The organism is Paraburkholderia sp. D1E, from assembly GCF_052682275.1.
Window position 1 is genome coordinate 6,531,641 of the sequence record NZ_JBQYMB010000001.1, and the last position, 111,872, is coordinate 6,643,512.

A 111,872-nucleotide genomic window follows, 5' to 3' on the forward strand; every position below is an offset into this window, starting at 1 on the left:
CCGCGATAGATGAAGCCGGTATAGAGCTGCACCAGCGAAGCGCCCGCCGCAAGCTTCGCGCGCGCATCCTCGCCGGAGAAAATCCCGCCCACGCCGATGATCGGCACCGTTTCGCCGACTTCGGCGCGCAGCTTGCGGATCACTTCGTTCGACGCGTCAAACACCGGCTTGCCCGACAGGCCGCCGGCCTCGTCACCGTATTGCATGCCGGTGACGGCCGTGCGCGAGAGCGTGGTGTTGGTGGCGATCACGCCTTCGAACTGGTGGCGCAACAGCGTATCGGCGATCGATTTGATCTGCTCGTCGTCGAGGTCCGGCGCGATCTTCAGTGCCAGCGGCACCAGCTTGCCGTGCATGTCGGCCAGACGCAGCTGCTTGTCCTTCAGCGCGGCAAGCAGTGCGTCGAGTTCGCCCGCGCCTTGCAACTGACGCAGATTCTTCGTATTCGGCGACGAGATGTTGACCGTCACGTAGCTCGCGAACGGGTACACGCGTTCGAGGCAGTAGAGATAGTCTTCGGCGGCGCGCTCGATCGGCGTGTCGGCATTTTTGCCGATGTTCAGTCCGAGAATGCCGCGATAGCGCGCGGCCTGCACGTTCTTGACGAACTGGTCGACGCCCGCGTTGTTGAAGCCCATCCGGTTGATCACGGCATTCGCCTGCGGCAGGCGGAACATGCGCGGGCGCGGGTTGCCCGGCTGCGCGCGCGGCGTGACCGTGCCCACTTCGATGAAGCCGAAGCCGAGCGCCGCCAGACCGTCGATACACGCTCCGTCCTTGTCGAGACCCGCAGCGAGCCCGACCGGGTTCTTGAACGTCAGCCCCATCACGGTGCGTGGCGCATCCGGCACGCGTGGCGCGAGCGCGCCCGCAAGGCCGGTGCGGCCGGCGGCGCCGAGAATGCGCAAAGTCAGGTGGTGAGCGTCTTCCGCGTCCATGCGAAAGAGTTGGGCGCGTACGAGCGGGTAGAGGGAGCTGAACACAGGACGAAGCCGGGCGGCCGGAAAATGGGAACCCGCCATTTTACCGGCTTTAAGACATTAATGAGACTTACTGAAAAGGGAGCGTAGGCGCCGGTGCTGGAGTGCTGCGTAAGGCTGCGTGAGGTGGACTCGTGCGTCGCCGCGGCAATGGCAGCGCAACCCATAGAGGTGTCCGGGGGCATCGCACTTCGACCGAAGCGGCTGCGGAGTTGCAAACACTGTCAGCGCCTGAGCGCCTGAGCGCCTGAGCCATGCCGTCCTACCGTCCTGGTGGCCGGTAAAGGCCGCGGACATCACGGCCGCAGCGGCCCGCGCTTGCCCTGAATCGCCAGATCGACCGGTGGGAGATCGATGCTGGCGGGATCGAGCACCTTCCATGAACCGTCGATCAAACCTTCGAGCGGCCGGAAATTCGCCTTGTACGCCATCTTCGGACTCTCGCGGATCCAGTAGCCGAGATACACGTAGGGCAGCTTGAGGCTGCGCGCCTGTTCGATCTGCCAGTAGATGTTGTAGGTGCCAAAGCTGGTGTGCGGCATACCCGGCTCAAAGAACGTATAGACCGACGAGAGCCCGTCACCGAGGATGTCGATCATGCTGATCATGCGCAGAATGCCCGGCGCGTTCGGATGATCCGGCAGCGGCTCGCGGAATTCGACCAGCCGCGAGTTGATCCGGCTCTGCAGCAGGAACTGTTCGTACTGGTCGCGGCTGTCGCGATCCATGCCGCCACCGGCATGCCGTGCCGATTGATAGCGCATATAGAGCGCGTAGTGCTCTTCGTCGTAATGCAGGGGGGCGACTGTGGCGATCAGCTCGCCGTGCTTTTTCCAGACCCGGCGTTGTGTGCGGTTCGCCTCGAAACGATCGACCGGCACGCGCACCGGCACGCAGGCCCGGCAGCCATCGCAATACGGGCGGTAGGTGAACACACCCGAACGGCGGAAACCGGCTTTGACGAGATCGGTATAGACGTCGGAGTTGATCAGATGACTGGGTGTGGCGACCTGCGAACGTGCGATGCGTCCGTCCAGATAGCTGCAGGGATAGGGCGCCGTTGCATAAAATTGCAGCGCGGAAAGCGGGGAAAGAGGCAGCTCGTTGGGATGAGTCACGTTGGCAGCTCTCGAAGCGTCTCTGGTATTGCAAACCCGGCGTGCCTTGCGGCTCGTGACCCGCGGCTCGGTGGGCGACGGATCCGGATTCGGCCTGATTCTTTCTACGCCGCCGGCGCGACGACATCGCGCAAGACGGTCTTGTCGAAACGCCAGGGAATCGGCGGTGCCTCGACAGCGGTGCGAACATGCGCGATGAACGCTTTGCGCGCGATCTCGCGGCCGCCCAGCGACGCCAGATGCGACGTGTTCTGCTGGCAGTCTATCATTTCTATTTCGTGACGGCGCAAGTGTCCGACAAGCGCGGCCAGCGCCATTTTCGACGCGTCGGTGACCTCGGCGAACATCGATTCGCCGAAGAACATCCGGCCGAAAGACACCCCGTATAAACCCCCTACGCGCTTGCCCTCGAACCAGGTTTCGATGCTGTGCGCATCGCCGACCCGGTGCAGCGACGAATACGCTTCGACCACATCGGCGGTGATCCACGTGCCGCGCTGGCCACGCCGCGGTGCTTGCGCACAGGCGCGCATCACGGCGGCGAAATCATGGTCGACGCGGATTTCCCACGCGTCCTCGCGCAGCACGCGCCTGAGCGTCTTGCGCAGCGACGGCGACAGTTTGAACTCGGCGGGGCGCAGGATCATGCGCGGATCGGGACTCCACCACAACACCGGCTGGCCGTCCGAATACCACGGGAAGATGCCGCGCCGATAGGCGTCGATCAGCCGCGACGGCAGCAGATCGCCGCTGGCGGCGAGCAGGCCGGGTGCGCCGCTTGCCGCGCCGAGCGCGCGCTCGACGGAGGGAAACGGATCGTCAGGTCCGAGCCAGGGAACCATGCGCGCCGCTCAACCTTCGCGCAGCGAGCGGAAAATATCGCCCGTGTGCAGCCCGAAGCTGCCGGCGGCGCGGTCGGCGAAAAAGAAACGCAGGGTCTGTCCGACGGTCGGGAAGGCGATCTCGTCCCACGGAATGTCGCGCTCCTCGAAGAGCTTCACTTCGAGGCTTTCCTCCCCGGCTGCGATATCGAGGTCGAGCAGGCGCGCCATGTAGAACAGGTGCACCTGATGCACGTGCGGCACGTTCAGCAGCGAGAACAGGCTCTGCACCTCGACGCGCGCGCCGGCTTCTTCCAGCGTTTCGCGCGAAGCGGCTTCGGCGGTGGTTTCACCCATTTCCATGAAACCTGCCGGCAGCGTCCAGTAGCCGTAGCGCGGTTCGATCGCGCGACGGCACAGCAGCACTTTGTCGTCCCAGACCGGGACGGTGCCGACCACGTTGCGCGGATTCTGATAATGCACCGTGCCGCAACTGCCGCATACGAAGCGCTCGCGGTTGTCACCCGGCGGAATGCTCAGGCTGACGCCGTGGCCGCAGACAGAACAGAATTTCATAGGAAGGGGGCGAGAAAGAGTGATGGGAGTTTATCACTGGGCAGGAGTTTTCCGAGGTCCGGCAAAGGCGGCGTGCCGGCGTTGGCGTGAAGGCAGTCGTGCGCGTCGCGCGCCGGACCCGGTTCGGGCGATCGTGACTTAGGCCGATTGGCTAACGTCGGCGTTTTTCCACGCTATTCATTGGCAGGGAGTTAGGATTGCTATTGATACGATCAAGTCCCGGAGCGAAAGCTTTCGCGTCAAGCGCGGCTCCGACGTTTTCAGGACCTCGTGTGCATCTGATGACTACGGGGAAAGAGCAGAGCGCGGAACACGCACTACAACGACGAGAGCGAGGCAGAAAACAAAAAAGGCCTGCCGGTTGGGCAAGCCTTTGATGTTGTTTCGACGTTTCGAACCGCGTGAGTTACTTGGTTGCGGGGGTAGGATTTGAACCTACGACCTTCGGGTTATGAGCCCGACGAGCTGCCAGACTGCTCCACCCCGCGTCCGTCGAAGAAAAGATTATAGGACAAAGCGACAGCCAATGCAATAGCTGTTTAAGAACCGGCTTCAATGCGCGCAAATCTGAAGTGAGCGGCGCTGGGACGCAAAGCGTGGCGGCATCCAAAGTCGCGGCGCGCATCGGCGGCGTCGCATACCGGCAGGCTCCCGTAAAGCGCTGCGCTAGAATTCAGGTTCTCTTCGCGGCGCCGCGATGCATGTGCAACGGCCTGCGCTTCACTTCTACTCTGCTCTGAACTCCATGGATATCGCTCACGACCTACAGGTAATTGCGGCTCAGGAACAGGCGCTGGTGTTCCCGCAATTCGACGCCGACCGCGCATGGCAGGTCGGTGCCTATCTGCACGAGATCGCCAAGGCACGCGGTATCGCCGCCGCCATCGACGTGCGCACGTTCGGTCAGCCGCTATTTTTCAGCTTGCTCGACGGAGCGACGCCGGACAACGTCGACTGGGCGCGCCGCAAGGGCAACACGGTCGCGCATTTTCGGCGCAGTTCGTACGCGATTGGTTTGAAGATGCAACAGGCGGGCAGCACGCTCGCTGATAAGCACGGCTTGCCGGTCACGGAGTATGCGTCGCATGGCGGCGCTTTCCCATTGACCATAGCGGGCGCCGGTGTGATCGGCTCGATCACGGTGTCCGGTTTGCCGCAGCGTGCGGATCACGAGCTGGTGGTGGAAGCGCTGTGCGCGCACCTTGGTCACGACTACAGCAAGCTCGCGCTTGCAAAGGTCTGAGGCGATGCGGATGCCCCCTTATGCATTGCTCGCCATTGCGATCGTCGCCGAAGTCATTGCGACCTCTGCAATGCGGGCGTCGGAAGGTTTTTCACGGCTCGTGCCCTCAACAGTCGTTGTGATCGGCTACGGCATCGCGTTCTATTGCCTGTCGCTCACGCTGAAGAGTATTCCGGTCGGCATTGTCTACGCGGTGTGGTCCGGCGCCGGCATCGTGCTGATTACGCTGGTCGCGGTCGTGATGTACCGGCAAGTGCCTGATCTGCCGGCCATTATCGGGCTCGGGCTGATCATGGCCGGCGTCGCGGTATTGAACATCTTCTCGAAGATGCAGGCGCACTGAGCGTTACTTGCAGCGCACGATCATCGAACGGTTTTTCACGTTGGCCGAAACGACGTTCGTGACGCTGCCGCCTGCGGCACCGCCTTCGTCGTTGTCTTTCGACACGATGTCGTAGCCGGTCGCGCCACATGCATTGCCGGCCTGCACGTAGCAGGAGGCCCAACTGGACGCGGCGTCGGCGCCGCTGCAGTTCACCGCAAAGCCCGTTTGTCCGTTCGGCAGATTGATCAGCGACGTGGTGTTCGACGACGCGCAACCGGCGAGACCCGTGCCCAGCAGTACGGCGACGGGCAGGGCGGCAGACAGTGACGCCCTGCGGACTAGAGCAAGCGCGGCGCTGCTGGGTCGAAAGCGGCCGGAGCGGCGCAGTTGCGTCATGAAATGCATCGTGATGTTTCCTTTCAAATAGGTATCGAGACTCGCCACGCAAACCGGCAGTGTGCCAGGAAGACTAAGGCGTTTCGATTGTGATGCCCGCTGCGCTAACCAGTTGACGGCTTTCTGCGCCGCTTTCGGTAGCCGCGTCTTCCCAGATGTTGATGGCTTTCGGAATGTCGATGCCGTGGCTTTCGGCGTAAGCAAACCATTTGGTTGCCGCATCGGGCTCAGGCAGTTCATGGTTCTGCAGAAAATATTTTCCCATATTGTGCTCGCTGACCTCGAAACCGCGTTATTGCGTCAGCACAGATCGTGCCGGTGAACCGGTTCGACCGAAGCCCGCGGCACAAGTGCCATTCAGCATGCAGAACTTATCGGCTCGAAGCGCGCCTTACTTACTGGTCTGCCGCGAGCACATACGTGTGAACCGTCCACGTGGCGCCGCCCATAAATTGCAAACGAGGAGAAAGAACATGGCTGAGCGGGTCAGCGGCCCTTATCGCGGCTATTACATCAGCGCCGCCGCGCGCCTCGTGCCGGCAGTTGGCGCATCGGCGCCGGCTGCCAGCACCGCAAGCGGTACGTACGTCGGCTCGGTGAGTCTTGCCGAACGGGGTCCGGACGATCCGCACCGGATGGAAACCTTGCTTGAACTCGGCGACGAGCAGCGTTTCGGCAGTGAAGAGGACGCGCTGGCCTTCGTCGAACAGGCTGCGCGCGACTATATCGACCGCCTGCTCGGAGGCGCCTGATGGCGGCGCGCGATATCGGGCAGGAGAGCGAAGGAGGCTGGACCGAGGTCCGGCCGCGCGAGTACCATATCGGGCATGTCCGGGGGCGGCCGGTTCTCACCGGTGTCCCTGTCCTGCCGGATCCTTCTGATGAGGCGACCATGGAAATTCGGTTTCCCGCGGATGAGCCTGCTTACCGCGACTCCAATCTGACGGTTGTGTTTCCCGCGCTTGTGGACGGCGAACCGGTGCCCTGCGCGATCTCGGTCGAGGCGCTCGAGGATCACTTCGGCGCGTACTCCGAGGATCTCGAAGGCTGGATGCGCGCGTTCGACGCGGGGCGTCCGCGCATCGAAGCGGTTGCGCGCGAACATTTGCAGATCAGCAATGGCACGCCCGTGCTGCTCAAGAGCGGCCATTTCCCGCCAGGCAACGTCGCGGCCTGATCCGGCCTGTTCGCCGATACGCGGATAACGTGGTTCAAACATCCTCGCTTGCGAAAGCAGCTCTCAGTCAGGTTGTTTTCGCTGCATCCCGATGCGTGTCAGTACTCGCCGATGCCGCCATGCGCGCGGCGTCGAATGCATGCCGGATGCCGTTTTCGTACGACGTTTTGGCGATGGGCCCGATCAGCTTCGTCAATGCGGAGTCATCGAGTACAACCGGCTCGGTCATCAGGTAATTCATTTCAACCAGTTCTCGCATCAACGGATTGAACAGACCAAGCATGCGCAGCATGGTCTTGCCCGCCACCATCAGCTTCGGCTCGCGGCCCGCCAGCGCATAGGCCTGTCTCACCACTTCGCGCGACGTGATCGTGCCCGTGCCGGCGAGGTGCCACCACCGGCCGTAAGCTTCGGGTGTACGCGTGAGTTTCTCGACCACCGGTCCGATATCCGGCAGGTAGATGAATTCGTGCGGCACATCCACCGGCCCGAGCACCTGCGCACGCTTGCCGTGCGCCGCGCCCTCGAACACGCCGTTCAGCAGGCTGCGTTCGATGCCGGGACCGTAGAAATCCGGCAGGCGCAGCACCAGCGTCGACAAGCTGGTTGACCCGCTTGCGCGCCCGTGTGCTGCCAGCACCAGATTTTCCTGCGCGAGCCGCATCTCGCCTTTGAAGGTATGGGGTTCACGCGGATGATTTTCGCTAATCGGATTGCCGCGTGTGCGGCCATACGGATACACGGTGCCGATCAGAATGAAGCGCTCGACGCCCGCCGCCGTTACGCCGGTGAGGGTTCTTTCCATGAGCGGCGGATGCTCCGCGAACTGATCGTAAGGCACGCCCACCAGATAGATCACGGTCTGCAAATCCGCTGCCGCCGCGCTGATCGACGCGGGGTCGTCAGGATTCCACGTGACGATTTCCGCATGCGGGTCGTGACCGAAGGCCGCCTCGAGTGGCGCGCGCGAGCGGCCGACCACCCGGTAATCCCGGCCTGCCGCGCTCAGCGCGGCCGCAATGATTTGACCTGCCGCACCCGCGGCACCGAATAAACCCACTTTTCCTGTGGCTTGCATGACGACTCCTGAAGGCGGCGCCATATCGCGCCTGACGATGGCCGGCTGATTAATGAGAAGTTAGTGAACACCGTTCAGTAAACAGCGTTCAGTTTAATTTGACTTTTCAGTTTGTCAACCCGAAAATGTTCGTCATGGGAATCGTCGAACGAAAAAACCGTCAGAAACAGGCGCTGCGCGAGCGCATCCTCGATGCAGCGCGGCGTATCGTGATGCGCGAAGGCTTTGCCGCACTGTCAATGCGCAAAATTGCCGACGCCATCGAGTATTCACCCGCCACGCTGTACCTTCATTTCGCGAGCCGTGATGAGATCGTGCAGGCGTTATGCGCTGAAGGTTATGCGCAATTGCTGGAGACGTTCGTGCCGCTGGCGCAGATCGCCGACCCGGCTGAGCGTCTGAAGGCCCTTGGGCGTGCTTACGTGGCATTCGGTGTCGCGCATCCGGAAACCTACCGGCTGATCTTCATGGAAGACCCGAGCTACACGGGCGCTGCGCTGGCCGGTGTGGCTGCCGCTTCGGGCGCGGGCGCGTCGGTGGTTGCGGTCGCTGATGCGGATGCGCCCGGCGAAGTGGTTGAGGTCACGGCGGCTGGGACAGCGGTTGCGGGATCCGCCACGTCCGGAAAAGCGAGCCTCGCCCCCCCGAAACCGGACGACGACCCCGGCGACGCCGCGTTGCACATCATGATCTCCGCGCTGGAAGAGTTGAAAGCGGCGGGGCGTCTAAGCGCATCGACGGACTTGATCGTGTGGGCGGAGGCGTTCTGGGCGACGCTGCACGGCATTGTCGCGCTCAACCTCACATGCCCCGTGTTCCCGAGTGCGCCGCTGGATACGGTGCTAGGTGTCGCACTTGATACCTGGCTGGGTACGCAGGGCGCCGGGCAGCAGGCGGGTGTCAAGAGCGCTTCCCGCTCGCGCAAAAAGAAGTCCGCTGAAGCCTTGGTTGAAGCGCACGTCGAGTCGGGTGACTCGCCCGTAGCGCTTGGTGGAAAACCGGCCACTCAGGCGTCTCAGCCACCCGTTTCGTCGGGGAAAAAGTCCGCGAAACCACCGGGACCATCGGCCATTAAACCCACCGATGCGGACACTCACCCCGTCGTCAAACCCGTCACCAGTCCCAAAGCCACGAGTGCGTGATAACGTTCAGTTCCGATTCATTTCGCGCCATCGCGCTTAGCTCTCCATGTCCATTTTCGCCTCACCCGCCGTCAGCGACGAAGTCGCGACCTACGTAGCCAATCGCATCGGTTTCATCGAACTGGAAAGGCCGAAGGCGCTCAACGCGCTGTCGACCGGCATGATTCGCGCGATGCACGCGGCACTGGATCAGTGGCGCGAAGATCCCGACGTGCTTGCCGTGGTGGTGCGCAGTCAGCATCCACGCGCGTTTTGCGCGGGCGGCGATATCCGCTTTCTGTACGAGTCGGCGCTGCGCGGCGAGCACGACGCGCGCGATACGTTTTTCACTGAGGAATACCGTCTCAATCACGCGATCTTCAGCTACCCGAAGCCGTATATCGCCCTGATGAATGGCGTCGTGATGGGCGGAGGGATGGGGATTTCGCAGGGCGCGCATCGTACCGGCGGCCTGCGGGTGGTGACGAACTCGACAAAAATGGCGATGCCCGAGACCCGCATCGGACTCTTTCCCGATGTTGGTGCGAGCTGGTTTCTGGCGCGCACGCCGGGCGCGCTCGGCCGTTATCTGGCGGTCACCGGCGAGACGATCGGCGCAGCGGATGCGCGCTACGCAGGCCTCGCCGACGCCTATATCGACGACGCGGCCTTGCCCGCGCTAGTCGACACGCTGCGCACTGAACTGTTCGAACGTGGGGCTGACGTGGTGGCGTGTATCGAGCGCGAGACAGCCGCCCATCAGGTGGTGCCGGAACCCGATGCTTCGCCGCTCGCGGGCATACGTGCATTGATCGACCGGCATTTCGCGTTGCCCGACGTGGCGCAGATCCTGGCTTCGCTGGAGCAGGAACGGGAGCATGGCGGCGAGGCCGCCGATTGGGCCGAGCAGACGATTGCGGTGTTGCGCGAACGTTCGCCGTTGTCGATGGCCATATCGCTGGAAGTGGTGACGCGCGCCGAGGGTTCGATGGAGGACGTGCTGCGCGGCGATCTCGATCTGACGCGCACGTGCTTCGCGCAGGGCGACACGATTGAAGGGATTCGTGCGCGCATCATCGACAAGGACAATGCGCCGCGCTGGCGTTTTGCGCGCATTGAAGACGTGAGCGCCGCCGATGTGGCGAAGATGTTCGAAAGCCCGTGGCCTGCAAACGAACATCCGCTGCGCGATCTGCGCGGTTAAGCAAGTTCGCGCAACAGCGATAACAGCAGCAGAAGCTATACCGGTTGCCGGATCGCCGGATCGCCGGATCGCCGGGCAGCCCGATCGGTATAGCCTTGCGAGCAGTCGTAAAGAAGCTCAGTCCTCGTCTTCACTCGCCATGAATGCGCGCATGAACACCAGCGCGCCCCAGCCCCACATCGCATTGGCCGCGAAACCCACCGCGAGGCGCGGCAGCATGTTGCCGCTCGGCCAGATGCCGCGCAGCGGATCGACCACGAACACGCTTGCCGCCGTCAACGCAATGCCGCCGAACACGAAGGCCGGCACCCACGGCGCGCGCCGCTCAGGCGCAACGCGCAACAGCCACGCCATCAGCACCGCCCAGAACGCGCTCCAGATTGCGTTCGCAATGAACTCCGGCAGGCCGAGCGGCAAAAACTGCGCGGTCGAAAAACCAGTCAGGTCGATCAGACCGGCTGCGTGCAGCAGCGCCAGAGTCGATTCATGAAAAAACAGGGATGCCAGAAAACCGGCGACGAACGGCAGGATGAGTTTTTGCATGCATTGCACCGCGAGAGCTCAGGCGGCGCGGTTCGCGCGGCCTGCACCGGATTATTGGAAACGTGGCGCCATTATATAGAGCGGTATCCCGGTTCCAGCGTAGGTAAGGCGCAACATCCGTATGCTTTAGCGTCGGGCTAATCACGAAAGTGGAAAACCTAAGCTAAAAAAAATCGTTCAAAAGCCGGGCCCCGATCCATAGACTGTTTCTCCATGCAGACGGCGTTTGTCGCCGTCGCCCATTTAATCGAGCGCGTCACGCGCACGTTTGGTCGAGGGAAGCTGTCGCGATGTCCTGCCTGATGCCGATCTTCAACTGCTCCATGGCGCACGCGCGTTTGCGGACGCGTTGTCGGAACTAGTCCGCGCCTCATCGCAGTATTTCCGTCCTTTTTTGCGTTTGCATCTCCGGCCGCGTGCCGGATGGATGTGCGCGACCAGCGGCGCGCGGCCAGCGGTGCGCGACCAGCCGGCACACAGCCGGCGTGTGCGTGTTCACTCGACGCGTCGTCGTTACACACGTCTCCATTCAATCCAGTTTCGAACAAGCAGGAGCAGCAAATGAATGTGTTCTGGTTCATTCCGACTCACGGCGACAGCCGCTATCTCGGTACGTCCCAAGGCGCACGCGCAGCCGATTACGACTACTTCCAGCAGATCGCCGTCGCCGCCGATACGCTCGGCTACGAGGGCGTGCTGCTGCCGACCGGCCGTTCGTGCGAAGACGCATGGGTCGTTGCATCGAGCCTGATTGCCGCGACCAAACGTCTGAAGTTTCTGGTGGCGATCCGTCCGGGCATTTCGTCACCGGGTCTGGCGGCGCGTATGGCGGCGACCTTCGACCGGCTGTCGAACGGGCGTCTGCTGATCAATGTGGTGACCGGCGGCGATTCGGCTGAACTGGAAGGCGACGGCGTGTTTGTCGATCACGACACGCGCTATGAAATCACTGACGAATTCCTGCATATCTGGCGCAATCTGCTGACCGCGGCGCATACCAACGACGCGATCGACTTCAATGGCAAGCACCTGACCTCGAAGGGCGGCAAGGCGCTGTATCCGCCGGTGCAGAACCCGCATCCGCCGCTGTGGTTCGGCGGTTCGTCGGCGGCGGCGCACGACATCGCGGCCGATCACATCGACACGTATCTGACGTGGGGTGAGCCGCCCGCGGCCGTCGCGAAGAAGATCGCCGACATTCGCGCCCGTGCTGAAGCGCGGGGCCGCAAGATCAAGTTCGGCATTCGCCTGCACGTCATCGTGCGCGAGACTGAAGAAGAGGCGTGGGCCGCCGCGGACACGCTGATCAGCAAGCTCGACGACGAAACCATTTCCCGTGCGCAGGCTTCGTTTTCGAAGATGGATTCCGAAGGGCAGCGCCGCATGGCCGCGTTGCACGGCGGCAAGCGTGGCAGCCGCGCGGACCTCGAGGTGTATCCGCATCTCTGGGCGGGTGTGGGTCTCGTGCGCGGTGGCGCGGGGACGGCGCTGGTCGGTAATCCCGAACAGGTGGCGGCACTGATGAACGAGTACGCGGCGCTTGGCATCGACACCTTCATCCTGTCCGGCTATCCGCATCTCGAAGAGTCGTATCGCTTCGCCGAGCTGGTGTTCCCGCTGCTGCCGGGCCGACAAAGCAAGACCGCGGGCGGTCCGCTGTCGGGGCCGTTCGGCGAGATCGTCGGCAACAACTATCTGCCGAAGGCGGCGAGTTCGAGCTGAGCGCTTTCGCTCGGTTCAGCAACGACGCCCATCGATAAGCAATGAGGAAATCATCATGGCTCAATCCACTGTGAGTGCGGAACGAGGCACACACGCAGGCTCGGGCGCGCGTTCAGGCGCGGGTCTCGGTGTATTACGCCGCATCGGTGCGCATCTTGCGCCGTGGCTCGCGCCGCTGGCGATTCTGCTGGCGTGGGAATTCGCCGCGCGTAGCGGCATTCTCTCGACGCGGGTGCTGCCTGAACCGCTCGCGGTCGTAAAAGCCGCGTGGTCGCTGATCCAGTCCGGCGAAATGTGGGCGGACGTGAAGGTCAGCACGTGGCGCGCGGTGTCGGGCTTTGCGATCGGCGGCGGGATCGGACTGATACTCGGTCTCGCGACAGGTCTCTTCAAACCTGCCGAAATCGCGCTCGATTCGACCGTACAGATGGTCCGCAACATTCCCGCGCTGGCAATGATCCCGCTCGTGATCCTGTGGTTCGGTATCGAGGAAGAAGCGAAGGTGTTTCTCGTCGCGCTGGGCGTGTTTTTCCCGATCTATGTGAACACGTTCCACGGCATCCGCTCAGTCGATGCCAATCTGATCGAGATGGCACGGAGTTACGGTGTGAAGGGTTTCGCACTTTACCGGCATGTGGTCTTGCCGGGGGCATTGCCGTCGATTCTGGTCGGCGTGCGTTTCGCGTTCGGGCTGATGTGGGTCACGCTGATTGTTGCTGAAACCATTTCCGCGCAGTCAGGCATCGGCTACATGACGATGAACGCACGCGAATTCCTGCAAACCGATGTGGTGGTGGTCGGCATCCTGCTGTACGCGGCGCTCGGCAAACTCGCCGACGTGCTGGCCAAGAGCCTCGAGCGTGTGACGCTGCGTTGGCATCCGGCCTATCAACGAGGAGCGAAAGCATGAGTGCAACGACATTGTCGGCGTCGTTTGGCGGCATCGCGGGCAGCGATCTCGAAGCCGAGCTGGCGCAACCGCGCACCGTCGATCACGACGCAGAGGAGTCTGCCGGTTTCGACCGTGCAGATCCGGCGCACGATCGCCGTCAAGTGGGTGTAGTGCCCTCGGCGGCGGGTGCATCGGCGCGCAATGACGCGCGCCGGTCCGCCGAATATTCGGTCGAGTTGCGCGGCGTCAGCAAGCAGTACGGCGAACGCAAGGTGTTGTCCGATTTTGATCTGTCGATCGAGCGCGGCAGTTTCGTTGCGATTGTCGGTCGCAGCGGCTGCGGGAAATCGACCTTGTTGCGACTGGTCGCGGGTCTGGAAAAGACCACGTCGGGCGTGCTCGAAAAACGCACCGAAGACGGCCAGCCGCTCGACACCCGGATCATGTTCCAGGACGCACGACTCTTGCCCTGGAAGAGCGTGCTGCAGAACGTGATGCTCGGCCTCGGCCGCAGCGCCCGTGACGACGCGCGCGCCGTGCTCGCTGAAGTCGGTTTGCTGGAGCGCGCCAACGACTGGCCGGCACAGCTTTCCGGCGGTCAGCGTCAGCGTGTGGCGCTAGCGCGGGCGCTGGTGCATCGGCCGCAATTGCTGCTGCTGGACGAACCGCTCGGTGCGCTCGACGCGCTGACCCGTATCGAAATGCACGCACTGATCGAACGCCTGTGGCGTGAACATCAATTCACCGCACTGCTGGTGACGCACGACGTGCATGAAGCCGTCGCACTAGGCGACCGGATTCTGCTGATCGAAGAAGGGCGCATTGCGCTCGATCAGCCGGTGCCGCTTGCGCGCCCGCGGGCGCGTGCGTCGGCCGGTTTTGCCGCGCTGGAAGAACATGTGTTGCAACGCGTACTGAAGACGGCGCCGAACGACGACGCACTGTCCCAACGCGCTTACGACGCACGTGATGAGGGCCGCCTCAGGCGGCCGACAGAGGTCCGCTGGGCCGTCTGATATCCCTTTGACTGACTGTTTTCAATCGCTTTTCTGGAGTCACTCGACATGAGCATTTCCGCAATCAACGTACGCAATCAGTTCAAAGGCAAGATCAAGGAAATCATCCGCGGGCCGGTGGTATCCGAGGTCGATGTGGATACGCCGTTCGGCATCGTCACCTCGGTGATCACCACGCGCTCGGTTGACGAACTCGAGCTGAAGGTCGGCTCGGAGGTGGTCGCGCTGGTGAAGTCGACGGAGGTGTCGATCGCGCGTCTGTAACGCCGATCAGGCGCGATTAATCCCGCCCGATTGGGCCCGATTGCGCCGTTCGCATCGTCACGCGCGTGCCGACGCTATTTCGCGTTGGCGCCGCTGGCGGGCGGCTCGTGCGTCATCCTGTCGTTGGTCGGTTTGCCCGGACGCTTGATCGGCATATTGTCGGGATTGCTCGAACCGCCTGTGCCGGAGGCCGCCTCGGGCGGTTTTACCATCGATGCGCCGCCATTCTGTGGCGTCGCCTGCGTTGCTTGTGTCCCTTGTGTCTTTAGTGCCGGATTCGACGTTTGTGCGAACGCCACCGTGCCGTCTGTGCCGAATACCGCGAGCGCGACGCCCGCTGTCAGCGCTGCCATTCTGCTTCGCTCCATCTCGTCCTCCTTTGCGATGCCGCTCGCCGGCTGCCGCCGCTGCGCATCCGTACAGCACGCAATACGTATGCCTTGACGTGCCGCTGCGTGCGCCCGCGAAACTTGCTAGGATGAATTGAGCATCACGACGGAGACGGCCATGTCGAAGTCATTAAGTCCGGAGGCGGTTGAAGCATTGCGCCGCCTGAACGATGTCGGCGTCGGACAGCCCATGCCGAAATTTGCGCAATCCGTCACGGCGGAGTTGCTGGCGAACGGGCTTGCCGCCGAAGCGAGCGGCGGTGAAGTCGAGATCACCTGTAGCGGCCGGCAGTACCTGTCTGGCGATTGCGATTAATCGTCAGGTGAAAAGGAGGCTGGTCCTACGCCGAGCCGCTGGGGCGGCCCGGTGGAAAAGCATGGCCGCTATCTTCGCGATGAGGCAGACGGCCGCACCAGGGATGCGATCATGGAGCCGAAAGGCCCTGACATGGGCGACTATCAGGAGCGCTATCAGGACTACGACGTCGAGGTCGCGGTGGGCGCGACGATGCGCCCGTTTTCCTTCAGATCCGGGCGTGCCTTTTCGCGTAGGGCGGTCAATCGGCAAGCGCGTTCGATTAAGCTGGCGGAATCTTTCAAGTTACTGGAGACCGCCATGCACCTGGCAGCAGCCATCCCGATCATCCGTATCTTCTCTGAAGAGAAAGCCAAGGAGTTTTACGTGGATTTTCTCGGTTTCACTATCGACTGGGAACATCGCTTCGAGGCCAATTTTCCGCTCTATGCACAGGTGAGCCGGTCCGACCTGATTTTGCACTTGAGCGAGCATCATGGCGACGCGACGCCAGGTTCGACGATTTTCGTGCCGGTGCAGGATATCGACGCATTGCATGCCGAACTTCAGCGCAAAGACTACAAGTACGGGAAACCGGGAATTGAAGTGGAGCCGTGGGGGAAAATGCTGGAGACGATCGATCCGTTCGGTAACCGGATTCGTTTTTCCGAATCGCCGAAAGAGGAGGGGAGCGAGGCGTGAGGAAGGCGGGGATGGGACTTGATGCTGTGGGCGTGGCCGCCATGTAAACGGAACTGGGCGCCGGCTGCATTGCTGCATGCGCGGCGCCCAGTTCGGCTACCGTCTTGTGAACGGCAACCTTCAGCGGCGACAGATTAGTGGCCGAAGAAAACCGATTGCGGGCCCGAAACCGGCTCACGTGCACCCGATTGCGACGACACGTTTTGCACGCCGCCGTATGCGTTGGATTCAGCGTTAGCACGTTCAGCCGCGATGGTTTGCGAGTTCTGGCCTTGTTGCGAAGCCGGTGCGCCGACCGACGGACGATAGAACGGTGCCGGGCCGTAGCCGCTAGCGAATGCGGGAGCAGCGATCGAGGCAGAAGCAGCAACCAACAGGGCGGCGATAAGCTTGGTCTTCATGGTGTGACTCCGATAACGTTTCGATTTCATTTCAGGAAGGCGTCGCAGGGGCCGGTGAGGTGTGTCTGCAACGTCGATGGAGGCAGTGTATACCCCTACTATCGAAAATTTGTATCGATAATCTGAAATTACTATTCTCGCCACTGAAATAATCGCTCAGACGTATAGGCGACAGGCGTCTGCGGTGGTCCGACCCCATCGGCCAAGCGGTTTTGGCGTTCAAAGACCCGGTTGCCGGGGCGGTTATCGGTGGTGTTTGCGGGAATTCATGGCTCGTCGTGGGCGTTTCAGGGGCGTTTGGCCACTTGCGGTAAAATTGTGGTTTGATTCAAGCCGTCTGGCCGCCCCATGTCTTCAGCTCACACTCCCAGTCCGCGTCGCGTTTCCGTCGCGCCCATGATGGACTGGACCGATCGCCACTGCCGCTCGCTGCATCGCGTGATATCGCGCCATACGTGGCTCTACACCGAAATGGTCACCACAGGCGCGCTGCTGCACGGCGATGTGCCGCGCCATCTGGCGTTTGCGCCTGAGGAGGCGCCGGTCGCTTTGCAACTCGGTGGCAGTGAGCCTGACGACCTCGCGCGTTCGGCCAGGCTTGGTGAGCAATGGGGTTATGACGAGATCAACCTGAATTGCGGCTGTCCGTCCGAGCGCGTGCAGCGCGGGGCGTTTGGCGCTTGCTTGATGAACGAACCGCAACTCGTCGCCGACTGCGTGAAGGCAATGCGCGATGCCGTATCGGTACCGGTGACGGTCAAGCACCGGATCGGCGTCGACGCGGTCGAGGAATATGGCTTTGTGCGCGACTTCGTCGGCACGATCGCGGACGCCGGCTGCAACGTGTTCGTCGTGCATGCGCGCAACGCGATTCTCAAAGGCTTGAGCCCGAAAGAGAACCGCGAGATTCCGCCGCTCAAATACGACTTTGCGTATCAGTTGAAGCGCGATTTTCCGCATCTGGAGATCATCATCAATGGCGGCATCAAGACGCTTGATGAAGCGGAGATGCATCTTCAGCATATCGATGGCGTGATGCTTGGGCGCGAGGCTTATCACAACCCTTATGTGTTGGCCGATGTCGATGCACGCTTCTATGGCTCGACGGATACGCCGCTCACGCGCGAGCAGGTCGAGTCGAAACTGATCGAATATTGCGCGGCTGAAATGGCGCGCGGCACGTACCTTGGTTCGATCACACGGCATGCGCTGGGTCTGTACCGCGGTGAGGCAGGCGCACGTGGATGGCGTCGCGTATTGTCCGATAGCAAACGTCTGGCGGCGCGCGACCTGACCATCTTCAACGAGGCAAGACAGCATCTGCGTGTGCCCGTCGGAATTTTTGAATAAAGGACTAGGCAAACGAGATTCTTGTTCGTATAATCTCGTTTCTTCATTGACGAGCCAAGTTTCTCGGCAACGAGTTGCTCAGCAAGTCAAGCGGATGTCAGTGGTGGCTGTAGCTCAGTTGGTAGAGTCCAGGATTGTGATTCCTGTTGTCGTGGGTTCGAGCCCCATCAGCCACCCCAAAGAATTCGAGCAGTAAAAAATTGCGAAACGGCGTTGTGAGAAATCACAACGCCGTTTTTTGTTTTGGTCTTTGCAAAAGTTGCGGCCTTTGCAAAAACTCTCCCGGTGCAGGACCAGGACCGTCTCGGCATTCGATGCCGGCTTCCATTGACGTCAATGCCCATGTCCCCCATGGCCGCCGCCACTGCTCCACGAACTGCCACCGTTGCCGTGGCCGCCATGTCCACCGCCTCCGTGCCACCCACCGCCGTGCCAGCGCCCGCCGCCCCCGTGGTAGTAACAGCAACCGCCGCCGCCCCAACCGCCCCAGACATCGACCGTCCCGTAAGCCGGCCCATAGGCGTAACCGTAGCCAGGGTAATAGGGTTGCGCGTAGGCATAGTCGTATCCCGGCGCGACCACGCACCCGGTGAGACTTACCGCCACCGCCAACATCGCGACTGATGCAATGAGCCTGCTCACGGTTTTCTCCTTCGTATATGAATGAGAAAAACGGCGGGCCCGGGAGTTCAGCCGCATTTGTGTCCGCAAATTACGGCCCGGATGCGCCGCCGTGCTTTCATGACGCCCGCGCGGCGATCCGGCGCCATAGCGGCCGCGCGTTGCGGCAACCTTCCGGATCGTGCCGGATTCATCATGCTGTAATAGTTCGTTAAATTTTTGAAACGTAACTGTAGGGCGCGCCTGATATTTTCCCTTCAGACAATTTCTCTTTGAATCCAGAACCAAGCTTGCTGACGCTGGACGAAGAAGAACGCACTCCACATTGCCCGGGCCGCTCGATGCGAAGCCTGCAAAAACCTGGCCGTTAATGAAGCACGATCCACAGCCGGCAACCGCATCAGAATGGTGCGCCGAAGGCGACGCCTGTGCCGCCCGCGGCGACCTTCAGGCGGCGCTCCAATGTTTCGACGCAGCCCGCTCGCGCGATCCCGCCGACGCCATTCTTCATGAACGCCTCGCCGCGACGCTCGCCGCGCTGAACCGCTTTCCCGAAGCCATTGCCCGCTATCACGAAGCAATCACGGTCGATCCGCGCAACTCCGATTTGCATCATGGCCTCGGCTGGTCGCTCGAACAGATGCATCGGCTCGAACCGGCGATAGACGCCTATCGCGAAGCAGTCCGGGTGAATCCGAAAGCCGATGGCTCGTACAACAACATGGGTAATTGCCTGCAGGCGCTTGGCCGTTTCGACGAATCGCACGAAGCCTATCGCCGGGCGATCGAGGCCGCCCCGCAGGTGCCGCTGTATTACCGTAACTTTGTGCAGTCCAAGCGTCTTGCCGCTGACGATCCGGTGTTCGTCGCGCTTGAGCATCTTGCCGGCGATATCGCTTCGCTCACCCCCGCCAATCAGGCGGAAATTCACTTCGCGTATGGTCAGGCGCTGTCCGATGTGGGCCGTAACGATGCGTCGTTCGATCACTTCCTGAAGGGCAACGCACTGCACCGCGCCGGCGTGCGTTATGACGAAGCGGCGTCGCTCGGCCTGTTCGCGCATTTGCCGGAACTTCTGACTTCAGATGTGCTGGCGGGCAAACGCGGTCTGGGCGCGCCGTCGGCCGCGCCGATTTTTATCGTCGGCATGCCGCGCTCCGGTTCGACCCTGATCGAGCAGATTCTCGCGAGTCATCCGCAGGTTTTCGGCGCCGGTGAGCGCACGGAGTTCGGCGAGGCGCTGGTGAATTGCATCGGCCGCGATTCGGACGATCCGTTGCGCATCGATATCGAAGCATTGCAGGGCGTCGGTCCCGCGCAATTGCGCACGCTCGGCGCCGACTATTTGCGCCGCATGTACACGGCGCTGCCGGAAATGCAAACCGCAGTACCGGGTTACACGCGTTTCACCGACAAATATCCGTTCAATTTCATCAATATCGGGCTGATTCATCTGGCGTTGCCAAATGCTCGCTTCATTCATAGCAGCCGCTCGCCGTTGCAAAGCTGCCTGTCGATTTTTTCACGAATTTTTCACGACGTCCCATTCAGCTACGATCTCGGTGAACTGGGCCGCTACTATCGCGCGTACGACGCGTTGATGGCGCATTGGCAACGCGTATTGCCCGAGGGCACGATGATCGAAATCAAATACGAAGAACTGGTTGAGGATTTCGAAAGCAATGTCCGGCGCCTGCTCGCGCATTGCGGACTCGACTGGGACGAGCGCTGTCTGGCGTTTCATCAGACCACGCGGCAGGTGAACACGGCAAGCGCGGCGCAGGTGCGCCGTCCGCTCTACAAAACGTCGCTGCAGCGCTGGCAGCCGCAGCAGGCATTGCTGCAACCCTTGTTCGACGGCCTGGGACCGGAATTGGCGTCCGCTGACCGCTTCAGCGCGCACGAGCGTGTGTCTTTGCAAGATGCCGGAGCGGCGGCTAATGAGATGGAGTGGAAGTCATGAGCGCAACCCGTGGGGCCGTCATCTGGATGGCGGGTTTGTCCGGCGCCGGTAAATCGACCCTGGCCGACGCGTTGCACCAGCGTCTGAAAGAAGCCGGGCATGCCTCGATCGTGCTCGACGGCGACGTGCTGCGGCGTGGCCTGACCGCCAACCTAGGCTTCACGCCTGAAGACCGTACCGAGAATCTGCGGCGCATCGCGCACGTCGCGACGCTGTTCATGCAACAGGGTTTCATCGCGATTGCCGCGGTGATCTCGCCGGAGCATCGGCATCGGTGCATGGCGCGCGAGATCGTCGGCGAAGGTTTTATTGAAGTGTTCGTGAACGCGTCGCTGAAGGTGTGTGAAGCGCGTGATGTCAAAGGCCTCTACGCACGTGCACGGCGCGGTGAGATTCCCAATTTCACCGGGATTTCCGGGCCGTTCGACGTACCCATCGGGCCCGAAGTCATGATCGAAACCGATCGGGTATCGATCGAGGAGGCGGTAGGCCACCTGCTCGCCCATCTGACGGCTCTGGGCTATCTGCCCAGGGAGCGCGTGCACGGCAGGCCTCGCCTCGCGAAATAGTCAGTACGAGGTTGCTGCCGTGTTTCGTCCGCGCTTTCGCGATCGAGGGCACGCATCAGTGCGATGTGCGGCGTGTTTCATCTTGCGCGTGCTCGCCGTCACCTATGGTTGGCATTTGCCGAAGGCGTCGCTCTCAGCGCTTGCGTAAAGGCTCGATTAGCGACGACAAACCGTTGTGATCGATCTCGTGCATCAAGGCCAGCAGACGGCCGATTTCGCCCGGCGGAAAGCCCTGGCTCGCAAACCAGTTCAGATAGTGACCCGGCAGATCCGCGATCAGCCGGCCTTTGTATTTTCCGTAAGGCATCACGCGCGTGACCAGTAATTCGAGGTGTTCGGGATTCATCGCAGATGGGTCGGCGGAAAGTTTATCGAGCGTGGTGGCAGTGAGCGACTGCTGAAGCAGCATTTTAGCCGCGCTGCAGGCATTGCGACGACATGGTAACGTCAGCGCTTTCCGTTTTCACAATCAACAGGACAGGTTCGATGGAATACCGCAGACTCGGCGACTCGGATGTGAAGGTTAGCCTGATCGGTCTCGGCACCATGACATGGGGCGAGCAGAACACCGAGCAGGAAGCACACGCACAGATCGATTACGCACTCGATCATGGCGTCAATCTGATCGACGCCGCGGAAATGTACCCGGTGCCGCCGCGTCCCGAGACGCAAGGCTCGACCGAGCGTTATATCGGCACATGGATCGCGCAGCACCGTAGCGCGCGCGAGAAGATCGTGCTGGCCACCAAGATCGCCGGCCCGGCGCGTCAACCGCACAATCCGCGTCATATTCGCGGCGAGGGCAATCAGTTCGACCGCAAGAATCTGACCGAAGCACTGAACGATAGTCTGAAGCGCCTGCAAACAGACTACGTCGATCTGTATCAGTTGCACTGGCCGGATCGCAGCACGATGACGTTCGGCCGCCCTGCGTATCCGTGGGTCGACGACGCGTACACGGTGCCGATCGAAGAAACGCTGTCGGTGCTCGCCGAGTTCGTCAAGGCAGGCAAGATTCGCCATATCGGGGTGTCGAATGAGACGCCGTGGGGCGTCGCGCAATTTCTGCGCGCGGCGGAAAAGCTCGGCTTGCCGCGCATCGTCAGTATTCAGAATCCGTACAGCCTGTTGAACCGCACATACGAAGCGGGGCTATCGGAGTACGCGCATCGCGATAACGTCGGCTTACTTGCGTATTCGCCGCTGGCCTTCGGCTGGCTGTCGGGCAAGTACGAAGGCGGCGCACGTCCGGCAGGCGCCCGCATCTCGCTGTTCGAGCGCTTTCAACGCTACAGCAAGCCGCAAGCGGTTCAGGCCACCACGCGCTATGTGGAACTGGCGAAGCGTCATGATTTGTCGCCCGCGCAATTCGCGCTGGCCTTCGTCAACAGCCGGCCGTTTTTGACGAGTAATCTGATCGGCGCGACGTCGCTTGATCAACTGAAGGAAAACATCGCCAGCGCCGAGGTGAAACTCTCGCCGGAAGTGCTCGCGGAGATCGACAAGCTGCATGAACTGCAGCCGAATCCGGCGCCTTGATGTAGTTGCGTTGTGTGTCGACTTGAGGTTGGCCTGAGCGTACCCCGCGGTCGGCCTGAAGCTGGCCTGAGGTGGACCTCAACGTAATCCGATGCTGGCCCGAATGACCTGAGGTTGGTTTCTGGTTGACTGGCGATTGACCTTAAGTCGCCATTACTTTGACTGGGTATCGCCCCGGCTATGTTGCCGGGGCGGCAAGGCGAGTTGATCCGCCTTGCGCGCCTCAACTTCGTTCAACCTCGCTCAGCGAATCTTCAGCTTCGAGCGCACGGCATAGAGCGCCAGCAAACTCGCCACTGCGCAGAACATCAGATAGAAGCCGGGCGCGAGCTTATTGCCGCTCGCGTCGATCAGCCAGGTGATCACGAACGGCGCAAAGCCGCCGAACACCGTCACGCCGATGTTGTAGCTGACCGCGAGACCGGTCGCGCGTGTCTGGGTCGGGAAAATCTCCGACATCAGCGCGGGCAGCGCGCCAAAGTAGGTCGCTTTCAATACGCCAATCCAGATCAACGCCACCAGCATTGTGGCGAACGACGGGTGCGCATTCATATACACGAAGGTCGGATAGACCGTCAGCAGCATCAACGTTGCGGCGACCGCCATGATGCGGATGCGTCCCAGGCTATCGGACAAGTGGCCGGCGAACGGCGTCAGCACCGTCAACACGACTCCCGTTGCGAGCGTAGCCGCGAAACCGGTGGAAGCGGGCAGGTGCAACTGCTTGATCGCATAGGTCGGCATGTACAGAATCATGTAGTTGGCCGCGGTCGAAATGACCAGCGAACCGACCGCGAGCAGCATTTGGACCTTTTGCGTGCCGAACAGATCGCGCAGCGGCGTGCGGGTTTTCGGCTCCGTGTCGAACTCGGCGCCTTCGTCCACGAAGCGGCGAATATAGAAACCGACCGGGCCGATCGCGAGCCCGAACAGAAACGGAATTCGCCAGCCCCACGATTCGAGTTGCGCTGTTGTGAGCTGGCTCGTCAGCACGGCGCCGAAACCGGAGGCGAGCAGCGTCGCGAGGCCCTGGCTGGCGAACTGCCAACTGCCCATGAAACCGCGCCGCTCGGGTGCATGCTCGACGAGAAACGCGGTCGAGGCGCCGAACTCGCCGCCCGCCGAGAAGCCTTGAACGAGCCGCGAGAGCATGATGCCGGCCGGCGCCCACAAACCGATCGCCGCGTAAGGCGGCATCACGGCAATCGTCAACGTGCCGATCATCATCAAGCCGATCGACAGCAGCAGCGACAGCTTGCGCCCCGCACGATCGGCGAGTGAGCCGAGTACGAGTCCGCCGAGCGGCCGGATCAGGTACGAGATACCGAAGGTACCCAGCGTGAGCATCAGCGAAATCGCTTCGGTACGCGCCGGGAAGAACAGCTTCGCGATCGTGACCGCAAAAAATCCGTAGACGACGAGGTCGAACCACTCAAGCGCATTGCCGATCGAGGCCGCGAGAATGATGCGATGGACCTTCGCGGCTGACGGCCGCGCGGCGCTGGCTTGCAAGGTGGACGTGCTCATCGTGGGCGTGCCTCGTGACGGATGCAGGTAATGGTGAACCGCGGGCGCGATGCAGGCGTGCGGGGTTGATTGCTCAGGCCGCGGCTTCTGTCGATGTTGCGTGTGCGTGCGGAGCGTTTTCGCCAAGATCCCAGAAGAGTCCCGCCATGATTTGCAGCCCCTCGCGCACCACCGGTCCGAGCAGATGCTCGTTCGGCGCATGCTGCGAACAGGCCGGGTACGAATGCGGCACCCAGATGGTCGGCAGGCCGAGCGTGTCGGCAAACACTTCGTTCGGCAGCGTGCCACCAAGATTCGGCAGCACCGCCGTCTTCTTGCCGGTGGTCTGTTCGAGCGAAGCGATGGCCCACGTGACCCACGGGTCGTCGGGATTCAGACGTGTGGCCGGCGCACCGCGCTCGACGCTGATCTCGACCAGTGAAAAGCCATGCGCATCCAGATGCGCACGCAAATGCTGCTCCAGGTTTTCCCAATCGGTGCCGACCACGAAGCGCAACTGGCAATGTGCGAACGCCGACGACGGAATGGCATTGACCGGGTTCTCGGGATTGCCCGCCTTGAAGGCCAGCACTTCGAAACTGTTCCAGCCGAACACGCGTTCTGGCGGTGTGAGACCGGGCTCGCCCCAGTTATCGTCGACGGCCGGGTCGCCCGGACCGCCGCCTACCGTGATATCGGCCAGCGCACGACGCACCGCCTCGGGAATCGGCGGCGGACGCAAGCCGTCGACAGCGATCACGCCGCGCGCATCGACCAGACTCGCGAGTGCGTTCGCCAGCACGGTGGCCGGGTTGCGCAACAGACCGCCCCAATTGCCCGAGTGGTGTGCGCCGTCGCGCAGGTTCAGCGAGAGCTTGAAGTTCACCGAGCCGCGCGAGCCGAGAAACACCGTAGGGCGGCGCGCGGCGAGGCGCGGACCATCGGAGGCGATCAGTACGTCTGCGGCCAGTTCCTGTTTGTGTGTGTGGCAGATCGCGTCGAGCCCCGGCGAGCCGGTTTCCTCGCCCATCTCGATCAGCAGTTTCGCGTTGAAGCCGAGCTTGCCGCCGCGCGTGGCCAGCACGCTTGCGAGCGCGGCGAGATTGATCGTGTGCTGGCCTTTGTTGTCGGCGGTGCCACGGCCATACCAGCGTTCGTCCTCGACGGTCACGGCCCACGGCGTCAGCGGCGCGCGCCACTGGCTGTCGTAGCCGCGTACTACGTCGCCGTGGCCGTAGATCAGCACGGTGGGCAGACTGTCGTCTTCGTGGCGATGGGCGATCAGAAACGGCCCGAACCCTTCCGCGGGATTATCGATAATGCGCGTGCCGAAGCCGAGCCCTTCGACTTCGGGCGCGATTTCGTCGGTCAGATACGACAGCAGCGTGGCGGCGCGATCGCTTTCCTGACTTTCGGTGCGAAATCCAACACGGCGGTTGAGGTTCTCAAGAAAGGCGCCCGATTCGAAATGATGCGTGGCGTGCTCGATCGCCTGGTTGCGGCTCATGTTTGTCTCCGATACGGGATGCAGGGGGATGGCGGCGACGCTGCGCCCTAGGTGGCACGTCTGATTCGCGGCCATCAGCTTCGAAATGATTCTAGGAGGCCGTTATTTTTGTCACAATGATCGTCTTTCGAAGCTTGCGTTGCCAAAAAGGCAAAGCTCGACACCCCGCACGCGGCTGCGGCCGCTCGCAAAAGGCATCGCTCATGGCACTTTCACTACACGGCATTGCATTGCGCTATTTTGTTGAAGTGGCGCGCACCGGCTCGATCAGCGACGCGTCCGCGCGGCTGCATGTGGCCGTTTCAGCGATCAGCCGGCAGATCGCGCGGCTCGAAAGCGATCTCGGCGTTGCGCTGTTCGAGCGGCGCCCGCGCGGCATGTCGCTCTCCGAAGCGGGCGAGCGTCTGCTCGCCTACGCACAGCGCAGCCTGCTCGAGGCGGAGCATGTGATGAAGGAGATCGGCGGCCTCGAGGCGCTGCATGGCAGCATGATCAAGGTCGCCAGTTCGGAGGGGTTCGCCGTGGACTTCCTGCCCAGCGCGATGGCGGCGTTTCGCAGCCACTATCCGGGGATCGACTTCGCGCTACACGTGATGTCGCCTGGCGAGGCGACTCGCCGGGTGCGCGATGGCGACGCCGATCTCGCGCTGACGTTCAGTCTCGCGCCGGAAAAGGGCGTTAAGGTCGAACATGCCGAGCGCGCGCCGGTACTGGCGCTGCTGCGCGTCGATCATCCGTTGGCCGGGCGCGCGAAGGTGTCGCTCGCCGATTTGCAGCGCTATCCGTTGGTGCTGCCGGAGCCTGGCACGACGATTCGCCAGTTGATCGACATCACCTGTGCGCTCGAAGGCGTGCTGCTCGAGCCCGATCTCACCTGCAACAATAGTGGTGCGACGTACCGCTACGCGCAGAAGTCCGGAGCGATCATGTTCACGGGGTTGCTGTCGGTGCGGGACCGTTATGTCGGCGATGGCTTCGTCGCGCTACCGCTGACGCATCCGCAAATGCGCCAGCGCAGCATCCAGGTGCAGACGATGGCCGGACGGGAGTTGCCACCGTCGGTGAAGGCGTTCCGTGATCATCTGATCGCGGAGATCGGTGGCGCGAAACGCTCGGATGCTGCAGCGCCGAAGCGAACTCGAAAACGCGGCGGGACGCACTGAAAGGCAAATCTCCCTGCCGGACGGCGAATCGCGACCTAAACTGTGGGAGCGGGGCGGGCTGGCTGGCCTCTGCTGCGCGGCTCGCGATGCCGTGGCCCACACCAATGGTAGGATTCAGCCCGAAAAATGGAGAGCGGTACGCGATGAATGGGCGTGCCGTCCACAACAGAGCGATAGGACTCAGGACATCGAATGGCGCAACAAAAAACAAACCCAAAACTTGAGCAGGCGCTGACGCGTGGGGATCTTGCAATTCGCCAGGCCAACTCGGCACGGGCGACTGCATTGCTGCGGGCGTTGGGCAAGATGATCGTAGAGGCGTCGGCGACGATCGGTGTGGAGGCTTTCACGCTGATTGCGGACGGCGACAAGACTTACGATCCTGCCGACGGGCTGTGGCCGCAGGAATTGCAGGTTTCGCTCGACGGCCCCGTTGAGGAATCGGATCCGGACGAGGTTCGATCTGTCCGGCTGATTGCTGATGATCCCAGCACGGTGTTCAGGGTTGAATGGCAGCGGGCCGACGGGAAGATCGGGCGTCAGGATGGGGGGCCGTTTGCAACGGTGGCTTTTATTTCTGATGTGGATATTCCGTGGACAGATGATGAGGATTAAGGAGGAGGGGCTTCGCCGCGCCTGGTTTGTGGGTTTGTGGGTTTGTCTGGGGCGTTGGGCTTTTTTTGATTTTGGTTGCCTGCTCGGCGCTTATTGTCTGGTCGCCTATGGCGTTGGCCTTTCCTTGAATTCTTATCGGTTTATTAGCGTCGCCCCTGTGCGGGGCAGGCACCTACTTTTCTTTGCCTGCTGCAAAGAAAAGTAGGCAAAAGAAAGCAGCTCACACCTCTAGCTCATAAGTGGGTCCCCTGACTTGGAGGGGGTAGTGGCGCATCTGGAATCCGTGTTCTCGCACACTCCGCGTGAGTGGCAAGGCAGTCATTCTTCCGGCGGCGCTGCGCGCGCCGATGTGTTCCTCTTAGAACCATTTGATCGTCTTCGCGCGCGGGTTTCACTTGATGCTGCAGCTTACCGTTGCATCTCCTGGCATTTCTTCAATGCGCCAGCGCTTCATTCGCAGTGCGAGTTTGTCGCGCCTGCATGTGGTGTGACTTGTCGGCCGCTCAGAGCGGCAAGTGGCAGTTCCCGAAGCAGATATATTTCTCAGCACCTCGCAGAGGCAAAGCCGATTGCCGCCCCGGACCTCAACCGAAGTCCTGGGTTTTCTTTGCATACCCATCCGCGCCGAGGCGAAGACGATGGCTCCCACCGCCCTAAACGAAGCCGCAGGTTTCCCTGGCAAACCCGTCCGCGACGTACGCAGTGCGGAGTGGGAGCTGATGAGCGCTTTGTCACTAGCGCGGAATGGGCGAGAACACAGATTCCAGATGCACCACTACCGCGACTGTGCGGGGGACCCGCTTATGCGCTAGCGGTGTGAGCTGCTTTCTTTTGCCTACTTTTCTTTGCGGCAGGCAAAGAAAAGCAACCGTATTGGAAGTCAAGCGACAGGCTGTTTCCGGGTGCTGGATTCTCAGTGCGGTTCGCCAGTCCGTACAGGCGAGCGCAGACCACGCGAGTGATCGCGTTCAGGCACAGCATCCGGGCAAAGCTATACCGCCGGTCAATTCATCGATGCGTTCCAGTGTGTGGCGTTGTGGACCATGGCGTTGAGCGTCACGATGAGCTTGCGAATGCACGCGGTCATGGCCACCTTGAATGGTTTGCCGGCCTTGCGCAGACGGTCATAGAAGGCTCTGATCACCGGATTGAAGCGCAGCGCAGGTATGCAGGCCATGTAAAGCGCGCGACGCACGATGGCGCGACCGCCCTGAATGCGACGCTTGCCGATGTGCTTGCCGCTGTCGCAATTGAACGGCGCGACACCGGTGAGTGCGGCAATTTCGCGACGGTTCAGCGAGCCGAGCTGGGGCATGAATGCAATCAGCGTGGCCGCGGCACCGGGGCCGATCCCGGGCACGGAGCGCAGCAGATCCTCCTTCTGACGCCAGGCGGGCGAAGAGCGCATGAACGAATCGATGTCCTTGTCCGCGACGGTGAGCTGCCGTTTGAGCCATTTGATGTGGTCGTTCAGGCTTTCCTTAGCTGCGGCGTGGGCGCGCTCCAGGCGGGCTTTTTCCGCCACCAGCATGTCGATAAGCTGGGCGCGGCGCAACAGCAGCGCCTGCAACTGCTCGGTCTGCACATCGTTCAACGGACGCACGACGGGTTTGATGACGGCGCCGAAATGGGCGATGGCGAACGCGTCGATGCGATCGGTCTTGGCGCGTCGGCCTGTGGCACGCGCGAAATCCCGAACCTGTCGGGGATTGACTGCGACAGCGGGCAGACCGGCCTCGCAGAGTGCCCTGAGCACAGCGAGTTCGAGCTTGCCGGTGGCCTCCATGACGATCAGTGTGGGGCTCAGCGCCATCAGACGCTGGACCAGCTGGTCGATGGCGGCGGTTTCATTGTCGACACTGAAATGTTCGGTAGTGTCGTGGATGGCAACGTCGAGGGTGCTACCACTGACGTCGATGCCGATATAAACGGAAGAGGAAGTCTGGTTCATCACGGTACCCATACTTGCAGGAAAATACGAGCTCGAGGCTCAGTCAACTGTTCGGGTTACGAGGATAAAAAGGACAGTCGCTCAGGCTTTTCTGCGGGCTCGAGGCACTGTAGGCAGACGAGCTGACTGTCCGTGTGGCGACAACTGATCGGGTCGACGCCACAGGAGGGAATATACAAGTAGGTGTGTAGTGGTTCAATGAACCTGGACACCTCTAAAGGGGATAATTCTCCAACTGAGGTGAGAAATGAGCAGACGGAACATTCCTGAAGAATTCAAGGCAGAAGCAGTCCAGCTGGTGGTCAGCAAGGGCTATTCGTACTCGCAGGCCTGCGAAGCGCTGGGCGTTGGCGATACGGCGTTGCGTCGCTGGGTCGCGCGGTGGCGAGAGGAGCAGGCCAAACCGCCGCGCACAGCGATAGAGATCGAGACCGACGCGCGTCGCATTCGCGAGCTCGAGGCGAAGGTCGCTGATCTCGAGAGGGAACGCGACATTCTAAAAAAGTCTACGGCCTTCTTCGTCAAGGAAATGGATCGCTTCTCGAAGTGATCCATTCACTGAAGAAGGCCTGGCCTGTGAGGGTGATGTGTGAGGTGATGAAAGTGGCGCGCAGCAGCTATTACGCGTTCGCGGGGCGCCCGTCGGCTAGCCCAACGCCCTGCCCGCAGATGGCCGCTGCACGTGAAATTCATCGCGAAACCCGCTGCAGCTATGGCAGCCGCAGGATGTCGGATGAGCTTCAAAGGCGCGGTCACAAGGTGGGGCGTTATCGTGCCCGCACGTTGATGCAGCGCGCGCAACTGGTGGTCACCAGAAAGCGCACGCATCGCTATCAGAAGAGCAATGGCGAGGCGCTGGTGGCGCCGAATCTGCTGGCGCGTAACTTCGAGCCGCCGTCCATCAACCAGGTGTGGGCAGGAGATATAACTTATGTGAGAACGCTTCAGGGCTGGTCGTATCTGGCCATCGTGATGGACCTGTATTCGCGCCGCATCGTCGGCTGGGCGTTTGCACTGCTGCCTGATACAGCACTGGTCATCAGGGCTTTGCAGCAGGCGCGCGACCAGCGACGTCCGCCGCCGGGGCTGATGTTCCACTCGGACCAGGGATGCCAGTACACCAGCGCGCACTTCGTGAACGAACTGAAGGCAAACGGCATCGTTCAGAGCATGAGTAGAAAGGGGAATTGCTGGGATACTCAGTCTAAGATCGCTTCTGAATGTCGGACCGATCTGACCCGTGCTGGGATTGGCCAAGCTGCCTTTGCGTTGACCTGTCGATCGGATTCCGGCGTTCCCCGAGCGTTGCCGGGCTCACCGTCTGTGACCTGATAGGAGCTTTGTTCTGCACCGTGAGTGTCCTGTCCTGCGAGTGGGGTTGGCGATGCGCCCACTACAACGGATATACGCATGGAACAAAACGAAGTGATTCTGGGTGTTGACACGCATCTGGATAAGCATGTCGGGGCTGTGATCAGCGATACAGGCAGGCTTCTCGGAACGCTATCGGTATCGACCGACACAGCAGGCTATTTCGAGCTGCTGACCTGGGCAAATTCGTTCGGCCAACTACGGCGCGCCGGCGTTGAAGGGACTGGAACCTACGGAGCGGGATTGACCCGCGTGCTTCGCGATCATGAGATTGAGGTGTTTGAAGTCAATCGTCCCGATCGCGCGATGCGCCGATCTAAAGGGAAGTCCGATCCCACCGATGCCGAGAACGCGGCGCGCGCAGTCCTCGCCGGAAAGGCTACGGCTATCCCGAAGGAGCAATCCGGCGCCGCGGAGGCAATGCGCGCCGTCTCCGTTGCGAGACGCAGTGCAGTCAAGGCAAAGACGCAGGCTATCAATCAGTTACGGGCCTTGCTCGTGAGCGCTCCCCAGGAAATCCGTGAGCGTCTTCTGAAAGCGAAGACTGCAGAGTGCGTTGAAGGTTGCGCCCGTCTTCGCTCGTTGGGCAAAACGCCAATGTTGCAAACGCTCACGACCACACTGCGTTTGCTGGCGAAGCGTTGGCTGACGCTGGCAGAGGAGATCAAAGCACTCGACACCATGCTTGACAGCCTGACCAGCCAGCATGCCAGGCGACTTCGCGAACGATTCGGCGTCGGCCCGCAGACCGCTGCAGTATTGGTTGCTGTGGCGGGCGACAATCCCGAACGCTTGAAAAGTGAAGCGGCGCTGGCGGCACTCTGTGGCACAAGTCCATTGCAGGCGTCGTCCGGCAAGACGGTCCGGCATCGTTTGAACAGGGGCGGTGACCGGTCTGCGAACAACGCCCTATGGACCATTGCGATGGTTCGGATGCGCAGTGATCCACGTACCCGGACCTACGTCGATCGTCGGACAAAGGAAGGCATGTCGCACAAGGAAATCCACCGCTGCCTGAAACGCTATATCGTCCGGGAGCTGTACCCGCTCATTCTGGCTGATCTGGCCGATTCGACGCCTGTTGCTTGACATAGGAGCGTCAACGCGCCGGTGGAGCGTTTCTTCAGAAGCCTGAAAAGCGAATGGATCGACGAGAAAGGGTACCCCGATCACGCGCACGCCGAACACGACATCGGGGCCTACATCGACGACTTTTATAACTACCGTCGCATCCATTCGGCAGCAGGCGGTCAGCCGCCGGCACGATGCGAAGCTTCACTTTTTTAAATATTCCCCTTTCCGGGTGTCCATGTTTACTTGACCACTACAGTGCCTGCCCCGCACAGGGGCGACGCTAATAAACCACTAAAAATTCAAGGAAAGGCCAAGAAACCAGATCAAGGAAAGCCCAACACCGTAGGCAAACAAACCAAAAGCGCCGCCCAGGTCAACAGTTCAAAAAACGGTTCAAAAAATCCAGCTCAAGGAAACGCCAACGCCGCAGGCGAACAGACAAATAAGCGCCGCGAAGCACAAAAAAACCATCCACCCGCCACTCGAAAAATCGCCAGGCCGCAAGCCCCCAACTCAACCCTATTTCATCATCCTGCGCCGAAACAAAACCGCCGAAACAACAAACCCACCCACCGCATAAACCACCAGCACGGCAACGTGCAAAACAGCACCATCGACAGGCCGCCCAAGCATAGCCGGCCGAATCAGATCGACAGCATGCGCCAAAGGCAAAAGTTCAGTCACGACTCGCGCCGCAGCCGGCAACTGTGAAACAGGAAAGAACACACCAGACAACAACAGCATCGGCGTCAACACCAACGTCTGGTAAAACATAAAGAAGTCGTACGACGGAGCGAGCGCGGTTACCACCATCGCGATACTCGCGAATGCGAGCCCCGTCAACACGATCACCGGCAACGCCAGCAGCATCGACGGAAAACTCGCATAGCCCAGGCTACCCGCGACCAGCATGATCGCCGCGCCCGATAACATCGATTTGCTCCCCGCCCAGATCACCTCGCCGAGCACGATGTCGCCGAGTGTCAGCGGCGTATGCATGATCGCCTCCCACGTGCGCTGTACGTGCATGCGCGAAAAGCCCGAATACATCGACTCGAAACTGGCCGACATCATCACGCTCGATGCCACCGTGCCCGCCGCGAGAAACGCGATGTACGATACGCCGTCGACGTGCCCGACCATCAGGCCAAGCCCGAAGCCCAGGCCGAACAGATAGATCATCGGATCGGCAAGATTGCCGAACATCGAAGCAACCGCGAGCTTCCTCCAGACCAGGTAGTTGCGGCGCCACACCGCAATCCAGTTCACGGCGTTGGCGGGAAAAGCGGCGAAAGTTTCCTGCTTCGACGGTGCCTCGCCGTGGGTTTCGTAAGTGCGTGCGTCCATTGCGTGTCTCTTGCCGTGTCGTTATAGCTGTAGAGGATTGCGAACTGAGCCGGGATCGATTCGCATCAATCCTGCATCTCACGCCCGGTCAGACGCAGGAACACATCTTCCAGATTGGCCGGGCGATGCAGATAGCGCAGATCGGCGCGTTGTTTGAGCCGGGCATGTACCGGCTGAGCGTCGTTCACATAGCAGAAGAGCGTCTCGCCGCTGATCTCGGTGCGCTCAACAAGCGGTGCCAATTCATCGCGCAACGCAACCGGATCGGGTCCGAAGATTTCGATCACGTCGCAGCCGATCTCGGATGCGATCAATGCGCTCGGCGCGCCTTCGGCGATTTTGCGTCCTTCCTCGATCACGCAGAGGCGATGACACAGCCGCTCGGCTTCTTCCATGAAGTGCGTGGTGAGCAGGATGGTCTTGCCGCGCGCGAGCAGCGAGCGCAGCCGCTCCCAGATCAGATGGCGGGCTTGCGGATCGAGGCCGGTGGTCGGCTCGTCCATGATCAGCACGTCAGGATCGTTGACGAGCGCGCGAGCCAGCGTGAGGCGCCGCTTCATACCGCCCGACAGTTCGCTCACGCGTGCATCCGCCTTATTTTCGAGGCGTGCAAATTCGAGCAGCGACGGTACCATCGCGCGGCATTGCGCGGCGCTCAGACCGAAGTAGCGGCCGAATACCAGCAGGTTTTCGCGGACCGTGAAATCGGGATCGAGATTGTCGAACTGCGGCACTACGCCGACACGCGCACGCGCCACGCGCGCGCGGTTGGGAATCGGCTCGCCGCACAGGCGGATCATGCCGGCGTCCGGCGCGGCGATGCCGAGCAGCATGCGCAACGTGGTGGTTTTGCCCGCGCCGTTCGGGCCGAGCAGGCCGAAACATTCCCCGGCGTTGACATGAAACGACAGTCCGTCGACGACCATCTTTTCGCCGTAGCTTTTTTTAACCTGCTGGAATTCAATGGCGAGTTCAGACATGGATCGATTGAGGCTCCGGGAAAAGACACAAATGGCCGGTAAGGTCGCTCATTCTATGGCATCGGCAGACAGGTGTTGATCTGTCGCCGGATGCGGCGGACGGCGTTTCTTGCGCTGCGGCAAATGTTCCCGTGCGACCACGACTCGACCCACGCCGGCCTAAACCCGCCACGAATCCAGCACGCACCTGTTTAGGGCGCACTTAGCGTTTTCCATCCCTTGCAACCTGAATTGCGGCGCACCATGATTCATTAAGACCGCGTTCCTCGCGGGATGGGAGAAAAATCATGGCGAGCTACCAAAAAATCCTGCTGTGCTACGACGGCTCGCGCGAAGGCCGCAAAGCGTTACGTTGCGGCGCCGACCTGGCGTTGGATCTGAAGGCGGAAACGCACTTACTATCCGTGGTCGACATGCGTTCGAGCATTGCGCAAAGCGCGGGCCTGCTGACCGATGTGGCTTGCGGCAGTTTCGAAAAAACAGCCCGCGACATCCTGCAGGAAGGGGTGGACTGGCTCACCGAACGCGGCGTGACCGCGCAAGGGCATTTTGCGTTTGGCCATCCGATCGACGAGATCGCCCACCTCGCCAACGAATTGCATGTCGATCTCGTGGTGGTCGGCCACCGTTGCCGCACCGGCCTGTCACGATGGTGGATGGGCGCGGGGAATACACCGCTGCTCGACCGGATCTCGTGCAGCATTCTGGTGGCGTGCTCTTCCGCGAAGGAGCAGGAGCAGGAGCAAGTGGCGGCTTGACTCACGGCGGTGTGGGAGCGCGTGGGCGGAGCTGAATGGGCCACGTGAGCCGAACGGTCGCTCGTTCAGGGCACCCGTTCGGCCAAACTGTGATTCGCTCAGGCCGATAGCGCATGCCAGGCGATCACTCGTTCAGATTGACCGCAGCCAGCTTCCATGTGAACAGACCTTCACGCTGCAAGATCGCCGAGTAACGCGCGTCACCGGCACCATGCTGATAAGTGACGACGAACTCGTTGAGGCCGCGATAGCCTGCCGTGGTTTGCGGCGGTTGCGGCGGTTGCGGCGTTTGCGGCGTTTGCGGCGGCGTAGCGTCGTTGCCGTTGTTAGCTGCGCCGTTATTCGTATTGCCGGCAACCGGGGGTTGCGGCGCAGGCGCTGCTGCGGCCGGCGGATTTTCCGCAGAGCCCGGCACCGGCGGCCGCTCGCCCGGGTTGCCGCGCGGCGGCATGCCATTCAGCAATGCCGCGACGCCGTCGGGTGTTGCATAGGCGTCGACCAGCGGACCGATCAAGGCCACGCCGATCATTGCGCCAATTGCCGCGAACGGATTGCCGTTGCCATGCGCGTCGAGCCGACGTGTTAACAAGCCGGTGACCTGTTGCTTCAGGCTCTCGCGCAATGCGGGAAAGTCGACGTATTCATTGACGGTTTGCGCATCACGCGCATCCGCCGCGCGCTTGAGGTTGTTCAGCGCCATGTAGGGCGACGCGTAAGCGAACCCCAATGCGGCGATGACCACAATCACAATCAAAGTGACGATCAGTGGCCGGGTGGCGTTGCGCCTCGTAGGTGTTGAATCTGCCATCGAGTGGGACTCTCCATCAGGTGTGATCTAACGTGGACCGTAGCCACGCGAAAACGATCCCAGGCGATGCGATATCCGAGAAGGCGCCGGCTGGCGAAAAGCCGTTACGTGCGCCGCACTGCAGTAGCGGATTGTCTGTGCAGTGCCGCTTAAGACTCGAATACCGCGCCGTGCACATTGGCTTCGTCGGCGATGCAGCGATCGATCATGCGGCACACGGCGTCTACGGTGCCGACCATGATCAGCCGTGACGGCCCGTGATACACGCGCACCGGCGCACGACGTGCCGGTTCAGCCGTATTCAGCCCCGAATTCAACGACACACGAGCAAAAGCCGGCAGCGAGGAAGGCAAGCTCGATACGCTGGTGGGCTCGTCGAACAGCGATGGCGCGCTGGCCGTGGACGCCTCGATCAGTGAGCAGGGCACCAGCTTGCGCAGGTGGCGCAAACGACCGAACTGGCGAAAAGGCAGCAGGCGGGCAAAGCGTTCCATGAGTCTCTCCAGGCGTTTCAACGTTGGGGCAGCTTCGGTTTGGCGGACGAGCAGGGTAGTCAGAACTCGCCGGGGCGGATCAACCCAACAGCGATACCCTCCAGCGCGAACTCCGCACTGCCGGTTTCAACGAAGATGTTTTCGTAATCGGGGTTCTCAGCGATCAGCTCGAGACCGTTCGGGCGGCGCTTCAGCCGTTTGACCGTTACGTCGTCGCCGAGACGCGCGATGATGATCTGGCCGTCGTTGGCTTCGCTTTTCTTCTGCACCGCGAGCAGGTCACCGTCGAAAATACCCGCGTCGCGCATGGACAGCCCGCGCACCTTCAGCAGGTAATCCGGCTTGCTCGAGAACAGCGCCGGGTCGCACGCATAGTGCTGCGAGATATGTTCCTGCGCGAGGATCGGGCTACCCGCCGCAACCCGGCCGATCAGCGGCAACGACAGTTGCATGATGCTGGCGTGCGGCAGCGTGAACTGGTACGGCGAATCTTCCGAGCCGCCCAGCAGGCGAATGCCCCGCGACGCACCCGCCGCGAGTTCGATCACGCCCTTGCGAGCCAGCGCCCGCAAATGTTCTTCTGCCGAGTTGGCCGAGCTGAAACCCAGCTCGGCGGCGATCTCCGCGCGGGTGGGCGGAAAGCCGCTGCGTTCGATGGCCCGGCGGATCAGATCGAAAACCTGCTGTTGTCGTGCGGTGAGTTTGGTCATGGGGCCACTGTATGTATGAACAGGTGCCTGTATTTTTATACAGTATTCCGCGCAATTCAAGCTTTACTTTAAGTTCGTGGTCCGGGGTGGCGTTCCGGCGCCGTAAACGGACGCTACAACACCCGTTTTCGTGTCGCAACGCCTTATCCAGCCGTCATTACCACTTTTGCGTATTAAAGAATGAAGAAACATTATTTTTAATGATGAAAGCTCTTCGATAGACTGCCCTTCGAGTTGGCGCTCATGTGCACGTGACCGCGACGTAAAAGAACACCACACGCTGTTTCAGCGGACCACAACGCGGAGAAAGTTGGCATGAACCATCAAGGTACGGGGCTGGCAGGCAGGACCAGAAAATTCATCGCGGCGCTCGCATTCGGCGCAGTCGGCACGATTGCCACGGTCGGCGTCATGACGCCGGCACATGCAGCCGACGCAACGCTGCTGAACGTGTCGTATGACCCGACACGCGAGTTGTACCAGGACGTCAACCAGGCATTCGGCAAGGAATGGAAGGCCAAAACGGGCGAAACGATCACCTTCAAGCAGTCGCACGGCGGCTCGGGTGCGCAAGCGCGTTCGGTGCTGGACGGTTTGCAGGCAGACGTTGTGACCCTGGCGCTCGCCTACGACATCGACGCGCTGGCTAGCAAGGGTTTGCTCGACAAGGGTTGGCAAAAGCGTTTGCCGGACAACGCTTCGCCATACACGTCGACGATCGTATTTCTCGTGCGCAAGGGCAACCCGAAGCACATCAAGGATTGGGACGATCTGATCAAGCCGGGCGTGTCGATCGTCACGCCGAATCCGAAAACCTCGGGTGGCGCACGCTGGAACTACCTGGCTGCATGGGCTTATGCAGAACATCAGCCGGGCGGCAACGACCAGAAGGCCAGGGAATTCGTCGGCAAGCTCTATAAGAATGCCGGCGTACTGGATTCGGGCGCGCGTGGCGCGACCACCAGCTTCGTGCAACGCGGGATCGGCGACGTACTGATTGCGTGGGAAAACGAAGCGTTCCTCTCGCTGAAGGAATTCGGGCCGGAGAAGTTTGAAATCGTGGTGCCGTCGGTGAGCATTCTGGCCGAGCCGCCGGTTGCCGTGGTGGACAAGGTGGTCGACAGGCACGGCACGCGCAAGCTGGCCGAGGCGTATCTGAACTTCCTGTACAGCGAGCAGGGTCAGGAAATCGCGGCGAAGAATTTCTATCGTCCGCGTTCGAACAAGGTGCCGGCTGAGCTGACCTCGAAGTTTCCCAAGCTGAAGCTGTACACGATCGATGATTCGTTCGGCGGCTGGGCGAACGCGCAGAAGACGCACTTTGCCGATGGTGGCGTGTTCGATTCGATCTACTCGCCGCAGTAAGCGACACATAGAGTTGGACCCGCGTCGTTAAACGCGCATGTATCACCCGCCACGAAGCGCGCCCATCGGGCGCGCTTCGTGGCCAGTCAGGCGGCCGAAAAAAGAGCCGCCGGCCTCAACCCTGAAGAGTACTCAGCATGACGACGTTCACCTTCCGAAAACCGAGCGCATTGCCCGGTTTTGGCCTGACACTCGGCATCACGGTGGCTTATCTGAGCCTCGTGGTGCTGATTCCGCTGGCGGCGACCTTTCTCAAGACCGCGACGCTCGACTGGAGTCAGTTCGTGCGCGCGGTGAGCTCGCCGCGCGTGCTCGCGTCGTATCGCCTGACGTTTTTCTCGGCCCTCGGCGGCGCGCTGATCAACGCGGTGTTCGGCTTTCTGGTCGCGTGGGTGCTGGTGCGCTATACGTTCCCGTTCAAGCGCATTGTCGATGCGGTGGTCGATCTGCCGTTTGCGCTGCCTACGTCGGTGGCGGGCATTTCGCTCGCGGCCGTGTATGCGGGCAATGGCTGGATCGGGCAGTTTCTCGAACCGCTCGGCATCAAGATCGCCTTTACGCCGGCTGGCGTACTCATCGCGCTGACGTTTATCGGCTTGCCGTTCGTCGTGCGGACTGTGCAGCCGGTGCTCGAAGAGTTCGAACGGGAGCAGGAAGAGGCCGCTGCGTGCCTCGGCGCTTCGCGCTGGCTGACCTTTCGCCGCGTGGTGCTGCCGGCGGTGTTCCCGGCCTTGCTGACCGGTTTCGCGCTGGCGTTCGCGCGGGCGCTCGGCGAGTACGGGTCGGTGATTTTCATCGCCGGTAACGTGCCGATGAAATCGGAAATCACGTCGCTGCTGATCATTACCAAGCTCGAACAATACGATTACGCCGGTGCCACGGCCATCGCGGTCGTGATGCTGGTGGTGTCGTTTCTGATGCTGTTATTCATCAATACGCTGCAGTGGTATCTGCAGCGCCGGACGAGCCGTGGCGGAGCAGGTCCAGCGCCGGCCGTCGCGAGCGTGGCGGCGATCGGTGTCGGCGGAGGTGCGCAATGAGCCGCGATTCCGTGAATTCCGTGAAAGGGGCCGGTACGGCCGCGGTCGCTGTGGCGCCGCGCGCGCCGCTCAATGTCGCGCGCCGGCCCGATCCGGTCACCGAGCCGCCCGTGGTGCGCTGGATTCTGACTGGCATTGCGTTGCTGTTTCTCGCGCTGTTCCTGGTTGTGCCGCTCGTCGCCGTGTTCTATCAGGCCTTGAGCAAGGGCATTGGCTTCTATCTGGAATCGCTTGCCGATCCGGACGCGTTGTCGGCCATCAAACTCACCGTGATTACGGCCGCGATTGCAGTGCCGCTGAATCTCGTGTTCGGTCTCGCTGCGTCGTGGTGTATTGCCAAGTTCGAGTTCCGCGGCAAGGCATTACTGACCACGTTGATCGATCTGCCGTTCTCGGTCTCGCCGGTGATCTCCGGTTTGATCTACGTGCTGATGTTCGGCGCGCAAGGCTGGTTCGGCCCGTGGCTGCTGGACCACAATGTGCAGATCATCTTCGCGGTGCCGGGTATCGTGCTGGCGACGATCTTCGTCACATTCCCGTTCGTCGCGCGTGAACTGATTCCACTGATGCAGGCGCAAGGCAACGATGAAGAGGAAGCCGCGCATGTGCTCGGCGCATCGGGCTGGCAGATCTTTCGCCGGGTCACGCTGCCTAACGTGAAATGGGGCCTGCTGTATGGCGTGATTCTATGTAATGCGCGGGCGATGGGCGAGTTCGGCGCGGTGTCGGTGGTGTCCGGCCACATTCGCGGTCAGACCGACACGATGCCGTTACACGTCGAAATTCTCTATAACGAATACAACTTCTCCGCGGCGTTCGCCGTGGCGTCGGTGCTGGCCTTACTGGCACTCGTGACGCTCGGTCTGAAGCTGCTCGCCGAGCGCCATATGTCGGCGGAACTGTCTGCCGCGCGCGATGTGCCGGCGTACGCAGGGCCTGTCGCGTCGACGTCCGCTTCACAGTCCGGCAATGCAACACATGTACTGCAGCAACAATCAAAGCAACACGCGCTCAAGCAAGGAGAGCTGTAATGGGTATCACCGTTCGTAACCTGCAAAAGCGCTTCGGAGATTTTGTCGCGCTCGATAACGTTTCGCTCGATTTTCCGCCAGGTGAACTGGTTGCGCTGCTCGGGCCGTCGGGTTGTGGCAAGACCACCTTGCTGCGGGTGATTGCGGGGCTCGAATACGCGGACGGCGGCCAGGTCGTGCTGCAAGGCCAGGACGTCGCCACGGTCGGCGCGCGTGAGCGTGAAGTCGGCTTCGTGTTCCAGCATTACGCCTTGTTCCGGCATATGACGGTGTTCGAGAACGTCGCGTTCGGCTTGCGTGTGAAGCCCCGCAACGAGCGGCCTTCGGAAGCGGTGATTCGCGAGAAGGTGCATGAACTCCTCAAACTTGTGCAACTCGACTGGCTCGCGCAGCGCTATCCGTCGGAACTGTCAGGCGGTCAGCGGCAGCGCATTGCGTTGGCGCGCGCGCTGGCTGTCGAACCTAAGGTGCTGTTGCTCGACGAACCGTTCGGCGCGCTGGATGCGAAGGTGCGCAAGGAATTGCGCAGCTGGCTGCGTCGTTTGCATGACGATCTGCATATCTCGACGATTTTCGTTACGCACGATCAGGAAGAGGCGCTCGAAGTGGCCGACCGTATCGTCGTATTGAATCGTGGACATGTGGAGCAGGTGGGCAGTCCGCAAGACGTCTACGACCATCCGCAAACCTCGTTCGTCTACGAGTTTCTCGGCGCGGCGAACCGCCTGCATGGCAAGGTGGATGCGAGCGGCTTCGTGGTCGACGGCGCGGCGTTGCCGGTCGCGATCAAGGCCGATTTCAGCGGGCCTGCGTTTGCCTATGTGCGTCCGCACGATCTGCAGTTGTATCCACAGGCATCTGGCCACCGCGAAGGCATTGTGGTCGATGTGCGGCGCGTGGTGACGCTCGGCGGTTCGGTGCGTGTGGAGCTGGCGGGCCGTGAGGGCAATGTGCTCGAAGCGGAGCTCGATCGCGAATCGTGGCGCGATCTGCAACTGGCGATCGGCGATGGCGTGACGGCAGTGCCACGCGCGTTGCGCGTATTTCCCGCGCAGTAAACGATGCCACAGGCAGTGCCATAAGCAGCGCGACAACACTCGGCGTTTCGATCAAACTCTAATAACTCGACTCTGGCTTAACCGGAGATATACAGATGAACTTCCAGCAATTGCGCTTCGTGCGCGAGGCCGTGCGTCAGAACATGAATCTGACTGAGGTGGCGAATGTGTTGTATACGTCGCAGTCGGGCGTATCGAAACAGATCAAGGATCTGGAAGACGAACTCGGCGTCGATATTTTCATCCGGCGCGGCAAGCGTCTGACGGGCCTCACCGAGCCGGGCAAGGCGGTGCATCAACTGATCGAGCGGATGTTGCTCGATGCGGAGAATCTGCGCCGCGTCGCACGCCAATATGCGGATCAGGACAGCGGTCACCTCGTCGTGGCGACGACTCACACGCAGGCGCGTTACGCGCTGCCGAAGGTGATTCGTCAATTCACCGAGGTGTTCCCGAAGGTGCATCTGGCGTTGCGCCAGGGCAGTCCGCAACAGATTGCGCAGATGATCATCAACGGCGAAGCGGATATCGGTATTTCAACTGAAGCGCTCGACCGCTTCCCGGATATCGTCACGTTCCCGTGCTATTCATGGCATCACGTCGTGGTGGTGCCGAAGGGCCATCCGCTGGTAGGCCGCGAGAATCTGACGCTCGACGAAATCGCCGAATTCCCGATCGTCACGTACGACCAGGACTTTACGGGCCGCTCACACATCGACCAGGCGTTCGCGAAAGCGGGCGCGTTGCCTGACGTCGTGTTGACCGCAATCGATGCCGACGTGATCAAGACTTACGTTGAACTTGGCATGGGTATCGGCATAGTCGCGGCCATGGCCTACGATCCGAAGCGCGACTCGGAACTGGTCGCGCTCGATACGCAGCATCTGTTCGAGGCGAGCACGACGCGAGTCGGTTTGCGCAAGGGCGCATTCCTGCGTGCGTATGCGTACCGGCTGATCGAAATGTTCGCGCCGCAGTTGAACGAAGCGGAAATCGCGGCACAACTGCGCGAGGCGGTTTGAGAGAGAGCCGGACCGTCATGGTCCGGCTCTCTCCACGGATGTAACTCACCCGTGTGGCTCAGCGGCGCGCCGGCTGGCCTGCATCTGCCGATTTGAGCGTCTGGGCAAACCAAAACGAACGGGCATCCGTTTTTTTTCACGCATGGCGGCATATGGCGCATCGCTTACAATCGCCGCCATGAATACTTTGACTTCCTCTTCCGCGACGCCTTCCAACGAAGGCGCAACGCTTCAGTTGCCGCGCATCGCCGTGCTGGCAACCGGCGGCACGATCGCCGGGGCGGCCGCGGACGCCACCAACACGTCCGGCTACCAGGCGGGTGTGGTCGGTGTCGATCAATTGCTGGCGGTGGTGCCGGCTCTGTCCACGGTCGCGCGAATCGCGCCTGAACAGATTGCCAGCGTCGACAGTAAAGACATGGCAATGCCCCTATGGACCGCGCTCGCGCAACGCATCAACACGCTGCTGGCCACGGATGACGTCGACGGCGTGGTGATCACGCACGGCACCGACACACTCGAAGAAACCGCCTGGCTGCTGCATCTGACGATCAAGTCGGACAAGCCGGTCGTGCTGACTGCGGCGATGCGTCCGGCGTCGGCGCTGTCCGCCGATGGTCCGTTGAATCTGCTGAATGCCGTGACGGTGGCGGCGCACGCGGGTTCGCGCGGGCAGGGCGTGCTGGTGGCCTTCAACAACAAGATCCACAGTGCGCGCGACGTGGTCAAGACGCGCACGTACGCGGTCGATGCCTTCCAGTCCCCGGAAATCGGTGCGCTCGGCTGGGTGCAGGACGGCCGTGTCGAATTCCAGCGCAACGTAGTGCGCCCGCATACGCTCGCGACCGAATTTGTGATCGGCACCAAGTGGCCACATGTGGAGGTTGTCGTGAGCTATGCAGGCGTCTCGCGGATCGCCGTGGATGCGTTGGTGGCGGCCGGTGTGCGCGGCATCGTGGTGGCGGGCACGGGCAACGGCTCGATTCACGCTTCCATGCAACAGGCGTTGGCCGATGCAGCCTCGCAAGGTGTGGCGGTGGTGCGTTCGTCGCGTGTAGGCTCAGGTCATGTCATGCGCAACGGCGCGGCTGCGGACGATGTGCTCGGTTTCATTAGCGCGGGCTCGCTGAATCCGTACAAGGCGCGGGTGCTGTTGATGCTCGCACTGGCCGCGGGTGGCACGGGGCCGGTTGCGTTGCAGAAGACTTTCGATACGTACTGATTGATTCGGCGCGGACGGTCCTGGTCAGAGTCAGAACCGTGTCCCGCACATGAAGCTTGAATGACAACGCGGCGCCCAGGTTATCGACCCGGGCGCCGCGTTGTTGTTTCAGCTGGAGGTTTATCGCTATCGCCGGAACCAGGCGATGCCGGCAAGCCGTTAGGCCGCCAGATCCGGGGGCAACTTCCCGCCGTTTGCCGCCAGCGCCAGCATCACCTGTTTGTGCAGCCAGACGTTCATGCTCGCCGAATCGTTCGTGTCGCCGCTGTACTTCAACTCCTGTGCGAGCTGCTTGCGATGATCGAGGCTGCTGTCGACGCCGAGCGCTTTCAGCGTGTCGACGATCGACGTGCGCCAGTTCAACGTTTGCCCGCTCTCACTCACGAACTGGTCCATCACAGCAGCAACGTCGACGTCGGCCAGCGGCGCGGGCGCCGGTGTAGCCGCCGGTGCAGCAGCTTGCGCCGCTGCTGGATCCGGTGTCGGCTCAACCGCAGGAGCAGGCTGGTCGGGCTTCGCTTTGCCGAAGAGCTTGTTTACGATGTCACCAAAGATGCTCATTCTGAATCCTTTGCAGATGGGTTACTGGCGCAAGCAGGTTCCGCTTACGGGGTGAACACTGGCCTGGAATGGGGCGAATGAGGCAGAGAACCTGCTTTGCCACGATCGGCAAGCCGCACTTGAACGTTGATACGCCCGCAACCAGACTCAACGAGTGTAGGAGAAAAGCGCGGACTGATGTGTCAAAAAAGGTCGTGCCGCGGGCGCGGAGTTGCAAGCAAATGCAAGCGGACTTGCGAGCACACGTGCGAGGAGACCGGCAAAGAGCGCTGCTGGCAGGCGGCGTGCATGATGCACCCGCTGCGAGAGATTGGCTGAAAACGCATAAATTTGAAATCCGACAGCCGGACACCCGACGACGACGTCTGACCGACCAAGGCTTCCCCGGCGCCGCCGGGTGCCGCTGCGGACCCCACTTGCCGCTCTCAGCCCAGAGCGGCACGATTTGCCCGGTCCGCCGTGCATGCTGCACGACTAACCAGGCGCCCCACCTGCGATTGCCATGACGATCACGTTGAAATCGCAACCGTCACGGCAACCTTGTTGTTGCTTAAGCCGCCTTGGCTTCGCTACCCGGTGCCTGCGCGACTTCGTAGTTCGCCATGATTTCCAGCGCGCGCACCATCGCCGAGTGATCCCATGCCTTGCCGCCGTTGGCTACGCACACGCTGAACAGCTGTTGCGCGCTCGCCGTATGCGGCAGCGCGATGCCGAGCTTGCGTGCGCCGTCCAGTGCGAGGTTCAGATCCTTCTGATGCAGTTCGATGCGGAAGCCCGGGTCGAACGTACGCTTGGTCATACGCTCGCCATGCACTTCGAGAATGCGCGACGACGCGAAGCCGCCCATCAATGCCTTGCGCACGCGCTCCGGATCGGCGCCCGAGCGCGAAGCGAACAGCAGTGCTTCAGCAACGGCTTCGATGTTCAGCGCAACGATGATCTGGTTCGCGACCTTGCAGGTCTGACCCGCACCGTTGTCGCCGATCAGCGAGATGTTCTTGCCCATCAGATCGAACAGCGGCTTGGCAAATGCGAAGGCCTTTTCCGGGCCGCCCACCATGATCGTCAGTGACGCTTCACGCGCGCCGACTTCGCCGCCGGATACCGGTGCATCGAGGTAGTCGGCGCCGAGCGCGTTGATTTTTTTGGCGAAGGCTTGCGTGTCGAGCGGCGAGATCGAGCTCATGTCGATCACCAGCTTGCCCTGCGTGAGGCCGGCGGCGACGCCGTCGTCGGCGAACAGCACGTTGGCGACGTCAGGTGTGTCCGGCACCATGATGATGACGACGTCGGCAGCTTGTGCAACAGCCGTCGAATTGGCGGCGACGCTCGCGCTTTTGCTCAGATCTTCCGGCACCGGGTACGCGCCATTCACGAACAGCGTGTGGCCGCCCTTGATGAGGTTGCGCGCCATGTGCGCGCCCATGATGCCGAGGCCGATAAAACCGATCTTTGCCATGTGTCTAAATCTCCAGTGTTGTTTGGGGTTGCCCCGGGGGACTTCCTTCGGGGCGTGTGTGCCTGATGTGATCAATGAATCGATCAGGCAGCGGCGTGGGCTGCGCCGCGGGTTTGCCCGGCCACGCTCTGCACCCAGCCAAGGCCGGCGGCAGTGGTCGTGCGCGGCTTGTATTCGCAGCCGATGTAGCCGTCGTAACCGAGCGAGTCGAGCAGGTCGAACAGGAACGGGTAGTTGATTTCGCCGGTGCCCGGTTCGTTGCGGCCAGGGTTGTCGGCGAGCTGGATGTGCGCGATCTGCGGCAGATTCTTTTTGATCGTTGCCGCGAGTTCGCCTTCCATCCGTTGCATGTGATAGATGTCGTATTGCAGGAACAGATTGTCCGAACCCACGGCGCGAATCACATCGAGGCCTTCGCCCGAACGGTTCAGCGCGAAGCCGGGGATGTCGTACGAATTGCACGGCTCGACCAGCAGCTTGATGCCCGCTTTCTTCAATTCGCCCGCGGCAAAGCGCAGGTTATCGACGATCGTCAAGCGCGCCTTGTCCGCATCGACGCCCGCCGTCGGGATACCGACGAGGCAATTCAGTTGCGGCACCTTCAGGGCCGTCGCGTATTCGATCGCGCGGCCAACCCCTTCCTGAAACTCGCCCACGCGATCCGGCAGGCATGCGATGCCGCGTTCACCCGCTTCCCAGTTGCCCGCGGGCAGGTTGTGCAGCACGAGCCTGAGACGGTTCTGCTGCAGACGCTCGCTCAATTCAGCGATCTGATACGGATACGGAAACAGGAATTCGACGGCGTTGAAGCCCGCGTCCGCTGCTGCCGCAAAGCGGTCGAGGAACGGGACTTCGTTGAACAGCATGGTGAGATTCGCTGCAAATTTCGGCATGATGCTTGTGTCTCGCTGGTCGGTCAGTGGAATAACTTCATGAGGCGGCCGAGGGATGCCGGGCCGCGCTCATGTGATGCACATCGGGTCAAAGCGTCTGGACGCTCAGTCAAGCATGCTGATTGCCGTCGGCGCGTCTGCGCGCTTTTCGGCCAGTTCTTCGAACTCGTTGACCGCGTCGATCTCGGTGCCCATCGAAATGTTGGTCACACGTTCGAGGATCACTTCGACGATCACCGGCACGTTGAATTCGGAGAGCATCGACTGCGCTTTCAACAGCGCCGGCTTGAGTTCTTCCGGTTTGAACACGCGGATCGCCTTGCAACCCAGGCCTTCGGCAACCGCCACGTGGTCCACGCCGTAGCCATTCATTTCCGGCGCGTTGATGTTCTCAAAGCCGAGCTGCACGCAGAAGTCCATATCGAACGCGCGCTGTGCCTGGCGGATCAAACCGAGGTACGAGTTGTTCACCACCACGTGCACATACGGCAGCTTGAATTGCGCGCCCACTGCCAGTTCTTCGATCATGAACTGGAAGTCGTAGTCGCCCGAGAGTGCGACGATCGGACGTTGCGGGTCGGCTGCGCGCACACCGAGTGCTGCCGGAATCGTCCAGCCCAGCGGGCCTGCCTGGCCGCAGTTGATCCAGTTGCGCGCCTTGTAGACGTGCAGGAATTGCGCGCCGGCGATCTGCGACAAACCGATCGTGCTCACGTAGCAGGTATCGCGGCCGAACACCTGATTCATCTCTTCGTACACGCGCTGCGGCTTCATCGGCACGTTGTCGAAGTGCGTCTTGCGGTGCATCGTCTGCTTGCGTTGCTGGCAATCGGCGACCCATGCGCTGCGGTCCTTCAGCTTGCCGGCGGCCTTCCATTCCTTCGCCACTTCGACGAACAGTTCGAGCGCGAACTTCGCGTCCGATACGATGCCGAGGTCCGGTCCGAACACGCGGCCGATCTGCGTCGGCTCGATGTCCACGTGCACGAACTTACGGCCCTTCGTATAAACCTCGACGCTGCCCGTGTGACGGTTTGCCCAACGGTTGCCGATGCCGAGCACGAAGTCGGAGGCGAGCATCGTCGCGTTGCCGTAGCGGTGCGAGGTTTGCAAGCCAACCATGCCGGCCATCAACGGATGGTCGTCAGGAATCGCGCCCCACGACATCAGCGTCGGGATCACCGGCACGCCGATGGTTTCGGCGAATTCGACCAGCAGGTCTTCAGCGGCTGCGTTCAGCACGCCGCCACCCGAGACGATCAACGGCTTTTCAGCGTCGTTGAGCATCTTCAGCGCGGCTTCGATCTGCTTGCGCGTTGCTTTGGGCTTGTAGACCGGCAGCGGTTCGTACGTGTCGATGTCGAATTCGATTTCGGCGAGTTGCACGTCGATCGGCAAATCGACCAGCACCGGACCCGGACGGCCCGAGCGCATCAGGTGGAATGCCTGCTGGAACACGCGCGGCACGAGAGCCGGCTCACGCACGGTGACGGCCCACTTGGTGACTGGTTTGGCGATCGATTCGATGTCGACGGCCTGGAAGTCTTCCTTGTACAGACGCGCGCGCGGGGCCTGGCCCGTGATAGCCAGAATAGGAATCGAGTCGGCCTGAGCGGAGTACAAACCGGTGATCATGTCGGTGCCGGCGGGGCCTGACGTGCCGATACACACGCCGATGTTGCCCGGCTGGGCGCGCGTATAGCCTTCGGCCATATGCGAGGCGCCTTCGACGTGACGCGCCAGCACGTGGCTGATACTGCCTGCCTTGCGCATGGCCGAGTAGAACGGGTTGATTGCTGCGCCCGGAACACCGAATGCGGTGTTGATGCCTTCTTTTTCGAGCACCAGCACGGCTGCGTCGACGGCTCTCATCTTGGCCATGAATGTCTCCTGAATGTCTTGGGTGGGCGAATGGGTTGGCTGACGAATTCGCTGACGGATGTGCAAACCAAAAGGTGTTGATCGCACTGTAGGCTTCACCTAAAGGTTTGATAAGATCAGTCCGGGTCGCTTATTTCGAAACAAAAAGTATCGAATGGCGTGCGGCGCGGTACGAGACGGGCACAAGGCGGTTGCAACCCGCTTGCGTGGGACCGGAGTCAGCGCTCAAGCGCTAACTCCGGTCGACAGGAGACAAAAAATGGATCGCTTCAAACAGATCGAAACTTTCGTGCGCGTCGCCGATGCAGGCAGTCTCGCGGCGGCCGCGCTGGAAGAGGGCGTGTCGCCGGTGATTCTCGGGCGCCGCATCGACGCGCTGGAAAAGCGCCTCGGCGTGAAGCTGATGTACCGCTCGACGCGGCGCCTTGTGGTTAGCGAAGACGGCGCGGCGTTTCTCGAGCGCTGCCGCGGCCTGCTGACCGAATGGGACCAGGCGGAAAACGAACTGAGCGCCGGACGGCGCGCGGTGAACGGCCATCTGATCGTGTCGGCGCCGGCTGCATTCGGGCGCAAGCATGTTGCGCCGCTCGCGCCGTCTTTTCTCGCCGACAAGCCCGAATTGCAGGTGTCGTTCAACCTGACCGACCGGGTCGTGGATCTGGTGCGGGAGGGTTACGACCTGTCGATCCGGATCGGCGGCGCGGTCGATCCGAATTTCGTCGCGGTGAAGCTGGCGTCGAACCGGCGGGTGGTGTGCGGTACGCCGGAATATTTCCGCCAATATGGCAAGCCGAAAACGCTCGAAGATCTGCCGCAGCACAACTGTCTGGCGTTCAACCTGCAAGGCGGGCAGAACCGCGGCTGGTACTTCCGCCGCAACGGCAAACTTGCGACGGTGCGGGTGGGCGGCACGCTCGACTGCAACGACGGTGAGCTGCTGCATCGCTGGGTATCCGAAGGGCTCGGGCTTGGCTGGCGCTCCACGTGGGAAATCCAGCAGCAACTGGCGCGCGGCGAACTGGAAACCGTGCTGGATGAATTCGCGCTGCCCGACTACGACATTCTGGCGGTCTATCCGCAGCAACGTTACGTGCCGGCCAAGGTGCGCTACTTCATCGATTACCTGAAAGAGGTCTATGCGAGCGAGGATTACTGGAATCGCCCGCTCTACTAGCCTGCTAGCGCGGGTGGGGGTGGCTGCTTTTTCGCCCAGTTCACCGTCGTTGTGCCGTTCAGCGCTTCCTGCCGTAATCCACGGTGCACAGTCTTTTCTGCCTTTTTTCGCAAATTCCATGCAGGGGCGGGAATAAACTCGGTCTGTGGCCGGTCATGTTGTGAAGACGAGTCACACAGCGTAGCCGCAATGCCCTGGAGGGCCGAGGTGGTCAACCCGATTCAAATGCCGCTGGCGCGCACGACGACGCGGCGCGTAGCCGCCGTTTTCAGCAACTGGCGCTGCCGCACCTCGACGCCGCGTACAACCTTGCGCGCTGGTTGTGCGGTAACGCCAACGATGCCGACGACGTGGTGCAGGAAGCGTTCATGCGTGCGTTCCGCTTTTTCGACACCTTCCGGGGCGACTCGGCCCGGCCGTGGCTGCTTGCGATCGTGCGCCGCACCTGGTACACGGAGTGGCGGCGGCGCGCGTCGTCGCATGAAGTGGTTGAGTTCGACGACACCATGGACGACGCGACCTTCGACGGCTGGAGCGCGGGCGGCGCCGATCCGCAGACGCTCCTGATCCGTAATGAGGACACGAAGCTCGTGCACGACGCGCTTGCGCAGTTGCCGGTCGAGTACCGGGAAGTGCTGATCCTGCGGGAGCTTGAGGAAATGGGTTATCGCGAGATCGCGACGGTGGCCGATGTGCCGATCGGCACAGTGATGTCGCGGCTCGCGCGGGGCAGGCGCAAGCTGGCCGCACTGCTGACAGCGAAGCAGGCGTCCGGGCAACCGGGGGCCGGCCTACCGGCGTCCGGGCTTCCGGCGTCCGGGCTTCCGGGAGGGGGCGGTTCGCCGCGAGCCACGATACCGGGCACCTGCACGACACCCACGGCTTCCGTAACGCCACTCCGGGCGGCCTCCAACGGCCGTCCATCCAACAACCCCGGCGCAAGCGCCGCCGGCTCAGCTCAGGAGACGCCAGATGGACTGTAACGAAGCGCGGCCGCTCCTCGATGCGAACGCCGATCGCGAATTGACCGCGCCGGATGCTCTGCACGTCCAGCAGCACATCGACAGTTGCGACGCTTGCCGGCGCGAAAGTGAAAACCTGCATGCGCTGAGCGCCTCGCTGCGCGCACAGCCCTATCACCGTGCGCCGGATGCCCTGCGGGCGCGGATTCTCGCGGCCCTTCCGGAGAGCGACACCGCCGCCCACGAGCCCATCGAAACCCCTCGGCCCGCCGTACAGCCGAGGCCGAAGCGGAGTGGGCTGGGTAACTGGCTGAATGGCTGGCTGCGTCCACAAGGCGCGATGGGCCGGCCCGGCGGGGGCGCAGGCACAGGCGCAACGATCGGGCAGGGCTGGCTCGTCGGGCTAGTGGTCGCGCTCGGTGCGGTGGCGGTAGGCGTCACAATGAACTTGCATCATCCCGCGCAAGCTGGCCCGTTCGCCGATGAACTGGTCGAAAGCCATGTGCGGGCGCAAATGTCCGGTCACGACATCGACGTCATTTCGACTGACCGGCACACGGTCAAGCCGTGGTTCAACGGCCGGATCGACTATTCGCCGCCGGTCGAGGACCTCGCGGCGAACGGTTTTCCGCTTGAAGGCGGCCGCCTGGATTACATCGCGCATCAGCGGGTGGCGGTGCTGGTGTATCGCTATCAGAAGCACATCATCGACGTCTATGTGTTTCCGGAAGCGCGCGCCGGCGATGCGGGACGAGAAGCGGCCGCTGGGCCTTCGACGGCGCAGACCCGCGAGGGTTACTCGCTCGCACACTGGAACGCGCAGGGGATGACCTGGTGGGCCGTCACCGATGCCGCGCCGGACGCGCTCAGTGGGCTCGAAACGGCGCTGAAAGCCCGTCTGGCGGGCGGCAGTGAGCAGACCGAGGGGGGCTGAGCGGGTGCGGCATGCGCGCGATCCGGTGGCGATGTCGCCGGACGCGGATGCGTGGCGATCATTTGTCTGCTTTGCCCTAAACCCTTGAAAACACACCCGATTCGTGCACTGCATTAACGGGATATCTTGCAACCCGGCCCCAATCGGGTTACACTCTTTGGCTTCTCACTTGCCACACCGGTTCAGACGCCCGGGTGGCTCTAATCCACAAGTCCACAAGGAGTGTGTATGCGTCATTATGAAATCGTCTTTATTGTGCACCCCGATCAGAGCGAGCAAGTGCCCGCCATGATCGAGCGTTACAAAAGCACGATCACCTCGCACGGTGGCCAGATCCACCGTATCGAAGACTGGGGCCGTCGCCAACTGGCCTACATGATCGAGAAACTCGCGAAGGCTCACTACGTCTGCATGAACATCGAATGCGACCAAACCACGCTCGACGAGCTGGAACACGCATTCAAGTTCAATGACGCGGTTCTGCGTCACCTGATCGTCAAGATGAAGAAGGCCGAAACCGGCCCGTCGCCGATGATGAAGGAAGTGCAGCGCGAAGAAGCCAAGAAGTCGGCTGCTACGCAACCGTCCGAAGCGCAGGCTTAAGACACACTATTTAAGCTACCAGATCAAGCGTCGCCCTCGTCAAAGGTTACATGAATCGGCTGCAACTTACGGCCAGCGTCGTCGAACGCGAACCGGTGCGGTATACCCCCGCCGGCGTTCCGATTGCAGGTTGCACGTTGCACCACCGCACGGAAGTCGTCGAAGCCGGTATTGCCCGGCAAGTCGAACTGACCATGCAGGCAGTAGCCGCAGGCGAGGCGAGCGGTAAGCTGGAAGGCTGTCAGATGGGCGTAGAAACGCTCTTCACAGGCTTTCTGGCGAAAAAGCACCGCAACGCAAGAACGCTGGTATTTCACATCACAGAATTGCAGGACATTGGAAAGGACTGAACATGCCCCGCCCGACTGGTAAGAAATTCGACAAACGTCGTCAGCAACAAAATCCGCTTTTCAAGCGCAAGAAGTTCTGCCGTTTCACGGCCGCTAACGTCGATCATATCGACTACAAAGACCTCGAAACGCTGAAGGACTTCATCGGCGAAAACGGCAAGATCACGCCGGCGCGTCTCACGGGTACGAAGTCGCACTATCAACGCCAGCTGGATACGGCAATCAAGCGCGCACGTTTCCTCGCGCTGGTGCCGTACACCGACCAGCACAAGGCCTAACCCGACGACGCGATAAGGAGTATCCGAATGCAAATTATTCTTCTGGAAAAAGTCGTCAACCTGGGCAACCTGGGCGATATCGTCAAGGTGAAGGACGGTTACGCACGTAACTTCCTGATCCCGAACAAGCAAGCTCGCCGTGCAACGAAGGAAGCCCTGGCTGAATTCGAAGTCCGCCGCGCTGAACTCGAAAAGACCGCAGCTGAAAAGCTGGCTGCTGCTCAAGCTCAAGGCGAAAAGCTGGCAGGCTCGACGGTTCAGATCGGTCAGAAGGCTGGCGTCGACGGCCGTCTGTTCGGCTCGGTGACGAATGCCGACATCGCTGACGCACTGGTCAAGCAAGGCTTCGCAGTGGAAAAGGCGCAAGTGCGTCTGCCGGAAGGCCCGCTGAAGCTGGTCGGCGACCACGCTGTTCAGGTTTCGCTGCACACCGACGTGCTCGTCGATGTGACGGTGGCTGTGCTCGGCGAACACGTCTAAGCATCAAGTAAGCATCTGCCAGGACGTTGCTGGCAAAAGGCAGGGGCCGGGTGACCGGCCCCTGCCTTTTTTATTGCCCGTTTTCGATGCATCGAAGTATCGGTTTTTGATTTCCCTCCGCGCGCATTTACCCGATAATTCCTCTCCATGAACGCACCGTCCAAAGATCCCCAAATCGAGTCGCTGAAAGTCCCGCCGCATTCGATCGAAGCCGAGCAGTCGGTGCTGGGCGGCCTGCTGCTCGACAACGCGGCATGGGACCGCATTGCCGACTTCCTGTCGCAGAGCGATTTTTACCGATACGACCACCGCATCATCTTTGAGCACATCGGCAAGCTGATCGCGGCGACCCGCCCGGCCGACGTGATTACCGTGTACGAAGCGCTCGGCACGTCGGGCAAGGCGGAGGATGTCGGCGGCCTCGCGTACCTGAACGCGCTGGCGCAGAACACGCCGAGCGCGGCCAATATCCGCCGCTACGCGGAAATTGTGCGCGATCGCGCAGTGTTGCGCCGTCTCGTCTCGGTGGCTGACGAAATCTCGGCGGACGCATTCAATCCGCAAGGCAAGGAAGTCCGCCAGTTGCTGGACGAGGCCGAATCGAAGGTGTTTTCGATCGCTGAAGACGGTGCGCGCGGCACGCAGGGTTTTCTGGAAATCGGCCCGCTGCTCACGCAGGTGGTCGAACGGATCGACACGCTGTATCACACAGCCAATCCGAGCGACGTGACCGGCACGCCGACGGGCTTCGTCGACCTGGATCGCATGACCTCCGGTATGCATGGCGGCGAGCTGATCATCGTGGCGGGCCGCCCGTCGATGGGTAAAACGGCGTTTTCAATGAACGTCGGCGAATACGTGGCGGTCGAGTACGGCCTGCCGGTCGCCGTGTTTTCCATGGAAATGCCGGGCTCGCAACTCACCATGCGTATGCTGGGCTCGGTTGGCCGGCTCGACCAGCACCGCATGCGGACCGGGCGCCTGACCGACGAGGATTGGCCGAAGCTCACGCACGCGGTGCAGAAAATGAGCGAGGCGCAGATTTTCATCGACGAAACTGGCGGCCTGAACCCGATGGAGCTGCGTTCGCGCGCGCGTCGGCTGTCGCGCCAGTGCGGCAAACTCGGTCTGATCATCATCGACTATTTGCAACTGATGAGCGGCTCGTCGTCGGCGGGCGAGAACCGTGCAACCGAAATCTCGGAAATCTCGCGTTCGCTGAAAAGCCTCGCCAAAGAGCTCGATGTACCCGTGATCGCGTTGTCGCAGCTCAACCGGGGTCTCGAACAGCGCCCGAACAAGCGGCCGATCATGTCCGACTTGCGCGAATCCGGCGCTATCGAACAGGATGCGGACGTCATCCTGTTCATTTATCGCGATGAAGTGTACAACCCGGACAGCCCGGACAAGGGCACGGCGGAGATCATCATCGGTAAACAGCGGAACGGTCCGATCGGTCCGGTTCGACTCACGTTCCATGGCCAATTCACGAAGTTCGACAATTTTGCCGGCGCGCAGAATTTCTACAGCGAGTAAAGAGATAACTGCTGGGCCTGTTGTAACGACGCTTTCAAAAGTGCGGCATCGATCCCGGAACGGTACAATGTGGCGGTTTTATGTCAGCCAATATGTGACCAATTTTCGGGATCCCAATGTTCGGTCGATTCATGCCCACCGAGGGCAAGTTCTTTGAAATTTTCAATGCGCACGCAACGTGCATCGTCTCCGCAAGCCGTGAGCTCGAGCTGCTGATCGACAACCTTCAGGACGCCGAGACCCATAAGCAAAACGTGCAGAAAGCCGAAAAGGCCGCTGACAAGCTCACGCACGAAACCATCGACCTGCTGCACAAGACTTTCATCACGCCGCTCGACCGCGACGAGATCCACAAGCTGATCACCACGATGGACGACATCCTCGATCTGATGGAGGACGTTGCCACCGCTATTTCGCTGTACGACGTACAGGCAGTGACCTCCGAAGCGAGTCAGTTGGCGCACATCTGCACGGCGACCTCCGAGCGCGTCCAGTTCGCCGTCAGTCTGCTGTCGGACATGAAGCAGGCGAGTCAGATCCTGAAGGCATGTGAGGAAATCGACCGTCTGGAATCGGAAGCTGACCGCGTGCTGCGCTCGGCCATGTCGAAACTTTTCCGCGAAGAAGACAACGTCAAGACGCTGATCAAGCTGAAGGCGATCTACGAACTGCTCGAAACCATCACCGACAAGTGTGAGGACGTGGCGAACATCATCGAAGGCATCGTGCTGGAAAACGCATAATGCAATCGATACAACTCGCTATCTGGGTCGTCGCCGGCCTGGTCGCCGTCGCACTGATTTTCGACTTCATGAACGGCTTCCACGACGCGGCGAATTCAATCGCCACGGTCGTGTCGACCGGGGTGCTGAAGCCGCAGCAGGCCGTGGCCTTTGCAGCGGCTTTCAACGTTGTCGCGTATTTCGTGTTCCACCTGAAAGTGGCGCAGACGGTCGGCAAGGGCACGATCGATCCGGCTATCGTCGACCACTACGTCATTTTCGGCGCGCTGGTGGGGGCGATCGGCTGGAACATCATCACGTGGCATTACGGTATTCCGTCGAGCTCATCGCATGCGCTGATCGGCGGGCTGGTGGGCGCGGCGCTCGCCAAGTCGGGCTGGGGCTCGCTCAATATCGACGGATTGATGAAGACGGTCGCCTTCATTTTCATCTCGCCGCTGCTCGGTTTCGTACTCGGATCGTTCTTCATGCTGGCGGTGTCGTGGATTTATTTCCGCACACCACCGAGCAAGGTGGACCGGCGGTTCCGGCGTCTGCAACTGGTCTCGGCAGGTTTGTATAGCCTTGGCCACGGCGGTAATGACGCGCAGAAAACTATCGGCATCATCTGGATGCTGCTGATCGCGACCGGTTACGCTTCGTCGATCGCGGACGCGCCGCCGCTGTGGGTGATCGGCGGCTGCTATCTGTCGATGGGGGTCGGCACCTTGTTCGGCGGCTGGCGGATCGTCCGGACGATGGGCCAGAAGATCACCAAGTTGAAGCCGGTTGGTGGTTTTTGCGCGGAGGCGGGCGGGGCGATTACGCTGTTTACCGCGTCCTGGCTCGGCATTCCGGTGTCCACCACGCATACGATCACCGGCGCGATCGTCGGTGTCGGTGCGACGCAGAAGTTGAGCGCAGTGCGTTGGGGCGTGGCTGGCAACATTGTCTGGGCGTGGATTCTGACGATTCCGGCCTCCGCGGCGCTCTCCGCGGCTGCCTGGTGGCTCGGCCACCGCCTCCTGTAAGGCGCGCGGACGGGGCGGCAAATGCATGCCCCTTTTAAAGATTCGGGTTGACGGTTCTGGCTTCAAAGCCCGAAAGCCAGAAAAGCTTTAAGTCTGATGCCCTTGTGGCGTGAAGTCTCAAACCCCAAAGCTGTAAAGCGCGCCGCTCAGATCAGCGGCGTGCTGCCTCCATCCATCGGGACGATTGCGCCCGTCACATAGCTCGCGCGGCGGCTCGCCAGAAACAGCGCGACGTCAGCGATTTCCTCCGGTTTTGCGTAGCGTCCGAGCGGCACTTTAGCCTGCCCACGCGCTAGCGCGTCCGCGCTTTCGATGCCTTGCTGTGACGCTTCCAGTTTGACCGCTTCCTCGACGCGCTCGGTCAGCGTCGAACCCGGATTGATCGCATTGATGCGGATGCCGTAGCGCGCGTAGTAGTGGGCGAGGCCCACAGTGGCGAGCATCAGCGCGGCATTCGCGGCGCCACCGGCGATATGGATGTCGCTTGCGATCTTGCCGCCCATGCCGATGATGTTGACGATCGTGCCGGGTGCGGCGCCGTCGCCGGCCTTCACGCGTTCGGCCATGCGCCGCAGCACCTCCTGCTGCGGGTAGATGTAGGGGAAATACTTTGCTTCCATGGTCGCGCGGAACGCATCGGCGTCCAGCGTTTCCGGGTCATAACGACGGGCTGCGCCGGCGCTGTTGATCAGCACATCGATGGGGCCGACCGCGGTGGTGACTTCCTCGACGATGTCCGCCGCACTGTGCGGTTCGTGCAGGTCGGCGCGGGTTCGATGGACGTGCAGGCCCTCTTGCTTCAACTGTTCGTAAGCGCGTGCGAGATTGGCGGGGTCGCGCGAAACGATTGCCACTTTCGCCCCCTCCAGGGCAAACGCTCGGGCGCAGGCAAGCCCGATCCCTTTGCTGCCGCCCGTGACCAGCACTACCTTGTCTTTCAGCCCGAGATCCATCGTCACCACCCGCTGTCGGAAGAATATCGATGACGATAGCAGATCGGCAGCGTAGCGGGGATGGACTGGCTCGTGGAGCGGAGTGTGGGCGCGGCCCTGTGACTAACCGGGGTGGCGGGGCCGAAGGTACCGAATCACGGGCTGCCGGTGCCTGGTTATGGTCACGGCCATGGCAGGCCACCGCCCAAGCGCCGTACCGTTAAAAATTGCCGTTGGCGAAGCGTGCGATCGGGTCGTCGGTAGTTTGGGTGGGGGCAGGGATGCCACGCGACGCGGTCGAGGCGCGCATGATCTGCACGCCGCTATTTCCATCGGTTTGCTGAGCCTGTTGAGCCTGGCGCGCGGCGACTGAAGCCGATGGAGGCGGTTCGAATGCGTCGGCCGCGGCATCGATCGGATCAGGCGCGCGGGCAGCCGTTGGAGGCCCAGCGCGCCCAGCCGCTGTCTGCTGATTCGCAGCGCCCGCGGCAGCGTCGTACGTACTTGCTTGAGCGGCCTGGACGGGCACCGGAGATACCGCGCCCGCCGCGCGCGCCTGTATTTGCGCGGCGCTCATACCGGGCGGCGGCGGTTCGAACGGATCAGCTTGTGGCGTCGGCGTCGCAGCCGTGGCGACCGTAGGCTGGACAGTTGCCGTTAAAGGCGCACGGGTGGTCGCCGCGATACGAGCCGTTTGCTGCGCAGCCACCGGGTTCTCGGCATAGTTTGACGCTTGCGGCGCAACGGAGGCGGCCGCATAACCTGGAGGACGCGTCGCGACAGCGTTCGCCGCGTAGGCCGCCGATTGCGCGGCCACTGCGGCGCCGGCATAGGTCGGCGCTGTCTGCGCCACCGGCGCCACGCGCTCGGGCTGAGGCGCCGCAGCCTGGTAGCTCGGTGTATCGAACGGTGCGGGTGTCACAGCCGGCGCTGCCACACGACGTATGCCGTCGAAACGCTTGGCCCAATAGGGATTGGTCAGATAGTCGAGCCGCACGGTGCCGCCCGTCGACGGTGCGTTGACGAAGCGCAGCTTGCCTACATAGATGCCGACGTGCGAATGCGCTCGCCCGGTCGTATTGAAGAAAATCAGGTCGCCCGGCGCGATTTCATCCGGTTCGATCGATTCGCCGCGGCCGCTCATATCCGCAGTCGTCCGTGGCAGATTCACGGATGCCGCGCGCGACACCACATAGCGAACCAATCCGCTGCAATCGAAGCCGCTATCTGGCGTATTGCCACCCCAGCGGTATGGAATGCCGACCAGACTCATCGCCTGGATTGAGATTTCCTCGCGGCCGATGCTGTGATCCACAAAGTTCGGGAAGCCAGGCGGCGGCGCGTGATAAGCGCCGTTCGTGACCACGACCGATGAACCCGGCCCGCGCGACGTCTTTTGCGGCGCGCCGGCGCAAGCGGCGAGCAGCACAACGGTCAGCAGCGAAAGGGCGAATCGGCGCATGAAGACGAAGGGAGCGGTAAACGCTCGTTTAATGGCGGACGATTTCGGGATGGTAGCCCGTCGAACCTGGCTCAAGCAAGAATTCTTGATAAATTACTTGAAGTTCGTGCGCTAAGTGTTGCCCATCGGAAACGCGTGCGCAATAAAAAAGCCGCGTCCGAGATAACCCGGGCGCGGCTTCCAGCCGAAGCTAAAGCATTGAAACTTAAAGGATCTCCGACGCGTAATCCGCGAGGCGCGAACGCTCGCCGCGCGCTAGCGTGACATGCCCGCTGTGCGCCCAGCCCTTGAAGCGGTCGACCACGTACGTCAGACCCGAACTGCCTTCCGTCAGGTAAGGCGTATCGATCTGCGCAATATTGCCGAGACAAATGATCTTCGTGCCCGGACCGGCGCGCGTGACCAGTGTCTTCATCTGCTTCGGCGTCAGGTTTTGCGCCTCGTCGATGATCAGATACTTGTCCACGAACGTACGGCCGCGCATGAAGTTCATGCTCTTGATCTTCAGGCGCGAGCGGATCAGTTCCTGAGTCGCAGCGCGGCCCCATTCGCCGGCGGCGTCGTCGGTTTTCTGCAGGACTTCGAGGTTGTCGTCGAATGCACCCATCCACGGCTGCATTTTTTCCTCTTCCGTACCCGGCAGGAAGCCGATGTCTTCACCCACCGGCACCGTTGCGCGCGTCACGATGATCTCGTTGTAGCGCTTGTCGTCGAGCACCTGGGCGAGGCCAGCCGCGAGCGCAACCAGTGTCTTGCCGGTACCGGCCTGACCCAGCAGCGTGACGAAATCGATATCCGGATTCATCAGCAGGTTCAGCGCGAAGTTCTGCTCGCGATTGCGCGCCGTGATGCCCCACACGTTGTTCTTGTGGTGGCCGTAGTCGCGCAAGGTTTGCAGCAGCGCTGTCTTGCCGTTCAGTTCGCGCACGAGCGCGTGGAACGCCGGCTCGCCGTTCTGCGGCTCCAGATAGACGAACTCGTTGACCAGCATCGAGGCGCACAGCGGACCCGTCACGCGGTAATACGTGGTGCCGGTTTTGGTGTCCTGCCAGCTCTCCATGCCCTTCGCGTGCCGGGTCCAGAAGTCCTGCGGCAGCGCGCGGATGCCGGAATACAGCAAATCGCTGTCTTCGAGCACCTGGTCGTTGAAGTAGTCTTCCGCGGGCAGGCCGAGCGCATGCGCCTTGATGCGCATGTTGATGTCTTTCGACACCAGCACGACCTGGCGATCCATGCGGTCGCGCTGCAACGCACGCACCACGCCGAGAATCTGGTTGTCGGCCTTGCCTTCCGGAAGACCTTCGACCGGCTCGATGGCGTTGAGCTTGGTCTGGAAGTACAGGCGCCCGGACGCCTCACGGCTGCCGAGACGCGCAAGCGAAATGCCGTCCGAGATGTTGCCGGCGTTCGCCACCAACGCGTCCAGCGTGCGGCTCACCTGCCGCGCGTTGCGCGCGACTTCGGACATGCCCTTCTTGTGGTTGTCGAGCTCTTCCAACGTCATCATTGGTAGATAGACGTCGTGTTCCTCGAAACGGAACAGGCAGCTTGGATCGTGCATCAGCACGTTCGTGTCGAGCACGAAGAGCTTCTGCATTTCGAGCGGGTCTGTGGCTGCGCCGCGCTTCTTGCTGGTGCCGCGCGTGCTGGGTGCTACGGCTGCGGGCGTGCTTGCGGCCGGATCTTTCGCGCTGGGCGCGCGCGCGACGACCGGCTGCGATTTAGCGGCAGGTGTAGCTTGAGCCGCCGGTTCGGCCTGTGGACGGGTAGCCGGAACCGGTTGCAGCAATGCGGCGGTCTGCTTCGATTTGCGCCGGGACGCCGGTGCAGCTTGCTCGGCGGATAGAGACGCATTAGCGGAAGCCGACGACGCCGGCACGGGTCGCAAAGTGGTCGCGGCATTGGCGGCGTGGGCCATCGGCGTGGCGACGTTCGCACGGCCGTAATCGGTCGACTCTGCGGATTCCCCTTCGACTGCCTGTTTCTTCGCGGCGGAGCGCGCCGGCGTGGCGGCTTTGGCCTTGTATTCGTCAGGCGGCAGGAGATTGCCGAGCTTGCTGGGGGGGGTAGGCAAAGGCATGGTTTCCCTCGAATTAATCGGGTCACATTTCGTGCGCCGCCTGTCGCATTCTGCCGGTGCCAGTGGGTGCGCACGCAGTTTGCGCCCGGAGGCGCGCATTCGGTCTAGAGATGCCGGTTCGCCTGGTCTTCGATCGGCTCCTTAACGGAAGCACGTGGCCGAGTGAACGAACGGCCGCGCGCAATTAAAAAAGCCGCCGCCCCGGCGTACGGGACAAGCGGCTCGCCTTCGGTCATCGCGTTGCGCCTCACGACTTCGACGGAACCGACAAAACGGCCGTCAAGTCTGGCGCAGCGACGAAAAGTGTGGGGTGGACAGGCACTCATTGGAACCCAATATAACGCGCCTCAAAGCGCTTGTACAGCCTCCAGAATGTCATCGACGTGCCCAGGCACTTTCACGCCGCGCCACTCCTGGCGCAACACGCCTTCGGCGTCGATCAGGAACGTGGAGCGTTCGATCCCACGCACTTCTTTGCCATACATTTTCTTCAATTTCATGATGCCGAAGAGCGTACACAAGGTTTCTTCCGGGTCCGAGATCAGCGGAAACGGCAGTTCGAGCTTTGCCTTGAAATTGTCATGAGAGCGCAGGCTGTCGCGCGACACGCCGAGAATTTCCGCTCCGGCTTTCCTGAACTTCGGATACAGATCGCGGAATTGCAGACCTTCGGTCGTGCAGCCCGGCGTGTTGTCCTTCGGATAGAAATACAGCACCACCTTCTTGCCCCGCAGCTTGGAGAGCGTGATCTCGCCGCCGGTAGCGGGGGCGGTAAAGTCGGGGATGGGTTGGTCGACTGCGATGGGCACGTGGTTCTCCGGTTGTTATGGACGACGTCATAGCTTGCACTTGCTGGGGCGTCGGCCTGGCATCGAGGCTTTTGGGGGGAGGTCGACCAGCCACGCGGTGTACGTTCTCGCGATGGCCGGATCGTCAGGGCCGGCTGTAGCTTGGCCAGTCAGGGCTGGACAATCAATTCGCCGGAGCGGCCTGGAATTTCGCCCCACGTAACAGGGTACGATGGCAGCGTGCTGCGGTCCAGCGTGGCGTAGTAATCACCCATGGTCGCGAAGGTGTGGCCTTGCGCGCGCCAGCCCTCCAGCAGCTGTTCGAAAATCGGCGCGAGCTTTTGCCCTTCGAGTTCCGCGTGCAGCGTGAACACCTGATCGTGCGGATTGTTTTCGGTGTGCTTCAACATCCACGCGGCGACGCTGTGCTCGTCGACACCATCTACGCCCAGCACTTCGTCGAGTGTGGGCAGCGTGGTGGGCATCTGCACGTGCGACAGTTGCCTGCCACCAACTACCGGCAGATACGGCGAGTGGCCGCGGCCGTCGGACGCGTAGTGCATGCCCCACGCGTCGATCTGCTCAAACGCATGCCCGTTCATCTGCCAGCCTGCCGCGCCGTGCGTGACGGGTGGCGCGCCGAAGATCGCGACGAAGCGGTTGAAGCTCTTCTGCATCTGCTTCCCGGTCCACTCGCGGTCTTGCGAACGCACGTTGTCCTGCCAGTAAACGTGGTCCCACGTGTGGATGCCACATTCGAAACCAGCTTCGTGAATCGCGCGCATTTCCGCGGCGGTCTTCACGCCGATGTCCGGCCCGGGCAGCAGCACGCCGTACATCAATTGCTTGATGCCGTAATGCTCGACCACCGACGTGCGCGACACTTTCTTCAGAAAGCCCGGCCGCAATACGCGGCGCATCGCCCAACCGGTGTGGTCGGGCCCGAGGCTGAAGAGGAAAGTGGCGCGCGCCTTGAAGCGGTCGAAGATACGTGCGAGATTCGGCACGCCTTCGCGGGTGCCGCGCAGCGTGTCGACGTCGATCTTCAGGACGATACGAGCCAAGGATCAGGCCTTATTGTTGTTCGACGAGGGCGCGAGCTTCGGCGACGTGGCCACGATACGCTTCGAAAATCTTGCGCAGCGCTTCGTCGAAAGTCGACTTCGGCGCCCAGCCGAGTTCCTGCATCGTGTTGTCGATCTTCGGCACACGGTTCTGCACGTCCTGGTAGCCCGCACCGTAGTACGCGCCCGAGGAGGTTTCGACCAGTTGCACCTTCTTCGCGAGGTCGGCGTATTCCGGGAATTCGGCGGCCAGCGTCAGCATCTTGTGCGCAAGTTCGCGCACGGAGAAGTTGTTGGTCGGGTTGCCGATGTTGTAGATCTTGCCCGTGGCGATGCCGTCCTTGTTCGCGATGATTTTCATCAGCGCGCCGATGCCGTCGTCGATATCCGTGAACGCGCGCTTTTGCGCGCCGCCGTCCACCAAACTGATGTTCTCGCCGCGCACGATATGGCCGAGGAACTGCGTGACTACGCGCGAGCTGCCTTCCTTCGGCGTGTAGATCGAATCGAGGCCGGGGCCGATCCAGTTGAACGGACGGAACAGCGTGAAGTTCAGGCCTTCCATGCCGTAACCCCAGATCACGCGATCCATCAACTGCTTCGAGCACGCATAGATCCAGCGCGGCTTGTTGATCGGGCCGTACGACAGTTGCGACTCTTCCGGATCGAACTGTTCGTCTGTGCACATGCCGTAGACCTCGGAGGTCGACGGGAACACGAGGTGTTTGCCGTACTTGACGGCCGAACGCACGATCGGCAGGTTCGCCTCGAAGTCGAGTTCGAACACGCGCAGCGGCTGCTTTACGTAGGTGGCGGGCGTGGCGATCGCGACCAGCGGCAGGATCACATCGCACTTCTTGATGTGATACTCGACCCACTCCTTGTTGATCGTGATGTCGCCTTCAAAGAAGTGCATCCGCTCATGATTGATGAGGTCGCCGAGACGTTCGGTCTGCATGTCCATCCCGAAGACTTCCCAATCGGTCGTTTCGAGAATGCGTTTGGACAGGTGATGGCCGATGAAGCCGTTCACACCCAGAATCAGGACTTTTTTCATGAATGACGGGGAGTTTGGAGGAGCTGGGCGAATTCGGCCGGGGTGACAACGGTTTCGTTGCCGTCATGCTGGTGCCGCAATTCGTGGATGGCGATCGCGCGGCCGTCGCCGCATATCGCTAAAACGGCATTATCGCTTACGTGCAGGCCCGGCGGCAAATCCGAGCGAAGTGCGCCAGGCGCAGCCAGGCGCGCACGGGCGACGATGAAACGGCGACCTTCGATATCGGTGAAAGCGCCGGGATACGGTGGCGCGACCGCGCGGATCAGGTTGTAGACCTGCTGGGCTGGTTGCGTCCAGTCGATCCGGCCGTCTTCCGGCTTGCGTCCGCCGTAGTAGCTGCCGTGCGACAGATCGTTCGGCAGATGCGGCGCTTCGCCTGCAAGCAGAGCGGGGAGCACGCGCCACAGGGTTTGCTCGGCGGCTACCGTAACCTTGTCGAATACTTGCGCAGCGGTGTCGTCGGGCAGGATCGGCACCGGCGTTTGCGCGATGATCGCGCCCGCGTCGGGTCTGGCGGCCATTTCGTGCAGCGTGGCGCCGGTTTCGGTTTCGCCGTGGATCACCGCCCAGTTGGTCGGCACGCGGCCACGGTACTTCGGCAGAAGCGAGCCGTGCATGTTGTAAGCGCCCCGTGCGGCGAGTGCCAGCAGGTCGACCGGCAACATGTGGCGGTAGTAGAACGAGAAGATGAAGTCCGGCCGCGCGGCGCTCACCGCGGCACGCAGTTCCGGGCTTTTCGGATCGGCCGGAGTGAGCACCGGAATACCGTGCTCGGCCGCAACCGAGGCGACGCTGCCGAACCAGATGTTTTCGGTCGGGCTGTCCTCGTGCGTGACGACCAGCGCCACCTCGACGCCGCGCGCGAGCAGCACCTGCAGGCAGCGCACGCCAACGTTGTGATACGCGAATACGACGGCGCGCGGCTTCATGGGTTGGGGTCCTGATCGGCGAGCGGCGCGGCTTGCACGGCCTGCACGACTGCCTGGCGCGGCGCTTCGGTCACGGTGGTGCCGTCGCGCTGTTCGAGAATCGTCTGCACCAGATAACGCGGACGCGCGCGCACCTGCTGATAGATCCGGCCGATGTATTCACCCAGCAGGCCCAACGCGAAGATGATCACGCCGAGCAGGAAGAAGGTGATAGCGAACAGCGTGAACACACCTTGCACTTCCGCGCCGATGATGAAGCGGCGGATCAGCAGCAGCACGAACAGCGCCGCGGAACCGAGCGACAGGATCACGCCGATGAACGACAGCCATTGCAGCGGCACGACCGAGAAGCCGGTGACCAGGTCGAAGTTCAAACGGATCAGGCTGTAAAGCGAGTACTTCGATTCGCCGGCAAAGCGCTCTTCATGCGCGACTTCGATCTCGACCGGATTCTGCGCGAAGGTGTACGCAAGCGCGGGAATGAAGGTGTTGATCTCGCCACAACGGTTGATCGTGTCGATGATGTGGCGGCTATACGCGCGCAGCATGCAGCCCTGGTCGGTCATCTTGATGCGCGTGATGCGCTCGCGCAGGCGGTTCATCGCGCGCGACGCCTTGCGGCGCCACAAGCTGTCCTGGCGTTGCAGACGAATCGTGCCGACATAGTCGTAGCCTTCGCGCATCTTGTTGACCAGCTTGCCGATTTCTTCCGGCGGATTCTGCAGGTCGGCGTCGAGCGTGATGACGATCTCGCCGCGCGATTGCTCGAAGCCCGCGAGAATCGCCATGTGCTGGCCATAGTTGCCGTTCAGCAGGATCACGCGGGTCGTGTCGGGCCGCGCGCGGAACTGGTCGGCGAGCAGAGCGGGGGATTTGTCGCGGCTGCCGTCGTTGATGAAGATCACTTCATAGCCGGTGCCGAGCGCGTCGAGCGCCGGGTAGAGGCGCGCGAACAGCGCGGCCAGCCCGGCTTCCTCGTTGTACACCGGAATGATGATCGACACTTCCGGTGCGACGGCGCGATGTTCCGAATAAATCATTTCCGCTTATTTTCCGTATTGTTCGCAAATTTCATTGACCGCGCGGCAGACCCGCTCCACGTCGTCTTCGTTCATCAGCGTGAACAGCGGCAGGGTGACCGTGCTGGCGCCGTAACGCTCCGCGTGCGGGAACATGCCTTCCTTGAAGCCGCGTGCGCGGTACAGTGAAAACAGATGAATCGCAGGATAGTGCACGCCCGAACCGATGCCACGTTCTTTCAGCGCACCCATGAAGCCGGCACGGTCGACCGACAGCTTGTCGAGCGGCAGCGTGATCAGGAACATGTGCCAGTTGCTGTTCTCAAAATCGGCCAGCGGCAGGCCGATGCCCAGTTTGGCCGCCGCGCCGCCTTCGAAGCCCGCGAAGTACGCGCGCGCCAGTTTCTTGCGCTGCGCAATGAAGCGTTCGAGATGCGGCATCTGGCCAAGGCCGACGCGCGCGGCAACGTCCGTCAGGTTGTACTTGCCGCCGAGCAGATCGCAGTCCATGCCGTCGAAGCCCGTGCGGGTGATGCCCTGCAGACGGTACTTCTGCGCGAGGATGGCTTCTTCCTCGTTGTTCAGCACCAGTGCGCCGCCTTCGATCGAAGTCAGATTCTTGTTCGCATGGAAGCTGAACGAGACGATGTCGCCGAGCTTGCCGATGCGCTCGCCTTTCCACGTCGAACCGAAGGCTTGCGCGGCGTCTTCGATCACGCGCAGTTTGTGGGCGCGGGCGATTTCATACAACCGGTCCATGTCCACCGGCAAGCCCGACAGAAAAACCGGAATGATCGCCTTGGTGCGCGGCGTGATGGCCTTTTCCAGCAGATTCAGGTCGATGTTGCGGGTAACCGGATCGATGTCGACGAACACCGGGGTCGCGCCGACTTCGTAGATCACATTGCTGGTCGAGACCCACGAGGCGGGCGTGGTGATGACTTCGTCGCCTTCGCCCACACCGGCGATGCGCAGCCCGATTTCGAGCGTCGCGGTGCCGGAATTGAACGTGCGCACCGGGCGGCCGCCGCAGAACTCGGACAGTGCCGCTTCGAATTTCTGGTTCTGCGGGCCGGTGGTGATCCAGCCGGAACGGAGCACGTCGACGACGCCCTGGATCGTTTCTTCATCGATCTCGGGTTTGACAAACGGCAAAAACGGGACTGTTGACTGGCTCATGAATGCTTCGCTCGATTGAATGGGGCGCAACCCGAAGGGCGCGAAGTAAAGCACACACTACGCGCAAACCCAAGGTTACGACTAAAAAAGGGCGCAACCGCCAAGCTTACCGCGGCCAACCTTACGTTTTACTTAGCCAGCGACGGTGCCCGGCTTACCGCATCTTTTGCTGCCGGCATTTTCGCAGCGCTTGCACCCGCGCCGGCAATAAACGGTAATAAATCGTGCCCGGCATAGCGTGGCCGGGGACATGGCGCCTAGCTGCGCGCCAGGACGACGACGCCGATCAGGATGACGCCGATCCCAATCAGCTTCTGTACGGACATCACTTCGCCGAATAGATACCACGCCGCGAACGCGTTGACGACGTATCCGAGCGACAACATCGGATAGGCGATCGATACGTCCACCCGCGAGAGCCCGATCACCCACACGCCCACGCTGATCACATAGCAGGCCAGCCCGCCGATGATCGGCGGCTGGGTTGCAAGACGAAAGGCGATGGGCAGGATGTTCGCACGGGTGAAATCGAAGTGTCCAACGGCATTCGTTCCGGCTTTGAGCAGCAACTGCGCGCCGGCGTTCAACGTGACGCCCGCGAGGATACAAAAGAGGGAAATCGGGTTCATCGAACGGTCAGTTCCTGAGATGGGGTCATTGTTGTGTTTTTTCTACTGGCGCGGGGGCCGGTGCGCTCTGCGCCGCCGCGTCGGAGGCGGGCACGGGTTTCATCACGACGACCCGGCGTGGGTCGCGTGCGACCACCTGCATCGGCAGCCCCTCTTTGAGCAGCCTGTCATAAGTTGCCGGCGGGATCAGCGCGAGCGCATAGCGGTCGGCCTTCCAGCGCTCGATCCACGCGTCAACCGACGGCACCCATTTCTGCGGTTCGACAGACACGCCGAACGCCAGCTCGTCAGGATGTTCGACCATGATCATCGTGTGGTCGACGTAGAACGGCAATGTGTGGTCGAGCACGCCGACCGAGTAGAACGGCGTATCGGCCGGCAGCTTTGCGATCTCGGCCTTGATGGCGGGCGCGAGCGGCGCGCCGGAGCTCAGGCGGCCGAACACGTCGTGACCGGTGCCGGCAATCGTGCCGAGCAGCAGCCATGCCGCACCAAAGCTTGCGATGGCGCCAAGGGTGCCGGCGCGGCTGCGGCGGTTCAGCCACAGCGCGGTCAGCGTCAGTACGAAAGCGACGCCGAGTGCCGCGAGCACCCATGTGCGGTATTCGACATACAGCTCGGTCGGGTTGCGTGCATCGCCGAAACGCGACATGAACAGCGCGGCAAACGCGGCCACGACGAGAAACAGCGCGTAGCCGGCCAGATGGCGGCGCAATTGTTCGCGCGTGACGAGCGGCAGGTACATGCCGATCAGGAGCGCGATGGGCGGCGCGATCGGCAGGGTGTAGGAGAGCAGCTTCGAGTGCGACGCGCTGAAGAACAGGAAGATGAACGCGCTCCACACCAGCATCAGCGTGACCGGCGCGAAGCCGTTCGGCTGGCGCGGCAGGCGCCACGCGTGACGCACGCTCTGGAAGGCCACCGACAACCAGGGCAGGAAGCCGACCAGCAGCACTGGCACAAAGTAATAGAACGGCCCTGGGCGGTTCTGTTCAGGCGTCAGATAGCGCTTGAACTGTTGAACGATGAAGAAGAAGTTCAGGAATTCCGGATTGCGCTGCTGCACCAGCACGAACCATGGTGTGACGATCGCGAAGAAGACGATCAGGCCGCCGATCAGATGTAGACGCTTCCACACGGCCCAGTCGCGTGCGACCAGGGTGTACAGCACCAGCACAGCGCCTGGCAGGATCAGGCCGACGAGGCCCTTGGAGAGCACCGCCATCGCCATTGCGCCCCAGCACACCCACATCCATGCCCGCACGTTAGCTGCGGCCAGGTTGGGGCGCTGGGCAAGCAGCAGCGCGCAGAGCGTCAGCTCCATCCAGAACGACAGGCCCATGTCGAGCGTGTTGAAGTGGCCCATCAGGTTCCAGTAGGGCGACGTGGCCAGCACGATCGCCGCGAATACGCCGGTCGCCGCATTGAACACGCGCGCGCCGGTAAAGCCAATCAGCAGCACGCCGGCAAAGCCGGTCAGCGCGGTGTAGAGCCGCGCCTGCCATTCGCCGATACCGAACCACGCGAACGTGAGCGCGTTCGCCCAGGTTTGCAGCGGTGGCTTTTCGAAATACTTGTAGCCGTTATAGCGCGGCGTGATCCAGTCGCCGGTGACGAACATCTCGCGCGCCATTTCGGCGTAGCGGCCTTCGTCGCTCGGCAGCAGGTGGCGCCAGCCGAGTGGCACGAACCAGATCAGGGCAAGGGCCAGCACCAGCAGCAGGATCGTGGTGCGATTGAGCGGTAGCCTTGTCGGCGTATCGTTCATGGATTTCAACCTTTTTGGCGCCGCCGCGTGGGCGGCGAGGCGGTGTTATTTGGAAAGGGCGAACGCCGGCGAGGCGCCGATGGCGCGCAGTGTACGTTATCGGCCTTGACGCGGCCATGGGTGGGGGCCGGTCCGGTGGCCACGCATTCCATGGATGCCGTGCGCGGCGGCCTGCGCCTCCACGCCCGCTAAACGCCAGCTTCGCGGCGCTCGCGCGGCGTCACTACGCTTCGATCAGCAACGCGGCCGCGACCTTGCGGCCCTCGGCCATCAGAATGTTGTAGGTGCGGCAGGCGGCCTTGAAGTCCATCGTTTCGACGCCGATGCGTTTGGCGGTGAGCGCGGCGGTCAGGCGCGGATGCGGGAAGCGCAGCCGTTCACCACTGCCGAACACGACGACTTCGGGCGCGGCGTCCACCAGCATGGCGAAGTGCTCGGCGCTCAGGTCGTCGAAAGAAGAGACGGGCCACGCGATGACGGGTGCTTCCGGCAGCACGAGAATGCTGCCCGAATGGCGCACCAGATTGATTTCGACATAGTCGGCGCCGTAGCCGGTGACGGTGTTGAGGGCGCCGCTGGAATCCTGATGTAATTTCAAATTCGTTTTCCGAAGTCGTCGTGAGACATCATGCGTGTTGGCGGCCTGACCGGGCAGAACGGAAGCAGGGCGGTTTGACGCGAGTTGGACACGCGAGTAGCACAGCGAGTGACACAGAAGCGGCCGAAAAGGCTTACCGTTGCGGTTGGTGCATTGCGGAAGTCGGCCAAAATCCGCTAAATTATAACTTTTTAGCCGCCTTGCGGCGCCCCTCGCTCAAGTGCCGCCTCACGTGCTGTCATAAGCCGCACTGAGGGCGTGGGCGCGGCCCACCGGCTACCTGCCTTGGTTTTGCCCGCTTTTCGTCTGTTTCTCGACTGTTTTTGCCCGCTTTTGGCCTGCTTTTGCCTGTTTTGCCTGTTTTGCCTGTTCGGCTGCTGCGCCGGCGCAATCCGCCGGACGCGCGCCTGAGAGCCCTGAAAGCCGGCCCAACCCGTGTCTGGCGGCCCGATCTGTGTATGGCAGTCGTGCCGCGTCATAATTCCCCGTATCGGTGGACTTGTCCGGGCCGGCGTATTTTCGCCCCCGCTTGTCTGCCCAAGCCCAACAACAGGATGAAGTGCCCGCCGTGAAACCGATTCTCAAATCCAACAAGTTGTTGAATGTCTGCTACGACATTCGCGGGCCCGTCCTCGAACATGCCAAGCGGCTCGAAGAAGAGGGCCACCGCATCATCAAGCTGAACATCGGCAATCTCGCGCCGTTCGGCTTCGAAGCGCCGGATGAAATCATCCAGGACATGATCCTGAATCTGCCGGGCTCGTCCGGCTACTCGGATTCCAAGGGGGTGTTCGCCGCGCGCAAGGCGATCATGCACTACACGCAGCAAAAGGGCGTGCATGGCGTCGAACTGGACGACATCTACATCGGCAATGGCGCCTCCGAGCTGATCGTGATGGCGCTGCAGGGCCTGCTGAACGACGGCGACGAGGTACTGCTGCCGGCGCCGGACTATCCGCTGTGGACCGCCGGCGTAAGCCTGTCGGGTGGCACGCCGGTGCACTACATGTGCGACGAATCGAACCGCTGGATGCCTGATCTGGACGACATCCGCGCGAAAATTACGCCGAATACGCGCGCGCTCGTCGTCATCAATCCGAACAACCCCACCGGTGCGCTGTACTCGGATGAACTGCTGCTCGGCCTGATCGAGATCGCCCGCCAGCACGGCCTCGTCATCTTCGCCGACGAGGTCTACGACAAGATCGTCTACGACGGCAAGAAGCACACGTCGATGGCCGCGCTCTCCGAAGACGTGCTCACTGTCACGTTCAACAGCCTGTCGAAGAGCTACCGTTCGTGCGGTTACCGCGCCGGCTGGATGTTCATTTCGGGCCTGACCGGCGAGAACCGCCGCAACGGCAAAGACTACTTCGAAGGGCTCGGCATTCTGGCCTCGATGCGCCTGTGCCCGAACGTGCCCGGCCAGTACGCGATCCAGACCGCGCTCGGCGGTTATCAAAGCATCAACGACCTGATCCTGCCGAGCGGGCGCCTGTACAAACAGCGTGAACTCGCGTATGACATGCTGACGGCCATCCCCGGCGTGAGTTGCGTGAAGCCCGAGGCGGCGCTGTACATGTTCCCGCGCCTCGATCCGAAGATTTATCCGATCCAGGACGATCAGCAGTTCATCCTCGACCTTCTGCTGGAAGAGCGCGTACTACTGGTTCAAGGCACCGGTTTCAACTGGAAGACGCCGGATCACTTCCGCGTCGTGTTCCTCCCGAACGTGGACGACCTCGCAGATTCGATCAACCGGATCGCGCGCTTCCTCGACGGTTACCGCAAACGCCACACGGCTTGAGATGGACGGCGCGCCTCGCGCGCGCCGCTGCCTGCCCCAGTTTCCTTTTAATCACTTACTCGAAAACACACGCTGCATGGAACCGATCAAAGTTGGACTGCTGGGCTTCGGCACGGTAGGCAGCGGCACCTTCACGGTACTGCGCCGCAACCAGGAAGAAATCAAACGCCGCGCGGGCCGTGGCATCGAGATCGCGCGCATTGCCGTGCGCAATCCCGCCAAGGCGACCGCGGCGCTCGGCAGTGAAGCCGGCACGGTGGCGCTGACCGATGACTTCAATGCGGTGGTCGACGATCCGTCGATCGATATCGTGGCGGAAATGATCGGCGGCACGGGCGTGGCACGCGAGCTCGTCCTGCGCGCGATCAAAAACCGCAAGCATGTGGTCACGGCCAACAAGGCGCTGCTCGCGGTGCACGGCACGGAGATTTTCGAAGCGGCGCGCGCCAACGGCGTGATGGTGTCGTTCGAAGCGGCCGTGGCGGGTGGCATTCCGATCATCAAGGCATTGCGCGAAGGGCTGACGGCCAATCGCATCCAGTACATCGCCGGCATCATCAACGGCACGACGAACTACATCCTCTCGGAGATGCGCGATCGTGGGCTCGATTTCGCGACCGCATTGAAGGCCGCGCAGGAACTGGGTTACGCCGAAGCCGATCCGACCTTCGACATTGAAGGCGTCGACGCCGCGCACAAGGCGACGATCATGAGCGCTATCGCGTTCGGCGTGCCGGTGCAATTCGACAAGGCGTACGTGGAAGGCATCAGCAAGCTGGCTGCGATCGACATCAAATACGCCGAAGAACTCGGCTATCGCATCAAGCTGCTCGGCATTGCGCGCCGCACGGACAAGGGCATCGAACTGCGCGTGCATCCCACGCTGATTCCCGAGAAACGACTGCTTGCGAACGTGGAAGGCGCGATGAACGCGGTCGTCGTGCACGGCGACGCAGTCGGTTCGACCCTGTACTACGGCAAGGGCGCGGGCGCGGAGCCGACGGCTTCCGCCGTGATCGCCGATCTGGTCGACGTGACGCGTCTGCATACGGCGGATCCGGAGCATCGCGTGCCGCATCTGGCGTTCCAGCCGGACAGCCTGTCGAGCACGCCGATTCTGCCGATCGACGAAGTGACGAGCGGCTACTACCTGCGTTTGCGCGTGGCTGACGTGACGGGCGTGCTGGCCGACATCACGCGCATTCTGGCGGATAGGGGCATCTCGATCGACGCGCTGCTGCAGAAGGAATCGGAGCAGGTCGATGCGAACGGCAAGGGCGAAACCGACATCATCCTGATTACGCACGAAACGGTTGAAAAGAACGTCAACGCGGCGATCACTACGATCGAAGCGCTGAAGACCGTTGTCTCGCAAGTCACCAAGCTGCGCATGGAAGCGCTGAACTAGGCCGAATATGAACTACCTCTCTACGCGCGGCGCCGGAGCCGGCGAGCGCCATACGTTTTCCGACATTCTGCTGGGCGGTCTCGCGAAGGATGGCGGCCTGTACCTGCCGGCCGAATATCCGCGCGTCACGGCTGACGAACTGGCGCGCTGGCGCACGCTGCCGTACGCGGACCTCGCCTTCGAGATCCTGTCGAAATTCAGCGATGACATCCCCACCGAAGACCTGCGCGCACTGACGCGCAAGACCTACACGGCCGGGACTTACTGCCACGTGCGCGACAACGAAAGCGCCGCGCAGATCACGCCGTTGAAGACGCTGGGTATCGAGAACGGCGCGCCGCTGTCGTTGCTGGAACTGTCGAACGGTCCGACGCTTGCGTTCAAGGACATGGCGATGCAGTTGATCGGCAACCTGTTCGAATATGCGTTGGCCCGGCACGGCGAGACGCTGAACATTCTGGGCGCAACGTCGGGCGACACCGGCAGCGCCGCGGAATACGCAATGCGCGGCAAGAAGGGCATCAGCGTGTTCATGCTCTCGCCGCACAAGAAGATGAGCGCGTTCCAGACTGCGCAGATGTACAGCCTGCAGGACCCGAATATTTTCAACATCGCGATTGAGGGCGTGTTCGACGATGCCCAGGACATCGTGAAGGCGGTCTCGAACGACCACGCGTTCAAGGCGAAGTACAAGATCGGCACGGTCAACTCGATCAACTGGGCGCGTGTTGTGGCGCAGGTCGTGTACTACTTCAAGGGCTACTTCGCGGCGACGAAGTCGAATGACGAGCGCGTGTCGTTCACGGTACCGTCGGGCAATTTCGGCAATGTGTGCGCGGGTCACATCGCGCGCATGATGGGTTTGCCGATCGAGAAGCTGGTAGTCGCCACGAACGAAAACGACGTGCTGGACGAGTTCTTCCGCACGGGTATTTACCGTGTGCGCAAGGCGGCCGAGACGTACCACACCAGCAGCCCGAGCATGGACATTTCGAAGGCCTCGAACTTCGAGCGTTTCGTGTTCGACCTGCTGGGCCGCGACCCGGCGCGCGTGCTGCAACTATTCCGCGACGTCGAAGAAAAGGGCGGTTTCGACCTGGCCGCGAGCGGCGATTTTGCGCGCGTACAGGAGTTCGGTTTCGTGTCGGGTCGCAGCAGCCACGAGGACCGTGTGGAAGCGATCCGAGACGTTTTCGAGCGTTACGACACGATGATCGACACGCACACGGCTGACGGCCTGAAGGTGGCACGCGAGCATTTGCAGGCGGGCATCCCGATGATCGTGCTGGAGACCGCGCAACCGATCAAGTTCGGCGAAACGATCCGTGAAGCGCTGCTGCGCGAACCAGAGCGTCCGGCCGCATTTTCGGGTCTGGAGTCGCTGCCGCAGCGATTCGAAGTACTGCCGGCGGACGTCCAGCGCGTGAAGGACTTCATCGTCGCAAACACGAACGAGTAACACCGTGGGCCTCGAACGCGACAGGGTCGCGCTCGAGGCGACGGACGAGGTTGCAACGAAGCCATTGGTTTAAGAAGTACCGCGACGGCGCGCGCAGCGCCGCCGGAAATATGACTGCCTTGTCACCAACGCCGAGTGTGCGAGGGCCCGGATTCCAGATGCACCACCACCGTGGCTGCGCGAGGGACCCACTTAAGAGTTAGCGGTGTGAGCCGCTTTCTCTTGCTCACTTCTCTTTGCGGCGGCAAAGAGAAGTGAGTGCCGCCCCGCACAGGGGCAACGCTGATAAACCAATAAGAATTCAAGAAAAGGCCAATACCGCAGGCGCACAGAGACCAAGCGCCGCGCAGGCAAACAAATCAAGCAAAGCCCAACCCCGCACGCACACAGAAAAAGACCCGCCAAAAGGCAAAATTCCCGGCCAAAGGCAAAAAAACCCACCATAACCCCAAGCCGCCACCGGCCATCGCGATCGAACGCTACAATATTCCTTTAAACCCGCGTCTTCGAGACCCGACGATGTCCACCCCAACGCCCCGCGCTCCGATGCTCTCCACTGCCGAAGCGTTGGCGACCCTGCTCAGCGCAGCGAGCCCGATCACCGGCACGGAATCGATCCCCACGCTAGACGCGCTCAACCGCGTGCTATCGGCAGCCGTCATTTCGCCGCTCGACGTCCCCCCAATGAACACCAGTTCAATGGACGGCTACGCGATCCGAACCGCGGACCTGGCAGCGACTGGCAACCGCCGCTTGCCGGTCTCCCAACGCATTCCAGCCGGCCACGCGCCCGAGCCGTTAAAGCCAGGTACGGCCGCCCGCATCTTCACGGGCGCTACAGTGCCGCCGGGCGCCGACGCCATCGTGATGCAGGAGCAAACCGAAGCGGCCGGCAACGAAGTCACAATCCTCCACAGCCCGGCACCTGGCGAATGGATCACGGCCCAAGGCGCGGACATCCGCAGCGGCTCGATCATTCTTCCGGCGGGCACGCGCCTGACGCCGCAAGCATTGGGGCTCGCCGCCTCGGTCGGCTGCGCTGAACTCCAGGTGTACCGTCGCGTAAAAGTCGCCGTGTTCTTCACCGGCGACGAACTGACCATGCCTGGCGAGCCGCTGAAACCTGGTGCGATCTACAATTCCAACCGTTTCACGCTGCGCGGGCTACTGGAAAAACTAGGCTGTGACGTCACCGACTACGGCATCGTCCCCGATAAACTCGACGCCACCCGCGCGACGCTGCGCGAAGCCGCGCAGGCGCACGATCTGATTCTCACCTGCGGTGGTGTGTCGGTAGGCGAGGAAGATCACGTCAAGCCGGCAGTCGAGGCCGAAGGGCGCCTGTCGATGTGGCAGATCGCGATGAAACCCGGCAAGCCGCTCGCGTTCGGCGCGGTGCGCCGTGCGGCGCACGAGGCAGACGCGGCTACGTCAGCCGAAACCTTCTTCATTGGCCTGCCCGGCAATCCGGTCTCCAGCTTCGCGACCTTTTTGCTGTTCGTTCGGCCGTTCGTCCTGCTTCTGGCCGGCATGCAGACGGTGGCGCCGCGCGCCCTGTCGCTGCGCGCCGATTTCACGCAGAATAAGGCCGACCGTCGCAATGAATTTCTGCGTGCGCGCATCAATGCGGCCGGCGGCCTCGATCTGTTTCCGAATCAGAGTTCGGCCGTGCTGACATCGACCGTATGGGGCGATGGCCTGATCGACAATCCGCCGAACCACGCCATCAGCGTCGGCGAAACCGTGCGTTTCATTCCCTTTTCCGAATTGCTGAACTGAGGCCGGCAACAGCCGGCGGTTTCCCGATGAAGATTCAACTCCGATATTTTGCAAGCGTGCGCGAAGCGCTCGAAACCGCCGACGAATCGGTCGATCTGCCCGACGGTATTGCGACCGTCGGCGACGTGCGCGCCTGGTTGCGCGTACGCGGTGGCATCTGGGCCGACACCCTCGCCGAAGGCCGCGCGCTGCGCATGGCCTGCAATCACGTCATGACCGATGCCGGTACGCGCATCACCGAAGGTTGCGAAGTCGCGTTCTTTCCGCCGGTCACCGGCGGCTGAGCCGCGACGGATCGCCGCCTAACCACGCTAACCGGCCAAGCCTCGCTAAGCCGCACAGGAGCCAGCAATGCCCGTTCGCGTCCAGACGGAAGATTTCGACCTCACCGCCGAGGTCGCCGCGTTGCGCGCGCGTAATCCGAAGATCGGCGCAGTGGCCTGTTTTGTCGGCACCGTGCGCGATCTGAACGACGGCAACACGGTCGAAACAATGGAGCTCGAACATTATCCGGGCATGACGGAGAAGTCGCTGGAAGCGATCGTCGTGAGCGCGCGCGAGCGTTGGCCGGGGATCGAGGTGCTGATCGTGCATCGGGTCGGCAAGCTCTATCCGCTCGACCAGATCGTGCTGGTGGCAACCACCGCCGCACATCGGGGCGACGCCTTCGCGTCGTGCGAGTTCGTAATGGACTATCTGAAAACCCAGGCGCCGTTCTGGAAGAAAGAGAAAACTGAAGAAGGCGAGCGCTGGGTCGATGCCCGTGTCACTGACGACGCTGCGCTGGCTCGTTGGGGTGTCGAATCGGGAAATCGGGCTGAGGATTAGCGCGCGTGCTCGCGCCGTGAATCATCATCGTCACGCGGACGCTTCGGCGCGACGCGCTCCAGCAACGCCTGCTGTTCGGCCGGAATCTTGTAGTCCCAGCCGAAGCGGCTCAACTGCAAACTCTGCGCGATACGCAGCGCCGGTTCCATGAAGCGCACCGCCGCAGCCGGCTCATAGCGCGACTCCACTGTATCGAGAAACAGGTACAGCCAGCGGCTGAAATGCTGCGGTTCGACGCCCTCGAGCGGCTGATGCGCCAGTTGCACATTGCCGCGGTATTGCTTCGCGCCCAGCACGAGACTGCCCCAAAACGTGCACATTTTGGGCAGGTGGTCGTCCCAACGGCCCGCCAGCGTCGCATCGAACACGGGGCCAAGCAATGGATCGGCCCTCACACGGTCGTAGAAGCCGTACACGAGCTCGCGAATATTCGCCTCAGTAGGCTCGGCGGCGCGCTCGACAATCGGCGCGGCAGGGAAAGATGGATTCATGCAGATTCCAGATAATGCGGTTATTCATTGTGAATCGCCACATGGCGCCACAGACCGTCAGGAATGACCTCGAACTGCCCTCAAACGAAAGGAAGTAGGCCGAAAATACCCCGCTTTTCGCATAAATGGCCTATGCGGGAAACGTTACCATTACTGCCGAAAGACAAACACCGACTGTCAGCGCAGAATAATAAAATATGCGTATCGTCTGCATCTTATGGCGAAGCGACGGCCCCCGGCAACCCTTGCATCGACGCGGTTATCCCCCGGATCGCGGCTTGCGCTCATGTGGCACCTGCACTTATGAGACTGACCGACTATACGGATTACTCACTACGCGTCCTGCTGTACCTCGCTGTCCGTGGCGAAGGCCTGGCGACCATTCAGGACATCTCGGACGCGTACGGCATATCCAAGAACCATTTGATGAAGGTGGTGCAGCAACTCGGCGAACTCGGCTGGGTCGAGACTGTGCGCGGCCGTAACGGCGGCCTGCGGCTCGCGGAACAAACCAGCACGCTGACCGTGGGCGCGATCGTGCGGGCCACGGAAAGCGACTTTGCTCTGGTCGGGTGCTTCCCGGACCAGCAAGGTGAGCGCCGGGCCTGTGTCATTACACCGCACTGCCGTCTGCGCGGCGCGATCGAGGCGGCACGCAACGCGTTCCTCGCCGAACTCGACCGCCATACGATCGGCGAGGTTGCAGAGCCGCACGGCCCGCTGGCCGCGCTGCTGGGTTTAAGCACCGTCATCCCGATTGTGCCGGTCACGCCTGCTGGCGGCGCTGTACCGCTTTCCTGAGCCGGCCGGCAAGTTCTCGCGCGTCAAATGTTAAATAGTTGCTACTGATTGCAAAAAAGCGCTTGAAACCTGCGTAAAACGCCTCAATTTGGTGGTAATCGAAATTGGAGGCCTCTTGATGAGAATCGACAAACTCACCACTAAATTCCAGGAAGCACTGGCTGATGCGCAGAGTCTGGCCGTCGGTCATGAAAATCAATACATTGAACCGGTTCATGTCCTGTCGGCCCTCGTCGCTCAGCAGGATGGTTCCGCGCGTTCGCTGCTCTCACGTGCCGGCGTGCATGTCCAGGCGCTGCAAACCGCGCTGAACGATGCCATCACGCGCCTGCCGCAAGTGCAGGGCACTGACGGCAACGTGCAGATCGGCCGCGAACTGACCGGCTTGCTGAATCAGGCGGACAAGGAAGCACAAAAACTCAACGACACGTTCATCGCGAGTGAGATGTTCCTGCTCGCGGCCGCCGACGACAAAGGCGAGGCCGGCCGTCTCGCGCGTCAGCATGGTCTGTCGCGCAAGTCGCTTGAAAGTGCGATCGCGGCGGTCCGCGGCGGTTCGCAAGTGCATAGCCAGGACGCCGAAAGCCAGCGTGAAGCACTGAAGAAATACACTGTCGATCTGACCGAGCGCGCGCGGGCGGGCAAGCTCGACCCTGTGATCGGCCGCGACGACGAAATCCGCCGTTCGATCCAGATCCTGCAACGCCGCACCAAGAATAATCCGGTGTTGATCGGCGAGCCGGGCGTGGGTAAGACCGCGATCGTCGAAGGTCTCGCGCAGCGTATCGTCAACGGCGAAGTGCCGGAAACGCTCAAGGGCAAGCGCGTGCTGTCTTTGGACATGGCGGCATTGCTGGCCGGCGCGAAATACCGCGGCGAGTTCGAAGAACGCCTGAAGGCCGTGCTGAGCGACATCGCGAAAGACGAAGGCCAGACCATCGTTTTCATCGACGAAATTCATACGATGGTCGGTGCGGGCAAGGCCGAAGGCGCAATGGACGCGGGCAATATGCTCAAGCCGGCGCTTTCGCGCGGCGAGCTGCATTGCGTCGGCGCCACCACGCTCGATGAGTATCGCAAGTACATCGAAAAGGACGCCGCGCTTGAGCGCCGCTTCCAGAAGGTGCTCGTCGACGAACCGTCGGTGGAAGCCACTATCGCGATCCTGCGCGGTTTGCAGGAGAAGTACGAACTGCATCACGGCGTTGACATCACCGACCCGGCGATTGTCGCGGCGGCCGAACTGTCGCATCGCTACATCACGGATCGTTTCCTGCCGGACAAGGCAATCGATCTGATCGACGAAGCCGCTTCGAAGATCAAGATGGAAATCGATTCGAAGCCGGAAGAAATGGATCGGCTCGATCGTCGGTTGATCCAGTTGAAGATCGAGCGCGAAGCCGTCAAGAAGGAAAAGGACGAAGCGTCGCAAAAGCGTTTGCAATTGATCGAAGAGGAAATCGAGCGGCTGGATCGTGAATACTCGGACCTCGAAGAAATCTGGACCGCGGAGAAAGCGGCGGTGCAGGGCAGCGCGCAGCTGAAGGAAGATATCGAAAAAACGCGCGCGGAAATCGTCCGTTTGCAGCGTGAAGGCAAGCTCGAGAAGGTCGCCGAGTTGCAGTACGGCAAGCTGCCGGGTCTCGAAGCACAACTGAAGGAAGTGACTCAGGCCGAAGCGAAAGAGCAGAGCAACCCCACCCGGCCGCGCCTTTTGCGCACGCAAGTGGGCGCAGAAGAAATCGCAGAAGTCGTCTCGCGTTCCACCGGTATTCCAGTGTCGCGCATGATGCAAGGCGAGCGCGAAAAACTGCTGCAGATCGAAGAGAAACTGCACGACCGGGTGGTCGGTCAGGACGAAGCGATTACTGCGGTGGCCGATGCGATTCGCCGTTCGCGTGCGGGTCTGGCGGATCCGAACCGGCCGTATGGCTCGTTCCTGTTCCTCGGGCCGACTGGTGTGGGTAAGACCGAGTTGTGCAAGGCATTGGCGTCGTTCCTGTTCGATTCGGAAGATCATCTGATCCGTATCGACATGAGCGAATTCATGGAGAAGCATAGCGTCGCGCGTCTGATCGGCGCGCCGCCGGGCTACGTCGGCTACGAAGAAGGCGGTTACCTGACCGAAGCCGTGCGCCGCAAGCCGTACAGCGTGATCCTGCTCGACGAAATCGAGAAGGCGCATCCGGACGTGTTCAACGTGCTGCTGCAAGTGCTCGACGACGGCCGCATGACAGACGGCCAGGGCCGTACCGTGGACTTCAAGAACACGGTGATCGTGATGACGTCGAACCTCGGTTCGCAGGTGATTCAGGCGATGGTCGGCGAGCCGCAGGAAGCGGTAAAGGATGCGGTCTGGGAAGAGGTGAAGCTGCACTTCCGGCCCGAGTTCCTGAACCGGATCGACGACGTCGTGGTGTTCCATGCGCTCGACCGTTCGAACATCCAGTCGATCGCGCGGATTCAGCTGCAGCGTCTGCATGAACGGCTTGCCAAGCTCGACATGCAACTGGTGGTGTCGGATGCGGCGCTGGAGCATGTCGGCAAGGTCGGCTACGACCCGTTGTTCGGCGCGCGGCCGTTGAAGCGCGCAATCCAGCAGGAGATCGAGAATCCGGTCGCCAAGCTGATTCTGGCCGGCAAGTTCGGTCCGAAGGACGTGATTCCGGTCGAAGTGGAAGACGGCAAGCTGGTGTTCGACCGCGTTGTGCACTAAGTAAGCAAAACGCGTTGGGCGAGGCAGGGCGCGGCTGAAGTTAGGCCGTCCCGCCGACGTTAAAAAGCGGCAACGAAGGTGACTTCGTTGCCGCTTTTTTTGGCCCGCTTTTGCCATGCTACATGGCGGCGACGGGTAACGGTACTTACGCGTTGCCCTTGCCGAACAGCGCTGACAGGCCGCCGAGTGCACCGAGCACGGTCGTCGAATTCAGTTTGCCTTCGGCGGGGACTTCGCCTTCTGGCGTCGCTGCGTTGACAACGTGCGGCAGGATCTGCGACAGGAGTCCGGTGACCTGATCCGGCTGCACGCCGGCTTTGGCGGCGAGGTTGGCGACGGTGTCCGAGCCGAGCACGCTATGCAGCGCATCCGGAGTGATCGCCTGGTTCTCGCCGTTGCCGACCCACGACGAAACGACGTCGCCGAGGCCCTTTTCCTTGAAGCTGCTGATCAGCCCGTTCAGGCCGCCCGGCTGGTTATTGACGAATTCCAGTGCGGCTGAAACGAGGGCTTGCTGGCCACCACCGCCTTCAGGCGATTTGCCAACCAGGGAACCGAGTGTGTCGAGTAGGCTCATGACGGTCTCTCTTGAATGCCGACCCGTGTTCGACGAGCCAGCGGGTGAAAACGCCGCGCGGTTGCGCGACGCTGGTGGAAGGAAGGCGACGGGAGCAGGGCGGCGCTTATGTGACTATCACGCGTACATCACACGTGACCAGCACCGCCGTTAGCTGCCGGTGCTCTACCCAGTTTACGCGCCGCCAGAGGCTGCCGCAGCCGATGCCGCCTTGCTCTTCTTCGCCTTCTTCTTCGATGCCTTGGTGCCGGATGCGTCGGCGGGCGCGCTGGCAGCGGCCGCCGTGGCCGGCGCGGAAGCTGCCGCCGCGTCGGACGCCGCGGCCTTGCTCTTCTTCTTCGACTTCGATGCCTTGGCGCCGGACGCCGCGGCAGGCGCAGCCGGAGCTGTCGTCGCGGCCGCGGTAGTCGCTGCAGGCGCGGCCGCCGGCGTCGCCTTGGTGCTCGCGGTGCTACTGGACTTCGCGGCAGCCTTGGCGCCTGTAGGCGGTGTGGACGAGCCGTTGATCGTCAGACCGGCCGTTTCGAGATTGGTCACCGATTTGGTGCCGATGCCCTTGACGCGGGTGGCGAGATCGTCGGCATCCTTGAACGGGCCGTTCTTGGTGCGTTCGTCGATGATCGCTTTCGCATGCACCGGACCGATACCCTTGACCGATTCGAGCGCCGCCTGATCGGCGGAATTCACTTCGACGGCCGCCGCAAATCCGGCCGACAGCGACAAAGCCAAAGCAACGCAAAGCATCAAAAGCTTCTTCAGCATGGCAAGCACTCCATTGTGGGCAAAAAAAGTTAGCCGCTAAGGGACGACTCGAAACGACGCATCCTGTAAGCATTCGCTGCGCTTAAGCATAGAACAAATTGCGCGCCCTTATTTGCAAACGCCGACGATTTATACCGATCGAATCATGACAAGTAAATCAGGGTGGACAATATTTAAAGATTTTGCCTGGCGATTAAGCCATTCTGAGTTTATCGATCAACGCGGACCACTGTAAATAATGGCCACGTAGACAAATGACAGCGCTGCCGACTTGACTTAGAGTGCACTCGAAGTCCTAACCTGAGTTCCGTCATGTCGAAAATGTCAAAAGCACTCACCATCGGCGAGGTCGCCGGAACGATCGGCGTCTCCACCCATACGCTGCGCTACTACGAACAGGCTGGCCTGATTCGGGCGGTCGGGCGGACCCAGGCGGGGCATCGCCTGTATTCGCCGGCCGATCTCGACTGGCTGCGGTTCCTGATGCGTCTGAAGGCGACCGGCATGCCGATCGCCGGGATGCAGGCGTTCGCGGCGCTGCGGGCAGAAGGTCAATCGACGGTGGGCGAGCGCCGCGACATGCTGGTGGCGCATCGGGATACGGTTTTGGCGCAAATCGCCGAGTTGCAGAGCAATCTCGGCGCGATCATCGACAAAATCGCCTATTACGAGACAGTTGGGCAGCAGCCCGCCGCGAGCACGCCGACACGACAGATCGACGAAACCCAATCGCCTTCGCATTCGGAAAAGGACTCACCATGGAACACGCACAAAACGATCGCTACACCCGAGGCTGGAACAAACTGAAGGAAATCGACGGTTCGACCGGCGAGCAGGTGATTGCCGCGCTTGCACCGATCGCACCGGATTTCGGACGCCTGCTGATCGAATTCGGCTTCGGCGATATTTACAGCCGGCCGCAACTCGATCTGCGCGCGCGGGAGATCGCAACGATTGCTTCACTGGCGACGCTCGGCTGTGCGCAACCGCAGTTGAAGGTGCATATCGAGGCGGCGTTGAACGTCGGCTGCACGCGCGAGGAGATCGTCGAGGTGTTCATGCAGATGGCCCTCTACGCAGGCTTCCCGGCAGCGCTGAACGCGCTATTCGCGGCGCGGGAGATTTTCGAGCGGCGTGATCAGGCATTGGAGGCGGCGCGGGAGTCGGAGGAGGCGCAAGCGTCCTGACGCAGGAGAGAAGGGAGGGCGGCTGCCGGGCGCAGCCGTTTTTTATGGGGATTAAGATGCAACTAACGGTCAACTGCTACATATCGCTTCGACAACGCGCCACCTATGCGGCCTGGGAACCCAGCTAGCACAAGCGGGCCGCGCTGCGATAGTTTCGCACGCCGGTTCCTGCGATTCGCTCGAACAAGCTCGGCAGGCTGAACAAGCCAAACCGCCCCATCAAACCGCCGAATCCACCCTGACCGCCGTTTCGGCGCGCAGATACCGCTTGCTCACGCCGCGCCAGTAAAGCAGCAAACCGACGCCGGCAATCGCCAGGCTCACCGTATTCGCGACCCAGAAGCCGCGCGCGCCGGTGAGCCATTCCGGCGTGGCGCCGAAGACATTGAAGCCGAGCACATAGCCGCCGCCGAGCCCCACGCCCCACAGCGCAACTGCATAGATGACGGTCGGCACGACCGCCACCTTGTATGCGCGCAGTACGAACGCGGTGGTGATCTGCAACGCATCGAACAGGTGATAGCACACGACGATCAGCACCAGTGGCATCGCCGCCGCCACGACCTGCGCATTCGGCGTATAGCCTGCGATCACGTAAGGCCGCAGCACCAGCACGATCGCGCCATAACAACAGGCGATCGCCACGGCCATCATGATGCCGTGCCGCGACAGCGTGCGCGCTGCTTCCGGGCGATGCGCGCCGAGCGCCTGGGCGACCAGTGTCGACGAAGCGATCCCGATCGACAGCGGCGTCATATAGAGCACCGCGCCAATGTTACCGGCGATCTGGTGACCGGCTAGTGTCGTCGTGCCGAAGCGCGCGATGAAGAGCGCCATGAACGTGTACGAGGTGACCTCGATCAGGTACGACAGGCCCATCGGAATACCCAGGCGCAGTTGCGCCGCCTGCCGGCGCCAGACCGGCCAGCAGAAGTGCGCAAAGATCGCGAATGGTTTGAATACGTAGACGCGCGTCAACAGCAGCATCCCAACCACGGCCAATCCCCAGTTGATCGCGGTGCTGGCAAGTGCGCAACCCGGGCCACCGAGCGCCGGCACACCGAACCCGCCGAAGATGAACCACGTGTTGAGCGGGAACTTGAGCAGCAGCGCGCCGATCTGCAGAATCATCACGAGCCGCGGTTTGCCAACCGCATTGGTGATCGAGCTGTAGACGCGAAAGGCGAGGCCGGCCGGCAGGCCGAACGCCAGAATCTGCAGATAGGCGACCGTGCGCTCGTGCAGTGCTTCGGGCACGCGCGCCAATTGCAGCACAGGCCCCGGGAAATAGAGAATCAGAAAGCCGATCACGGTCAGCGCGAGCGCGAGCCACAAGGCCTGGCGCACTTCTTCGCCGATCTCGGTATAGCGGCGCGCGCCGTAGAGTTGCGCGGTGATGGGTTGCAGCGCGGTCAGGATGCCAGTCAGACCGATGTAGACGGAAATATAGATCGACGAGCCGAGGCCGAGTGCGGCGAGATCGACGGCCGAATAGCGGCCGACCATCGCCGTGTCGATCACGCCGAACGCGATAATCGCCAGTTGGCCGATCAGCACGGGCCATGCAAGCCCGGCGATTTTCCGTACGTCGGCGAACATGGTCAGTCCGGCTTCTTGTGCCAGCTGCGGCGTTTGACGACTGGCGGCTTCGGACGGTCGATCCGCACGTACAGGCGGAAGCGTTCGTCGCGGTCGGCCACGCGACGGCCTTCCCATACCAGCTTCCATACGAAGTCCGACATCGCGCTTGGATCGCCGAAGTCCTGGGTGTCCTGCCGCAGGATCACATCGCAATCCTGGTTGAACGAGAAATGCATATCGCCGAAATAGGCGAACGTCGCGATCTGCGCGTTACCGAGGCGCACCGGAGAAATGCAGGTGTAGTCCTCCGGCAGATGGCTCGCGATCTGCTCGGCGACGTCTTTATAGGTCCGGCTGTAGTTGACGACCGGCAGCCACAGCGTCATCAGCAACACCCACATCAGCGTCGTGCCGGCGCTCGAGAGCACCACGCTGCGCCACAGGACTTTCGGATGACGGGCCAGACGCCATTGCACCAGGACGAACCAGCAGATCGTCACGGCGACTGCACACACGAACGACAGGATCTTGAACTGCGGCGCAAAACCCGGAGCGAGACGCGCGAGGTTGCGCGCGAGCGGATGCGGGAAACCGGTCAACCCGGCGATGTACACCAGCCAGACGAAGCTGCCGAGGATCGTGAAGCTCAGCAACGCGAACCAGTCGATCGCGTTGATCGCGCCGCGTTTGAGCGTGGGCAGCGCGAAGGTGGCCAGCACCGCGAGCGCCGGCAGCAACAGCATATAAAGCCGGTTCGACTGATGGCTCTGCAACACGACCAGCACGAGCAGCGGCCCAATCACCGACAGCGGAATTGCCACGTGCGGCGCGCGCCGCAGGCCCGACCAGCTAAACCACGCCCAGAGCGCCAGCGGCCAGGCCGGCCACGTGAAGAGCGGCAGGTTCTTGAGTGCGTAGGCGGCCACCGAGCCGGGCGGCCCGGCGAACGAAGACAGGCTGACGTGCACCCACTGGTTCAGATACCAGACAGCGTCATCGGGAAAGGCGGCGAGTGCGGCGATCGGCCATGCGACCGACAGCGCAAGCGCCACCGGCAGACCGGCCAGCAGCAGCCAGCGCGAACGCGCCTCGCGCACGATCAGCGCCATCGCCAGGGTACCGAGCAACAATGCGCCAACCAGCACCGGGCTGCTGGCCAAGGCGACGAGGCCGAGCGCCAGGCCCCAGATCAGCGCGCCCTGGATCGGCTTGTCGATCATCCGCACAAGCCCGTAGACGAGCATGGCGATGCCGAAAAACTGCGCCAGCTGAGGCGTAGTTTCGTGGCCGCGTTCGGCCAGGCCGAAGCAGGCGAGCAGGATCAGCAGCGCGCCGTCGGCGAGGGTGCGGCCATAGTCGCGCGGCTCCGGTTCGCCGCCGAACGCATATTTGAACGGCTGCACTTCGGCGCGCCGGCCGAGCAGATAAGCCGCATACCAGACGAACGCACAGGCCGCGCAAAACAGCAGGCCCGTAAACACGCGTGACGCGTTGCTCGCGTCGACCCATGGTGCAAGGGCGCGGATCGCGCCGGCACCGAGCCAGTAGCCGAGCGGGCCGTCTTCCGTCATGTACTTGCCGACCAGATTCGGCAGCAGCCAGTCGTGCGCGCTGCCGTTGGCCATTGTCCACATGACGCCGAAGCCGGCTGCGTCCTCGTTCTTCCACGGATCCCGGCCGAACAGGCCGAAGAAGGCGTAGACGATACAGATGGTCAGCAGCAGCCAGCGCGGCAATGCACTGGTCGCGGAGGCAGTGAGGCGAACGACAGGTCTCATGCGGTGTGTGGATATCGGATAGGCGGTGCAGCCAGGACCGGACGGGGTGTCCGGCCAGAATGGCCAATCTGGAGCATCCGGCATTGTAGTCGTGCCGTGCGATGCGCGTCACGGGCGGTAATGGCTCGCAACGTCATTGGAGTTCCTGTAACACGATGCCGCAACGGGCGGCCTGGTGCTTACAACGTCCGGGATAAGGAGGCAAAGGAGCAGAGACAAAAAAGGGCAGCTCGCGCTGCCCTTTTTTGCTGCTGCTTCGTTGCTGGCCAAGGCCTGCGACGAAGCGGGTATTACTTCGCAGCTGCCTTGCCGGTAGCACGCGAGCCGAACTTCTTGTTGAACTTCTCGACGCGGCCTGCCGTGTCCATGATCTTTTGTTGGCCGGTGTAGAACGGATGCGATTCCGACGACACTTCGATCTTGGCGAGCGGGTAGGTCTTGCCGTTGAATTCGGCGGTTTCACGCGTCTGGATGGTCGAGCGCGTTACAAACCTGAAGTCGATCGACATGTCGACGAACAGGACTTCGCGGTAATCCGGGTGAATGCCTTCTTTCATGGTCTTTCCTTTAATCTGGCGGTAGCCAACCCGCGAGCAGCCGCTACAAATGCGGACTGCATCTAGGCGCGAGCCACTTGCCTATGGTCGAAAAACGGCGATTATGCCAGAAAATCAGTCGCTTGACGACCTTTCTACGACCTTTTTGCCTGCGTTTTGCCTCGTTTTCGCCGGCACTTTATCGGTCCGTTTCTTGTCCACATGCCGCGCGGCACCCCTTATGCGGCGGGCGTCAGGACGGAGCGAATGCCAATCCCACCCGCGCCGGATCCTGCCGGTAATACCGCGCCAGCAACCGGTATAGCTCGGGATACTCCGCCTCGAAGGCCTGTGGCTGGACGAACAGCGCCTCGCTGCACACGGCAAAAAATTCCGACGGATGGTCCGCCGCATACGGGTCGATCAACGAATCGCGCTCGAAACGCGCCCAGCGCCTGTCCGGTATTGCGTCCACTTTGGCGCAGAAATGGTCGTATGCATGGTCGAAGACGTCGGCCCATGCCTGCGAATCGAGCGGGGCATGCCAGCGGCGTGTAAGCGGCGGATGGCCGTTCGCCTCGCCGGTCAGCATGTCGATCTTGTGCGCGAATTCGTGAATCACGACGTTATAGGCGTCCGCACCGCCGGTCATCTGCGCGTCTTCCCACGACAACACCACCGGGCCGCCTTCCCATGCTTCGCCGCTCGCGTCGTGCTCGACTTCGTGCACCACGCCGTCTTCGTCTTCAACCGTTTTGCGGATCACGAACTCGCCCGGATAGACGATCACGCCGACCCAGCCGCGATACAACTCGAGGCTCAGGTTCAGCACCGGCAGACACGCCTGCGCAGCAATTGCCACAGTCATCGCGTCGGTCAACTCGAGTTCGTGCGCGGTCGAAAATTCCTTTTTCGCGATGAAAAGGCTGGTCAGCTCGCGCAGATGCACGCGATCCGGCGCCTCGAGATGGGCGAGGAACGGCAGGCCGCCGAGCGTGGCTTGCCACAGCGCGTCGTCGATCGCGTAGTCGCGCAGCGCGCGGTCGCGGCGGCGCGTGCCGAACCATTGGGTGAGTTTCGAAAGCATGGCCTGATGCAACCCTTAGTCGATCTGTTTTTGCCACGCGGCGAAAATGCCGCCGCATATCGCAATGCCGATCAGGAAGTAGAAGCCGTCCAGCGACGTCAGGAAGCTTGCCTGCTGCGCGACCGTCCGGCTGATTTCCACTATCGCAAGCGAATGCGCCTCGGATGGCGAGCGACCGGCGGCGCTGAAGCCGCTCGTCAGCGCAGCGAGCGAATTCTGGAACAACGGATTGTACGGATTCACGAACTCCGCGAGGCGAGCCTGATGCAGCGCCTGCCGATGTTGTTCGACGATGATCACCGAGGCCGTCGCGAACGAGATCGTCAGTTGCCGCACGATGTTTTTCAGCCGGTAGCCATGCGTGAATTCTTCAATGGCAAAGATTCTAAACGTCAGATTGGCGACCGGCAGCACGATGAACAGCAATAGCAAGCCGCGCAGCAGCATCGGCACAATCAGTGCGGCTTCGCCCACGCCCGGTGACATGCGCGTCATCCACGCCGCGGCGAATGCGGCCACCGCGAAGCCTGGTACGATGATCCACTTTTTGCGCGGCAGGAGCTTCGCGTAACGCAGGTAGACGAATAGGGCGCTTGCCGAAATCAGCGACGTCACGCCGACCAGCCGGCCGGTATTCTCGACCGGATAGCCGAGGCCGCTTTCGAGAAAGCGCGACGTCAGGTAGCTGAATACGGTTGAGATGTAGTAGTAGAACATGTACAGCACGAGCCCGACCTGGAACACCTTTTCGCGCAGCGCATGCAGTCGCACCAGCGGCGCCGGATGGTGCCATTGCTGGTATGCGAACCAGCCGAGCGCGACGATGCCGGCGACCGTCAGCAGAATCAGCCCCGGCGAGGCGCTGAACAACTGGAACCGCACTTGTTGCATCACGATTTGCAGCGCGCCTTGCGCGAACGCGAAGATCAGATAAGGCCAGAAGTGCGCCGCGCCGCGCTCTTCCGGCAAGCGGTTGCCGGTATCCGGCAGTGCGAGCAGGGCGAGGATGGCAAACAGCACGCCGACCGGCGCGGTGCAGGCGAATAGCGCGCGCCAGTCGAAATGCGCGACCAGCTGGCCGCCGATCAGCGGTGCAAGCGCACTGCTCAACACGATCAGCACCAGAAAAGCACGGGTTGCCGCAGGCCGCTGCTGTGGCGTGAAACTCATCTGGATCAGGATGCGGCAGGTGCCCATCATCGGGCCGATGAAGTAGCCCTGAAAGCCGCGCGCGAATGCGAGTTCGATCGACGACTCGCACAATGCGGCGGCGATCGCGCCAGTTGAATAGAGCAGCATGCAGCCGGCCACGTAGCGCCGGTAGCCGAAGCGCTCGACCCACCATTGCTGCTGCAGAATGCCGAGCACGGCCGCTACCGCATAGGCGCTCGAGGCCCACACCAGTTCATCCGGCGATGCGTTGATGCCGCCCGCGATGTAGCTGGTGAAAAACGAAAAGATCGCGTTGTCGAAATAGTCGAGGCCGGTGACGACGGCCAGCACCCACGGGAAAAAATCGCCGCGCAATTTTACGACGCTGAACAGCGGCGTGCGGGAAGGCGCGGTACTCATGCAGACGGATCCGCGGCGGAGTCGGGCGCGGTGTCAGGCGCGGCTTCATCTTGAGTGTTTTTGCGTCCTCCTTGCGGCGTGGCGGTCGCTTTGGCACGCGCGTTGCGGCGCTGTTCGAGCAACGCGTCCGCATTTTCTCCAGCGAGGCGCCGTTCGAGATAGTCGAGGTCGGGACTCAGTTCGGCTCGCAGCTTCTGCGCTTCCTTGAGTTCGCGGCGCATCGTTTCGATGCGGGCGTCGAGTGAGTCGACCTGTTCCGAGATGGCGTCGCGAATCTGCTGCAGCGATTCGGTGGAATAGCGATGCCCGCCTTCGACCGGCTCGAGCGGGCGCTTGAGCATTTCGGTGATGCCGTGCAGCGAAAAACCGAGCGAACGCAGGCGCAGAATGCGGCCGAAACGCTTCAGGTCTTCCTCGTCGTAAAGCCGATAGCGGCCTTCGCTGCGGGTAGGCGAGACGAGGCCGCGTTCCTCGTAATACTTCAGCGTGCGCGGCGTAACCCCGAGGCGTTCGGCGGCGTCGCGTACGGTGAGCAAGGCGGGTGAGTCCTTCGACATAAGGTAGGGCAGGCATGACGGACTGAGCGCATTGTACTGCAACGTGTACGTTCACGTACACGTTGTTGAGGCAGCACGCACTTTTTCAGGCGAAACCTTACGGACGAAAAAAAGCCGCTCGTTTCTGGCGAGCGGCTTTCTTATGCTGTGCGGTTGATGCAGTTGTTTCGGCGCGAGGCCTTAGCTGCCGCCGCCACGACGCATCATGTCGAAGAACTCGGAGTTGCTCTTCGTCTGGCGAATCTTGTCGAGCAGAAATTCCATCGACTCGACTTCGTCCATGTCGTGAATGAACTTGCGCAGCACCCAGATTTTTTGCAGGACTTCGGGCTTGATCAGCAATTCTTCACGGCGTGTGCCGGACTTGTTCAGGTTGATCGACGGATAGACGCGCTTTTCAGCAAGACGGCGTTCCAGGTGCACTTCCATGTTGCCGGTGCCCTTGAATTCTTCGTAGATCACGTCGTCCATGCGGCTGCCGGTTTCAATCAGTGCCGTGCCGATGATGGTCAGCGAGCCGCCTTCTTCGATATTGCGCGCCGCGCCGAAGAAGCGCTTCGGACGTTGCAGCGCGTTCGCGTCGACACCACCCGTCAGCACCTTGCCCGAGGCCGGCACGACGGTGTTGTACGCACGCGCGAGACGCGTGATCGAGTCGAGCAGAATCACCACGTCGTTCTTCATTTCGACGAGGCGCTTGGCTTTTTCGATCACCATTTCGGCGACTTGCACGTGACGCGCAGCGGGTTCGTCGAACGTGGAGGCGATCACTTCGCCGGCCACCGAACGCTGCATTTCGGTCACTTCTTCCGGGCGTTCGTCGATCAGCAGCACGAACAGCACGACATCCGGGTGATTCTGTTTGATCGCGTGGGCGATGTGCTGCAGCATCACGGTCTTGCCGGACTTCGGCGAAGCAACCAGCAAACCGCGCTGGCCCTTACCGATCGGCGCGATCATGTCGATGATGCGGCCCGTGACGTTTTCTTCGCCACGCATTTCACGTTCGAGCAGCAGCACCTTGTTCGGGTGCAGCGGCGTCAGGTTTTCGAACATGATCTTGTGCTTCGAGGCTTCCGGCGGCTGGCCGTTGACCTTGTCCACCTTGACCAGCGCGAAATAGCGTTCACCGTCTTTCGGCGTACGCACTTCGCCTTCGATCGTGTCGCCCGTGTGCAGGTTGAAGCGGCGGATTTGCGACGGGCTGATGTAAATGTCGTCCGTGCTGGCCAGATACGAGGTTTCCGGCGAACGCAGGAAGCCGAAGCCGTCCGGCAGCACTTCGAGCGTGCCGTCGCCGAAGATCGTGTCGCCCGCTTTGGCTCGTTTTTTTAGAATGGCAAACATCAATTCCTGCTTGCGCAGGCGGTTTGCACTTTCGATCTCGAGGCCATTGGCCATCTCGATCAATTCGGACACGTGCTGAGTCTTAAGCTCGGATAAATGCATACGGAGAACCCGCAGGAGAAGGTGCGACGAAATGAAATCTGGGAGGAGAGTGAGCGGAACCGCTCAAGGACTTACACGTCTTTTCGACGTTTTGCGGATTCTAGCATAGCACACGCCAATTTCCGCCAGTGCGACGGTATGGCATCTTTCTTATTGAGCGTGTTGCCGGCTGACAACACGCCTAAGACAGCGCACCTGAAGGTTTCAAGGGCCTCGAGCGCGCCGATGCGACCGCTTTACAGATTGCCGTCGAGGAACGCGGTGAGCTGCGACTTCGACAGCGCGCCAACTTTCTGCGCGGCGACAGCGCCATTCTTGAAGAGGATCAGCGTGGGGATGCCGCGCACGCCGAACTTGACCGGCGTCGACTGATGTTCGTCGACGTTGATCTTGGCGATTTGCAGGCGATCGGCGTAATCCTTCGCGACTTCGTCGAGGATCGGCGCGATCATCTTGCACGGACCGCACCATTCAGCCCAGAAATCGAGCAGCACGGGTTTATCGGATTTCACGACGTCCTGTTCGAACGATGCGTCGCTAATATGCTTGATTGATTCGCTCATTGTATGAATACCTCTATCGGTTCGAGGCCCGCCTGAATTGCTCGCCACGATACGTCAAAATCTAGGGAAACTTCCGTTCGCTTTGCCGCAATCGAAGCCTTGCCGGCGTACGCCTGAAAAAGTCGAAAGACCATTTCCGGAATGCGCGGAAAGCTCGCGGTTGCGGGTCATCCGTATGGCAGTTTAGCTTAATTCGCTATGCGTTGCCGGTGGTGATAGTACTCATCAAGGGCAGTGGGGCCAACGGCTGCCGGTGAAGTGCCACTACGTTCTGATAAACGCGACGCAGCTTATCTGGTGGCAGGCGGCGCAAACTCAAGTGGCCCGGACGCGTACGTTCCGGATGCTGCACTATATGATGCGAAGCGCCTGATTCGGCGCGTCGATGTCGGTTTGGCCGTATTAACAGTCGCGCGACGGGCCAAGCGGTGATAGAATGTTTCGTGACGGGCCTCCTCGCATGGAGGGATGGTCAATCTGGTCAGGTCGGGAACGAAGCAGCCACAGCCGTTTTCCACCAGTGCCGAGGGTCAGGCTCGTCACCTTCCTTTTTCCTTGTTTTTCCTCTGCCGTACCTTTCATCTCCTGTTTTACCCAGGCGCTGCCACGCAGACACTGCATTGGCGTTTCTCGCGCGCTTCATCTATTTTTTTCTATCGGTCCGTTAGCCTGTTTCAATGAAGCGGCAACACGTGTTCGCGCGCCGTCTCGATTCGGTTTTGCGCGCCATCGTTACTGATACAATTTCCGGATGACCTATCAAGTTCTCGCACGCAAATGGCGGCCGAAGGATTTCGCTTCGCTCGTCGGACAGGAGCACGTGGTGCGCGCGCTCACGCACGCGCTCGACGGCGGCCGTCTGCATCATGCCTATCTGTTTACCGGCACCCGCGGCGTCGGCAAAACCACGCTGTCGCGTATCTTTGCCAAGGCGCTGAATTGCGAAACCGGCGTGACCTCCACGCCGTGCGGCGTGTGCCGCGCGTGCCGCGAGATCAATGAAGGCCGCTTTGTCGATTATGTCGAGATGGACGCGGCGAGTAATCGCGGTGTCGACGAAATGGCGGCGCTGCTCGAGCGCGCGGTCTACGCGCCGGTCGACGCGCGCTTCAAGGTCTACATGATCGACGAAGTGCACATGCTGACCAATCACGCCTTCAACGCGATGTTGAAGACGCTGGAAGAGCCGCCTTCGCACGTCAAATTCATTCTTGCTACCACCGATCCGCAGAAGATCCCGGTCACGGTGCTGTCGCGCTGTCTGCAGTTCAATCTGAAACAGATGCCGGCCGGGCACATCGTGTCGCATCTCGAGCACATTCTCGGCGAAGAGAAGGTGCCGTACGACGCTCAGGCATTGCGTCTGCTCGCGCGCGCGGCCGACGGCTCGATGCGCGACGCGCTCTCGCTGACCGATCAGGCGATTGCCTATTCGGCCAATCAGGTAAACGAAGAAGCGGTGCGCGGCATGCTCGGCGCGCTCGATCAAAGCTATCTTATTCGCCTGCTCGACGCGCTTGCCGATGGTGACGGCGCCACGGTGTTGGCGGTCGCGGACGAGATGGCGTTGCGCAGCCTGTCGTTTTCGACGGCGTTGCAGGATCTGGCGAGCTTGTTGCATCGAATCGCGTGGGCGCAGTTTGCGCCTTCGTCGGTGTTGGACGAGTGGCCAGAAGCGGCTGATCTGCGTCGTTTTGCCGAGGCGTTGAGCGCCGAGCAGGTGCAGCTGTTCTATCAGATATCGACCATCGGCCGAAGCGAACTGGGTCTCGCGCCTGACGAATACGCCGGCTTCACGATGACGCTCTTGCGCATGCTGGCATTCGAACCGGCGCCCACCGGTGGTGGCGGCGCGGCTGCGGCGCGAGCGGCGGGGCCGGCGGGGGCGGGTGGAGCTAAACGCACCGGCTCGCCGGCGGTCGCCGCGCAACAGGCGGTTGCGTCGTCGCGAGCGGTTGAAGCAGCCGCTGCCGTGCCGGTGCGCTCCGGGAATCCGGTGGCAGAAGCGAAGTCCACGACGCCGGATTCGCAGCACCTGGCGTCGCCGGAGTCTGCTGAAAATACTGAAACGCCGAAACCGGCTATTGCTGACGCGGCGATTGTTTCCAGGTCCGCATCTGCCTCTGGTGGGGCGAGCGCAGCAGTCGTGCCCGCGGCAGCCGACACCATTGCCGCACCGGCTTTAGCGCCGTGGCAGGAAGAAACTTCCGTCGAAACGAATCTGAGCGATCCGGTGCCTGCATCTGCGGACGTGAGCGCGCCCCGAGCGGCTCCGATGCCCGAAGCGACGCCCCCGGCACCGGCAGCCGCGGCGACTGGATCGATCGAAGTAACAAAAGTAGCCACTGCGGTAGCCACTGCGCCGCCCTTGGCACCGTGGGACGACGCGCCCACCGCGCCGAGCCCGATAGACGCATCCACCGCGGCCGCTCAGCAGGAATCGGCACCCGCGTCTTCGCTCACGGCTCCGGCCGCAGCCACGCTCGCACGCGTAGAAGAGGCCGCACCGGCAACGGCATCGCAAGAGCCGCCGCCTGCAGCCGACATCCCGCCGCGCCGTGCGGGTGGCGCGAGTGACGCACTCAACGTATTGCGCAGTGCCGGTCTGAAAGTGTCGTCTGACCGCGGCCGCGCTACGGCTGCAGCCGCGAGGCCCGCCGTGACCCCGGCCACGCCGAAGTCTGCCGCGCCCCGCGTTGTCGTCAATGTGCCGACGCCGGGCGCCCCGCGCCCCGCGCAGCAACAAGATGCGGCACCGGCGGCGCGCGTTTCGTCGCCTCAGGCCCAGCGCAACGGTTCGGAGCAGAACGGCTCATCGAACGCGCCGTGGGACGACATGCCGCCCGATGAATACATGCCGCTAACGGCAGCGGACGAAGGCTATTACGGCCTGCCGGACGACAACTACATGCCGGTGTTCGACAGCGGTCCCGACGACGTCCGCGTGAACGCCGCGCCTGCGTCGCCCCCCGCGCCCGTGGTCGACAAGCGGCCGTTGCCGCCCGCCGTGCCGCTCGATCCACTGGGTTTCCAGGGCGACTGGCCTGCGCTCGCGGTCGATCTGCCGCTCAAGGGCATTTCGTATCAGCTCGCGTTCAACAGCGAACTGATGGCGCTCGAAGGCAACACGCTCAAGCTGAGCGTGCCGGTGCCGCAGTACGCCGAAGCCTCCCAGGTCGCTAAACTGAAAGCCGCGCTCGCCGAAAAGCTCGGTCAGAACGTCGATGTGCTGGTCGAAGTCGGTCCGGCGCGTCGCACGGCGGCCGCGCACGACGCCGCTGTGCGCGCCCAGCGCCAACAGGAAGCGGAGCGCGAGATCGGTGCTGATCCGTTCGTGCAGTCGCTGATCCGCGAGTTCGGCGCGAGCATCGTGCCCGGTTCGATCCGCCCGATTACACAGAACGCCGGCCCGAACGGCGCGTCGTCCGTCTACTGATTCGCCGCGCTTTGGCGCACCCGATTTCCGGATTTCACGCTATCAAGAAGGAGCATGTCCATGATGAAAGGCCAACTCGCCGGGCTGATGAAGCAGGCCCAGCAGATGCAGGAAAACATGAAGAAGATGCAGGATCAGCTTGCATTGATCGAAGTCGAGGGACAGTCGGGCGCCGGTCTCGTCAAGGTGACGATGACCTGCAAGAACGACGTGCGTCGCGTATCGATCGATCCGAGCCTGCTTGCCGACGACAAGGACATGCTGGAAGACCTCGTCGCCGCTGCATTCAACGACGCCGTGCGCAAGGCCGAAGCCACCGCTCAGGAAAAGATGGGCGGAATGACCTCGGGTCTGCCGCTGCCGCCGGGCTTCAAGCTGCCGTTCTGAGCGACGTCGCTGCAAGAATCTGCAAGAAGGGGTTCACGCCGTTGCTTTGACCGCGGCGTGAGTTGAATGCGCGAGCCGCGCTCGTTTCAGTGCCCGCGCCAGACACCCGTCCCCAGGTCGTGCAAGTTTGCATCAGGGCGGTTCAGTTCGTTCGCCAGGCGTGCCTGTCCGATTCGTTACCGAGCTGATAGAAGCAACCGCATCGCCACCCGCATACCGGGCCATACCGGGCAACACTCACTTCGACGCCGCCGATCCGCATGAAACAACCTTCCGCCTTGTCGGCGCTCGTCGAAGCGCTGCGCGTGCTGCCCGGTGTCGGGCCAAAATCCGCGCAACGCATGGCGTACCACCTGATGCAGCACGATCGCGACGGCGCCGAAAAACTCGGCCGCTCGCTGCTGTTCGCGACTGAACATCTGCAGCACTGCGAGAAGTGCAACACTTTTACCGAAGCGCAGATCTGCGAGGTCTGTCTCGATGAGGAACGCGATCCGGCCTTGTTGTGCGTTGTCGAGACGCCCGCCGACCAGATCATGCTCGAACAGACGATGACCTATCGTGGCCTCTATTTCGTGCTGATGGGGCGGCTCAGTCCGCTCGACGGCATTGGCCCGAAGGAGATCCATTTCGACCGGCTGGTCAAGCGCGCGTCGGATGGCATCGTCAAGGAAGTCGTACTCGCAACCAATTTTACGAATGAAGGCGAAGCCACCGCGCATTACCTCGGGCAGACGCTCAAGGCGCGCGGTCTTGCCGTGACGCGCCTCGCGCGCGGCGTGCCGGTGGGCGGCGAACTCGAGTACGTCGACGCCGGCACGATCGCCCGTGCAATGCTCGACCGGCGCTCGATGTAGCCTGACGTAACCAGCAGCGCCATGTCGCGGCACCTGCAATACCTAAGCGTGCCGGGCGGGACCGCTCCGCAACGCTTCCAGCCGCGCCGTGCCCAGGCAAGAACAGCACACAGAGGAGACACATGAGCGTCACCCCAGACCCCAGCGCCACCCCTAAAGGCCCGCTTGCCGGCGTCAAGGTGCTCGAACTCGGCACGCTGATCGCCGGCCCGTTCGCCGCGCGCTTTCTTGGCGAGTTCGGCGCCGACGTCATCAAGATCGAGGATCCCAAGGGCGGCGATCCGCTGCGCAAATGGCGCAAGCTTTATCCGGAAGTCGGCGGCACGTCGCTTTGGTGGGCCGTTCAGGCGCGTAACAAGAAATCCGTCACGATCAATCTGAAAGCCGAAGAGGGCAAGGAGATTGTGCGGCGCCTCGCGAAAGAGGCGGATATCGTCGTCGAGAATTTCCGGCCGGGTTTGCTGGAGAAGCTCGGGCTCGGTTATGACGTTTTATCGGCGGAGAACCCGGGGCTCGTGATGGTGCGTCTGTCCGGCTACGGCCAGACCGGGCCATATCGAGACCGGCCAGGATTCGGTGCGATCGCCGAATCGATGGGTGGTTTGCGCCACATCACCGGTTATCCGGATTTGCCGCCGCCGCGCATCGGCATTTCGATCGGCGATTCGATTGCCGCGCTGCATGGCGTGATCGGCGCGTTGATGGCCTTGCATCACAAGCAGGTGAACGGCGGCAAAGGGCAGGTCGTCGACGTCGCGCTGTACGAGGCCGTCTTCAACATGATGGAGAGCGTGGTGCCTGAGTACGGTGTGTACGGCATGGTGCGCGAGCGCACCGGCGCGTCGCTGCCGGGCATCGTGCCGTCGAACACGTATCCTTGCCGCGACGGCAGCATCGTCATCGGCGGTAATAGCGACCCGATCTTCAAGCGCCTGATGGTCGCTATCGAACGCGAAGACCTGGCGAACGATCCAGCTCTCGCGCACAACGACGGCCGCGTGCCGCGTACCCAGGAAATCGACGGCGCGATCGCCGCGTGGCTCGCCACGCGCACTATCGACGAAGCGCTCGCCGTGCTGAACGCCGCCGACGTGCCGGTCGGCCGTATTTACAGCGTCGCAGACATGTTCACCGATCCGCAATTCATGGCACGCCAGATGATCCAGCGCTTCAAATGGCAGGATGGTCAGGAAATCACGCTGCCGTCGGTGACGCCGAAACTCTCGGAAACCCCCGGCGAAACGCGCTGGTTAGGCCCGGAACTGGGTGAACATACCGATGAAGTCCTGCAATCGCTAGGTTATGATTCAGACCACATTGTAAGGTTGCACGCGCAACAGATTGTGTGAGTGAGTGCGCGGCAAAAAGATAACAAAAGTTTGGAGACGACAGACCATGCAACGCAGAACCTTCCTCACCGGTACCGCCGCGCTCGCGGGCGCCACGTTCGCCGCCACGCCGCTCGCTTTCGCACAGGGCAAACCTGAAACCACCAAGGTGGCGATTGCCGTCGGCGGCAAGAACCTGTTCTATTACTTGCCGCTCACGATTGCCGAGCGCCGCAATTACTTCAAGGACGAGGGACTCGACGTCGAAATCTCGGATTTCGCCGGCGGCTCGCAGGCGTTGAAGGCGGCCGTCGGCGGCAGCGCGGATGTGGTCTCCGGCGCGTTCGAGCACACCTTGCTGCTGCAGGCGCAAAAGCAGTCGTTCCGCGAATTCGTGCTACAGGGGCGTGCGCCGCAGATCGTCCTCGCGATATCGAAGAAGGCGATGCCGAATTACAAGTCGATCGCCGATCTGAAAGGCAAGAAAATTGGCGTGACAGCGCCGGGTTCGTCGACCTCGATCATGGCGAGCTTCGTGCTGGCGAAAGCCGGATTGACCGCGAAAGACGTCGCGTTCATCGGGGTGGGCGCAGGGGCTGGGGCGATCGCGGCACTGCAGTCGGGCCAGATCGACGCCATCGCCAATCTCGACCCGGTGATGACCAAGCTCGAGCGCACCGGTGAGATTCGCGTCGTGTCGGATACACGCACGCTCGCCGATACGCGCAGCGTGTTCGGCGGTGATATGCCGGCGGGGTGTCTGTACGCGTCGCAGAGTTTCATCACGAAGAATCCGAACACCACCCAGGCGCTGACCAATGCGATGGTGCGCGCGCTCAAGTGGCTGCAAACGGCGACCGGTAGCGAGCTGATCAATACCGTGCCGGAAGGCTATCTGCTCGGCGACCGCGCGGTGTATCTGGACGCGTGGCAGCATGTGAAGGAGGCAATGTCTCCGGACGGTCTGATGCCCGCCGATGGCCCGGCCACCTCGCTTAAGACCCTGCAGGCGTTCGATCCGAACGTGCAGGGCAAGCCGATCGATTTGTCCAGGGCGTGGACCAACGACTTCGTCAAGAAAGCGCTGGTGACCGTCAAGGCCTAAGTACCGGCGTGGAGCCGAGGGCGGGGCACGTGCTGCGTTCCCCTCGATCACCCACCGTCCACCGCCGTCATGACGACATGACAAACCGAAACCGATTTTCGAAGCGAGTCGAACGATGACCGTTGCCGCTCTGGCGCTCGACAACATCACCTGCACGTTCGCTGCGCGGGACAACCGCGCGCAGCGTTACACGGCGGTCAAGGACACGACCTTGCACATCGCGCCGGGCGAATTCGTCTCGGTGGTCGGCCCGACCGGTTGCGGCAAATCCACTCTGCTGAACGTCGGCGCGGGTTTGCTGGGACCGTCGTCGGGGACGGTCAGTGTGTTCGGCGAGCCGCTCAAGGGGATTAACCGGCGCGCCGGCTATATGTTCCAGGCAGACGCGCTGATGCCGTGGCGCTCGGCCATCGACAACGTGATGGCTGGCCTCGCGTTTCATGGCGTGCCGCCGGCGGAAGCGCGCAGCAAAGCTGACGAGTGGTTGAAGCGGGTCGGCCTCGGTGGCTTCGGCGACCGCTATCCGCATCAATTGTCGGGCGGCATGCGCAAGCGCGTCGCGATGGCGCAGACTTTGATTCTCGATCCGGACATCATCCTGATGGACGAGCCGTTTTCCGCGCTCGATATCCAGACGCGTCAGCTGATGGAAAACGAGCTGCTCGACCTATGGGCGGCCAAACGCAAAGCGGTGCTGTTCATCACACACGATCTCGACGAAGCGATTTCGATGTCCGACCGTGTAGTGGTGCTGTCGGCGGGGCCGGGTACGCATCCGATCGGCGAATTCACAATCGATCTGCCGCGTCCGCGCGACGTCGCCGAGATTCGCGCGCATCCGCGTTTCGTCGAGTTGCATGCGCAGATCTGGAGCGTGCTGCGCGATGAGGTGCTCAAGGGTTATCAGCAGCAGCTCACGGCTGTTTGAGCGGGTCACGTAGTTGCGTTGCGATACGTTGCGGAGTGGCGTGGCGGCATGTATGGATATCCGTAGCTGAATCCTGTCGTCCGTCCAGTCGTTGAGTCCCGTCGTTAAGTCCTGTTTGTTACGTCTTGTATTGGCGTCGATCAATCGTCAAAGGCAAACCGAGTCATGTGGAAGACGTTGCGCCCGAACCGGGCGAACCTGATGATCTGGCAGTGGCTGCTGCTCGTACTGAGTTTCGTGCTCTGGTACGTGCTGACCAGTCCGACGCTGCTGCCGCCGTTCTATTTCGACGACCCGAACAAGGCCGCGTTCTTCTTCGGCGAGCCGCAGAAAGTGCTTCAGCGCATCTGGGAGTGGTTCACGGGCGGCGAAATCTATCTGCACCTGTGGATCACACTGGTCGAAACGGTGCTCGCGTTCGCGCTCGGCACCGCGCTCGGACTCGGCGTCGGTTTGTGGCTTGCGCTGTCGCCGCTCGCGAGCGCGCTATTCGATCCGTACATCAAAGCCGCCAATTCGATGCCGCGCGTGATTCTCGCGCCGATTTTCGGGGTGTGGTTTGGCCTCGGCATCTGGTCGAAGGTGGCGCTAGGTGTCACGCTTGTGTTCTTTATCGTCTTCTTCAACGTCTATCAGGGCGTCAAGGAAGTGAGCCCGGTTGTGCTCGCCAACGCGCGCATGCTCGGCGCGAACGGCAAGCAGTTGCTGCGTTTCGTGTATCTGCCGAGCGCGATGAGCTGGGTGTTTTCGAGCCTGCATACATCGGTGGGCCTGGCGTTCGTCGGTTCGGTGGTGGGGGAATATCTCGGCTCGGCGCGCGGCGTCGGTTATCTGATTTTGCAAGCCGAAGGCACCTTCGATATCAATACTGTGTTCGCCGGGATTCTGGTGTTGACGGCGTTCGCGCTGATTCTCGACGCCATCGTCGGGATTGGCGAACGGCGGCTGATGAAGTGGCAGCCGAAGTCGGGTGATACGGAAAAGCTGTAGCGCCACATTCCCGAAGACTCAACAAAAACGGCGTGCGGTTTTAAACCCCACGCCGTTTTCCGTTCTCTTTCCCACTCAAAGGAGCGGCTGCGGCAGCGCATTGCGCCTAAGGCGTAACCACCACCTTCCCGATCACCCGGCGCTCTGCCATATCGCGCAACGCGCGGCCCGTGTCTTCGAGCGAATAGCGTTCCGACACATACGGCTTGAGTTTGCCCTCGCCGATCCAGCCAGTCATCTGCTGGAACGCGGCGTGATTGTGCTGCGGTTCGCGTTTCGCAAAGTCTCCCCAGAACACGCCCACCAGGCTAGCGCCTTTGAGCAGCGTCAGATTGAGCGGCAACTTCGGGATCTCGCCGTTCGCAAAGCCGACCACCAGATAACGTCCGCGCCAGCCGATGCTGCGAAACGCCGGTTCCGCATACACGCCGCCAACCGGATCGTAGATCACGTCCGGACCTTGGCCAGCGGTTAGCGCCTTGATGCGTTCGCGCAAGTCTTCGGTGCTGTAGTTGATGGTGGCGTCCGCGCCATGCTTTACGCAGGTAGCGAGCTTCTCGTCGCTCGACGCCGCCGCGATCACGCGCGCGCCGAGCGCTTTGCCGATCTCGACCGCGGCGAGTCCGACGCCGCCCGCCGCGCCCAACACCAGCATCGTCTCGCCGGCCTTCAACTGGCCGCGATCGACCACCGCATGATGCGACGTGCCATAGGCCAGTGTGAACGCGGCGGCCAGTTCGAATTCGACGCCGTCCGCCAGCGGCACACACGCCGCGACCGGGGCCAGCGCCTGCTCGGCAAATCCGCCCGAGCCGGTGAACGCGACCACCCTTGAGCCCGGCTTGAACTGCGTCACGCCGGCACCGACGGCGCGCACGACGCCCGCGACTTCGGAGCCAGGAGTAAAGGGCAGGGGTGGTTTGAACTGGTATTTGTTCTCGATGATCAGCACATCGGGAAAATTGACGGCGGCGGCTTTGACGTCGATCACGACATGGCCAGGCGGCGGTTCGAGGTCCGGCAGATTTTCGACGACCAGGCTCTCCGGCGGCCCATATTGATTACAGCGAATCGCGCGCATCGTGTCTCCATATCGATCAGGGTCCCCAAGCGGACTTCCTTCGGGGCGTCGCAACTATTCTGAGTGTAAAACCCGAGTGTAAAACAATTCGCACGACCGTGCGTTTTTATTGCTCGAAGCCAGTGCTTGCTGGGGCGATCCTCGTTGGCACGGGCCCCGGCGCGTGCGCTTTGCATGTGATACGTGCACCGCCTGCCGTGTCGTTCGCGTGCCTTCTTTCCTCGGTTACAATCGCCGCATGCGAATCCTACTCAGCAATGACGACGGTTATCTGGCGCCCGGCCTTGCCGCGCTTTACGAAGCGCTCAAGCCGATTGCGGACGTCACCGTGATGGCCCCCGAGCAGAACTGCAGCGGCGCGTCCAATTCCTTGACGCTGTCGCGTCCGCTTTCGGTGCTGCGCTCGGCGAACGGTTTCTATTACGTCAACGGCACGCCGACCGACTCGGTGCACATTGCGCTGACCGGTATGCTGGACCACACGCCGGACCTCGTCGTCTCGGGTATCAATAACGGCCAGAACATGGGCGAGGACACGCTCTATTCGGGCACCGTCGCCGCAGCCACCGAAGGCATCATGTTCGGTGTGCCGGCCATTGCCTTCTCGCTGGTCGACAAAGACTGGGTGCATCTCGAAGACGCTGTGCGTGTGGCCGCCGAGATCGTCGCGCACTACCTCGAGCAACCGCTGCCGGGGCATCCGCTCCTGAACGTCAATATTCCGAACCTGCCATACGAGCAACTCGACGGCTGGCATATCACGCGTCTGGGCAAGCGGCATCCGTCGCAGCCGGTGATCCGTCAGACCAACCCGCGCGGCGAACCGATCTACTGGATTGGCCCGTCCGGCAGTGCGCGCGATGCGAGCGAAGGCACCGATTTCCACGCCGTCGCCAACGGCCAGGTGTCGATCACGCCGTTGCAGCTCGACCTGACCCACACGCAAATGCTGCCCGCAGCGCGCGACTGGGCGCGCGCCGGCAGCAGCACTTCATGACCAGCGAGCGCGCAAAGCGCTTTCCGCTCGGCCTCGAGGACCTGGTGCGCGAACCGCGCCGGCCTGAAGGGCGTCCGGGCGACGTGCGCGCGGCGGTACTCGCCGCGAGCGCGGCACTGAACGCACGCCAGCAACCTGCGAAGAATGCGCCGCCCGGCTCCACGGGAAAGACTCAGGCGAGGGCGCAGACCCAACCGCAAGCGACGTCGCAAGCAAAACCGCAGGCCAAGGCGCAGGCGAAGGTGCCGCTGAAGGCGCCGGCGAATCCACCGGCCAACGCCCAGGCCAAGCCGCAAGCCAAACCACGCGCAACAGCCGTCGCGCAAGTTCCGGTTGTGCGCGTCGCGCCAAAACCGGCGCCGCTGAACAAGCCAGCCGCCAGACTCAACGAGCGCAGCGCCGTGCCGAACGTCGCGTTGAACGGCGCTTTGGCGCTGACTTCGGAACGCGTTCGCGAACGGATGGTCGAACGCCTGCGTGCGAACGGCGTGACCGATCAGCGCGTGTTGAACGCGATGTCGGTCGTGCCGCGCCACATGTTCGTCGACCCGGGCCTCGCGGCCCAGGCCTACGAAGACGCGGCGCTGCCTATCGGCCATCACCAGACGATTTCCAAGCCCTCCGTGGTCGCGCGGATGATCGAACTGGCGGCCGCCGGCCGCGCGTTGAACAACGTGCTCGAAATCGGCACCGGTTGCGGCTATCAGGCGGCGGTGCTGAGCCAGGTCGCGCGGGACGTTTATTCGATCGAACGCATCAAGCCGCTGTCCGAACGCGCGAAGACAAATTTGCGTCCGCTGCGTATTCCGAACATCCGGCTGCACTACGGTGATGGCCGCCTCGGGCTGCCGTCGGCGGCGCCGTTCGATGCGATCGTGATCGCCGCGGCCGGGCTTGACGTACCGCAGGCATTACTTGAACAACTCGCGATCGGCGGCCGTCTGGTCGCGCCGGTCGGCTCGCAGGAAGGCCAGAACCAGGTGCTGACTCTGGTCGAACGCCTCGGACCCGCGCAATGGCGCGAGTCGCGGCTTGATCGCGTTTTCTTTGTACCCTTAAAATCCGGAGTGATTTGACACCGATGAGTATGTTGCGCGCGATGCAAAGAACCAGACTGAATATCCCCATGACCGTAACCCAGCGTAGCGTGTGCGTGCTCGCCTTGTCCCTGTTGATGTCGGCCTGTGCGACCCGCCTCGATCAGGCGCCGGTCATCGACCGCTCCGGCAGCGGCGCGCTCGGCACGCAAGCCGCGCAGCAGCCGGCCGTGCCGCTCGGACCGCCGCCGCCGGGCTACTACCGCGTGAAGCCGGGCGATACGCTGTACCGGATCGCGCTGGAGAACGGCCAGAACTACCGCGATATTTCAACCTGGAACAATCTCACTAACCCGAATCAGATTGAGGTCGATCAATTGTTGCGCGTCGTGCCGCCGGGCGCGAATACCGCCGCATTGACGCCGGGCGTGTCGACGGCGCCGATCGGCAGCGGTGGCACGGTGCAGAGCGCGCCGCTTGGCAGCACGCCGCCGTCGGCAGGCGCTGCAGCGGGTGTCGCGGCGCCGCCGATCTATGGTTCGAGTGCGAACAACGCTTCGTTGACGCCGCCGGCTAACCCGGGTGCCGCGAGCGATTCGAACGCTGGCGCATCTGGCAATATCGTGTTCGCATGGCCGGTGCGGGGACCGATGCTCGGCACTTTCAACGATTCGACCAACAAGGGCATTAATATCGGCGGCGCGGCCGGCGATCCGGTCAAGGCTTCTGCGGATGGGCGCGTGGTTTATGCCGGAAATGGGCTGCGTGGTTACGGCAATCTCATTATCATCAAGCATGATGCAACTTATCTCACCGCGTATGCACATAACCGCGCTTTGATGGTAAAAGAGGGGGACGCGGTGACGAAAGGGCAGAAAATTGCTGAGATGGGCAATAGCGATTCCGACCGTGTGATGTTGCATTTCGAAGTTCGCCGGCAGGGTAAACCTGTCGACCCACTGAAGTATTTGCCGCCGCAATAAGCGATACGACCATGCCGAAATCGAAGCGCCGCTTACCTCAAGCCGAGTCTGAGACGATCAGCCGCGTCACGCCCGCTGCGGTGGAGGAAGGCGGCGCTTCGGAAGTGGAAGAAGAGGTCGCAGAGGAGCGCGATCTTGACGAACGTCAAGGCGGCGCGGAAGAACGCGGTGAGGCCCGCGAAGGCGCGAGCGAGGCTCCGCCCGATGCGGACGATTTCCGCGCGCTGCTGCAAGCCGAGCTGACGGCTGACACGATTCAGCACTATCTGAACCGCATCAGCGTCAAGCCGCTTCTGACTGTCGAGGAAGAGCAGAAGTATTCGCGTCTGGCCAAGGCGGGCGAGTTCGAAGCGCGGCAAGTAATGATCGAGCGCAATTTGCGGCTCGTCGTGAGCATCGCGAAGGGTTATCTGAATCGCGGCGTACCGCTGCTCGATCTGATCGAAGAGGGCAACCTCGGCTTGATGCACGCCATCGAGAAATTCGATCCTACACGCGGCTTTCGTTTCTCCACTTACGCCACGTGGTGGATTCGCCAGAGCATCGAGCGCGCGATCATGAATCAGGCGCGTACGGTGCGTTTGCCGGTGCACGTGATCCGTGAGCTCAACCAGGTGCTGCGCGCCAAGCGCCATCTGGAAAAAAATTCGATGAATTCCGGCGAAGCCGCGGAGCGCCGCGACGCCAGCATCGACGATATTGCCTATCTGACCGGCAAGACCACCGACGAAGTCACCGACATTCTCGCGCTGAACGAACACACCGCTTCGCTCGACGCGCCACTCGATCTCGACCCGGCGAGCAGCCTGCTCGACCTGCTGTCCGACGACCAAAGCCAGTCGCCGGATGCCGAAGTGCAGCACCGCGAGCTGGAAACGCTCACACGTGCATGGCTCGCGCGCCTGTCGGACAAGCATCGTCACGTGATCGAGCGCCGCTTCGGGCTGAACCACATCGAACCCGCCACGCTCGAAGAGCTGGCCGACGAAATGGGCCTCACGCGCGAGCGTGTGCGCCAGATCCAACAGGAAGCGCTGGTGCGGCTGAAGCGCTTCTTTGCCTCCAACGGTGTTCGGAAGGACGCCGTTCTATAACTGATGACACCGATTCTTGTTTTCGACATCGAGACGATTCCCGATGTCGCCGGCATTCGCCGCCTCGAAAATTTGCCCGATACGCTGAGCGACGCCGAGGTTGCTGAGCACGCCTTTGCGGCGCGCCGCGAAAAGACCGGCGGCGATTTTCTGCCGCACCACCTGCAACGGATCGCCGCGATTTCCTGTGTGTTCCGCGACAACAACGGTTTCCGTGTGCGCTCGCTCGGCACGTTGGAAGACGGCGAGGCGGCGCTCGTGCAGTCGTTTTATCGCGTGATCGAGAAATACACGCCACAGCTCGTGTCGTGGAATGGCGGCGGGTTCGACTTGCCGGTGCTGAACTACCGCGCGCTGATCAACGGCATCCCGGCGTCCCGTTTCTGGGACCTCGGCGAGGACGATCGCGAGTTCAAGTGGAACAACTACATCAGCCGCTATCACGCGCGTCACACCGATCTGATGGACGTGCTGGCTATGTATCAGGCGCGCGCCAACGCGCCGCTCGACGCGCTCGCCAAGATGTGCGGCTTCCCAGGCAAGATGGGCATGGACGGCAGCCAGGTGTGGCACGCTTACCAGGACGGCCGCATCGAGGAAATCCGTAACTATTGCGAGACCGACGTCGTCAATACGTACCTGCTGTATTGCCGCTTCCAGCTGATCCGCGGCGCGTTTTCGGCTGAAGAGTATGCGGACGAGATCAATCTGGTCAAAAATGCGCTCGCGCTGGAAACGGCGCCGCAATGGGCCGAGTATCTGGCCGCATTCGATCAGTAGGCCTCTTAACAGTCTTGTAACGAAGCGGTTCGCCGCACGCTGACGGGTAGGTGCTGCGAAGGCTGCCGTCGTAGCGCGAAATCGTGCGCAAGCGCCTTGGTTCACCTTAGCCCATCACGATCGAGGCGCTCCACGCGGCTGACGGACCCTACCGTCGCGCCAAATCGTTGGCAAGTGCGGCGCTTCGTCTACAATCTCGCCTTTCCCCCCAAGTTTGTCAGGAAGTCGCAGGTGTCCCGAACTGCCCCACAACGTCGTTCGCCGAAGCGCCAGAAGGCGCCCGCGCCGGTGAAAGCCCGCGTCATTACCGGCAATGAGCCGATCATCGAAATTGTTTCGCTCGACATGGAAGCGCGCGGCGTGGGTCGTGTCGAGAGCGAAGACGGTACGCCCGGCAAGGTGATTTTTGTCGAAGGTGCGTTGCCCGGCGAGCGCGTCAGCTACGCGACGCAACGCAGCAAGGCGAAATTCGAGCAAGCCGAAGTGGTCCAGGTGCTGCGCGAAAGCGTGCTGCGCACCACGCCCAAATGCGCTTACTTCGATACCTGCGGCGGCTGTTCGATGCAGCATCTCGACATCCGAGCCCAGATTGCCGTCAAGCAGCGCGTGCTCGAAGACGATTTCCGGCACTTGGCGAAGCTGCGCCCGGAGACCGTGTTCCGACCGATCCAGGGTCCGGCGTGGGGATACCGCTACCGCGCGCGTCTGGCGGTGCGCTATCTGCCGGAAAAGGGCGGCATGCGCATTGGCTTCTACGAGAAGAAAAGCAGCCAGATTGCCGACATGAAGACCTGCGAGGTGCTGCTGCCGCACGTGTCCGCGATGCTGATGCCGCTGCGTTTCATGGTCCGCAAACTGTCGATTTACGATCGTATGCCGCAGATCGAGCTCGCGGTCGGCTCGTCGGTTACCGCGCTGGTGCTGCGCAATCTCGCACCGATCACCGTCGCCGACGAACAGGTGCTGCGCGATTTCGCCGACGAGCATAAGGTGCAGTGGTGGCTGCAGCCGGGCGGTCCCGACACGGTCACGCCGTTCTATCCGCTCGATGTGGAGCTCGACTACACGCTGCCGGAATTCAACATCCGGATGCCGTTCAAGCCCACGGATTTCACCCAGGTGAATCACGCGATCAATCGTGTACTGGTGAGCCGCGCGCTGCGTCTGCTGGCCCCGGCCAGCACGGACCGCGTGCTCGACCTGTTCTGCGGAATCGGCAACTTCACGCTGCCGCTTGCGCGGATTTCGAAGGAAGTGGTGGGCATCGAAGGCAGTGACGTGCTGACCGCTCGCGCGCTCGCTAATGCCGAGCTGAATGGCGTAGCGGGGCATACGTCGTTCGCCTGCCGCAACCTGTTCGAAGTCACCGCCGACGACATGCGCGCGCTCGGTCATTTCGACAAATTTCTCATCGACCCGCCGCGTGAAGGCGCGCTGGCAGTGGCGAAGGCGCTGGCCGAGATCGCGCAAAGCGGCAATGGGCCGCTGCCCAAGCGTATCGTCTATGTGTCGTGCAACCCGGCAACGCTCGCACGCGATTCGGACCTGCTCGTGCATGGGGCCGGCTATCGGCTGGTGGGCGCGGGTGTGGTGAACATGTTCCCGCACACCTCGCACGTGGAATCGATTGCGTTGTTCGAGCGGGACTGAGGGCGCCTGTTGCCAGCCGGTGGTGCACACGCTGGCGGCGCCCCACAAACTAAAACGCCACGACTTCGGTCGTGGCGTTTTAGTTTAAGCTTTACGTTGAAAGCGTCTGGTCGAGGCTTAGAACTGCCACCACGACTTTTCCTTACCCGGCCTTGCATGGCCCGTGACATACGGGCTGTCGGGGAAGGTGCCGGCCAGAATGCGCTTCGTGTCGTCAGCCAGTTGCGGCTGATTCAGCTTCTCGTACGACAGCATCATGATGTGCAGTGCGTCTTCGATAGCCGGCGCGTTCTTGTATTCCTTCAACGCCAGTTGCGCGCGGTTGATCGCGGCGACATATGCGCCACGGCGGTAGTAATAATCCGCCGCGTGGACTTCGTGCGACGCCAGCGCGTTCACGATATAGCGCATGCGTTGCGCTGCGTCCGGTGCATACTTGCTGTTCGGGTACTTGTCGACCACGACCTTGAACGCGTCATACGACTCGCGTAGCGACTTCGGATCGCGCTCGCTCATGTCCTGACCGGAGAAGCGGCCGAACAGGCCGAGGTCGTCGTTGAAGTGGATCATGCCCTTCAGATAGTACGCGTAGGCGATGTCCGGGTGATCCGGGTGCAACTGGATGAAGCGGTCGATCGCCAGGTCGGCGGCGGCGTTTTCGTTGTCTTTCCAGTTGCAATACGCGACGTTGATCTGCGCTTGCTGGGCAAAGTGGCCGAACGGATCGCGGCCTTCGAGCATCTCGAAATACTTGGCGCACTTGCCGTAATCACCACCGGTCAGAGCGTCGTTCGCCTCCGTATATAATTTGTTGTTGTTCCACGTAGCCGTCTCGTCGGTCTTTTCCGGCAAGCCGTGACAGGCCGCAACAACGGCGACGGCCGCGGCGCACGCAATGTATCCGGCCACTTTCCGGGCCGCCTTCTTGATGGCCGCCAAATTGATCGCCGCTTTAGTGATGGTGTTCAAGGCTCGCATTTTCCAGTCTAGCTTTACGTCCAGGTGACCCAGACTCAATGACCCGCTCAAATACTCCAGGCGCCGCAACCGGTGCCGGGAATAGCAACAAAGATTATAGCGTAAGCGCTGACCCCTCCGACGCGTTGGGCGTCGATTCACTCGACGACGATCTCGGCAGCGACGCGCTTGCTCCCGCCGGCCCGCACAGCATGGTGCCGACGGTGGCGAGCCGCGTGGCGGACGAGACGCCGCGCAGCGTCGTCGTGCCCGACGAAATGGCTGGCGAGCGCCTCGACAAGGTGCTCGCCCGAATCTTTCCGGAGTTTTCACGTAACCGGCTGCAAAGCTGGATCGAGTCGGAGCGGGTGCACATTGACGGCAAGCCCGCAAAAATTCGCCAGCCGGTGCCGCTTGGCGCGACTATCGAGCTCGTACCCGACCTGCTGCCGGAGCAACTCGCCTTTACGCCCGAACCCGTGCCCCTCGAGATCGTCTACGAGGACGACACGCTGGTGGTCATCAACAAGCCGGCCGGCATGGTCGTGCATCCGGCCGCCGGCAACTGGAGCGGCACCCTCCTGAACGGCCTGCTATACCGCTATGGCGACGCCGCAGCGGGTCTGCCGCGTGCCGGTATCGTCCATCGGCTCGACAAGGAAACGTCCGGCCTGATGGTGGTGGCGCGCACGCTCGAGGCGCAGACCGATCTGGTGCGCCAGCTCCAGGCGCGTACGGTGAAACGCCGCTATCTTGCGCTCGTATGGGGCAACATGCCCGAAGAAGGCACGATCGACGCGCCGATCGGTCGCGATCCGCGCGAGCGCACGCGCATGGCGGTGGTGACGAGCGCATCGGGCAAAGCGGCGCGCACGCATTTCCGGCGCGTGGATACGGCGATCTGGCAGCGTCAGCCGGTTACCGCGATACATTGCGACCTGGAAACCGGCCGTACTCATCAGATTCGTGTGCATTGTGCGCATATCGGCCATCCGCTGCTTGGCGATCCGATTTATGGGCGTGCACGCGGCAAGCGCTCGGTGACGCCGCTGCCGGACGGTTTCGCGCGCCAGGCGCTGCATGCGTGGCGCCTCGGCCTGATCCACCCGCAAACCGGCCGGACCATGCAATGGCGTGCCGATGCACCGGAAGACATGCAGGTGCTGTCGGCGGCGCTTGGCCTCGGGCGTGACGATGCGGGCGAGTTCGACGAGACGTACTACGAGGAAGACGACTACGACGCCTCGCCGGACGACGATGCCGTCGAAGACGAAACACACGGTGAAGGCGATCACGACGAAAGCGATGACGAACACGACGAGGACAGTCACGCATGAGCTTGCCCGAGCTGAGCTTTGCCGATGTCGTGCAACCCGCGTGGAACGTGTCGCCGCGCGTGCGCGCGCTCGTCACCACGCGCAACGGCGGCGTGAGCGAGCCGCCGTTTGGCCGCTGGCAGCAGGATGGTGGGGACCAGCCCGGTGGCCTGAATCTGGGGATGAAAGCTGGTGACGATCCCGCCGCGGTCGCCACTAACCGCGCACGGCTGCTGAGTCTGGCAGGCGTAGGCGAGGCCGCGTGGCTCGAACAGATTCACGGCGCCGGCATCGTGCGTGCTGAAGATG

111 protein-coding genes, 2 tRNA genes, 1 other RNA gene and 2 pseudogenes (2 of these 116 running past the window's edge) are annotated in these 111,872 nt (G+C 62.0%); 66 read left to right on the forward strand and 50 right to left on the reverse strand.

What is annotated here, in order from left to right:
• The 5 genes from ACUN0E_RS29405 to ACUN0E_RS29425 form a co-directional block, all read right to left on the reverse strand.
• A protein-coding gene (locus ACUN0E_RS29405; RefSeq protein WP_445570542.1) for a quinone-dependent dihydroorotate dehydrogenase crosses the window boundary here: on the reverse strand, positions 1-938 show its 5' portion. 40 nt of this gene lie to the left of the window's left edge; only the first 938 of its 978 coding nucleotides appear in the window; the start codon lies at positions 936-938; its stop codon lies off the left edge, out of view.
• Between the two features lie 338 nt (positions 939-1,276).
• Entirely contained in the window at positions 1,277-2,098 is an 822-nt protein-coding gene (locus tag ACUN0E_RS29410) for an arginyltransferase (RefSeq protein WP_445568820.1), read from the reverse strand.
• Positions 2,099-2,202: 104 nt separating this feature from the next.
• Positions 2,203-2,940 (reverse strand): leucyl/phenylalanyl-tRNA--protein transferase, encoded by a 738-nt coding sequence (gene aat / locus ACUN0E_RS29415; RefSeq protein WP_408335725.1) that lies wholly within the window; start codon positions 2,938-2,940, stop codon positions 2,203-2,205.
• A gap of 9 nt (positions 2,941-2,949) precedes the next feature.
• Entirely contained in the window at positions 2,950-3,495 is a 546-nt protein-coding gene (locus tag ACUN0E_RS29420) for an NUDIX hydrolase (protein WP_013339039.1), read from the reverse strand.
• 411 nt (positions 3,496-3,906) lie between these two features.
• Positions 3,907-3,983: transfer RNA gene (locus tag ACUN0E_RS29425), tRNA-Met, on the reverse strand.
• A gap of 257 nt (positions 3,984-4,240) precedes the next feature.
• Here ACUN0E_RS29425 and ACUN0E_RS29430 point away from each other — a divergent pair.
• Both ACUN0E_RS29430 and ACUN0E_RS29435 read left to right on the forward strand, forming a co-directional pair.
• Entirely contained in the window at positions 4,241-4,738 is a 498-nt protein-coding gene (locus ACUN0E_RS29430) for a heme-degrading domain-containing protein (protein ID WP_445568821.1), read from the forward strand.
• 10 nt (positions 4,739-4,748) lie between these two features.
• Positions 4,749-5,081 carry a DMT family transporter gene (locus ACUN0E_RS29435; protein WP_408335718.1) on the forward strand — a complete coding sequence of 111 codons (333 nt, stop codon included), beginning with the start codon at positions 4,749-4,751 and terminating at the stop codon, positions 5,079-5,081.
• A gap of 3 nt (positions 5,082-5,084) precedes the next feature.
• On the opposite strand, the gene ACUN0E_RS29440 is transcribed toward ACUN0E_RS29435, so the two are convergent.
• On the reverse strand, positions 5,085-5,468 hold the full coding sequence (locus ACUN0E_RS29440; RefSeq protein ID WP_408222671.1) for a hypothetical protein: 384 nt from the start codon (positions 5,466-5,468) through the stop codon (positions 5,085-5,087).
• Positions 5,469-5,532: 64 nt separating this feature from the next.
• Entirely contained in the window at positions 5,533-5,724 is a 192-nt protein-coding gene (locus tag ACUN0E_RS29445; protein ID WP_408222673.1) for a hypothetical protein, read from the reverse strand.
• A gap of 208 nt (positions 5,725-5,932) precedes the next feature.
• Here ACUN0E_RS29445 and ACUN0E_RS29450 point away from each other — a divergent pair, with 208 nt between their 5' ends.
• Positions 5,933-6,211 carry a hypothetical protein gene (locus tag ACUN0E_RS29450; protein ID WP_408521431.1) on the forward strand — a complete coding sequence of 93 codons (279 nt, stop codon included), beginning with the start codon at positions 5,933-5,935 and terminating at the stop codon, positions 6,209-6,211.
• A 140-nt stretch (positions 6,212-6,351) separates the two neighbouring features.
• A complete protein-coding gene (locus ACUN0E_RS29455; RefSeq protein ID WP_408223251.1) occupies positions 6,352-6,636 on the forward strand; it encodes a DUF1488 family protein in 285 nt (94 codons plus the stop codon).
• A gap of 67 nt (positions 6,637-6,703) precedes the next feature.
• Here ACUN0E_RS29455 and ACUN0E_RS29460 read toward each other — a convergent pair whose 3' ends face one another.
• Positions 6,704-7,714, reverse strand: coding sequence for an NAD-dependent epimerase/dehydratase family protein (locus tag ACUN0E_RS29460; protein WP_445568822.1), 1,011 nt, complete (start codon positions 7,712-7,714; stop codon positions 6,704-6,706).
• 134 nt (positions 7,715-7,848) lie between these two features.
• On the opposite strand from ACUN0E_RS29460, the gene ACUN0E_RS29465 reads away from it, so the two are divergent.
• On the forward strand, positions 7,849-8,856 hold the full coding sequence (locus tag ACUN0E_RS29465) for a TetR/AcrR family transcriptional regulator (RefSeq protein WP_445568823.1): 1,008 nt from the start codon (positions 7,849-7,851) through the stop codon (positions 8,854-8,856).
• Between the two features lie 46 nt (positions 8,857-8,902).
• Complete coding sequence (locus tag ACUN0E_RS29470) at positions 8,903-10,039, forward strand: enoyl-CoA hydratase/isomerase family protein (RefSeq protein WP_445568824.1); 1,137 nt, start codon at positions 8,903-8,905, stop codon at positions 10,037-10,039.
• Between the two features lie 117 nt (positions 10,040-10,156).
• Here the strand turns inward: ACUN0E_RS29470 and ACUN0E_RS29475 are convergent, their stop codons facing one another.
• The gene (locus tag ACUN0E_RS29475; protein WP_408394472.1) at positions 10,157-10,582 is read right to left on the reverse strand and encodes a hypothetical protein; all 426 of its coding nucleotides are present in this window, start codon (positions 10,580-10,582) and stop codon (positions 10,157-10,159) included.
• A gap of 561 nt (positions 10,583-11,143) precedes the next feature.
• Between ACUN0E_RS29475 and ssuD the strand changes: the two genes are divergently transcribed.
• The 4 genes from ssuD to ACUN0E_RS29495 are packed head-to-tail and all read left to right on the forward strand — an operon-like array spanning position 11,144 to position 14,476.
• A complete protein-coding gene (gene ssuD, locus ACUN0E_RS29480) occupies positions 11,144-12,304 on the forward strand; it encodes an FMNH2-dependent alkanesulfonate monooxygenase (protein WP_408222685.1) in 1,161 nt (386 codons plus the stop codon).
• Positions 12,305-12,359: 55 nt separating this feature from the next.
• A complete protein-coding gene (ssuC, locus tag ACUN0E_RS29485; RefSeq protein ID WP_445568825.1) occupies positions 12,360-13,214 on the forward strand; it encodes an aliphatic sulfonate ABC transporter permease SsuC in 855 nt (284 codons plus the stop codon).
• Positions 13,211-14,212 carry an ATP-binding cassette domain-containing protein gene (locus ACUN0E_RS29490; protein WP_445568826.1) on the forward strand — a complete coding sequence of 334 codons (1,002 nt, stop codon included), beginning with the start codon at positions 13,211-13,213 and terminating at the stop codon, positions 14,210-14,212. Before ssuC ends, ACUN0E_RS29490 begins: the two co-directional genes overlap by 4 nt.
• Positions 14,213-14,260: 48 nt before the next feature.
• Positions 14,261-14,476: a TOBE domain-containing protein gene (locus tag ACUN0E_RS29495; protein ID WP_323048236.1), complete on the forward strand. Its 216-nt coding sequence runs from the start codon at positions 14,261-14,263 to the stop codon at positions 14,474-14,476.
• A gap of 74 nt (positions 14,477-14,550) precedes the next feature.
• Here the strand turns inward: ACUN0E_RS29495 and ACUN0E_RS29500 are convergent, their stop codons facing one another.
• Positions 14,551-14,844 (reverse strand): hypothetical protein, encoded by a 294-nt coding sequence (locus ACUN0E_RS29500; protein WP_408335697.1) that lies wholly within the window; start codon positions 14,842-14,844, stop codon positions 14,551-14,553.
• Between the two features lie 139 nt (positions 14,845-14,983).
• Between ACUN0E_RS29500 and ACUN0E_RS29505 the strand changes: the two genes are divergently transcribed.
• Positions 14,984-15,181 carry a hypothetical protein gene (locus ACUN0E_RS29505; protein ID WP_408335694.1) on the forward strand — a complete coding sequence of 66 codons (198 nt, stop codon included), beginning with the start codon at positions 14,984-14,986 and terminating at the stop codon, positions 15,179-15,181.
• Positions 15,182-15,481: 300 nt separating this feature from the next.
• Positions 15,482-15,862: a glyoxalase superfamily protein gene (locus ACUN0E_RS29510; protein ID WP_445570543.1), complete on the forward strand. Its 381-nt coding sequence runs from the start codon at positions 15,482-15,484 to the stop codon at positions 15,860-15,862.
• A gap of 134 nt (positions 15,863-15,996) precedes the next feature.
• Here the strand turns inward: ACUN0E_RS29510 and ACUN0E_RS29515 are convergent, their stop codons facing one another.
• A complete protein-coding gene (locus tag ACUN0E_RS29515; RefSeq protein ID WP_445568827.1) occupies positions 15,997-16,263 on the reverse strand; it encodes a hypothetical protein in 267 nt (88 codons plus the stop codon).
• Between the two features lie 348 nt (positions 16,264-16,611).
• On the opposite strand from ACUN0E_RS29515, the gene dusA reads away from it, so the two are divergent.
• Together dusA and ACUN0E_RS29525 are read left to right on the forward strand one after the other, a co-directional pair.
• Positions 16,612-17,613: a tRNA dihydrouridine(20/20a) synthase DusA gene (gene dusA / locus ACUN0E_RS29520; protein WP_445568828.1), complete on the forward strand. Its 1,002-nt coding sequence runs from the start codon at positions 16,612-16,614 to the stop codon at positions 17,611-17,613.
• Positions 17,614-17,716: 103 nt separating this feature from the next.
• Positions 17,717-17,792: transfer RNA gene (locus ACUN0E_RS29525), tRNA-His, on the forward strand.
• Positions 17,793-17,946: 154 nt separating this feature from the next.
• Here ACUN0E_RS29525 and ACUN0E_RS29530 read toward each other — a convergent pair.
• Positions 17,947-18,255, reverse strand: a complete 309-nt coding sequence (locus ACUN0E_RS29530) for a hypothetical protein (RefSeq protein ID WP_408222830.1) — start codon at positions 18,253-18,255, stop codon at positions 17,947-17,949.
• Between the two features lie 349 nt (positions 18,256-18,604).
• Here ACUN0E_RS29530 and ACUN0E_RS29535 point away from each other — a divergent pair, with 349 nt between their 5' ends.
• A complete protein-coding gene (locus tag ACUN0E_RS29535; protein ID WP_445568829.1) occupies positions 18,605-20,197 on the forward strand; it encodes a sulfotransferase in 1,593 nt (530 codons plus the stop codon).
• On the forward strand, positions 20,194-20,766 hold the full coding sequence (cysC, locus tag ACUN0E_RS29540; RefSeq protein WP_408222834.1) for an adenylyl-sulfate kinase: 573 nt from the start codon (positions 20,194-20,196) through the stop codon (positions 20,764-20,766). Before ACUN0E_RS29535 ends, cysC begins: the two co-directional genes overlap by 4 nt.
• Before the next feature lie 133 nt (positions 20,767-20,899).
• On the opposite strand, the gene ACUN0E_RS29545 is transcribed toward cysC, so the two are convergent.
• Positions 20,900-21,112: a DUF3820 family protein gene (locus ACUN0E_RS29545; RefSeq protein WP_006048800.1), complete on the reverse strand. Its 213-nt coding sequence runs from the start codon at positions 21,110-21,112 to the stop codon at positions 20,900-20,902.
• Between the two features lie 140 nt (positions 21,113-21,252).
• On the opposite strand from ACUN0E_RS29545, the gene ACUN0E_RS29550 reads away from it, so the two are divergent.
• The gene (locus ACUN0E_RS29550; RefSeq protein ID WP_408222836.1) at positions 21,253-22,305 is read left to right on the forward strand and encodes an NADP(H)-dependent aldo-keto reductase; all 1,053 of its coding nucleotides are present in this window, start codon (positions 21,253-21,255) and stop codon (positions 22,303-22,305) included.
• A gap of 243 nt (positions 22,306-22,548) precedes the next feature.
• Here ACUN0E_RS29550 and ACUN0E_RS29555 read toward each other — a convergent pair whose 3' ends face one another.
• Together ACUN0E_RS29555 and ACUN0E_RS29560 are read right to left on the reverse strand one after the other, a co-directional pair.
• Complete coding sequence (locus ACUN0E_RS29555) at positions 22,549-23,832, reverse strand: MFS transporter (RefSeq protein WP_445568830.1); 1,284 nt, start codon at positions 23,830-23,832, stop codon at positions 22,549-22,551.
• Positions 23,833-23,905: 73 nt separating this feature from the next.
• Positions 23,906-25,318: a M20 family metallopeptidase gene (locus tag ACUN0E_RS29560; protein ID WP_445568831.1), complete on the reverse strand. Its 1,413-nt coding sequence runs from the start codon at positions 25,316-25,318 to the stop codon at positions 23,906-23,908.
• Positions 25,319-25,521: 203 nt separating this feature from the next.
• On the opposite strand from ACUN0E_RS29560, the gene ACUN0E_RS29565 reads away from it, so the two are divergent.
• Both ACUN0E_RS29565 and ACUN0E_RS29570 read left to right on the forward strand, forming a co-directional pair.
• The gene (locus tag ACUN0E_RS29565) at positions 25,522-26,481 is read left to right on the forward strand and encodes a LysR family transcriptional regulator (protein WP_445568832.1); all 960 of its coding nucleotides are present in this window, start codon (positions 25,522-25,524) and stop codon (positions 26,479-26,481) included.
• Positions 26,482-26,673: 192 nt separating this feature from the next.
• Positions 26,674-27,096 (forward strand): hypothetical protein, encoded by a 423-nt coding sequence (locus ACUN0E_RS29570; protein WP_445568833.1) that lies wholly within the window; start codon positions 26,674-26,676, stop codon positions 27,094-27,096.
• Between the two features lie 1,003 nt (positions 27,097-28,099).
• Here ACUN0E_RS29570 and ACUN0E_RS29575 read toward each other — a convergent pair.
• Positions 28,100-29,047, reverse strand: a complete 948-nt coding sequence (locus tag ACUN0E_RS29575; RefSeq protein WP_445568457.1) for an IS110 family transposase — start codon at positions 29,045-29,047, stop codon at positions 28,100-28,102.
• Between the two features lie 247 nt (positions 29,048-29,294).
• Between ACUN0E_RS29575 and ACUN0E_RS29580 the strand changes: the two genes are divergently transcribed.
• The 4 genes and pseudogenes from ACUN0E_RS29580 to ACUN0E_RS29595 all read left to right on the forward strand — a co-directional run.
• Positions 29,295-29,597 (forward strand): transposase, encoded by a 303-nt coding sequence (locus ACUN0E_RS29580; protein ID WP_256456800.1) that lies wholly within the window; start codon positions 29,295-29,297, stop codon positions 29,595-29,597.
• Positions 29,594-30,379 carry an IS3 family transposase gene (locus ACUN0E_RS29585; protein ID WP_445568078.1) on the forward strand — a complete coding sequence of 262 codons (786 nt, stop codon included), beginning with the start codon at positions 29,594-29,596 and terminating at the stop codon, positions 30,377-30,379. The genes ACUN0E_RS29580 and ACUN0E_RS29585 overlap by 4 nt, the downstream gene beginning before the upstream one ends.
• A 78-nt stretch (positions 30,380-30,457) precedes the next feature.
• On the forward strand, positions 30,458-31,507 hold the full coding sequence (locus tag ACUN0E_RS29590) for an IS110 family transposase (RefSeq protein ID WP_408341249.1): 1,050 nt from the start codon (positions 30,458-30,460) through the stop codon (positions 31,505-31,507).
• Between the two features lie 12 nt (positions 31,508-31,519).
• Positions 31,520-31,705: pseudogene (locus ACUN0E_RS29595) on the forward strand (integrase core domain-containing protein); the annotation flags it as partial.
• A 306-nt stretch (positions 31,706-32,011) separates the two neighbouring features.
• Here ACUN0E_RS29595 and ACUN0E_RS29600 read toward each other — a convergent pair.
• Both ACUN0E_RS29600 and nodI read right to left on the reverse strand, forming a co-directional pair.
• A complete protein-coding gene (locus ACUN0E_RS29600; RefSeq protein WP_408222848.1) occupies positions 32,012-32,839 on the reverse strand; it encodes an ABC transporter permease in 828 nt (275 codons plus the stop codon).
• A 65-nt stretch (positions 32,840-32,904) separates the two neighbouring features.
• Entirely contained in the window at positions 32,905-33,819 is a 915-nt protein-coding gene (nodI, locus tag ACUN0E_RS29605; protein ID WP_408335673.1) for a nodulation factor ABC transporter ATP-binding protein NodI, read from the reverse strand.
• A gap of 287 nt (positions 33,820-34,106) precedes the next feature.
• On the opposite strand from nodI, the gene ACUN0E_RS29610 reads away from it, so the two are divergent.
• Positions 34,107-34,577 (forward strand): universal stress protein, encoded by a 471-nt coding sequence (locus ACUN0E_RS29610; protein ID WP_445568834.1) that lies wholly within the window; start codon positions 34,107-34,109, stop codon positions 34,575-34,577.
• 124 nt (positions 34,578-34,701) lie between these two features.
• Here ACUN0E_RS29610 and ACUN0E_RS29615 read toward each other — a convergent pair whose 3' ends face one another.
• The 3 genes from ACUN0E_RS29615 to lexA all read right to left on the reverse strand — a co-directional run bounded on the left by ACUN0E_RS29615 (position 34,702) and on the right by lexA (position 36,589).
• Entirely contained in the window at positions 34,702-35,385 is a 684-nt protein-coding gene (locus ACUN0E_RS29615) for a DUF2939 domain-containing protein (RefSeq protein WP_445568835.1), read from the reverse strand.
• 149 nt (positions 35,386-35,534) lie between these two features.
• Positions 35,535-35,879 (reverse strand): hypothetical protein, encoded by a 345-nt coding sequence (locus ACUN0E_RS29620; RefSeq protein WP_408222856.1) that lies wholly within the window; start codon positions 35,877-35,879, stop codon positions 35,535-35,537.
• A 59-nt stretch (positions 35,880-35,938) separates the two neighbouring features.
• Positions 35,939-36,589, reverse strand: coding sequence for a transcriptional repressor LexA (lexA, locus tag ACUN0E_RS29625; protein ID WP_408222858.1), 651 nt, complete (start codon positions 36,587-36,589; stop codon positions 35,939-35,941).
• A gap of 315 nt (positions 36,590-36,904) precedes the next feature.
• Here lexA and ACUN0E_RS29630 point away from each other — a divergent pair, with 315 nt between their 5' ends.
• The 6 genes from ACUN0E_RS29630 (at position 36,905) to ACUN0E_RS29655 (ending at position 43,327) form a co-directional block, all read left to right on the forward strand.
• Positions 36,905-37,954, forward strand: coding sequence for a sulfate ABC transporter substrate-binding protein (locus ACUN0E_RS29630; protein ID WP_408222860.1), 1,050 nt, complete (start codon positions 36,905-36,907; stop codon positions 37,952-37,954).
• Between the two features lie 137 nt (positions 37,955-38,091).
• Positions 38,092-38,994 carry a sulfate ABC transporter permease subunit CysT gene (gene cysT, locus ACUN0E_RS29635; protein WP_408222862.1) on the forward strand — a complete coding sequence of 301 codons (903 nt, stop codon included), beginning with the start codon at positions 38,092-38,094 and terminating at the stop codon, positions 38,992-38,994.
• Positions 38,991-40,025 carry a sulfate ABC transporter permease subunit CysW gene (gene cysW / locus ACUN0E_RS29640; RefSeq protein ID WP_408388713.1) on the forward strand — a complete coding sequence of 345 codons (1,035 nt, stop codon included), beginning with the start codon at positions 38,991-38,993 and terminating at the stop codon, positions 40,023-40,025. The genes cysT and cysW overlap by 4 nt, the downstream gene beginning before the upstream one ends.
• Complete coding sequence (locus tag ACUN0E_RS29645) at positions 40,025-41,083, forward strand: sulfate/molybdate ABC transporter ATP-binding protein (RefSeq protein WP_445568836.1); 1,059 nt, start codon at positions 40,025-40,027, stop codon at positions 41,081-41,083. Before cysW ends, ACUN0E_RS29645 begins: the two co-directional genes overlap by 1 nt.
• Positions 41,084-41,178: 95 nt before the next feature.
• The gene (locus ACUN0E_RS29650; protein ID WP_408222866.1) at positions 41,179-42,105 is read left to right on the forward strand and encodes a CysB family HTH-type transcriptional regulator; all 927 of its coding nucleotides are present in this window, start codon (positions 41,179-41,181) and stop codon (positions 42,103-42,105) included.
• 178 nt (positions 42,106-42,283) lie between these two features.
• Positions 42,284-43,327, forward strand: a complete 1,044-nt coding sequence (locus tag ACUN0E_RS29655) for an asparaginase (RefSeq protein ID WP_445568837.1) — start codon at positions 42,284-42,286, stop codon at positions 43,325-43,327.
• A gap of 159 nt (positions 43,328-43,486) precedes the next feature.
• On the opposite strand, the gene ACUN0E_RS29660 is transcribed toward ACUN0E_RS29655, so the two are convergent.
• The 4 genes from ACUN0E_RS29660 to gcl all read right to left on the reverse strand — a co-directional run bounded on the left by ACUN0E_RS29660 (position 43,487) and on the right by gcl (position 48,121).
• Complete coding sequence (locus ACUN0E_RS29660) at positions 43,487-43,888, reverse strand: DUF3597 domain-containing protein (RefSeq protein ID WP_445568838.1); 402 nt, start codon at positions 43,886-43,888, stop codon at positions 43,487-43,489.
• Between the two features lie 550 nt (positions 43,889-44,438).
• Positions 44,439-45,347, reverse strand: coding sequence for a 2-hydroxy-3-oxopropionate reductase (locus ACUN0E_RS29665; protein ID WP_445568839.1), 909 nt, complete (start codon positions 45,345-45,347; stop codon positions 44,439-44,441).
• Positions 45,348-45,430: 83 nt separating this feature from the next.
• The gene (gene hyi, locus ACUN0E_RS29670) at positions 45,431-46,240 is read right to left on the reverse strand and encodes a hydroxypyruvate isomerase (protein WP_445568840.1); all 810 of its coding nucleotides are present in this window, start codon (positions 46,238-46,240) and stop codon (positions 45,431-45,433) included.
• 105 nt (positions 46,241-46,345) lie between these two features.
• The gene (gene gcl, locus ACUN0E_RS29675) at positions 46,346-48,121 is read right to left on the reverse strand and encodes a glyoxylate carboligase (RefSeq protein ID WP_408222876.1); all 1,776 of its coding nucleotides are present in this window, start codon (positions 48,119-48,121) and stop codon (positions 46,346-46,348) included.
• 259 nt (positions 48,122-48,380) lie between these two features.
• Here gcl and ACUN0E_RS29680 point away from each other — a divergent pair, with 259 nt between their 5' ends.
• The 10 genes from ACUN0E_RS29680 (at position 48,381) to ACUN0E_RS29725 (ending at position 56,191) form a co-directional block, all read left to right on the forward strand.
• Entirely contained in the window at positions 48,381-49,295 is a 915-nt protein-coding gene (locus ACUN0E_RS29680; protein WP_445568841.1) for a LysR family transcriptional regulator, read from the forward strand.
• A gap of 194 nt (positions 49,296-49,489) precedes the next feature.
• Positions 49,490-50,278, forward strand: a complete 789-nt coding sequence (locus ACUN0E_RS29685) for an RNA polymerase sigma factor (protein ID WP_445570544.1) — start codon at positions 49,490-49,492, stop codon at positions 50,276-50,278.
• On the forward strand, positions 50,268-51,191 hold the full coding sequence (locus ACUN0E_RS29690) for an anti-sigma factor family protein (protein WP_445568842.1): 924 nt from the start codon (positions 50,268-50,270) through the stop codon (positions 51,189-51,191). Before ACUN0E_RS29685 ends, ACUN0E_RS29690 begins: the two co-directional genes overlap by 11 nt.
• A gap of 228 nt (positions 51,192-51,419) precedes the next feature.
• On the forward strand, positions 51,420-51,794 hold the full coding sequence (gene rpsF, locus ACUN0E_RS29695) for a 30S ribosomal protein S6 (RefSeq protein ID WP_006048823.1): 375 nt from the start codon (positions 51,420-51,422) through the stop codon (positions 51,792-51,794).
• Positions 51,795-51,844: 50 nt separating this feature from the next.
• Entirely contained in the window at positions 51,845-52,144 is a 300-nt protein-coding gene (priB, locus tag ACUN0E_RS29700) for a primosomal replication protein N (RefSeq protein WP_028196682.1), read from the forward strand.
• A 2-nt stretch (positions 52,145-52,146) separates the two neighbouring features.
• A complete protein-coding gene (gene rpsR / locus ACUN0E_RS29705; protein WP_012432802.1) occupies positions 52,147-52,422 on the forward strand; it encodes a 30S ribosomal protein S18 in 276 nt (91 codons plus the stop codon).
• 27 nt (positions 52,423-52,449) lie between these two features.
• Positions 52,450-52,902 (forward strand): 50S ribosomal protein L9, encoded by a 453-nt coding sequence (rplI, locus tag ACUN0E_RS29710; RefSeq protein ID WP_408222884.1) that lies wholly within the window; start codon positions 52,450-52,452, stop codon positions 52,900-52,902.
• Positions 52,903-53,049: 147 nt separating this feature from the next.
• Positions 53,050-54,438, forward strand: coding sequence for a replicative DNA helicase (locus ACUN0E_RS29715; RefSeq protein ID WP_408217284.1), 1,389 nt, complete (start codon positions 53,050-53,052; stop codon positions 54,436-54,438).
• 116 nt (positions 54,439-54,554) lie between these two features.
• Entirely contained in the window at positions 54,555-55,181 is a 627-nt protein-coding gene (locus tag ACUN0E_RS29720; RefSeq protein ID WP_007182106.1) for a DUF47 domain-containing protein, read from the forward strand.
• A complete protein-coding gene (locus tag ACUN0E_RS29725; protein ID WP_408222886.1) occupies positions 55,181-56,191 on the forward strand; it encodes an inorganic phosphate transporter in 1,011 nt (336 codons plus the stop codon). Before ACUN0E_RS29720 ends, ACUN0E_RS29725 begins: the two co-directional genes overlap by 1 nt.
• 146 nt (positions 56,192-56,337) lie before the next feature.
• Here ACUN0E_RS29725 and ACUN0E_RS29730 read toward each other — a convergent pair whose 3' ends face one another.
• The 12 genes from ACUN0E_RS29730 to ACUN0E_RS29785 form a co-directional block, all read right to left on the reverse strand.
• Entirely contained in the window at positions 56,338-57,144 is an 807-nt protein-coding gene (locus ACUN0E_RS29730; protein ID WP_445570545.1) for an SDR family oxidoreductase, read from the reverse strand.
• Between the two features lie 199 nt (positions 57,145-57,343).
• Entirely contained in the window at positions 57,344-58,585 is a 1,242-nt protein-coding gene (locus ACUN0E_RS29735) for an NlpC/P60 family protein (protein WP_445568843.1), read from the reverse strand.
• Between the two features lie 205 nt (positions 58,586-58,790).
• On the reverse strand, positions 58,791-60,665 hold the full coding sequence (locus ACUN0E_RS29740) for a PhoH family protein (RefSeq protein ID WP_445568844.1): 1,875 nt from the start codon (positions 60,663-60,665) through the stop codon (positions 58,791-58,793).
• Between the two features lie 347 nt (positions 60,666-61,012).
• On the reverse strand, positions 61,013-61,474 hold the full coding sequence (locus ACUN0E_RS29745) for a peroxiredoxin (protein ID WP_445568845.1): 462 nt from the start codon (positions 61,472-61,474) through the stop codon (positions 61,013-61,015).
• Positions 61,475-61,623: 149 nt separating this feature from the next.
• Positions 61,624-62,517: a polysaccharide deacetylase family protein gene (locus ACUN0E_RS29750; protein WP_408335637.1), complete on the reverse strand. Its 894-nt coding sequence runs from the start codon at positions 62,515-62,517 to the stop codon at positions 61,624-61,626.
• Positions 62,518-62,527: 10 nt separating this feature from the next.
• Complete coding sequence (locus tag ACUN0E_RS29755; RefSeq protein ID WP_408222896.1) at positions 62,528-63,574, reverse strand: bifunctional UDP-4-keto-pentose/UDP-xylose synthase; 1,047 nt, start codon at positions 63,572-63,574, stop codon at positions 62,528-62,530.
• Positions 63,571-64,506 (reverse strand): formyltransferase, encoded by a 936-nt coding sequence (locus ACUN0E_RS29760; protein WP_445568846.1) that lies wholly within the window; start codon positions 64,504-64,506, stop codon positions 63,571-63,573. Before ACUN0E_RS29760 ends, ACUN0E_RS29755 begins: the two co-directional genes overlap by 4 nt.
• A complete protein-coding gene (locus tag ACUN0E_RS29765; RefSeq protein ID WP_408222900.1) occupies positions 64,503-65,546 on the reverse strand; it encodes a glycosyltransferase in 1,044 nt (347 codons plus the stop codon). The genes ACUN0E_RS29760 and ACUN0E_RS29765 overlap by 4 nt, the downstream gene beginning before the upstream one ends.
• Positions 65,547-65,552: 6 nt before the next feature.
• Complete coding sequence (locus tag ACUN0E_RS29770) at positions 65,553-66,704, reverse strand: DegT/DnrJ/EryC1/StrS family aminotransferase (RefSeq protein WP_445568847.1); 1,152 nt, start codon at positions 66,702-66,704, stop codon at positions 65,553-65,555.
• Positions 66,705-66,961: 257 nt separating this feature from the next.
• Positions 66,962-67,333 carry a DMT family transporter gene (locus tag ACUN0E_RS29775; RefSeq protein ID WP_445568848.1) on the reverse strand — a complete coding sequence of 124 codons (372 nt, stop codon included), beginning with the start codon at positions 67,331-67,333 and terminating at the stop codon, positions 66,962-66,964.
• A 25-nt stretch (positions 67,334-67,358) separates the two neighbouring features.
• Positions 67,359-69,101 (reverse strand): glycosyltransferase family 39 protein, encoded by a 1,743-nt coding sequence (locus ACUN0E_RS29780; RefSeq protein WP_408222906.1) that lies wholly within the window; start codon positions 69,099-69,101, stop codon positions 67,359-67,361.
• A gap of 223 nt (positions 69,102-69,324) precedes the next feature.
• A complete protein-coding gene (locus tag ACUN0E_RS29785) occupies positions 69,325-69,699 on the reverse strand; it encodes an Mth938-like domain-containing protein (RefSeq protein WP_408222908.1) in 375 nt (124 codons plus the stop codon).
• Between the two features lie 559 nt (positions 69,700-70,258).
• Between ACUN0E_RS29785 and ACUN0E_RS29790 the strand changes: the two genes are divergently transcribed.
• From ACUN0E_RS29790 to moaE, 6 genes are all read left to right on the forward strand, one after another.
• Positions 70,259-71,506: a pyridoxal phosphate-dependent aminotransferase gene (locus ACUN0E_RS29790; RefSeq protein ID WP_408223259.1), complete on the forward strand. Its 1,248-nt coding sequence runs from the start codon at positions 70,259-70,261 to the stop codon at positions 71,504-71,506.
• A 76-nt stretch (positions 71,507-71,582) separates the two neighbouring features.
• Complete coding sequence (locus ACUN0E_RS29795) at positions 71,583-72,914, forward strand: homoserine dehydrogenase (protein WP_408222910.1); 1,332 nt, start codon at positions 71,583-71,585, stop codon at positions 72,912-72,914.
• Positions 72,915-72,921: 7 nt separating this feature from the next.
• Positions 72,922-74,373: a threonine synthase gene (gene thrC / locus ACUN0E_RS29800; RefSeq protein WP_445568849.1), complete on the forward strand. Its 1,452-nt coding sequence runs from the start codon at positions 72,922-72,924 to the stop codon at positions 74,371-74,373.
• A 546-nt stretch (positions 74,374-74,919) separates the two neighbouring features.
• A complete protein-coding gene (locus ACUN0E_RS29805; RefSeq protein WP_445570546.1) occupies positions 74,920-76,152 on the forward strand; it encodes a molybdopterin molybdotransferase MoeA in 1,233 nt (410 codons plus the stop codon).
• 26 nt (positions 76,153-76,178) lie between these two features.
• A complete protein-coding gene (moaD, locus tag ACUN0E_RS29810) occupies positions 76,179-76,436 on the forward strand; it encodes a molybdopterin converting factor subunit 1 (protein WP_325045999.1) in 258 nt (85 codons plus the stop codon).
• A gap of 67 nt (positions 76,437-76,503) precedes the next feature.
• Positions 76,504-76,980, forward strand: coding sequence for a molybdopterin synthase catalytic subunit MoaE (moaE, locus tag ACUN0E_RS29815; RefSeq protein WP_408222915.1), 477 nt, complete (start codon positions 76,504-76,506; stop codon positions 76,978-76,980).
• On the opposite strand, the gene ACUN0E_RS29820 is transcribed toward moaE, so the two are convergent.
• Positions 76,977-77,471 carry a group III truncated hemoglobin gene (locus ACUN0E_RS29820; protein WP_445568850.1) on the reverse strand — a complete coding sequence of 165 codons (495 nt, stop codon included), beginning with the start codon at positions 77,469-77,471 and terminating at the stop codon, positions 76,977-76,979. The genes moaE and ACUN0E_RS29820 overlap by 4 nt on opposite strands.
• Positions 77,472-77,774: 303 nt before the next feature.
• Here ACUN0E_RS29820 and ACUN0E_RS29825 point away from each other — a divergent pair, with 303 nt between their 5' ends.
• Positions 77,775-78,272 (forward strand): Rrf2 family transcriptional regulator, encoded by a 498-nt coding sequence (locus tag ACUN0E_RS29825; protein WP_445568851.1) that lies wholly within the window; start codon positions 77,775-77,777, stop codon positions 78,270-78,272.
• Positions 78,273-78,390: 118 nt separating this feature from the next.
• Positions 78,391-80,988, forward strand: coding sequence for an ATP-dependent chaperone ClpB (clpB, locus tag ACUN0E_RS29830; protein WP_408335616.1), 2,598 nt, complete (start codon positions 78,391-78,393; stop codon positions 80,986-80,988).
• Between the two features lie 145 nt (positions 80,989-81,133).
• Here clpB and ACUN0E_RS29835 read toward each other — a convergent pair.
• Positions 81,134-81,568 (reverse strand): annotated as a pseudogene (locus ACUN0E_RS29835) (YidB family protein); the annotation flags it as partial.
• Positions 81,569-81,739: 171 nt separating this feature from the next.
• Positions 81,740-82,327: a ComEA family DNA-binding protein gene (locus ACUN0E_RS29840; protein ID WP_445568852.1), complete on the reverse strand. Its 588-nt coding sequence runs from the start codon at positions 82,325-82,327 to the stop codon at positions 81,740-81,742.
• Between the two features lie 312 nt (positions 82,328-82,639).
• Here ACUN0E_RS29840 and ACUN0E_RS29845 point away from each other — a divergent pair, with 312 nt between their 5' ends.
• Both ACUN0E_RS29845 and ACUN0E_RS29850 read left to right on the forward strand, forming a co-directional pair.
• Positions 82,640-83,134, forward strand: coding sequence for a MerR family transcriptional regulator (locus ACUN0E_RS29845; RefSeq protein ID WP_445568853.1), 495 nt, complete (start codon positions 82,640-82,642; stop codon positions 83,132-83,134).
• The gene (locus ACUN0E_RS29850) at positions 83,086-83,514 is read left to right on the forward strand and encodes a carboxymuconolactone decarboxylase family protein (RefSeq protein WP_408222927.1); all 429 of its coding nucleotides are present in this window, start codon (positions 83,086-83,088) and stop codon (positions 83,512-83,514) included. The genes ACUN0E_RS29845 and ACUN0E_RS29850 overlap by 49 nt, the downstream gene beginning before the upstream one ends.
• Positions 83,515-83,733: 219 nt before the next feature.
• Here the strand turns inward: ACUN0E_RS29850 and ACUN0E_RS29855 are convergent, their stop codons facing one another.
• The 8 genes from ACUN0E_RS29855 to trxA form a co-directional block, all read right to left on the reverse strand.
• The gene (locus ACUN0E_RS29855; RefSeq protein ID WP_445568854.1) at positions 83,734-85,113 is read right to left on the reverse strand and encodes an MATE family efflux transporter; all 1,380 of its coding nucleotides are present in this window, start codon (positions 85,111-85,113) and stop codon (positions 83,734-83,736) included.
• Between the two features lie 2 nt (positions 85,114-85,115).
• Entirely contained in the window at positions 85,116-86,873 is a 1,758-nt protein-coding gene (locus ACUN0E_RS29860) for an ArnT family glycosyltransferase (RefSeq protein ID WP_408222931.1), read from the reverse strand.
• A 290-nt stretch (positions 86,874-87,163) separates the two neighbouring features.
• On the reverse strand, positions 87,164-87,430 hold the full coding sequence (locus ACUN0E_RS29865; protein ID WP_408222933.1) for a type B 50S ribosomal protein L31: 267 nt from the start codon (positions 87,428-87,430) through the stop codon (positions 87,164-87,166).
• 232 nt (positions 87,431-87,662) lie between these two features.
• Entirely contained in the window at positions 87,663-88,496 is an 834-nt protein-coding gene (locus tag ACUN0E_RS29870; protein WP_445568855.1) for a M90 family metallopeptidase, read from the reverse strand.
• Between the two features lie 15 nt (positions 88,497-88,511).
• Positions 88,512-90,068 (reverse strand): MFS transporter, encoded by a 1,557-nt coding sequence (locus ACUN0E_RS29875; RefSeq protein ID WP_445568856.1) that lies wholly within the window; start codon positions 90,066-90,068, stop codon positions 88,512-88,514.
• A complete protein-coding gene (locus ACUN0E_RS29880) occupies positions 90,065-90,625 on the reverse strand; it encodes a MerR family transcriptional regulator (RefSeq protein WP_445568857.1) in 561 nt (186 codons plus the stop codon). Before ACUN0E_RS29880 ends, ACUN0E_RS29875 begins: the two co-directional genes overlap by 4 nt.
• A gap of 180 nt (positions 90,626-90,805) precedes the next feature.
• Positions 90,806-92,074: a transcription termination factor Rho gene (gene rho, locus ACUN0E_RS29885; RefSeq protein ID WP_074284282.1), complete on the reverse strand. Its 1,269-nt coding sequence runs from the start codon at positions 92,072-92,074 to the stop codon at positions 90,806-90,808.
• Between the two features lie 236 nt (positions 92,075-92,310).
• Complete coding sequence (trxA, locus tag ACUN0E_RS29890; RefSeq protein ID WP_054039468.1) at positions 92,311-92,637, reverse strand: thioredoxin TrxA; 327 nt, start codon at positions 92,635-92,637, stop codon at positions 92,311-92,313.
• Positions 92,638-93,082: 445 nt separating this feature from the next.
• Here trxA and ffs point away from each other — a divergent pair.
• From ffs to ACUN0E_RS29930, 8 genes are all read left to right on the forward strand, one after another.
• Positions 93,083-93,181, forward strand: an RNA gene (gene ffs, locus ACUN0E_RS29895) — signal recognition particle sRNA small type.
• A 207-nt stretch (positions 93,182-93,388) separates the two neighbouring features.
• A complete protein-coding gene (locus ACUN0E_RS29900; protein ID WP_445568858.1) occupies positions 93,389-96,073 on the forward strand; it encodes a DNA polymerase III subunit gamma/tau in 2,685 nt (894 codons plus the stop codon).
• 60 nt (positions 96,074-96,133) lie between these two features.
• A complete protein-coding gene (locus ACUN0E_RS29905) occupies positions 96,134-96,460 on the forward strand; it encodes a YbaB/EbfC family nucleoid-associated protein (protein ID WP_133648934.1) in 327 nt (108 codons plus the stop codon).
• A 260-nt stretch (positions 96,461-96,720) separates the two neighbouring features.
• Positions 96,721-97,317 (forward strand): recombination mediator RecR, encoded by a 597-nt coding sequence (gene recR, locus ACUN0E_RS29910; RefSeq protein WP_063496327.1) that lies wholly within the window; start codon positions 96,721-96,723, stop codon positions 97,315-97,317.
• Between the two features lie 122 nt (positions 97,318-97,439).
• Entirely contained in the window at positions 97,440-98,666 is a 1,227-nt protein-coding gene (locus ACUN0E_RS29915) for a CaiB/BaiF CoA transferase family protein (RefSeq protein ID WP_408222944.1), read from the forward strand.
• A gap of 46 nt (positions 98,667-98,712) precedes the next feature.
• Entirely contained in the window at positions 98,713-99,750 is a 1,038-nt protein-coding gene (locus tag ACUN0E_RS29920; RefSeq protein WP_445568859.1) for an ABC transporter substrate-binding protein, read from the forward strand.
• A gap of 115 nt (positions 99,751-99,865) precedes the next feature.
• Positions 99,866-100,678: an ABC transporter ATP-binding protein gene (locus tag ACUN0E_RS29925; protein WP_408217383.1), complete on the forward strand. Its 813-nt coding sequence runs from the start codon at positions 99,866-99,868 to the stop codon at positions 100,676-100,678.
• A gap of 165 nt (positions 100,679-100,843) precedes the next feature.
• Entirely contained in the window at positions 100,844-101,668 is an 825-nt protein-coding gene (locus tag ACUN0E_RS29930; RefSeq protein WP_408222948.1) for an ABC transporter permease, read from the forward strand.
• Positions 101,669-101,774: 106 nt separating this feature from the next.
• Here the strand turns inward: ACUN0E_RS29930 and ACUN0E_RS29935 are convergent, their stop codons facing one another.
• Positions 101,775-102,749, reverse strand: a complete 975-nt coding sequence (locus ACUN0E_RS29935) for an NADPH:quinone oxidoreductase family protein (protein ID WP_445568860.1) — start codon at positions 102,747-102,749, stop codon at positions 101,775-101,777.
• Positions 102,750-102,987: 238 nt separating this feature from the next.
• On the opposite strand from ACUN0E_RS29935, the gene surE reads away from it, so the two are divergent.
• The 6 genes from surE (at position 102,988) to rlmD (ending at position 109,290) form a co-directional block, all read left to right on the forward strand.
• On the forward strand, positions 102,988-103,746 hold the full coding sequence (surE, locus tag ACUN0E_RS29940; RefSeq protein WP_408335584.1) for a 5'/3'-nucleotidase SurE: 759 nt from the start codon (positions 102,988-102,990) through the stop codon (positions 103,744-103,746).
• Positions 103,743-104,822, forward strand: coding sequence for a protein-L-isoaspartate(D-aspartate) O-methyltransferase (locus ACUN0E_RS29945; protein ID WP_445568861.1), 1,080 nt, complete (start codon positions 103,743-103,745; stop codon positions 104,820-104,822). The genes surE and ACUN0E_RS29945 overlap by 4 nt, the downstream gene beginning before the upstream one ends.
• Before the next feature lie 5 nt (positions 104,823-104,827).
• The gene (locus ACUN0E_RS29950; RefSeq protein WP_445568862.1) at positions 104,828-105,766 is read left to right on the forward strand and encodes a peptidoglycan DD-metalloendopeptidase family protein; all 939 of its coding nucleotides are present in this window, start codon (positions 104,828-104,830) and stop codon (positions 105,764-105,766) included.
• Positions 105,767-105,777: 11 nt separating this feature from the next.
• Positions 105,778-106,860: an RNA polymerase sigma factor RpoS gene (gene rpoS / locus ACUN0E_RS29955; RefSeq protein WP_408222958.1), complete on the forward strand. Its 1,083-nt coding sequence runs from the start codon at positions 105,778-105,780 to the stop codon at positions 106,858-106,860.
• A gap of 3 nt (positions 106,861-106,863) precedes the next feature.
• Positions 106,864-107,640, forward strand: coding sequence for a 3'-5' exonuclease (locus tag ACUN0E_RS29960; RefSeq protein ID WP_408335578.1), 777 nt, complete (start codon positions 106,864-106,866; stop codon positions 107,638-107,640).
• Positions 107,641-107,871: 231 nt separating this feature from the next.
• Positions 107,872-109,290, forward strand: coding sequence for a 23S rRNA (uracil(1939)-C(5))-methyltransferase RlmD (rlmD, locus tag ACUN0E_RS29965; protein ID WP_408509085.1), 1,419 nt, complete (start codon positions 107,872-107,874; stop codon positions 109,288-109,290).
• 117 nt (positions 109,291-109,407) lie between these two features.
• Here rlmD and ACUN0E_RS29970 read toward each other — a convergent pair whose 3' ends face one another.
• Positions 109,408-110,268, reverse strand: coding sequence for an outer membrane protein assembly factor BamD (locus ACUN0E_RS29970; RefSeq protein ID WP_445568863.1), 861 nt, complete (start codon positions 110,266-110,268; stop codon positions 109,408-109,410).
• A gap of 38 nt (positions 110,269-110,306) precedes the next feature.
• Between ACUN0E_RS29970 and ACUN0E_RS29975 the strand changes: the two genes are divergently transcribed.
• Both ACUN0E_RS29975 and pgeF read left to right on the forward strand, forming a co-directional pair.
• Complete coding sequence (locus tag ACUN0E_RS29975; RefSeq protein WP_445568864.1) at positions 110,307-111,584, forward strand: RluA family pseudouridine synthase; 1,278 nt, start codon at positions 110,307-110,309, stop codon at positions 111,582-111,584.
• Positions 111,581-111,872, forward strand: the 5' end (the start) of a protein-coding gene (pgeF, locus tag ACUN0E_RS29980) for a peptidoglycan editing factor PgeF (RefSeq protein ID WP_445568865.1). It continues 569 nt past the right edge of the window; the window shows 292 of its 861 coding nt (coding positions 1-292); it begins with the start codon at positions 111,581-111,583; its stop codon lies off the right edge, out of view. Before ACUN0E_RS29975 ends, pgeF begins: the two co-directional genes overlap by 4 nt.

Excerpts from the sequence above, each read along its gene's own strand:
- aat (WP_408335725.1), bottom strand. The coding sequence starts at position 2,940 with ATGGTTCCCTGGCTCGGACCTGACGATCCGTTTCCCTCCGTCGAGCGC.
- ACUN0E_RS29420 (WP_013339039.1), bottom strand. The coding sequence starts at position 3,495 with ATGAAATTCTGTTCTGTCTGCGGCCACGGCGTCAGCCTGAGCATTCCG.
- ACUN0E_RS29430 (WP_445568821.1), top strand. The coding sequence starts at position 4,241 with ATGGATATCGCTCACGACCTACAGGTAATTGCGGCTCAGGAACAGGCG.
- ACUN0E_RS29435 (WP_408335718.1), top strand. The coding sequence starts at position 4,749 with ATGCCCCCTTATGCATTGCTCGCCATTGCGATCGTCGCCGAAGTCATT.
- ACUN0E_RS29440 (WP_408222671.1), bottom strand. The coding sequence starts at position 5,468 with ATGCATTTCATGACGCAACTGCGCCGCTCCGGCCGCTTTCGACCCAGC.
- ACUN0E_RS29445 (WP_408222673.1), bottom strand. The coding sequence starts at position 5,724 with ATGGGAAAATATTTTCTGCAGAACCATGAACTGCCTGAGCCCGATGCG.
- ACUN0E_RS29450 (WP_408521431.1), top strand. The coding sequence starts at position 5,933 with ATGGCTGAGCGGGTCAGCGGCCCTTATCGCGGCTATTACATCAGCGCC.
- ACUN0E_RS29455 (WP_408223251.1), top strand. The coding sequence starts at position 6,352 with ATGGAAATTCGGTTTCCCGCGGATGAGCCTGCTTACCGCGACTCCAAT.
- ACUN0E_RS29460 (WP_445568822.1), bottom strand. The coding sequence starts at position 7,714 with ATGCAAGCCACAGGAAAAGTGGGTTTATTCGGTGCCGCGGGTGCGGCA.
- ACUN0E_RS29465 (WP_445568823.1), top strand. The coding sequence starts at position 7,849 with ATGGGAATCGTCGAACGAAAAAACCGTCAGAAACAGGCGCTGCGCGAG.
- ACUN0E_RS29470 (WP_445568824.1), top strand. The coding sequence starts at position 8,903 with ATGTCCATTTTCGCCTCACCCGCCGTCAGCGACGAAGTCGCGACCTAC.
- ACUN0E_RS29475 (WP_408394472.1), bottom strand. The coding sequence starts at position 10,582 with ATGCAAAAACTCATCCTGCCGTTCGTCGCCGGTTTTCTGGCATCCCTG.
- ssuD (WP_408222685.1), top strand. The coding sequence starts at position 11,144 with ATGAATGTGTTCTGGTTCATTCCGACTCACGGCGACAGCCGCTATCTC.
- ssuC (WP_445568825.1), top strand. The coding sequence starts at position 12,360 with ATGGCTCAATCCACTGTGAGTGCGGAACGAGGCACACACGCAGGCTCG.
- ACUN0E_RS29490 (WP_445568826.1), top strand. The coding sequence starts at position 13,211 with ATGAGTGCAACGACATTGTCGGCGTCGTTTGGCGGCATCGCGGGCAGC.
- ACUN0E_RS29495 (WP_323048236.1), top strand. The coding sequence starts at position 14,261 with ATGAGCATTTCCGCAATCAACGTACGCAATCAGTTCAAAGGCAAGATC.
- ACUN0E_RS29500 (WP_408335697.1), bottom strand. The coding sequence starts at position 14,844 with ATGGAGCGAAGCAGAATGGCAGCGCTGACAGCGGGCGTCGCGCTCGCG.
- ACUN0E_RS29505 (WP_408335694.1), top strand. The coding sequence starts at position 14,984 with ATGTCGAAGTCATTAAGTCCGGAGGCGGTTGAAGCATTGCGCCGCCTG.
- ACUN0E_RS29510 (WP_445570543.1), top strand. The coding sequence starts at position 15,482 with ATGCACCTGGCAGCAGCCATCCCGATCATCCGTATCTTCTCTGAAGAG.
- ACUN0E_RS29515 (WP_445568827.1), bottom strand. The coding sequence starts at position 16,263 with ATGAAGACCAAGCTTATCGCCGCCCTGTTGGTTGCTGCTTCTGCCTCG.
- dusA (WP_445568828.1), top strand. The coding sequence starts at position 16,612 with ATGTCTTCAGCTCACACTCCCAGTCCGCGTCGCGTTTCCGTCGCGCCC.
- ACUN0E_RS29535 (WP_445568829.1), top strand. The coding sequence starts at position 18,605 with ATGAAGCACGATCCACAGCCGGCAACCGCATCAGAATGGTGCGCCGAA.
- cysC (WP_408222834.1), top strand. The coding sequence starts at position 20,194 with ATGAGCGCAACCCGTGGGGCCGTCATCTGGATGGCGGGTTTGTCCGGC.
- ACUN0E_RS29545 (WP_006048800.1), bottom strand. The coding sequence starts at position 21,112 with ATGAATCCCGAACACCTCGAATTACTGGTCACGCGCGTGATGCCTTAC.
- ACUN0E_RS29550 (WP_408222836.1), top strand. The coding sequence starts at position 21,253 with ATGGAATACCGCAGACTCGGCGACTCGGATGTGAAGGTTAGCCTGATC.
- ACUN0E_RS29555 (WP_445568830.1), bottom strand. The coding sequence starts at position 23,832 with ATGAGCACGTCCACCTTGCAAGCCAGCGCCGCGCGGCCGTCAGCCGCG.
- ACUN0E_RS29560 (WP_445568831.1), bottom strand. The coding sequence starts at position 25,318 with ATGAGCCGCAACCAGGCGATCGAGCACGCCACGCATCATTTCGAATCG.
- ACUN0E_RS29565 (WP_445568832.1), top strand. The coding sequence starts at position 25,522 with ATGGCACTTTCACTACACGGCATTGCATTGCGCTATTTTGTTGAAGTG.
- ACUN0E_RS29570 (WP_445568833.1), top strand. The coding sequence starts at position 26,674 with ATGGCGCAACAAAAAACAAACCCAAAACTTGAGCAGGCGCTGACGCGT.
- ACUN0E_RS29575 (WP_445568457.1), bottom strand. The coding sequence starts at position 29,047 with ATGAACCAGACTTCCTCTTCCGTTTATATCGGCATCGACGTCAGTGGT.
- ACUN0E_RS29580 (WP_256456800.1), top strand. The coding sequence starts at position 29,295 with ATGAGCAGACGGAACATTCCTGAAGAATTCAAGGCAGAAGCAGTCCAG.
- ACUN0E_RS29590 (WP_408341249.1), top strand. The coding sequence starts at position 30,458 with ATGGAACAAAACGAAGTGATTCTGGGTGTTGACACGCATCTGGATAAG.
- ACUN0E_RS29600 (WP_408222848.1), bottom strand. The coding sequence starts at position 32,839 with ATGGACGCACGCACTTACGAAACCCACGGCGAGGCACCGTCGAAGCAG.
- nodI (WP_408335673.1), bottom strand. The coding sequence starts at position 33,819 with ATGTCTGAACTCGCCATTGAATTCCAGCAGGTTAAAAAAAGCTACGGC.
- ACUN0E_RS29610 (WP_445568834.1), top strand. The coding sequence starts at position 34,107 with ATGGCGAGCTACCAAAAAATCCTGCTGTGCTACGACGGCTCGCGCGAA.
- ACUN0E_RS29615 (WP_445568835.1), bottom strand. The coding sequence starts at position 35,385 with ATGGCAGATTCAACACCTACGAGGCGCAACGCCACCCGGCCACTGATC.
- ACUN0E_RS29620 (WP_408222856.1), bottom strand. The coding sequence starts at position 35,879 with ATGGAACGCTTTGCCCGCCTGCTGCCTTTTCGCCAGTTCGGTCGTTTG.
- lexA (WP_408222858.1), bottom strand. The coding sequence starts at position 36,589 with ATGACCAAACTCACCGCACGACAACAGCAGGTTTTCGATCTGATCCGC.
- ACUN0E_RS29630 (WP_408222860.1), top strand. The coding sequence starts at position 36,905 with ATGAACCATCAAGGTACGGGGCTGGCAGGCAGGACCAGAAAATTCATC.
- cysT (WP_408222862.1), top strand. The coding sequence starts at position 38,092 with ATGACGACGTTCACCTTCCGAAAACCGAGCGCATTGCCCGGTTTTGGC.
- cysW (WP_408388713.1), top strand. The coding sequence starts at position 38,991 with ATGAGCCGCGATTCCGTGAATTCCGTGAAAGGGGCCGGTACGGCCGCG.
- ACUN0E_RS29645 (WP_445568836.1), top strand. The coding sequence starts at position 40,025 with ATGGGTATCACCGTTCGTAACCTGCAAAAGCGCTTCGGAGATTTTGTC.
- ACUN0E_RS29650 (WP_408222866.1), top strand. The coding sequence starts at position 41,179 with ATGAACTTCCAGCAATTGCGCTTCGTGCGCGAGGCCGTGCGTCAGAAC.
- ACUN0E_RS29655 (WP_445568837.1), top strand. The coding sequence starts at position 42,284 with ATGAATACTTTGACTTCCTCTTCCGCGACGCCTTCCAACGAAGGCGCA.
- ACUN0E_RS29660 (WP_445568838.1), bottom strand. The coding sequence starts at position 43,888 with ATGAGCATCTTTGGTGACATCGTAAACAAGCTCTTCGGCAAAGCGAAG.
- ACUN0E_RS29665 (WP_445568839.1), bottom strand. The coding sequence starts at position 45,347 with ATGGCAAAGATCGGTTTTATCGGCCTCGGCATCATGGGCGCGCACATG.
- hyi (WP_445568840.1), bottom strand. The coding sequence starts at position 46,240 with ATGCCGAAATTTGCAGCGAATCTCACCATGCTGTTCAACGAAGTCCCG.
- gcl (WP_408222876.1), bottom strand. The coding sequence starts at position 48,121 with ATGGCCAAGATGAGAGCCGTCGACGCAGCCGTGCTGGTGCTCGAAAAA.
- ACUN0E_RS29680 (WP_445568841.1), top strand. The coding sequence starts at position 48,381 with ATGGATCGCTTCAAACAGATCGAAACTTTCGTGCGCGTCGCCGATGCA.
- ACUN0E_RS29690 (WP_445568842.1), top strand. The coding sequence starts at position 50,268 with ATGGACTGTAACGAAGCGCGGCCGCTCCTCGATGCGAACGCCGATCGC.
- rpsF (WP_006048823.1), top strand. The coding sequence starts at position 51,420 with ATGCGTCATTATGAAATCGTCTTTATTGTGCACCCCGATCAGAGCGAG.
- priB (WP_028196682.1), top strand. The coding sequence starts at position 51,845 with ATGAATCGGCTGCAACTTACGGCCAGCGTCGTCGAACGCGAACCGGTG.
- rpsR (WP_012432802.1), top strand. The coding sequence starts at position 52,147 with ATGCCCCGCCCGACTGGTAAGAAATTCGACAAACGTCGTCAGCAACAA.
- rplI (WP_408222884.1), top strand. The coding sequence starts at position 52,450 with ATGCAAATTATTCTTCTGGAAAAAGTCGTCAACCTGGGCAACCTGGGC.
- ACUN0E_RS29715 (WP_408217284.1), top strand. The coding sequence starts at position 53,050 with ATGAACGCACCGTCCAAAGATCCCCAAATCGAGTCGCTGAAAGTCCCG.
- ACUN0E_RS29720 (WP_007182106.1), top strand. The coding sequence starts at position 54,555 with ATGTTCGGTCGATTCATGCCCACCGAGGGCAAGTTCTTTGAAATTTTC.
- ACUN0E_RS29725 (WP_408222886.1), top strand. The coding sequence starts at position 55,181 with ATGCAATCGATACAACTCGCTATCTGGGTCGTCGCCGGCCTGGTCGCC.
- ACUN0E_RS29730 (WP_445570545.1), bottom strand. The coding sequence starts at position 57,144 with ATGGATCTCGGGCTGAAAGACAAGGTAGTGCTGGTCACGGGCGGCAGC.
- ACUN0E_RS29735 (WP_445568843.1), bottom strand. The coding sequence starts at position 58,585 with ATGCGCCGATTCGCCCTTTCGCTGCTGACCGTTGTGCTGCTCGCCGCT.
- ACUN0E_RS29740 (WP_445568844.1), bottom strand. The coding sequence starts at position 60,665 with ATGCCTTTGCCTACCCCCCCCAGCAAGCTCGGCAATCTCCTGCCGCCT.
- ACUN0E_RS29755 (WP_408222896.1), bottom strand. The coding sequence starts at position 63,574 with ATGAAAAAAGTCCTGATTCTGGGTGTGAACGGCTTCATCGGCCATCAC.
- ACUN0E_RS29760 (WP_445568846.1), bottom strand. The coding sequence starts at position 64,506 with ATGAAGCCGCGCGCCGTCGTATTCGCGTATCACAACGTTGGCGTGCGC.
- ACUN0E_RS29765 (WP_408222900.1), bottom strand. The coding sequence starts at position 65,546 with ATGATTTATTCGGAACATCGCGCCGTCGCACCGGAAGTGTCGATCATC.
- ACUN0E_RS29770 (WP_445568847.1), bottom strand. The coding sequence starts at position 66,704 with ATGAGCCAGTCAACAGTCCCGTTTTTGCCGTTTGTCAAACCCGAGATC.
- ACUN0E_RS29775 (WP_445568848.1), bottom strand. The coding sequence starts at position 67,333 with ATGAACCCGATTTCCCTCTTTTGTATCCTCGCGGGCGTCACGTTGAAC.
- ACUN0E_RS29780 (WP_408222906.1), bottom strand. The coding sequence starts at position 69,101 with ATGAACGATACGCCGACAAGGCTACCGCTCAATCGCACCACGATCCTG.
- ACUN0E_RS29795 (WP_408222910.1), top strand. The coding sequence starts at position 71,583 with ATGGAACCGATCAAAGTTGGACTGCTGGGCTTCGGCACGGTAGGCAGC.
- thrC (WP_445568849.1), top strand. The coding sequence starts at position 72,922 with ATGAACTACCTCTCTACGCGCGGCGCCGGAGCCGGCGAGCGCCATACG.
- ACUN0E_RS29805 (WP_445570546.1), top strand. The coding sequence starts at position 74,920 with ATGCTCTCCACTGCCGAAGCGTTGGCGACCCTGCTCAGCGCAGCGAGC.
- moaD (WP_325045999.1), top strand. The coding sequence starts at position 76,179 with ATGAAGATTCAACTCCGATATTTTGCAAGCGTGCGCGAAGCGCTCGAA.
- moaE (WP_408222915.1), top strand. The coding sequence starts at position 76,504 with ATGCCCGTTCGCGTCCAGACGGAAGATTTCGACCTCACCGCCGAGGTC.
- ACUN0E_RS29820 (WP_445568850.1), bottom strand. The coding sequence starts at position 77,471 with ATGAATCCATCTTTCCCTGCCGCGCCGATTGTCGAGCGCGCCGCCGAG.
- ACUN0E_RS29825 (WP_445568851.1), top strand. The coding sequence starts at position 77,775 with ATGAGACTGACCGACTATACGGATTACTCACTACGCGTCCTGCTGTAC.
- clpB (WP_408335616.1), top strand. The coding sequence starts at position 78,391 with ATGAGAATCGACAAACTCACCACTAAATTCCAGGAAGCACTGGCTGAT.
- ACUN0E_RS29840 (WP_445568852.1), bottom strand. The coding sequence starts at position 82,327 with ATGCTGAAGAAGCTTTTGATGCTTTGCGTTGCTTTGGCTTTGTCGCTG.
- ACUN0E_RS29845 (WP_445568853.1), top strand. The coding sequence starts at position 82,640 with ATGTCGAAAATGTCAAAAGCACTCACCATCGGCGAGGTCGCCGGAACG.
- ACUN0E_RS29850 (WP_408222927.1), top strand. The coding sequence starts at position 83,086 with ATGGAACACGCACAAAACGATCGCTACACCCGAGGCTGGAACAAACTG.
- ACUN0E_RS29855 (WP_445568854.1), bottom strand. The coding sequence starts at position 85,113 with ATGTTCGCCGACGTACGGAAAATCGCCGGGCTTGCATGGCCCGTGCTG.
- ACUN0E_RS29860 (WP_408222931.1), bottom strand. The coding sequence starts at position 86,873 with ATGAGACCTGTCGTTCGCCTCACTGCCTCCGCGACCAGTGCATTGCCG.
- ACUN0E_RS29865 (WP_408222933.1), bottom strand. The coding sequence starts at position 87,430 with ATGAAAGAAGGCATTCACCCGGATTACCGCGAAGTCCTGTTCGTCGAC.
- ACUN0E_RS29870 (WP_445568855.1), bottom strand. The coding sequence starts at position 88,496 with ATGCTTTCGAAACTCACCCAATGGTTCGGCACGCGCCGCCGCGACCGC.
- ACUN0E_RS29875 (WP_445568856.1), bottom strand. The coding sequence starts at position 90,068 with ATGAGTACCGCGCCTTCCCGCACGCCGCTGTTCAGCGTCGTAAAATTG.
- ACUN0E_RS29880 (WP_445568857.1), bottom strand. The coding sequence starts at position 90,625 with ATGTCGAAGGACTCACCCGCCTTGCTCACCGTACGCGACGCCGCCGAA.
- rho (WP_074284282.1), bottom strand. The coding sequence starts at position 92,074 with ATGCATTTATCCGAGCTTAAGACTCAGCACGTGTCCGAATTGATCGAG.
- trxA (WP_054039468.1), bottom strand. The coding sequence starts at position 92,637 with ATGAGCGAATCAATCAAGCATATTAGCGACGCATCGTTCGAACAGGAC.
- ACUN0E_RS29900 (WP_445568858.1), top strand. The coding sequence starts at position 93,389 with ATGACCTATCAAGTTCTCGCACGCAAATGGCGGCCGAAGGATTTCGCT.
- ACUN0E_RS29905 (WP_133648934.1), top strand. The coding sequence starts at position 96,134 with ATGATGAAAGGCCAACTCGCCGGGCTGATGAAGCAGGCCCAGCAGATG.
- recR (WP_063496327.1), top strand. The coding sequence starts at position 96,721 with ATGAAACAACCTTCCGCCTTGTCGGCGCTCGTCGAAGCGCTGCGCGTG.
- ACUN0E_RS29915 (WP_408222944.1), top strand. The coding sequence starts at position 97,440 with ATGAGCGTCACCCCAGACCCCAGCGCCACCCCTAAAGGCCCGCTTGCC.
- ACUN0E_RS29920 (WP_445568859.1), top strand. The coding sequence starts at position 98,713 with ATGCAACGCAGAACCTTCCTCACCGGTACCGCCGCGCTCGCGGGCGCC.
- ACUN0E_RS29925 (WP_408217383.1), top strand. The coding sequence starts at position 99,866 with ATGACCGTTGCCGCTCTGGCGCTCGACAACATCACCTGCACGTTCGCT.
- ACUN0E_RS29930 (WP_408222948.1), top strand. The coding sequence starts at position 100,844 with ATGTGGAAGACGTTGCGCCCGAACCGGGCGAACCTGATGATCTGGCAG.
- ACUN0E_RS29935 (WP_445568860.1), bottom strand. The coding sequence starts at position 102,749 with ATGCGCGCGATTCGCTGTAATCAATATGGGCCGCCGGAGAGCCTGGTC.
- surE (WP_408335584.1), top strand. The coding sequence starts at position 102,988 with ATGCGAATCCTACTCAGCAATGACGACGGTTATCTGGCGCCCGGCCTT.
- ACUN0E_RS29945 (WP_445568861.1), top strand. The coding sequence starts at position 103,743 with ATGACCAGCGAGCGCGCAAAGCGCTTTCCGCTCGGCCTCGAGGACCTG.
- ACUN0E_RS29950 (WP_445568862.1), top strand. The coding sequence starts at position 104,828 with ATGAGTATGTTGCGCGCGATGCAAAGAACCAGACTGAATATCCCCATG.
- rpoS (WP_408222958.1), top strand. The coding sequence starts at position 105,778 with ATGCCGAAATCGAAGCGCCGCTTACCTCAAGCCGAGTCTGAGACGATC.
- ACUN0E_RS29960 (WP_408335578.1), top strand. The coding sequence starts at position 106,864 with ATGACACCGATTCTTGTTTTCGACATCGAGACGATTCCCGATGTCGCC.
- ACUN0E_RS29970 (WP_445568863.1), bottom strand. The coding sequence starts at position 110,268 with ATGCGAGCCTTGAACACCATCACTAAAGCGGCGATCAATTTGGCGGCC.
- ACUN0E_RS29975 (WP_445568864.1), top strand. The coding sequence starts at position 110,307 with ATGACCCGCTCAAATACTCCAGGCGCCGCAACCGGTGCCGGGAATAGC.